General features: G+C 54.4%; 99 protein-coding genes, 1 tRNA gene, 3 pseudogenes and 1 riboswitch (2 of these 104 cut by a window edge). Of the genes and pseudogenes, 57 read left to right on the top strand and 46 right to left on the bottom strand.

Going from position 1 to position 115343, the window contains the following annotated elements; genetic code table 11:
• The 4 genes from ada to mgtE form a co-directional block, all read left to right on the top strand.
• Nucleotides 1–212 carry the final stretch of a bifunctional DNA-binding transcriptional regulator/O6-methylguanine-DNA methyltransferase Ada gene (ada, locus tag NUX24_RS07780; protein WP_126329764.1) on the top strand. It extends 847 nt beyond the left edge of the window, so the window shows 212 of its 1059 coding nt (coding positions 848–1059); its start codon lies off the left edge, out of view; its stop codon occupies nt 210–212.
• Nucleotides 212–868, top strand: a complete 657-nt coding sequence (alkB, locus tag NUX24_RS07785) for a DNA oxidative demethylase AlkB (RefSeq protein ID WP_257830708.1) — start codon at nt 212–214, stop codon at nt 866–868. The genes ada and alkB overlap by 1 nt, the downstream gene beginning before the upstream one ends.
• A 69-nt stretch (nt 869–937) precedes the next feature.
• Nucleotides 938–2581, top strand: a complete 1644-nt coding sequence (locus NUX24_RS07790) for a multidrug ABC transporter permease/ATP-binding protein (RefSeq protein ID WP_047652739.1) — start codon at nt 938–940, stop codon at nt 2579–2581.
• Between the two features lie 148 nt (nt 2582–2729).
• Nucleotides 2730–4166, top strand: a complete 1437-nt coding sequence (gene mgtE, locus NUX24_RS07795) for a magnesium transporter (RefSeq protein WP_257830711.1) — start codon at nt 2730–2732, stop codon at nt 4164–4166.
• Here the strand turns inward: mgtE and NUX24_RS07800 are convergent.
• Nucleotides 4129–5418, bottom strand: a complete 1290-nt coding sequence (locus NUX24_RS07800; protein ID WP_257830713.1) for a SulP family inorganic anion transporter — start codon at nt 5416–5418, stop codon at nt 4129–4131. The two genes, mgtE and NUX24_RS07800, sit on opposite strands and share 38 nt — an antisense overlap.
• Nucleotides 5419–5605: 187 nt before the next feature.
• On the opposite strand from NUX24_RS07800, the gene mqo reads away from it, so the two are divergent.
• Nucleotides 5606–7255, top strand: a complete 1650-nt coding sequence (gene mqo, locus NUX24_RS07805; RefSeq protein ID WP_023344564.1) for a malate dehydrogenase (quinone) — start codon at nt 5606–5608, stop codon at nt 7253–7255.
• Nucleotides 7256–7358: 103 nt separating this feature from the next.
• Here the strand turns inward: mqo and eco are convergent, their stop codons facing one another.
• On the bottom strand, nt 7359–7862 hold the full coding sequence (gene eco, locus NUX24_RS07810) for a serine protease inhibitor ecotin (protein WP_047652539.1): 504 nt from the start codon (nt 7860–7862) through the stop codon (nt 7359–7361).
• A 209-nt stretch (nt 7863–8071) separates the two neighbouring features.
• Here eco and NUX24_RS07815 point away from each other — a divergent pair, with 209 nt between their 5' ends.
• Complete coding sequence (locus tag NUX24_RS07815; RefSeq protein ID WP_008500962.1) at nt 8072–8332, top strand: DUF2534 family protein; 261 nt, start codon at nt 8072–8074, stop codon at nt 8330–8332.
• Between the two features lie 319 nt (nt 8333–8651).
• Here the strand turns inward: NUX24_RS07815 and NUX24_RS07820 are convergent.
• From NUX24_RS07820 to NUX24_RS07830, 3 genes are all read right to left on the bottom strand, one after another.
• A tRNA-Pro gene (locus NUX24_RS07820) sits at nt 8652–8728 on the bottom strand.
• Between the two features lie 72 nt (nt 8729–8800).
• Nucleotides 8801–10561, bottom strand: a complete 1761-nt coding sequence (gene yejM / locus NUX24_RS07825) for an LPS biosynthesis-modulating metalloenzyme YejM (protein ID WP_257830717.1) — start codon at nt 10559–10561, stop codon at nt 8801–8803.
• Between the two features lie 19 nt (nt 10562–10580).
• Nucleotides 10581–10808: a YejL family protein gene (locus NUX24_RS07830; protein WP_008500958.1), complete on the bottom strand. Its 228-nt coding sequence runs from the start codon at nt 10806–10808 to the stop codon at nt 10581–10583.
• Nucleotides 10809–10942: 134 nt separating this feature from the next.
• On the opposite strand from NUX24_RS07830, the gene yejK reads away from it, so the two are divergent.
• Entirely contained in the window at nt 10943–11950 is a 1008-nt protein-coding gene (yejK, locus tag NUX24_RS07835; protein WP_008500957.1) for a nucleoid-associated protein YejK, read from the top strand.
• Nucleotides 11951–12000: 50 nt separating this feature from the next.
• Here yejK and rplY read toward each other — a convergent pair whose 3' ends face one another.
• Nucleotides 12001–12285: a 50S ribosomal protein L25 gene (gene rplY / locus NUX24_RS07840; protein WP_023312497.1), complete on the bottom strand. Its 285-nt coding sequence runs from the start codon at nt 12283–12285 to the stop codon at nt 12001–12003.
• 125 nt (nt 12286–12410) lie between these two features.
• Nucleotides 12411–14171 (bottom strand): DEAD/DEAH box helicase, encoded by a 1761-nt coding sequence (locus NUX24_RS07845; protein WP_257830722.1) that lies wholly within the window; start codon nt 14169–14171, stop codon nt 12411–12413.
• Nucleotides 14172–14323: 152 nt separating this feature from the next.
• Between NUX24_RS07845 and rsuA the strand changes: the two genes are divergently transcribed.
• The 3 genes from rsuA (at nt 14324) to NUX24_RS07860 (ending at nt 16867) form a co-directional block, all read left to right on the top strand.
• The gene (rsuA, locus tag NUX24_RS07850) at nt 14324–15031 is read left to right on the top strand and encodes a 16S rRNA pseudouridine(516) synthase RsuA (RefSeq protein WP_023312495.1); all 708 of its coding nucleotides are present in this window, start codon (nt 14324–14326) and stop codon (nt 15029–15031) included.
• Nucleotides 15032–15046: 15 nt separating this feature from the next.
• Entirely contained in the window at nt 15047–16243 is a 1197-nt protein-coding gene (locus NUX24_RS07855) for a Bcr/CflA family multidrug efflux MFS transporter (RefSeq protein WP_257830724.1), read from the top strand.
• Between the two features lie 279 nt (nt 16244–16522).
• Entirely contained in the window at nt 16523–16867 is a 345-nt protein-coding gene (locus NUX24_RS07860; protein ID WP_257830725.1) for a YejG family protein, read from the top strand.
• Between the two features lie 3 nt (nt 16868–16870).
• Here NUX24_RS07860 and yejF read toward each other — a convergent pair whose 3' ends face one another.
• From yejF to NUX24_RS07905, 9 genes are all read right to left on the bottom strand, one after another.
• Nucleotides 16871–18460 carry a microcin C ABC transporter ATP-binding protein YejF gene (yejF, locus tag NUX24_RS07865; RefSeq protein ID WP_257830727.1) on the bottom strand — a complete coding sequence of 530 codons (1590 nt, stop codon included), beginning with the start codon at nt 18458–18460 and terminating at the stop codon, nt 16871–16873.
• Nucleotide 18461: 1 nt separating this feature from the next.
• The gene (locus tag NUX24_RS07870; protein WP_023312492.1) at nt 18462–19487 is read right to left on the bottom strand and encodes an ABC transporter permease; all 1026 of its coding nucleotides are present in this window, start codon (nt 19485–19487) and stop codon (nt 18462–18464) included.
• Nucleotides 19487–20581 (bottom strand): microcin C ABC transporter permease YejB, encoded by a 1095-nt coding sequence (locus NUX24_RS07875; protein ID WP_045402802.1) that lies wholly within the window; start codon nt 20579–20581, stop codon nt 19487–19489. The genes NUX24_RS07870 and NUX24_RS07875 overlap by 1 nt, the downstream gene beginning before the upstream one ends.
• 9 nt (nt 20582–20590) lie before the next feature.
• A complete protein-coding gene (locus tag NUX24_RS07880) occupies nt 20591–22408 on the bottom strand; it encodes an extracellular solute-binding protein (protein WP_257830731.1) in 1818 nt (605 codons plus the stop codon).
• A 74-nt stretch (nt 22409–22482) separates the two neighbouring features.
• The gene (locus tag NUX24_RS07885) at nt 22483–24039 is read right to left on the bottom strand and encodes a cyclic di-GMP phosphodiesterase (protein WP_257830733.1); all 1557 of its coding nucleotides are present in this window, start codon (nt 24037–24039) and stop codon (nt 22483–22485) included.
• A gap of 127 nt (nt 24040–24166) precedes the next feature.
• Entirely contained in the window at nt 24167–24736 is a 570-nt protein-coding gene (mepS, locus tag NUX24_RS07890) for a bifunctional murein DD-endopeptidase/murein LD-carboxypeptidase (protein ID WP_008500946.1), read from the bottom strand.
• 415 nt (nt 24737–25151) lie between these two features.
• A complete protein-coding gene (locus NUX24_RS07895; RefSeq protein WP_029740964.1) occupies nt 25152–25865 on the bottom strand; it encodes a phosphatase PAP2 family protein in 714 nt (237 codons plus the stop codon).
• A gap of 33 nt (nt 25866–25898) precedes the next feature.
• The gene (locus NUX24_RS07900) at nt 25899–26885 is read right to left on the bottom strand and encodes a GTP-binding protein (protein WP_257830737.1); all 987 of its coding nucleotides are present in this window, start codon (nt 26883–26885) and stop codon (nt 25899–25901) included.
• 124 nt (nt 26886–27009) lie between these two features.
• The gene (locus NUX24_RS07905; protein WP_257830739.1) at nt 27010–28476 is read right to left on the bottom strand and encodes a mannitol dehydrogenase family protein; all 1467 of its coding nucleotides are present in this window, start codon (nt 28474–28476) and stop codon (nt 27010–27012) included.
• Nucleotides 28477–28681: 205 nt separating this feature from the next.
• Between NUX24_RS07905 and uxuA the strand changes: the two genes are divergently transcribed.
• A complete protein-coding gene (gene uxuA, locus NUX24_RS07910) occupies nt 28682–29872 on the top strand; it encodes a mannonate dehydratase (RefSeq protein WP_257830741.1) in 1191 nt (396 codons plus the stop codon).
• 34 nt (nt 29873–29906) lie between these two features.
• On the opposite strand, the gene yeiP is transcribed toward uxuA, so the two are convergent.
• Nucleotides 29907–30479 carry an elongation factor P-like protein YeiP gene (gene yeiP / locus NUX24_RS07915; RefSeq protein WP_008500940.1) on the bottom strand — a complete coding sequence of 191 codons (573 nt, stop codon included), beginning with the start codon at nt 30477–30479 and terminating at the stop codon, nt 29907–29909.
• Nucleotides 30480–30643: 164 nt separating this feature from the next.
• Between yeiP and NUX24_RS07920 the strand changes: the two are divergent.
• The 3 genes and pseudogenes from NUX24_RS07920 to NUX24_RS07930 all read left to right on the top strand — a co-directional run.
• Nucleotides 30644–30727, top strand: a pseudogene (locus NUX24_RS07920) (YkgJ family cysteine cluster protein); the annotation flags it as partial.
• A gap of 112 nt (nt 30728–30839) precedes the next feature.
• The gene (locus NUX24_RS07925) at nt 30840–31094 is read left to right on the top strand and encodes a YkgJ family cysteine cluster protein (protein WP_257830743.1); all 255 of its coding nucleotides are present in this window, start codon (nt 30840–30842) and stop codon (nt 31092–31094) included.
• A gap of 179 nt (nt 31095–31273) precedes the next feature.
• Entirely contained in the window at nt 31274–31963 is a 690-nt protein-coding gene (locus tag NUX24_RS07930; protein WP_257830745.1) for an inovirus Gp2 family protein, read from the top strand.
• 241 nt (nt 31964–32204) lie between these two features.
• Here NUX24_RS07930 and NUX24_RS07935 read toward each other — a convergent pair whose 3' ends face one another.
• From NUX24_RS07935 to NUX24_RS07945, 4 genes are read right to left on the bottom strand one after another with little or no spacing between them, the layout of a single operon-like run.
• Nucleotides 32205–34097 (bottom strand): hypothetical protein, encoded by a 1893-nt coding sequence (locus tag NUX24_RS07935; protein WP_257830747.1) that lies wholly within the window; start codon nt 34095–34097, stop codon nt 32205–32207.
• Nucleotides 34090–34611 carry an ABC-three component system middle component 5 gene (locus NUX24_RS21830; RefSeq protein ID WP_048224162.1) on the bottom strand — a complete coding sequence of 174 codons (522 nt, stop codon included), beginning with the start codon at nt 34609–34611 and terminating at the stop codon, nt 34090–34092. Before NUX24_RS21830 ends, NUX24_RS07935 begins: the two co-directional genes overlap by 8 nt.
• The gene (locus NUX24_RS07940) at nt 34605–35147 is read right to left on the bottom strand and encodes an ABC-three component system protein (protein ID WP_072061320.1); all 543 of its coding nucleotides are present in this window, start codon (nt 35145–35147) and stop codon (nt 34605–34607) included. The genes NUX24_RS21830 and NUX24_RS07940 overlap by 7 nt, the downstream gene beginning before the upstream one ends.
• Nucleotides 35144–35503, bottom strand: a complete 360-nt coding sequence (locus tag NUX24_RS07945) for a hypothetical protein (protein WP_090419463.1) — start codon at nt 35501–35503, stop codon at nt 35144–35146. Before NUX24_RS07945 ends, NUX24_RS07940 begins: the two co-directional genes overlap by 4 nt.
• 1114 nt (nt 35504–36617) lie before the next feature.
• Between NUX24_RS07945 and NUX24_RS07950 the strand changes: the two genes are divergently transcribed.
• Nucleotides 36618–37787 (top strand): hypothetical protein, encoded by a 1170-nt coding sequence (locus tag NUX24_RS07950; protein WP_257830752.1) that lies wholly within the window; start codon nt 36618–36620, stop codon nt 37785–37787.
• Nucleotides 37788–38085: 298 nt separating this feature from the next.
• Complete coding sequence (locus tag NUX24_RS07955; protein ID WP_257830754.1) at nt 38086–39615, top strand: HNH endonuclease; 1530 nt, start codon at nt 38086–38088, stop codon at nt 39613–39615.
• 362 nt (nt 39616–39977) lie between these two features.
• Here NUX24_RS07955 and NUX24_RS21835 read toward each other — a convergent pair.
• Both NUX24_RS21835 and NUX24_RS07960 read right to left on the bottom strand, forming a co-directional pair.
• Nucleotides 39978–40094, bottom strand: a pseudogene (locus NUX24_RS21835) (transposase); the annotation flags it as partial.
• A 56-nt stretch (nt 40095–40150) separates the two neighbouring features.
• The gene (locus NUX24_RS07960; protein ID WP_257830757.1) at nt 40151–40906 is read right to left on the bottom strand and encodes a recombinase family protein; all 756 of its coding nucleotides are present in this window, start codon (nt 40904–40906) and stop codon (nt 40151–40153) included.
• Between the two features lie 89 nt (nt 40907–40995).
• Between NUX24_RS07960 and NUX24_RS07965 the strand changes: the two genes are divergently transcribed.
• Nucleotides 40996–41181: a Fe-S-cluster oxidoreductase gene (locus NUX24_RS07965; protein WP_073001508.1), complete on the top strand. Its 186-nt coding sequence runs from the start codon at nt 40996–40998 to the stop codon at nt 41179–41181.
• On the opposite strand, the gene setB is transcribed toward NUX24_RS07965, so the two are convergent.
• The gene (setB, locus tag NUX24_RS07970) at nt 41178–42359 is read right to left on the bottom strand and encodes a sugar efflux transporter SetB (protein WP_257830762.1); all 1182 of its coding nucleotides are present in this window, start codon (nt 42357–42359) and stop codon (nt 41178–41180) included. The genes NUX24_RS07965 and setB overlap by 4 nt on opposite strands.
• 360 nt (nt 42360–42719) lie before the next feature.
• On the opposite strand from setB, the gene fruB reads away from it, so the two are divergent.
• The 3 genes from fruB to fruA are packed head-to-tail and all read left to right on the top strand — an operon-like array spanning nt 42720 to nt 46490.
• Nucleotides 42720–43850, top strand: coding sequence for a fused PTS fructose transporter subunit IIA/HPr protein (gene fruB, locus NUX24_RS07975; protein ID WP_257830764.1), 1131 nt, complete (start codon nt 42720–42722; stop codon nt 43848–43850).
• A complete protein-coding gene (gene fruK / locus NUX24_RS07980) occupies nt 43850–44788 on the top strand; it encodes a 1-phosphofructokinase (RefSeq protein ID WP_008500936.1) in 939 nt (312 codons plus the stop codon). The genes fruB and fruK overlap by 1 nt, the downstream gene beginning before the upstream one ends.
• A 16-nt stretch (nt 44789–44804) precedes the next feature.
• Nucleotides 44805–46490: a PTS fructose transporter subunit IIBC gene (gene fruA, locus NUX24_RS07985; RefSeq protein WP_257830766.1), complete on the top strand. Its 1686-nt coding sequence runs from the start codon at nt 44805–44807 to the stop codon at nt 46488–46490.
• A gap of 47 nt (nt 46491–46537) precedes the next feature.
• Here fruA and nfo read toward each other — a convergent pair whose 3' ends face one another.
• Both nfo and NUX24_RS07995 read right to left on the bottom strand, forming a co-directional pair.
• A complete protein-coding gene (nfo, locus tag NUX24_RS07990; protein ID WP_047652524.1) occupies nt 46538–47395 on the bottom strand; it encodes a deoxyribonuclease IV in 858 nt (285 codons plus the stop codon).
• 64 nt (nt 47396–47459) lie between these two features.
• Nucleotides 47460–48506 (bottom strand): YeiH family protein, encoded by a 1047-nt coding sequence (locus NUX24_RS07995; RefSeq protein ID WP_047652523.1) that lies wholly within the window; start codon nt 48504–48506, stop codon nt 47460–47462.
• A 97-nt stretch (nt 48507–48603) separates the two neighbouring features.
• Here NUX24_RS07995 and yieE point away from each other — a divergent pair, with 97 nt between their 5' ends.
• The 3 genes from yieE (at nt 48604) to cirA (ending at nt 53304) form a co-directional block, all read left to right on the top strand.
• Nucleotides 48604–49470, top strand: a complete 867-nt coding sequence (gene yieE / locus NUX24_RS08000; RefSeq protein ID WP_024908171.1) for a DNA-binding transcriptional regulator YeiE — start codon at nt 48604–48606, stop codon at nt 49468–49470.
• A gap of 169 nt (nt 49471–49639) precedes the next feature.
• Complete coding sequence (locus NUX24_RS08005; protein ID WP_047652522.1) at nt 49640–51109, top strand: amino acid permease; 1470 nt, start codon at nt 49640–49642, stop codon at nt 51107–51109.
• Nucleotides 51110–51333: 224 nt separating this feature from the next.
• Nucleotides 51334–53304: a catecholate siderophore receptor CirA gene (gene cirA, locus NUX24_RS08010; protein WP_257830775.1), complete on the top strand. Its 1971-nt coding sequence runs from the start codon at nt 51334–51336 to the stop codon at nt 53302–53304.
• 110 nt (nt 53305–53414) lie between these two features.
• Here the strand turns inward: cirA and fghA are convergent, their stop codons facing one another.
• Complete coding sequence (gene fghA, locus NUX24_RS08015) at nt 53415–54242, bottom strand: S-formylglutathione hydrolase (protein ID WP_257830776.1); 828 nt, start codon at nt 54240–54242, stop codon at nt 53415–53417.
• Nucleotides 54243–54380: 138 nt separating this feature from the next.
• Between fghA and NUX24_RS08020 the strand changes: the two genes are divergently transcribed.
• The 7 genes from NUX24_RS08020 to mglC all read left to right on the top strand — a co-directional run bounded on the left by NUX24_RS08020 (nt 54381) and on the right by mglC (nt 62575).
• The gene (locus NUX24_RS08020) at nt 54381–55529 is read left to right on the top strand and encodes an MFS transporter (protein WP_257830778.1); all 1149 of its coding nucleotides are present in this window, start codon (nt 54381–54383) and stop codon (nt 55527–55529) included.
• A 102-nt stretch (nt 55530–55631) separates the two neighbouring features.
• Nucleotides 55632–56300 (top strand): GTP cyclohydrolase I FolE, encoded by a 669-nt coding sequence (folE, locus tag NUX24_RS08025; RefSeq protein WP_047652518.1) that lies wholly within the window; start codon nt 55632–55634, stop codon nt 56298–56300.
• Nucleotides 56301–56319: 19 nt separating this feature from the next.
• Nucleotides 56320–57477, top strand: coding sequence for a DUF418 domain-containing protein YeiB (yeiB, locus tag NUX24_RS08030; protein ID WP_257830780.1), 1158 nt, complete (start codon nt 56320–56322; stop codon nt 57475–57477).
• A 155-nt stretch (nt 57478–57632) separates the two neighbouring features.
• Complete coding sequence (galS, locus tag NUX24_RS08035) at nt 57633–58655, top strand: HTH-type transcriptional regulator GalS (RefSeq protein WP_193806165.1); 1023 nt, start codon at nt 57633–57635, stop codon at nt 58653–58655.
• 295 nt (nt 58656–58950) lie between these two features.
• Nucleotides 58951–59949, top strand: coding sequence for a galactose/glucose ABC transporter substrate-binding protein MglB (mglB, locus tag NUX24_RS08040; protein WP_024908164.1), 999 nt, complete (start codon nt 58951–58953; stop codon nt 59947–59949).
• 79 nt (nt 59950–60028) lie between these two features.
• Nucleotides 60029–61549, top strand: coding sequence for a galactose/methyl galactoside ABC transporter ATP-binding protein MglA (gene mglA / locus NUX24_RS08045; protein ID WP_023312467.1), 1521 nt, complete (start codon nt 60029–60031; stop codon nt 61547–61549).
• 15 nt (nt 61550–61564) lie between these two features.
• Nucleotides 61565–62575, top strand: a complete 1011-nt coding sequence (gene mglC / locus NUX24_RS08050; protein ID WP_013097952.1) for a galactose/methyl galactoside ABC transporter permease MglC — start codon at nt 61565–61567, stop codon at nt 62573–62575.
• 50 nt (nt 62576–62625) lie between these two features.
• On the opposite strand, the gene NUX24_RS08055 is transcribed toward mglC, so the two are convergent.
• From NUX24_RS08055 to NUX24_RS08075, 5 genes are all read right to left on the bottom strand, one after another.
• The gene (locus NUX24_RS08055; RefSeq protein WP_257830870.1) at nt 62626–64014 is read right to left on the bottom strand and encodes a glutamine synthetase family protein; all 1389 of its coding nucleotides are present in this window, start codon (nt 64012–64014) and stop codon (nt 62626–62628) included.
• Nucleotides 64015–64138: 124 nt separating this feature from the next.
• Nucleotides 64139–64855 carry an outer membrane permeability protein SanA gene (sanA, locus tag NUX24_RS08060; protein ID WP_008500918.1) on the bottom strand — a complete coding sequence of 239 codons (717 nt, stop codon included), beginning with the start codon at nt 64853–64855 and terminating at the stop codon, nt 64139–64141.
• A gap of 126 nt (nt 64856–64981) precedes the next feature.
• Nucleotides 64982–65866 carry a cytidine deaminase gene (cdd, locus tag NUX24_RS08065; RefSeq protein ID WP_214576683.1) on the bottom strand — a complete coding sequence of 295 codons (885 nt, stop codon included), beginning with the start codon at nt 65864–65866 and terminating at the stop codon, nt 64982–64984.
• 129 nt (nt 65867–65995) lie between these two features.
• Nucleotides 65996–66691, bottom strand: a complete 696-nt coding sequence (locus tag NUX24_RS08070) for a CidB/LrgB family autolysis modulator (protein WP_126330786.1) — start codon at nt 66689–66691, stop codon at nt 65996–65998.
• Nucleotides 66688–67083: a CidA/LrgA family protein gene (locus NUX24_RS08075; RefSeq protein ID WP_023312463.1), complete on the bottom strand. Its 396-nt coding sequence runs from the start codon at nt 67081–67083 to the stop codon at nt 66688–66690. The genes NUX24_RS08070 and NUX24_RS08075 overlap by 4 nt, the downstream gene beginning before the upstream one ends.
• A 167-nt stretch (nt 67084–67250) precedes the next feature.
• Here NUX24_RS08075 and dusC point away from each other — a divergent pair, with 167 nt between their 5' ends.
• The 7 genes and pseudogenes from dusC (at nt 67251) to NUX24_RS08110 (ending at nt 76789) form a co-directional block, all read left to right on the top strand.
• Complete coding sequence (gene dusC / locus NUX24_RS08080) at nt 67251–68183, top strand: tRNA dihydrouridine(16) synthase DusC (RefSeq protein WP_063143788.1); 933 nt, start codon at nt 67251–67253, stop codon at nt 68181–68183.
• 358 nt (nt 68184–68541) lie between these two features.
• On the top strand, nt 68542–69831 hold the full coding sequence (locus tag NUX24_RS08085) for a carbohydrate porin (protein ID WP_374693102.1): 1290 nt from the start codon (nt 68542–68544) through the stop codon (nt 69829–69831).
• A 166-nt stretch (nt 69832–69997) separates the two neighbouring features.
• The gene (gene licT, locus NUX24_RS08090) at nt 69998–70831 is read left to right on the top strand and encodes a BglG family transcription antiterminator LicT (RefSeq protein WP_032658940.1); all 834 of its coding nucleotides are present in this window, start codon (nt 69998–70000) and stop codon (nt 70829–70831) included.
• Between the two features lie 23 nt (nt 70832–70854).
• Nucleotides 70855–72821, top strand: a pseudogene (gene bglF / locus NUX24_RS08095) (PTS beta-glucoside transporter subunit IIABC).
• A 12-nt stretch (nt 72822–72833) separates the two neighbouring features.
• Nucleotides 72834–74228, top strand: a complete 1395-nt coding sequence (locus NUX24_RS08100) for a glycoside hydrolase family 1 protein (RefSeq protein WP_257830796.1) — start codon at nt 72834–72836, stop codon at nt 74226–74228.
• 327 nt (nt 74229–74555) lie between these two features.
• On the top strand, nt 74556–75974 hold the full coding sequence (gene mdtQ / locus NUX24_RS08105; RefSeq protein ID WP_257830798.1) for a multidrug resistance outer membrane protein MdtQ: 1419 nt from the start codon (nt 74556–74558) through the stop codon (nt 75972–75974).
• 50 nt (nt 75975–76024) lie between these two features.
• Nucleotides 76025–76789 carry an SDR family oxidoreductase gene (locus NUX24_RS08110; protein WP_257830801.1) on the top strand — a complete coding sequence of 255 codons (765 nt, stop codon included), beginning with the start codon at nt 76025–76027 and terminating at the stop codon, nt 76787–76789.
• A gap of 60 nt (nt 76790–76849) precedes the next feature.
• Here NUX24_RS08110 and NUX24_RS08115 read toward each other — a convergent pair whose 3' ends face one another.
• The gene (locus NUX24_RS08115) at nt 76850–77422 is read right to left on the bottom strand and encodes a DedA family protein (RefSeq protein WP_032658928.1); all 573 of its coding nucleotides are present in this window, start codon (nt 77420–77422) and stop codon (nt 76850–76852) included.
• 157 nt (nt 77423–77579) lie between these two features.
• On the opposite strand from NUX24_RS08115, the gene NUX24_RS08120 reads away from it, so the two are divergent.
• Complete coding sequence (locus NUX24_RS08120; protein WP_033146018.1) at nt 77580–78167, top strand: Yip1 family protein; 588 nt, start codon at nt 77580–77582, stop codon at nt 78165–78167.
• 167 nt (nt 78168–78334) lie between these two features.
• Nucleotides 78335–79258 carry a D-alanyl-D-alanine endopeptidase gene (pbpG, locus tag NUX24_RS08125; protein ID WP_257830805.1) on the top strand — a complete coding sequence of 308 codons (924 nt, stop codon included), beginning with the start codon at nt 78335–78337 and terminating at the stop codon, nt 79256–79258.
• Between the two features lie 93 nt (nt 79259–79351).
• On the opposite strand, the gene NUX24_RS08130 is transcribed toward pbpG, so the two are convergent.
• Together NUX24_RS08130 and dld are read right to left on the bottom strand one after the other, a co-directional pair.
• Nucleotides 79352–79906, bottom strand: a complete 555-nt coding sequence (locus NUX24_RS08130) for a GNAT family N-acetyltransferase (protein WP_126330768.1) — start codon at nt 79904–79906, stop codon at nt 79352–79354.
• 112 nt (nt 79907–80018) lie between these two features.
• Entirely contained in the window at nt 80019–81767 is a 1749-nt protein-coding gene (gene dld, locus NUX24_RS08135) for a D-lactate dehydrogenase (RefSeq protein ID WP_047652505.1), read from the bottom strand.
• 189 nt (nt 81768–81956) lie between these two features.
• Between dld and bglX the strand changes: the two genes are divergently transcribed.
• From bglX to NUX24_RS08160, 5 genes are all read left to right on the top strand, one after another.
• Nucleotides 81957–84254, top strand: coding sequence for a beta-glucosidase BglX (bglX, locus tag NUX24_RS08140; protein ID WP_257830808.1), 2298 nt, complete (start codon nt 81957–81959; stop codon nt 84252–84254).
• A gap of 145 nt (nt 84255–84399) precedes the next feature.
• The gene (locus NUX24_RS08145; protein WP_257830810.1) at nt 84400–85317 is read left to right on the top strand and encodes an ABC transporter substrate-binding protein; all 918 of its coding nucleotides are present in this window, start codon (nt 84400–84402) and stop codon (nt 85315–85317) included.
• Between the two features lie 12 nt (nt 85318–85329).
• Nucleotides 85330–86487 (top strand): ABC transporter permease, encoded by a 1158-nt coding sequence (locus tag NUX24_RS08150; RefSeq protein ID WP_257830813.1) that lies wholly within the window; start codon nt 85330–85332, stop codon nt 86485–86487.
• Nucleotides 86480–87430 (top strand): ABC transporter ATP-binding protein, encoded by a 951-nt coding sequence (locus tag NUX24_RS08155; protein ID WP_257830815.1) that lies wholly within the window; start codon nt 86480–86482, stop codon nt 87428–87430. The genes NUX24_RS08150 and NUX24_RS08155 overlap by 8 nt, the downstream gene beginning before the upstream one ends.
• The gene (locus NUX24_RS08160) at nt 87414–88151 is read left to right on the top strand and encodes an ABC transporter permease (RefSeq protein ID WP_047652500.1); all 738 of its coding nucleotides are present in this window, start codon (nt 87414–87416) and stop codon (nt 88149–88151) included. The genes NUX24_RS08155 and NUX24_RS08160 overlap by 17 nt, the downstream gene beginning before the upstream one ends.
• Here the strand turns inward: NUX24_RS08160 and NUX24_RS08165 are convergent.
• On the bottom strand, nt 88126–88239 hold the full coding sequence (locus NUX24_RS08165) for a protein YohO (protein ID WP_008500895.1): 114 nt from the start codon (nt 88237–88239) through the stop codon (nt 88126–88128). The two genes, NUX24_RS08160 and NUX24_RS08165, sit on opposite strands and share 26 nt — an antisense overlap.
• Before the next feature lie 69 nt (nt 88240–88308).
• Nucleotides 88309–89049, bottom strand: a complete 741-nt coding sequence (gene mlrA, locus NUX24_RS08170) for an HTH-type transcriptional regulator MlrA (RefSeq protein ID WP_257830873.1) — start codon at nt 89047–89049, stop codon at nt 88309–88311.
• A gap of 217 nt (nt 89050–89266) precedes the next feature.
• Between mlrA and NUX24_RS08175 the strand changes: the two genes are divergently transcribed.
• Genes NUX24_RS08175 through NUX24_RS08185 form a run of 3 tightly spaced genes read left to right on the top strand, consistent with a single transcriptional unit; the run spans nt 89267 to nt 92182 of the window.
• Nucleotides 89267–90952 (top strand): sensor histidine kinase, encoded by a 1686-nt coding sequence (locus tag NUX24_RS08175; protein ID WP_257830818.1) that lies wholly within the window; start codon nt 89267–89269, stop codon nt 90950–90952.
• Nucleotides 90946–91665, top strand: coding sequence for a two-component system response regulator BtsR (gene btsR / locus NUX24_RS08180; RefSeq protein ID WP_047652497.1), 720 nt, complete (start codon nt 90946–90948; stop codon nt 91663–91665). The genes NUX24_RS08175 and btsR overlap by 7 nt, the downstream gene beginning before the upstream one ends.
• Before the next feature lie 46 nt (nt 91666–91711).
• Entirely contained in the window at nt 91712–92182 is a 471-nt protein-coding gene (locus NUX24_RS08185; protein WP_257830821.1) for a DUF1456 family protein, read from the top strand.
• 31 nt (nt 92183–92213) lie between these two features.
• Here the strand turns inward: NUX24_RS08185 and metG are convergent, their stop codons facing one another.
• Nucleotides 92214–94247, bottom strand: coding sequence for a methionine--tRNA ligase (gene metG / locus NUX24_RS08190; protein ID WP_032658904.1), 2034 nt, complete (start codon nt 94245–94247; stop codon nt 92214–92216).
• A 137-nt stretch (nt 94248–94384) separates the two neighbouring features.
• On the opposite strand from metG, the gene apbC reads away from it, so the two are divergent.
• Nucleotides 94385–95494, top strand: coding sequence for an iron-sulfur cluster carrier protein ApbC (gene apbC, locus NUX24_RS08195; RefSeq protein WP_029740176.1), 1110 nt, complete (start codon nt 94385–94387; stop codon nt 95492–95494).
• A gap of 93 nt (nt 95495–95587) precedes the next feature.
• Here apbC and NUX24_RS08200 read toward each other — a convergent pair whose 3' ends face one another.
• On the bottom strand, nt 95588–96043 hold the full coding sequence (locus NUX24_RS08200) for a GNAT family N-acetyltransferase (protein WP_235211345.1): 456 nt from the start codon (nt 96041–96043) through the stop codon (nt 95588–95590).
• Nucleotides 96018–96350 carry an RcnB family protein gene (locus tag NUX24_RS08205; RefSeq protein WP_023336316.1) on the bottom strand — a complete coding sequence of 111 codons (333 nt, stop codon included), beginning with the start codon at nt 96348–96350 and terminating at the stop codon, nt 96018–96020. The genes NUX24_RS08200 and NUX24_RS08205 overlap by 26 nt, the downstream gene beginning before the upstream one ends.
• Before the next feature lie 492 nt (nt 96351–96842).
• Between NUX24_RS08205 and NUX24_RS08210 the strand changes: the two genes are divergently transcribed.
• From NUX24_RS08210 to NUX24_RS08225, 4 genes are all read left to right on the top strand, one after another.
• Nucleotides 96843–97982, top strand: a complete 1140-nt coding sequence (locus tag NUX24_RS08210; RefSeq protein WP_257830826.1) for a polysaccharide export protein — start codon at nt 96843–96845, stop codon at nt 97980–97982.
• On the top strand, nt 97982–98431 hold the full coding sequence (locus tag NUX24_RS08215; RefSeq protein ID WP_308280936.1) for a protein tyrosine phosphatase: 450 nt from the start codon (nt 97982–97984) through the stop codon (nt 98429–98431). Before NUX24_RS08210 ends, NUX24_RS08215 begins: the two co-directional genes overlap by 1 nt.
• A complete protein-coding gene (locus tag NUX24_RS08220) occupies nt 98431–100611 on the top strand; it encodes a polysaccharide biosynthesis tyrosine autokinase (RefSeq protein WP_257830830.1) in 2181 nt (726 codons plus the stop codon). Before NUX24_RS08215 ends, NUX24_RS08220 begins: the two co-directional genes overlap by 1 nt.
• A 76-nt stretch (nt 100612–100687) precedes the next feature.
• Nucleotides 100688–101203: a protein disulfide oxidoreductase gene (locus tag NUX24_RS08225; RefSeq protein ID WP_257830832.1), complete on the top strand. Its 516-nt coding sequence runs from the start codon at nt 100688–100690 to the stop codon at nt 101201–101203.
• Nucleotides 101204–101239: 36 nt separating this feature from the next.
• Here the strand turns inward: NUX24_RS08225 and NUX24_RS08230 are convergent, their stop codons facing one another.
• The 3 genes from NUX24_RS08230 to NUX24_RS08240 form a co-directional block, all read right to left on the bottom strand.
• On the bottom strand, nt 101240–102706 hold the full coding sequence (locus tag NUX24_RS08230; protein WP_126330746.1) for an aspartate aminotransferase family protein: 1467 nt from the start codon (nt 102704–102706) through the stop codon (nt 101240–101242).
• An 18-nt stretch (nt 102707–102724) separates the two neighbouring features.
• Entirely contained in the window at nt 102725–104101 is a 1377-nt protein-coding gene (locus NUX24_RS08235; protein ID WP_014884533.1) for a diaminobutyrate--2-oxoglutarate transaminase, read from the bottom strand.
• Nucleotides 104102–104433: 332 nt separating this feature from the next.
• Entirely contained in the window at nt 104434–105441 is a 1008-nt protein-coding gene (locus NUX24_RS08240; RefSeq protein ID WP_257830836.1) for a LacI family DNA-binding transcriptional regulator, read from the bottom strand.
• 238 nt (nt 105442–105679) lie between these two features.
• Between NUX24_RS08240 and NUX24_RS08245 the strand changes: the two genes are divergently transcribed.
• Both NUX24_RS08245 and NUX24_RS08250 read left to right on the top strand, forming a co-directional pair.
• Complete coding sequence (locus NUX24_RS08245) at nt 105680–106921, top strand: MFS transporter (protein ID WP_047652490.1); 1242 nt, start codon at nt 105680–105682, stop codon at nt 106919–106921.
• A gap of 16 nt (nt 106922–106937) precedes the next feature.
• The gene (locus tag NUX24_RS08250) at nt 106938–108371 is read left to right on the top strand and encodes a glycoside hydrolase family 32 protein (RefSeq protein WP_257830839.1); all 1434 of its coding nucleotides are present in this window, start codon (nt 106938–106940) and stop codon (nt 108369–108371) included.
• Nucleotides 108372–108715: 344 nt separating this feature from the next.
• Here NUX24_RS08250 and NUX24_RS08255 read toward each other — a convergent pair whose 3' ends face one another.
• Nucleotides 108716–109177, bottom strand: a complete 462-nt coding sequence (locus tag NUX24_RS08255) for a hypothetical protein (RefSeq protein WP_257830841.1) — start codon at nt 109175–109177, stop codon at nt 108716–108718.
• Nucleotides 109178–109813: 636 nt separating this feature from the next.
• Nucleotides 109814–110977, bottom strand: coding sequence for a YadA C-terminal domain-containing protein (locus tag NUX24_RS08260; protein ID WP_257830842.1), 1164 nt, complete (start codon nt 110975–110977; stop codon nt 109814–109816).
• Nucleotides 110978–111934: 957 nt separating this feature from the next.
• Nucleotides 111935–112031, top strand: a riboswitch (TPP riboswitch).
• A 35-nt stretch (nt 112032–112066) separates the two neighbouring features.
• Here NUX24_RS08260 and thiM point away from each other — a divergent pair.
• Genes thiM through NUX24_RS08275 form a run of 3 tightly spaced genes read left to right on the top strand, consistent with a single transcriptional unit; the run spans nt 112067 to nt 114423 of the window.
• The gene (gene thiM, locus NUX24_RS08265) at nt 112067–112837 is read left to right on the top strand and encodes a hydroxyethylthiazole kinase (protein ID WP_257830844.1); all 771 of its coding nucleotides are present in this window, start codon (nt 112067–112069) and stop codon (nt 112835–112837) included.
• Nucleotides 112834–113634, top strand: coding sequence for a bifunctional hydroxymethylpyrimidine kinase/phosphomethylpyrimidine kinase (gene thiD, locus NUX24_RS08270; protein WP_257830846.1), 801 nt, complete (start codon nt 112834–112836; stop codon nt 113632–113634). Before thiM ends, thiD begins: the two co-directional genes overlap by 4 nt.
• Nucleotides 113635–113676: 42 nt before the next feature.
• Nucleotides 113677–114423, top strand: coding sequence for a GntR family transcriptional regulator (locus NUX24_RS08275; RefSeq protein WP_257830848.1), 747 nt, complete (start codon nt 113677–113679; stop codon nt 114421–114423).
• On the opposite strand, the gene NUX24_RS08280 is transcribed toward NUX24_RS08275, so the two are convergent.
• On the bottom strand, nt 114397–115343 hold the 3' portion of the coding sequence (locus NUX24_RS08280) for a PfkB family carbohydrate kinase (protein WP_257830850.1). 7 nt of this gene lie beyond the right edge of the window; only the last 947 of its 954 coding nucleotides appear in the window; the start codon falls outside the window, past its right edge; it ends in the stop codon at nt 114397–114399. The two genes, NUX24_RS08275 and NUX24_RS08280, sit on opposite strands and share 27 nt — an antisense overlap.

A 115343-nucleotide genomic window follows, 5' to 3' on the forward strand; every position in this document is an offset into this window, starting at 1 on the left:
GCGAAACGGCAAGTTACCGGCAGGTGGCGCAGGCGATTGGCCAGCCCAGTGCGGTACGCGCCGTTGCCGGAGCCTGTGCGGCAAACACGCTGGCGATTGTGATCCCCTGTCATCGCGTGGTTCGTAACGACGGCGCGCTGTCGGGTTACCGTTGGGGGACGGCGCGAAAAGCGCTATTACTGAAACGTGAGGCGAAACGCCAGGAGGGATAATGCTCGATCTTTTTGCGGATGCTGAACCCTGGCAGGAGCCGCTTGCGCCGGGGGCGGTGATCCTGCGCCGCTTTGCGCTCTCCCGTGCGGCGGCGCTGCTGGCCGGTATTGACGAGGTGACGGCGGTTTCGCCGTTTCGCCATATGGTGACGCCGGGCGGCTACACCATGTCGGTGGCCATGGCCAACTGCGGGGAGCTGGGCTGGGCGACGAACGAGCGGGGCTATCTGTATGCCCCGAACGATCCCGCGACCGGCAAGCCGTGGCCACCGATGCCCGCGGTCTTTCAGGCTCTATGTCACGAGGCCGCCGTGGCAGCGAAGTATCCTGATTTCCGGCCGGATGCCTGCCTGATCAACCGCTACGCCGTCGGTGCGAAGCTCTCGCTGCATCAGGACAAGGATGAACCCGATCTGCGCGCGCCTATCGTCTCGGTATCGTTAGGTCTGCCCGCCGTCTTCCAGTTTGGGGGATTACGTCGCAACGACCCGCTCAAGCGCATCATGCTGGAACATGGCGATGTGGTGGTGTGGGGCAGGGAGTCGCGGCTTTACTATCACGGCATTCAGCCGCTGAAGCCCGGGGTTCACCCGCTCACGGGCGAGTACCGTTTCAACCTGACCTTCCGTCAGGCGGGGCACAGTAAACTAAAATAAGAATTATTCTTGATGTACACGCAGGGCAGTTTACACTGCTGGCTGATTTTTATTGTCCGGATTGCCTGCATGCAACTACTTCTCCTCGTCTGGCGTCAGTATCGCTGGCCCTTCATCGCAGTAATGGCGTTAAGCCTTGCCAGCGCCGCGCTGGGTATTGGCCTGATCGCGTTTATTAACGTGCGGTTGATTGAAATGACCGACACTTCGCTCTCCGTTCTGCCGGAGTTTCTCGGCCTGCTGCTCCTTTTGATGGCGGTGACGCTCGGTTCCCAGCTTGCGCTGACCGCGCTCGGACACCATTTCGTTTTCCGTTTGCGCAGTGAGTTTATCAAGCGGATCCTCGATACCCAGGTTGAGCGCGTTGAGCAGCTCGGCAGTGCATCCCTGCTGGCGGGGCTGACCAGCGACGTGCGCGCCATTACCATCGCTTTCGTGCGTCTGCCGGAACTTGTGCAGGGGATCATTCTGACCTTTGGCTCGGCGGCCTATCTCGCCTGGCTCTCCAGCAAAATGCTGGCGGTGACCGCCCTGTGGATTGCGATCACCATCTGGGGCGGCTTTATGCTGGTGTCGCGCGTCTATAAACACATGGCGGTGCTGCGCGAGACCGAAGATAAGCTTTATAACGATTACCAGACGGTGCTGGAAGGGCGCAAAGAGCTCACCCTGAATCGCGAGCGCGCCGAGCATATCTTTAATCATCTCTATATCCCGGACGCGCGCGAATACCGTCATCACATCATTCGCGCCGATACCTTCCACCTGAGCGCGGTTAACTGGTCAAACATTATGATGCTGGGGGCGATTGGCCTGGTATTCTGGATGGCGAACAGCCTGGGCTGGGCGGACACCAACGTAGCGGCAACCTACTCGCTGACGCTGCTGTTTTTGCGTACGCCGCTGCTCTCGGCGGTCGGTGCGCTGCCCACCCTGCTGAGTGCGCAGGTGGCATTTAATAAGCTCAAAAAATTCGATCTCGCGCCGTTTAAAGCTGAATTCCCGCGCCCGCAGGCCTTCCCGAACTGGCAGACGCTGGAGCTGCGTAACGTCACGTTCCGCTATCAGGACAGCGCCTTCTCCGTGGGGCCGGTCAACCTGACGATCCGCCGCGGTGAACTGCTGTTCCTCATCGGCGGCAACGGCAGCGGTAAATCTACGCTGGCGATGTTGTTGACCGGGCTCTATCAGCCGCAGTCGGGCGAGATTTTGCTGGATGGTACGGCGCTGAGCGCGGAGAAACCCGAGGATTACCGCAAGCTTTTCTCGGCGGTGTTCACCGACGTCTGGCTGTTCGATCGGCTGCTGGGGCCGGAAGGGCAACAGGCCAATCCTGCGCTGGTGGAAAAATGGTTGGCGCAGCTGCAGATGTCGCACAAGCTGGAGTTACAGGACGGGAAGATCCTCAATCTGAAGCTTTCCAAAGGGCAGAAAAAGCGCGTGGCGCTGCTGCTGGCGCTCGCGGAAGAGCGTGACATCATCCTGCTGGACGAGTGGGCTGCGGATCAGGATCCGCATTTCCGCCGCGAGTTTTATCAGGTGCTGCTGCCGCTGATGCAGGAGATGGGCAAAACCATTTTCGCCATCAGCCACGACGATCACTACTTCATTCATGCTGACCGCCTGCTGGAGATGCGCGACGGCAAGCTGAGTGAGCTGACCGGTGAAGAGCGCGATGCGGCCTCGCGTGACGCGGTGGCGCGCACGGCCTGATGCCCTCACCCTGACCCTCTCCCACAGGGAGAGGGGATAGATCGTGGCCGTAATGCCGTTTTTTTCTCCATCCCGCCCCGTTGTTTATTCTTATTTACATATCCCCGCGCTATGCTTAACCCCAACTCATTTAATGGATTTATGATTGATGTCGGTATTAAAGAAAAACAGCGCCAGGCAGCGTGACCAGGAGCGCGCGCGACTCATCTGGCTTCTCACGACCGATAAAGCGGTCACTTCTACGCTATTAGGCAAACTCACCCTGGCTGAGCAATATGATGTCGGCACTCTGGCCGACGATATTGCTGAGGTAGGTGCGCTGGTTGCTCATTTACCCCCGCCGGATCTGGCGGATACCCTTGAAGCGCTTCCCTCTGAAGAACGTCACGCCCTGTGGCGTCTGGTGCAGGATCATGAGCGCGGGCAGGTGCTGCTTGAGGCCTCTGAGAACGTCTGGGACGACCTGATCGACGAGATGAGCGACCGGGATATTCTCGACGCTCTGCAAACCCTGGATATCGACGAGCAGATTTACCTCGTTCAGCACCTGCCGCGAAACCTGACCGGTCGCCTGCTGGCTTCCTTGCCTGCCGATGAACGCGCGCGTGTGCGTCAGGTGATGCACTACGAAAAGAACAGCGTCGGCGCGATCATGGAGTTCGGCGTTATCACGGTGCGACCGGACGTGACGCTTGGCACCGTGCAGCGCTACCTGCGTCGCCTGGGCAAGATGCCGGACAACACCGATAAACTGTTTGTCACCTCCCGGGATAAAACCCTGCTTGGCGAACTGGAGCTGAAAACTATCCTGCTCAACAGCACCCAGCGGAAGGTGAGCGAGGTGATGGAAAACGAGCCGATGGTCTTCTCCCCTGAAGACGACGCGGAGAAAGCGGCGCGTACCTTCGAGCGTGACGACCTGGTGAGTGCCGCCGTCGTGGACTCCGTCGGCAAACTGATGGGGCGTCTGACCATCGATGAGATCGTTGACGTCGTTTATGAAGAGACCGATAACGACCTGCGTGCGCTCGGGGGGATCAGCGCGGAAGATGACGTCCATGCCTCCGTGGGCAAGGCGGTGAAAACGCGCTGGGCGTGGCTGGCCATTAACCTCTGTACCGCGTTTATCGCCTCCCGGGTGATTGACGGTTTTGAACACACCATTTCACAGCTGGTGGCGCTGGCCTCGCTGATGCCGATTGTCGCAGGGATTGGCGGCAACACCGGAAACCAGACTATAACCATGATCGTTCGCGCCCTTGCGCTGGAAAATATTCAGCCCGGTAACTTTACGTGGCTGATTTTCAGAGAGATGGGCGTCGCGCTCATCAACGGCCTGGTGTGGGGCGGGATTATGGGCGGCATCACCTGGTGGCTGTACGACGATATGGCCCTGGGCGGCGTGATGATGCTGGCGATGGTGCTGAACCTGCTGGTAGCGTCGATAATGGGCGTCATTATCCCTCTGACGATGACCAAACTGGGGCGCGACCCCGCGGTGGGGTCGAGCGTGATGATCACCGCCATCACCGATACCGGCGGTTTCTTTATTTTTCTTGGGCTGGCGACGGTTTTTCTGCTTTAAGCCGACGCTTAATGCGGGCGGGGAGGAGTGCCATGACGATAATCCCGCCCAGCACGCCAATCGCCAGATTGCCGGTGGATACCGTGGCGGCAACCGTGACCAGCATCACGACCGTTTCTGCTATCGGGGCCGTTTTCACCGTGTCTGGCTGAAGGCTGTGCCAGCTGAAGGTTTTGACGGCGACAATCGCCATAATACCCGCCAGCACCGCCATCGGGATTTTGGCCATCACGTCGCTGAGCGCCGTCACCAGAATCAGTAGCACAATGCCCGCCGCAAAGGTTGAAATGCGGCTTCGACCTTTCCCCATCTCCACGTTGACGATGGTTTGTCCGATCATCGCGCAGCCTGCAATCCCGCCATAAAATCCGGCCAGAATATTGCCGACGCCTAATCCAATGCTTTCGCGGCGTTTACCTGACGGTGTCGAGGTCAGCTCATCCACCAGCTTTGCCGTCAGCAGGGATTCCAGCAGGCCGACAAACGCGATGCTCAGCGCGCACGGCCAGATAATGCTCAGCGTCTGCACATTGAGCGGAACCAACAGCTCGGTAAGACCCGGCAAACCGCCGCTCATGGAGCCTTCATCGCCCACGGTCGGCAGGATTTGGCCGGTTGAAACGGTGAACAAGGTTAACAGCACAATCGCAATCAGCGGGGAAGGGATGCTTTTGATATAGCGCGGCACCCACAGCACGATCAGCAGCGTCAGCACGAACAGGCCCACAATCAGCGGGCTTCGGCTCCAGAAATGCGGCACCTGAGCGAAGAAGATCAAAATGCCCAGGGCGTTAACAAACCCGGTCATGACCGACTGGGGAATAAAGCGCATCAGCCTTGCCATGCCCAGTACGCCAAACAGAATCTGAATTACGCCCGCCATCAGCACGGCGGGAAGAATGTACTGTACGCCGTGCTGATGCACCATCGGGCCAATGACCAGCGCCACGGAGCCGGCCGCTGCCGTGACCATCGCCGGGCGACCACCGAGTACAGAAAGGGCAAGACACAGCACCACGGAGGCGATCAGGCTGACCTTCGGGTCAACGCCCGCCACCACCGAAAATGAGATGACCTCGGGGATCAGCGCCAGGGCGGTGATCACCCCTGCCAGCGTTTCACGCGTCAGCTGTTTTGGGGAACGCAGCACGTTGGCTACGCGGTCTTCGGGGGATACAGCAGAATGGGGTAGGGACATAACAGTTCGCTGGTTAGGGCAGGCTTCCGTGCGCGCGGTCACAAAACGCCACATACTAGCCAGTAAAACCGCGCTTTACCAGACGCATCGCTAATTCCTCACAAACAATCCATCATTAAATTTCACAATTACAATAATTTCGTAACCTTTAAACAATATTTAAAAGTTGTTACCGTGCCCCCGCAGCTTTTTTCACCTGCAATTTCCACGCATCAAGCACTTTTACACTAAGGCATAAATTATGAAAAAAATGACTGCCATGCTCTTTTCTCTGGCCGTGGGGCTTAACACCGTCTCCATGGCGGCGAAAGCTGACGCACCAAAAGAGCAGGAAACGGACGTCCTTTTAATTGGTGGCGGTATCATGAGCGCCACGCTGGGAACCTATCTGCAAGAACTGCAGCCGGACTGGTCTATGACCATGGTCGAGCGCCTTGATGGCGTCGCGCAGGAGAGTTCGAACGGCTGGAATAACGCCGGTACCGGCCATTCGGCACTCATGGAACTGAACTATACGCCGCAGAAAAAGGACGGTTCCATTAGTATCGAGAAGGCGGTCGAGATCAACGAAGCATTCCAGGTTTCTCGCCAGTTCTGGTCTCACCAGGTCAACAGCGGCGTGCTGCACGATCCGCACTCGTTTATCAACACCGTGCCGCACATGAGCTTTGTGTGGGGTGAGCAGAACGTTAACTTCCTGCGCGCGCGCTACGCCGCTCTGCAGCAGAGCACGCTGTTCCGCGGGATGAAATACTCTGAAGACCACGCGCAGATTAAAGAGTGGGCTCCGCTGGTCATGGAAGGTCGTGACCCGAACCAGAAAGTGGCGGCGACCCGTACCGAAATTGGTACCGACGTTAACTACGGTGAAATTACCCGTCAGCTGGTGACGTCTCTGAAGAAAAAAGAGAACTTCAACCTGCAGCTCAGCACCGAAGTGCGCGGTTTCAAGCGCAACGCGGATAATAGCTGGAGCGTGACCGTTGCCGATCTGAAAAACAACGAAGCCGAGCACGTCATCAAGGCGAAGTTTGTCTTTATCGGTGCCGGCGGCGCGGCGCTTAAGCTGCTGCAGGAGTCCGGTATTCCGGAAGCTGATGACTACGCGGGCTTCCCGGTGGGCGGCCAGTTCCTGGTGTCCGATAACCCGGAAGTGGTGAATCGTCATCTGGCAAAAGTGTACGGTCAGGCTTCCGTTGGCGCACCGCCGATGTCTGTTCCACACATCGACACCCGTATGCTTGACGGCAAACGCGTGGTGCTGTTTGGACCGTTCGCAACCTTCTCCACCAAGTTCCTGAAAAATGGCTCCCTGTGGGATCTGCTCAGCGCCACGACCACCTCTAACGTCAAGCCGATGATGGACGTGGGTCTGGATAACTTCGACCTGGTGAAATACCTGATTAGCCAGGTGATGCTCTCTGACGACGACCGTTTCGAGGCGCTGAAAGAGTACTATCCGCAGGCGAAGAAAGAAGACTGGCGTCTGTGGCAGGCGGGTCAGCGCGTTCAGATCATCAAGCGCGATCCGAAAGAGGGTGGCGTGCTGCGTCTGGGTACTGAAGTGGTAAGCGATAAGGATGGCACCATCGCCGCGCTGCTGGGTGCGTCACCGGGTGCGTCGACCGCTGCGCCAATCATGCTGCACCTGATGGAAAAAGTGTTTAAAGATAAAGTCGCCAGCCCGGAATGGCAGGCGAAGCTGAAAACCATTATTCCATCCTACGGCACGAAGCTAAACGGCAACGTGAGCGCGACGGAGCAGGAGCTGGAATACACCAGCCGCGTACTGCAGCTGCAATATATCAAGCCACAGGCTGCGGACGCTGCGCCAAAAGCGGAGCTGAAGCCTCAGCCGGAAAACAAACCGGTTGCGGATATCGCGCTGTAAGGTAAAAGCAAAACGGCAACATACGTTGCCGTTTTTGGTATTTTCCCCCTCTCCCGGTGGGAGAGGGTTGGGGTGATGGCACCAGAGCGCACCCGACCTGGTTTTAACGTGCTACAGCTTGTCCGACAGTCTCATCAGCCTTCCAGATGCGATACTTCACTTCCACGTTTTCAGGCGTATACACCACGATCGGCAGCTTGCTGTTGTAGCGCAGCAGACTGTTGTCGCCCAGATACGCCGTCACAAATTTCTTCTCTTTTTTGCCGTCCGGGCAGGCCATCATGGTGGAAACCGGAGAGGTCACTTTGTCAAAGACGTAATAGTCGTAACCCCAGCCTTCCAGGGTTTTACTTTCCAGCTGACCGCCCAGACGGTGCTGGTTGCAGTCCACTTCCAGCGTCTTGCCAATTAACAGTTCCACTTTGAAGTTCGCTTCATCCTGCTGAACCGGCAGCTGAATCACCTGACGCTTCATCCCTTTGTCCGCTTTCGGATACGGGGCAACTTTTTCCAGCGGCTGCTCTTTAGGTGTTTCGCTGGCGAAAGCGCTGCTGCTGACGCACGCGGCGGCGATGAGGGCGATGGCAAATTTAGGTGCGTTTTTCATTGTCATTCCTTTATGTCAAAACGATCCTGCGCAGGTTAACATAACAACGATGAATGACCGGTGTTATTTACTTACTTTTTCACTATTGATAGCGTTATGCGCTTTTTATTTTCCTGTTTAGTGGTTTTTTATGCTGATGTGGAGTCGGGTGCCAGTTCGTGTTATTTTAGACCCTATATATTGTTATGCATCTGTGAAAGGAAAGAGAGATGGTTCGTGCAAAACTGAAAACGCCTGAAGGCCGCAAATTCCTCCTGGCGCTGCTGGTTGTGTTTATGATTGCCGCCGCGTGCGTGGGGCGGGCCACCATTGTTGGCGTCATCGAACAGTACAACATTCCTCTCTCTGCCTGGACAACCAGCATGTATGTCCTGCAGTCGGCAATGATCTTCGTTTACAGCCTGGTGTTCACCGTTCTGCTGGCAATCCCGCTGGGCATTTTCTTCCTGGGTGGACGTGAGAAGCACTAAGCCTTCACCTCAGATAATGAAGCCAGCCTGCGGGTTGGCTTTTTTTATGTCAGATGATTTTCTTCGGCCTTCATGAGCCGAAAACGCCCGTCGAACATAAACGCACGAACCCTATCAAAAAAGAGAACCTAAAGCGTCTCGGGAAAGGCTGCTGGTGGGTCATTGGCCTGGGGGCAGGGGCAATATGGGATACGTGTGGCGCGGAATATACGTTTTATGCCGGAGCGGTGATTTGTCTGGCTACGCTTGTGTATCTGCGCAAAACGCTGGACGAAGCGAAATAAAAAACCAGCCATCAGGCTGGTTTTCAATGTATTTTTGGTCGGCACGAGAGGATTTGAACCTCCGACCCCCGACACCCCATGACGGTGCGCTACCAGGCTGCGCTACGTGCCGACGCATAAAAAGAATACTACTCGATTCCGTTTTGAATGCAAGGGAATCCGTCGCTAACTGGTTTATTATTAATCAGTTAGCGATGAAGCGCTTCTCATCCGTCAGTACCTGCAGCAGCAGGCTCAGCTGCGGTTTCTGATCTTTCAACCGTTCGCCCTGCAGATTATACGTCTGATAATTCCCGCTGCTGTTCAGCACCAGCGTCAGCTTCGGCGTGGTCACCACCAGCGTATTATTCCCCGCCGCCGTCACCCAGCTATGGCGGCGCGCGGCGCTGAAGAGATCTTGCCCCTGCGAATACTCGTTTGCTGGCGTGCTGACGTGCAGCAGGCGTTGCATCAGGGTGGTCATCACATCTTTATGCTCGGTGAGCATATTGATGCGCTGCGCCGGGGTGCCTGGCCAGTGGATCACCAGCGGAACCTGCAGATTCGGGCGAGACCAGCTCATACTCTTCGTCTCGTCACCTAGCGGGATGCCATGGCCCGCGGTCACGATCACCACGGTATTGTCCAGCTTGCCCGACTCGCGAAGCGCGTCAAGCACGCGGCCTATCTGCGCATCAACATCGCCAGCCGCACGGCCGTAGCGGCGCGCAAAGTCACTTTTATTGCTGTTGGCAAGCGTTGTGCCGTTAAAGGCAACCCATGAGAACCAGCGGTTATCTTCCTGGGCGTAGCGCTGCAGCCAGTTAATCCACTGGCTGGCGGTCTGCGCGTCGGACTGATTTTGCGCCGTCGGTAGTGAGAAATCGGACAGCAGCGCCTGACGGTAGAGCGGGCTGTTAAAGCCATCGGAGGAGAACAACCCTAGCTGATAGCCTTGCTGATTCAGCCCGGTGATCAGCGCCGCAGGCGTGCGGGTAGAAAGTACGCCGTCCATATAGCCGGCTGAAATGCCATAGAACAGGCCAAAGATACCCGCGTCGGTTGTGTTACCGGAGCTCATATGCTGAGTGAACGAGACGTTCTGACTCGCGAAAGCGGCCAGCGCAGGCATCTGCTTCTCGAAGCGGGAATAGTTCAGGCCATCGACGGTGATCAGCAGGACGTTTTGCCCGCGTCCCATATCGCGGTAGTTCAGGTCGCTCAGAGGATACTGAACGCTGACGGCTTCCGGGTTACCCTGCTCGATAAGACGGCGCTGGTACTCCTGCGCATCAAGCAGGCCGTGTTTTTCGAGGAAGCGACGGGCCGTCATCGGGTATGAGAGCGGCAGGTTAGCGCGCTGCATGGTAATCGGGCGATAGAAGTTCGCATCCGCCCAGATATACATGATGTGCGAACTGATAAAGGAAACGAAGAAGAGCGCGGCGACGGGCTTCGCATAATGGCGTCGCCGGGTCAGGCTGCGGAGCTTTTGCCAGCTCCAGGTGGCGAACAGCATCTCAATCAACAGGATCACCGGGACGCTGATAAACATCAGCTGCCAGTCGCGGGCCGTTTCGTTCTGGTCGGGGTTAATCACCAGTTCCCAGACGATGGGGTTGAGATGCAGGTGGAAGCGGGTGAACACTTCACTGTCGATAAGCAGCAGCGTCATCCCCACCGTCGCAAGGATGGCGGACAAGAACCGCATCAGACGCTGCGACATGACGATAAACGTCAGGGGGAACAGGATCAGCAGATAGGTGGCGAAAACCAAAAAACTAAAGTGACCGACAACGCTTATCCAGGAGTAAATACGCCCGGTTAGCGTTGTTGGCCAGTCTGCGACAAACAGATAACGACAGCCAATGACCGTCGCCAGCAGAATGTTGAACAGGGCAAACCAGTGCCCCCAGCTGACCATCTGGGAGACTTTTTCACGGTAGCGCTGACGATTCGTCACCATAAACTGTTGTTCGTATCCCTTAATGGGCCGGGTCGTTGCTGACGGACGACTGTAAAGCCTGGGCGAACGATTTTGCGATCGCCTGACGCTGAGCCGGAGCAACGCTGGTGTTAATCAGGTTGGTGACCATATTTCCCAAAACCATCAGGGAGAGATCGGTCGGCGTTTTATGTTTTTCCAGTACGTTGACCAGCTCACTGAGCAGTTGTTCAACGTGTTCATCACTGTAGCGGGAATGTTGTGGCATAAATCAAAATCAGTTTGTTGATGAAAGGGCAACATATTACCGTAGCAACAGCTTTTTTTCCCCTTTTTTATCTGTTGTTGCACACATGTCCTGGTGGTGGTTGAATACCGCCCGGTCTAAAAGGAGAGTTTATCATGAGTCTGGAAATCAACCAGATTGCCTTGCACCAGCTTATCAAGCGTGATGAGCAAACCCTTGAAGTGGTGCTGCGCGATTCGTTACTGGAACCCACGGCGACCGTGGTGGAGATGATGGCAGAGCTGCATCGCGTCTACAGCGCCAAAAATAAAGCCTATGGTCTGTTCAGCGAAGAGAGTGAACTGGCCGATAGCCTGCGCCTGCAGCGTCAGGGCGAAGAGGATTTCCTCGCGTTTAGCCGCGCCGCAACCGGGCGTCTGCGCGACGAGCTGGCGAAATATCCGTTCGCCGACGGTGGGATCGTGCTGTTCTGCCACTATCGCTACCTGGCGGTAGAGTATCTGCTGGTTACCGTGCTGAATAACTTAAGCAGCATGCGCGTGAACGAGCAGCTGGATATCAGCTCAACGCATTATCTGGATATCAACCATGCGGATATTGTGGCGCGTATTGATTTGACCGAATGGGAAACCAACCCGGAGTCAACCCGCTACCTGACTTTCCTGAAGGGACGCGTGGGCCGCAAAGTGGCGGATTTCTTTATGGATTTCCTCGGTGCCAGCGAAGGGCTCAACGCTAAAGCGCAGAATAAAGGGCTGCTCCAGGCGGTTGACGACTTTACGGCTGAAGCGCAGCTCGATAAATCTGAGCGCCAGACCGTGCGTCAGCAGGTATACAGCTACTGCAACGAACAGCTGCAGGCGGGGGAGGAGATTGAGCTGGAGTCCCTGTCAAAAGAGCTGGCGGGCGTCAGCGAAGTCAGCTTCCAGGAATTCACCGCGGAGAAAGGCTATGAGCTTGAAGAGAGCTTCCCGGCCGATCGCAGCACGCTGCGTCAGTTGACCAAGTTTGCCGGCAGCGGCGGTGGGTTAACCATCAACTTTGACGCGATGTTGCTGGGTGAACGCATCTTCTGGGATCCGGCCACCGATACGCTGACCATTAAAGGTACGCCGCCGAACCTGCGCGATCAGCTTCAGCGCCGCACCTCGGGTGGGAAATAACAGCCATAAAAAACCCCGCAGAAGCGGGGTTTTTTTCGACGAGTTTGCGATTACGCGCGAACGAAGTCGATGTGAGTCAGTTTTGGCTTGAACGCGTGACGCTGAACAGCCTGAACTTTCACTTTTTCTTCTTTACCGCCAACAACGATGGTCAGAACTTCGCTGTAGAATTCAGCTTTGGTCTGCAGGTTCCACAGTTTGTCGTGATCCAGTTCGATTGCAACTGGAGCAGCTTCGCCACCGTAAACGATAGCCGGGAACTTGTTAGCGTTACGCAGGCGGCGGCTCGCACCCTTACCCTGCACGTTACGTACTTCTGCTTCGATAGTGAACATTGATTTCTCTCTGTATTTAAAACCCTACTACAGGCGACCCAGCAGCAGGTGAGTGTTCTGCCTCACGGATGTGAAGCGGGCGGCATTTTATACTCAAATGCCCCTCACATCAATGAAAAGTCCCGCTAACCGCGCAATTCGTTGGCGCGACGGAAGCGACCTTCATAGTCGAAGAGTTTCTCGCGCACCTGCCAGAACTGGCCTTTCTTACGGGCGACGACAAAATCCGGATGGCGCAATAACACCTGCTGACGCACGATATCGGCTACGGTTATCCAGCGCAGGGGAACGCCCGGCGTTCGGGTATGCGGGCGGATAAACAGCTGTTCGAAGGCCATTCGCTGAGCAGGCGTCTGGACCCGGAAGCGCTCGCTGACGTCCGCCCCGTCCTCATCGTAATAGGTGATTTTCAGCCACTCACCTTTTTCATCGGCGCCGGGATGCAGCGCCATGCCGGAACAGCGCAGCACCAGGGCATCTTTCAGCTTTAGCGCCGCTTTCAGCATGTCGTCCGGGTCAACCAGCACCGTGTCGCATTCCCGGCAGCGGCGAGCGGCAATGTCGTTTTCGGCATTGCACTGTGGGCAGTTTTTAAAGCGGAAGCGAAAATCGCACTGCTCGCGATGCCCGTCATCATCTTCAAACCAGCCCTGACAGCGGCGGCCAAAGTGTTCGATCAGCGTACCGTCGGCGGTGGTTTTGCCCCAGAAGGTGTTGGCAAACCCGCAGGCAGGGCAAAAGACCTGTACGGGCACGTTGTCGCTTTTTCCTTTTGGCGCGCCGACCTCAGGCGTATAGAGATCGTGCGGGTTACCGGCATAATCCAGAATCAGGCAGTCGGTTTTCCCCGGGGCCAGACGCAGGCCGCGGCCAACAATTTGCTGATACAGACTGACCGATTCGGTCGGGCGCAAAATGGCGATCAGGTCGACGTGCGGGGCGTCAAAGCCGGTAGTCAACACCGACACGTTAACCAGATAGCGGAACTGCTGGGCTTTAAAGGCCTCAATCAGGCGGTCGCGCTCCGGGCCGGGCGTCTCGCCGGTGATTAACGCCGCGTCGCCAGCGGGCAGTAATCCAGTGATTTCACGCGCGTGCTCAACGGTGGCGGCAAAGATCATTACCCCCTTGCGCGTCGCGGCGAACTCCTCAATCTGGCTGATAATATGCGGCGTAATGCGCTTCTGCTTTTTCAGCTCCTGGTTGAGATCCGCTTCGCTGAATAAGCCGTTGCTCTGGGCCTGCAGGCGGCTGAAATCGTACTGTACCACCGGCATATCCAGCCGTTCAGGCGGCGTCAGGTAGCCATGTTTAATCATGTAGCGCAGCGGAAGTTCGTAGATGCAGTCGCTGAACAGGGCTTTGTCATCGCCGCGCACCATGCCGTGATAATGGTAGCGATAGATCCAGCCTTTCCCCAGGCGAAACGGGGTCGCCGTCAGGCCCAGCAGGCGCAGATGAGGGTTCACCTCTTTCAGGTGGGACAGGATTTGCTGATATTGGCTGTCGTCGTCATCGCTGATGCGGTGACATTCGTCGACAATCAGCAGCGAAAATTCGCTGCGAAACAGGTCCAGATTGCGCGCCACCGACTGCACGCTGCCAAAGACCACTTTGCCGTGGCTCTCTTTACGCTTTAACCCGGCGGCGAAAATATCGGCCTCCAGCCCAAGCGCACAATACTTGGCATGGTTTTGCGCGACGAGCTCTTTGACGTGCGCCAGCACAAGCACGCGACCGCGGGCCAGACGCGCCAGTTCGGCGATGACCAGGCTTTTGCCTGCGCCGGTCGGGAGCACAATCGCCGCCGGCTCGCGATGTTTACGGAACCAGGCGAGGGTGGCGTCAACGGCTTCCTGCTGATAGGGACGAAGTGTAAAAGTCATGGGGTCTCGGTTTCGTTATTCCGCACATAGTATGCCACGAAACTTTTTCCCTTGAGTGGCGCAACCAGACCATTATACTGAACCGTTCCAGACTGCTTCTTTTTTCGGACCTGTTGTCCGACTTCCAGCACCATTAAGGCTAAAAAGATTTCATGCGACTTGATAAGTTTATCGCTCAGCAACTCGGCGTAAGCCGCGCTATTGCCGGGCGCGAAATTCGCGCCAGCCGCGTTACCGTGGATGGCGACATTGTGAGAGACAGCGCGTTCAAACTGCAACCTGACCATCAGGTGGAGTATGACGGCAATCCGCTGACCCAGCAGCACGGTCCGCGCTACTTCATGCTCAACAAGCCGGAAGGCTACGTCTGCTCAACGGACGATCCCGATCACCCGACGGTGCTCTATTTCCTCGACGAACCGGTGGCGCACAAGCTGCACGCCGCAGGCCGCCTCGACATCGACACCACGGGTCTGGTGCTGATGACCGACGACGGGCAGTGGTCGCATCGCATTACTTCCCCGCGTCACCACTGCGAGAAAACCTATCTGGTCACGCTGGAGTCGCCGGTGTCGGATGACACGGCAGAGCAATTCACGAAAGGCGTTCAGCTGCATAATGAAAAAGATCTGACCAAACCCGCCGTGCTTGAGGTGATCACGCCGACGGAGGTCCGTCTGACCATCAGCGAGGGGCGTTACCATCAGGTGAAACGTATGTTTGCCGCGGTGGGGAACCACGTTGTTGGCCTGCATCGCGAACGGATTGGTGCGATTGAGCTCGATCCCGACCTGGCGCCTGGCGAATATCGCCCGTTAACGGAAGAAGAGATCGCCAGCGTCGGTCTTCCTTCGCACTAATTTCAGGAGAGCTCTGTGACCACCAGGCCACACTCGTCGTTCAAAATCGTCTTCATTCTTGGCCTGCTGGCCATGCTGATGCCGCTGTCTATTGATATGTACCTGCCCGCACTGCCGGTCATTTCCGCGCAGTTTGGCGTTCCGGCGGGCAGTGCGCAGATGACGCTCAGCACCTATATTCTCGGCTTTGCCCTCGGCCAGCTGTTTTATGGCCCGATGGCGGACAGTCTTGGACGCAAGCCCGTCATTCTGGGCGGGACGCTGGTCTTTGCGGCCGCAGCGGTTGCCTGTGCGCTGGCGCAGACCATCGATCATCTGATTATCATGCGCTTCTTCCACGGTCTGGCGGCGGCTGCGGCAAGCGTGGTGATTAACGCCCTGATGCGTGATATCTACCCGAAAGAAGAGTTCTCCCGCATGATGTCGTTCGTGATGCTGGTGACGACGATTGCGCCGCTGGTGGCCCCGATGGCCGGTGGTGCGGTGCTGGTATGGTTTAGCTGGCATGTGATTTTCTGGATCCTGGCCCTGGCCGCGCTGCTGGCCTCGGCGATGGTCTTCTTCTTTATTGATGAAACGCTTCCCGTCGAGCGCCGTCAGAAATTCCACATCCGAACCACCATCGGCAACTTTGCCTCGCTGTTTCGCCACAAGCGCGTGCTCAGCTATATGCTGGCAAGCGGGTTCAGCTTCGCCGGGATGTTCTCCTTCCTGAGCGCCGGGCCGTTTGTCTACATCGAGCTGAACCACGTTTCGCCGCAGCACTTCGGCTACTATTTCGCGCTTAACATCGTCTTCCTGTTCATCATGACCATCATCAACAGCCGTTTTGTCCGGCGGGTGGGGGCGCTGAACATGTTCCGCGCCGGGCTGTGGATCCAGTTTGTGATGGCGATCTGGCTGGTGGCGAGCGCGTTTCTGGGCGTGGGCTTCTGGGCGCTGGTGGTCGGCGTGGCGGCCTTTGTCGGCTGCGTGTCGATGGTGTCATCTAATGCGATGGCGGTGATCCTGGATGAGTTTCCGCATATGGCGGGCACCGCCTCTTCCCTGGCGGGGACGTTCCGCTTCGGCATCGGCGCTATCGTCGGGGCGTTGCTTTCGATGGCCACCTTTACAACGGCATGGCCCATGCTGTGGGCGATGGCTTTTTGCGCAACCAGCTCGATACTCTTCTATCTTTACGCCAGTCGACCGCGAAAAGTGGCCCACTAGAATACAGAGAAGGCCCGGCAGGGCCTTTTTTGTTGATGCATATCAACCAAACCCCCGTTCGTTTATTCCGTGTTTGTTTATTTTATGTAAAATCTATTTGTGTAAAAAGTCACATCATTGTATTCAAAAAGGTTGAGTTAGATCGCAGAAACGGGTACATATAGCGCCGACGCGAGCCTGAATACCGATAAAAAAGCGCTGAAGAGTGCAGGCTGGCGATGATGTGTTACTATAAATGTAAATAAATTGTGAAGTAAATTTTGCTTCCGGGGAACGAACGTGAATACATTACAACTTTCTATTGTCCATCGCTTGCCCCAGAGCTATCGCTGGTCGACGGGTTTTGCAGGTTCGAAAGTTGAACCGATTCCGCAAAACGTCGCGGGCTTTGAAAACTGCCTGGTGGCGCTCAAGCTGCTGAGCCCGAGCGACGAAAATGCATGGCGGGTAATGGAGCGTCTCAGCCAGGCCCTGACGGATATCGAAGTGGACAGCTCCGTGCTGGAGTGCGAAGGTGAGCCGTGCCTGTTTGTGAAAAGCCAGGACGAGTTTGCCGCCACCTGCCGTCTGAAAAATTTTGGCGTTGCCATCGCGGAGCCTTTCTCCGGCCAGTACCCGTTCTGACCGCTAGTCTGCCGACAACAGCTGGCGCGTGTAGCGCTGCGTTGGCGCGCTAAATACGCGCTGGCACTCTCCCTGCTCGACCACTTCTCCCTGACGCAACACAATCACCTGATGGCATAGCGCCCGCACCACCTGTAAATCATGGCTGATAAAGATATAGGCCAGGCGGTGCTTTTCCTGTAGCCCTTTCAGCAGCGCCAGGATCTGCGCCTGAACGGTTCTGTCCAGCGACGACGTCGGTTCATCCAGAATAATCAGCTCCGGCTTCAGGATCAGCGCGCGGGCAATGGCGATACGCTGGCGCTGCCCGCCGGAGAATTCAGCCGGATAGCGGTGGCGGGTCCCGGCATCTAAGCCCACTTCGGCCATCACCCGAATAACCTCCTGTTCCCGTTGCTGAGCGCTCAGGCCGGGCTGATGCACGCGCAGCCCCTCCTCGATAATCTGTAACACGCTGAGCCGGGGGTTAAGCGAGGAGTTGGGATCCTGAAACACCACCTGCATGCGGGGCCGCACGGGCAGCATCTGACGGCGGTTCCAGCGGTGCAGAGGCATACCGTCAAAGAGGATCTCGCCCTGGGAGGCAATTAAGCGCAGCAGCGCCAGGCCGGTGGTGCTTTTGCCCGAACCGGATTCGCCCACCAGCCCCAGGGATTCTCCCGGGCGCAGCGAGAAGCGGATGTTTTTCAGCACCGGATTCTGGTCGACGATGCGCCGCAGAATACCTTTGCGGATCGGGAACGAGACGGACAGATCCTCAACGCGCAGCAGCGGCGTGCTGTCAGCCGCGAGGGGAACCGGGGCGCCGGAGGGTTCGCTGTCGAGCAAACGCTGCGTATAGGGGTGCTGCGGCGCGCTCAGCAGCGTGGACGCGCTATTCTGTTCAACGCATCGTCCGTTTTGCATCACCGCGACGCTGTCGGCCAGCTTTCTCACAATGCTCAGGTTGTGCGTGATAAACAGCAGGCTCATGTTCAGCTCGTCACGCAGTTCCCGCAGCAGCGTCAGTATTTGCGCCTGTACCGTTACGTCCAGCGCCGTCGTCGGCTCGTCGGCTATCAGCAGTTCTGGGCGCGTGAGCAGGGCCATGGCAATCATCACGCGCTGGCGTTCGCCGCCGGAGAGCTGGTGCGGAAAATCATTCAGCCGTTTGGCCGCATTGCGTATGCCGGTTCGTTCCAGACAATCCAGAATTTCTCCCCGCGCGGCCTCTTTGCGCATCCCCCGGTGCAGGGAGAGCACTTCATAGAGCTGTTTCTCCAGGCTGTGCAGCGGGTTGAGGGAAACCATCGGCTCCTGGAAGATCATCGCGATTTTGTTGCCGCGAATGCCGCGCAGGGTATGTTCGTCGGCATGCAGCAGCGAGTTGCCGTGAAACAGAATATCCCCTTGCGGGTAGCTTACCGGCGGAGAGGGCAACAGGCGCAGGATAGAGAGCGCCGAAACGCTCTTGCCTGAACCCGACTCGCCCACCAGGGCCAGCGTTTCCCCGGTCTGGATCTGCAGCGACAGGTCGGTGACCACGGTGCGCGTCTCGTCCTGCTTAGAAAAAGCAATCGACAGGTTATCAATACTGAGAAGAGGCTGGCTCATTTTATACCGCCTTGTTCGGATCGAAGGCATCGCGCACGGCTTCGCCAATAAAAATTAGCAGCGACAGCAGCACGGCCACGGAAAGAAAGGCGGCGATGCCTAACCACGGCGCCTGCAGGTTGTTTTTGCCCTGCAGCAGCAGTTCGCCGAGCGACGGGGAACCCAGCGGTAGCCCGAAACCAAGAAAATCAAGCGAGGTGAGGGTGGTGATGGAGCTGCACAGAATAAACGGCAGGAAGGTGAGCGTTGCCACGACCGCGTTGGGCAGCATGTGGCGGAAGATGATCCCCCGGTCGCTCACGCCAAGCGCCTGCGCGGCGCGAATGTAGTCGAAATTGCGGGTGCGCAGGAACTCCGCGCGCACCACGCCCACCAGCGCCATCCAGCCGAACAGGACGGTGATGCCTAACAGCCACCAGAAGCCGGGCTGCACCACGCTGGAAAGCAGGATGATCAGAAACAGCGTTGGCATGCCTGACCAGACTTCAATAACCCGCTGGCCCCACAGGTCAATTTTCCCGCCGTAGTAGCCCTGAACGGCACCCGCCACAACGCCCATTACGCTTGAGAAGATCGTCAGCATCAGCCCAAAGAGAAGAGAAATTCGCGTGCCATACAGGATGCGCGCCAGCACGTCGCCGCCGTTAGCATCCGTTCCCAGCCAGTTTTGCGCGGAGGGCGGGGAAGGGAACGGAGTCGTGGTGGCGAAGTTAATGCTGTTTGCCCCAAAGCGCACCGGCGCCCAGAGCGCCCAGCCGTGCTGCTCAATCTGCTGGCGAAGCCACGGATCCTGATACTCCGCCGGTGTCGCAAACGGGCCGCCAAAGTCGCTTTCGCTGTAGTTGGCGATAACCGGCACGTACCAGCGGTCGTTAAAATGCACCAGCAACGGCTTGTCGTTGGCGATCAGCTCCGAACACATGCTTAAGGCAAACAGCACGGCAAAAATCCACAGCGACCAGTAGCCGCGGCGGTTGTGGCGAAAACGGGCCCAGCGGGCCTGGTTGACGGGGCTTAAACGCGGCATCAGCGGCCCTCAAAATCGATTCGGGGATCGACCAGCGTATAGCTGATATCACTGATGATATTCAGCAGCAGGCCAATCAGGGTGAAAATATAAAGTGTGCCGAACATCACCGGATAGTCGCGCGACACGGTAGCCTCATAGCCCAGCAGCCCCAGGCCGTTGAGCGAGAACATCACCTCTATCAGCAGCGAGCCGGTAAAAAACATGCCGATGAACGTGGCCGGAAACCCGGCGATCACCAGCAGCATGGCGTTACGGAACACGTGTTTCCACATGATCTGCTTCTCGCTCACGCCCTTAGCGCGGGCCGTGACAACGTACTGCTTACGAATTTCATCGAGAAAGGCGTTTTTGGTCAACATGGTCAGGGCCGCGAACCCGCCAATGACCGTGGCCAGCACCGGCAGCGTGATATGCCAGAGATAGTCGGTGATTTTCTGATACCACGGCAGGGAGCTGAAATCGGCGGAGACCAGCCCCCGCAGCGGGAAGAGGTCGAAATAGCTTCCCCCGGCAAAAAAGACGATCAGCAGGACGGCAAACAGAAACGCCGGGATGGCGTAGCCGATGATGATGAACGTGCTGCTCCAGATATCAAACCGGCTGCCGTTATACACCGCTTTGCGGATCCCGAGCGGTATAGAGACCAGGTAGATAATCAGCGTTCCCCACAGCCCCAGCGTTATCGAAACCGGCAGGCTTTGCTTGATCAACGTTAACACTGACGCACTGCGAAACAGGCTATCGCCAAAATCAAAGCGGATGTAATCCCAGAGCATCTTGAAATAGCGCTCGTGAATCGGTTTGTCAAAGCCGTAGCGGTGGGTGATCTCGGCGATCACTTCCGGATCCAGCCCGCGTCCGCCGCGATAATGGCTTTCGCTGATATTCCCTACGCCGGTTCGCGCATGGCTCGCGCCCATCCCTTCACCGCCGCCGCCGGGCATGCCGCCGCTGTTGCCAAATTCAATGGCGGCAATCGCCTGATCGACCGGGCCGCCGGGGGCGATTTGCACGATAAAAAAGTTAATCGTGATGATGGCCCACAGGGTGGGGATAATCAGCAGGAGACGACGGAGAAGATAGGCACCCATGATGATTCCTTATCGCCGCTCAGCGGGAAGTCTGGCGGCTTTGTTAACGTCATACCACCAGGTATCAAAGCCCAGGGAGTAGACAGGGCGCACGGCAGGCACGGAGAACTTGTCCCAGCGCGCAAGGCGATCTTCGCCCATATACCACATCGGCAGCATGTAGTAGTTCCAGGTCAGGACCCTGTCGAGGGCGCGCCCGAGCGGCAGGAGTTTTTCTTTATCCCCCTGCGCCGCCACTATTTTCGCAATCAGCGCGTCAATCGCCGGGCTTTTTACCCCGGGCGCATTGTATGAAGAGTCGATGTAGCTGGAGGCCCAGGAGATTTGCAGGTCGGAGCTGGGCCACGGCTGCGCGGGCCACAGGCGCTGCATCATGTCGTAATCACGGCTGCGCATGCGGCTGGTGATCTGCGCGTTATCGACCTGGCGAATGTTCATGGTCACGCCCAGCCGCGCAAGGTTGTGCTTAAACGGCAGTACCCACTGATCGTTGCCCCCGGAGGAGAGCAGCAGTTCAAAGCTGAGAGGCTTACCCGTTCTGGCATCCACACGCTTTTGATTTTTCAGGTGCCAGCCCGCGTCATCCAGCAGCTTGCTGGCTTTCAGCAGGTTGTCGCGGTCGTAACCGTCACCGTTCGACGCGGGTGGCTGAAACACGGTGGTGAACACCTGTGGCGGCAGCTCCGCTTTCAGCTCCGCTTTCAGCGGTGCCAGCAGAGCCAGCTCATCGGCTTTCGGGTAATCGCGCGCGGCATATTCGGTGTTCTGGAAATAGCTATTCGCACGGCTGTAAGCCCCGTAAAACAGCGCCTTGTTCATCCACTCAAAATCAAAGGCCAGAGATATCGCTTCGCGCACCCGGCGGTCATTAAATACCGGACGCTGAATATTAAACGCCAGCCAGCGTGTGTCCTGGGCAGACTCATTTTTGTGCTCGTCTTTGACGATATAGCCTTTGGCGAAATTTTTGCCGATATAGCGGGTCGCCCAGTTTTTGGCGCTGCTCTCGACGCGTAAATCAAAAGCGCCGGCTTTAAATGCTTCAAACGCCACGTTATCGTCGAGGTAGTAATCATAGCGGAGGGTGTCGAAATTCCAGCGCCCGCGGTTTACCGGCAGGTTGGCCGCCCAGTAGTCTTTCACGCGAGAGTAAACAACATATTGCCCCATGCGCCAGTCGGTGATGCGGTATGGGCCGCCTGCCAGCGGCGGCGTGGAAAGCGGGTCGCTTAGCTTATGATTTTTCCAGAACGATTCAGGCATTACCGGCAGCGAGAAAAGGCTGAGCATATTCTCTTTGTTCGGTTCGCTCAGCTCGATGCGCACGGTGAGCGGCGCGATGGCTCTGACGGAAGCCCCTTTATACACGATGCGGAACTGGGGGACGCCTTCGGTCATGAATTTATGGAAGGTGAACGCGACGTCGCTCGCCTTTACCGGCGTACCGTCGTGAAAACGCGCTCGCGGATTCAGCGAGATTTCCGCCCAGGCGAAGTTATCGGCATAACGGACGTTCTCGGCAATCAGCGGATAGTAGCTGCCGGGTTCATCATCCGACGTGACGAAGAGCGTATCGTAAAGCGATTCCGTTCGCGCGGCCGCCACGCCGCGCAGGGCGAAGCGGTTGAAGTTGTCGAATGTTCCCGTGGCGGAAAGCGTGACCTTTCCGCCCTTCGGCGCGGCAGGGTTAACGTAATCGAAGTGTGTAAAATTGACCGCATATTTCGGCTCGCCAATCACCGCGAAGGCGGTATTTTCTTTGATGGCTTGCGCCTGGCTGGACAGGCTCGTTAGTGCCAACATCAGCAACATAAAGCGCATAAGCATCTCGCGGCGGCTCCCTCTTTTACAGACCGGCTCGGTTAAGCTGAATAATAAGTGACGTCGCGGGCAATGTGAAATTAATCACCCTCGGGCGAAATATCAGGCCGCCATTCGCGGAATTGCGCCAGCGGCATCGGGCGGCTAATCCAGTATCCCTGCAGGAAATTAACGCCGTGCTCGCGCAGCCAGGCGGCCTGTTCCGGCGTTTCCACCCCTTCGGCGACGGTCGACATATTCAACCGTCTTGCCAGCGTCAGGACGGCATCCAGCACCGGTGACGTCACCGTCTCAGTCCCTATCGCATTAACAAATCCACGGTCTATCTTGAGGTAGTCCATGGTGAAATGCTCAAGGTAAATCAGCGCGCTGTGGCCGGTGCCAAAATCATCAATGGCTATCTCAAACCCTTCATTATGCAGCCATTCGAAAAGGCTGTTGGCTTCCCGGTGATTGAGCATATCGCGCTCGGTAATTTCCAGCACGATCTGGAAGTAATCCTGCGGCAGTAGCGCTTTGAAGGTGCGCATATCGTCTTTGAAGCTTTCTGCATGCAGATGCCCCGGCGCAATGTTGATACCCACCTTTGCTCCCGGAGGTAACAGGGTTTGTAACACGGGCGCATCGTGAATGATAAGGTCAAAGAGATGCAGCGTCAGCGGGACAATCAGCCTCTGCGCTTCGGCAAAGTTGATAAACGCGTCCGGCGGAATTTCCCCCATTGTCGGGTGTTTCCAGCGCATCAGCACTTCAAGCCCGGTCATCTGGAGCGATTTAGCATCGACGACAGGCTGATAAACCACGTAAAACTGACCGCGCTTAATCGCGCTTAAAATCTCTTTACCCGGGCTGAGGCGAATGCTGAGGATATAGTAGTTGAGCGATCCGGCACAAATACCGCATACCAGCCCGAAGAACAGGGCGTAGAGAATTTCATCGCTGGTCCAGGCGTCCGCATACAGGTTTATGGTCAGGGGGACGTCTTTCAGCGTCGCGGTACGGGCCGGAGTTTCATGCAGGTCATGCGCAAGGACCAGTGTGCTGGAGCGCGTTGACAGCGCATGATCGCCAATAATGATGGCAATGCCGGCAAATTCGTCCTGGCGCGCGGTGTAGAGCAGATAAGGCGTCAGATTAAGATTCACCGAGGTGAACACGCCGCCGTCCTTCACTAGCGGGTTACGGTACCAGATGGCAACCGCGGGCTTGTTGGGCAGCATCGGGGTGCCTGGAAGCAATGCCATATCAATTTGTTTATCGATGTGCAGCTCAGGTATCAGCTCCTCCATCGGGGAATTCATCGGCCCCGTGGCAGAAGAGCAGAACGCCATTTTGTCTCTGACCAGCAGAAATGCGCGAACGTTAAGGCTAAAGGCAGCGCGCGAGGTGAGTTCCTGATTGACATCGTGGCAATTGCTTAACGTGAGCGGCTGGAGCACATCGATAGAATTTTTTAACTCATCGAAATAGCTCTCCATATAGATGCTCACATCGTGGATCAGGGTGTCGAATTTGACTTCCCGCTTGTGGTAGCTCCAGAAAAATTGCAACGAACCCAGGAGCAGGGCGGCGATCAGGCCTGTGATGATGCTAAGGATCAGTATTTTGCGATTGCTGGAGAAATAGCGGGTGAGCATAGGCGTCGTGATTCCTGAAATGCCGCTGGATGTATTCAGTGTAACGGGCAAAAAAAAACACTGCCGAAGCAGTGCTTTTTTTCATCATATCGTCAGCCAAGGGATAACCAACGATACGATAGTCATATTAACTGCGGGTCAGTACGCGGCGTGCTTCGTTGTAGCGCTTCTTCCAGTACGGTTCGTTCATGCTGGAAATGGTCACACCGCTGCTGGTGGAGGCATGTACAAACTGGTCATTACCAATATAGATGCCAACATGTCGACCTGTAGAACCGGCACGGAACAGGACTAAATCACCGGTGCGCAGTTTGGTACGTGAAATCGACTTGCCCATCTCCTGCTGTTCATAGGTTGAACGCGGAAGATCTAACCCAAATTGCTCGCGGAACGTACGCTGTACAAACCCGGAACAATCAATACCTGTTTTTGTGCTGCCGCCAAGACGATAGCGCACGCCTTTCCAGTCAGCATACTGGTCCATAATGCGGGACTTCACGTCCAGATTACGAACCATATTTTCAAATTCATCCTGAGAGGCTTGCAGTGACGAGGAATCTTCCATTCCCACAACACGCGTCTCAGGATGCATATTCTTTGCGGTGTTCGATGTACTACATGCAGACAACAGTACCGCGACTGCTATCGCCGGGATCCCCCGTAAGATATATCTCAGAAACGGTTGAGATTTGACCATTTTGTTTATTTTCCCTTGAAGTCCTTAACGACAAATATCGTTATAAAAATGCCAAACGTGACGAGACTAATTATCTGTTCACATTGAGACAATTCTTTCTGGTCACATTTGTGGCTCAGCGCACAAAATTATTTGCCATTGAAATAATTATCTCTATGGGGCAAAACGAGTTCGAGATTAACCGATTGCCTGGGGTAATGCGAGTAAAAAAAGCCTTTTTTTTATAAGAAAATGTGATACAGAAAGTAAAAACATGGAAATGCTCAAAATACCGGCAGATCCGCCGCGTAATCGCGTAATTGATTCATTTTTATCATGAATGTGATGACAGGAATATGACAGTGAGAAACGATCTTGGCGGGAGAGCTATCAGGGATCATGTCGATCCCTGATAGCTCACGTTAATTTAGGTTAGTTATTTGTTTAATTGTTGTTGTGCTCTGCCGGGAAGATAGCGATCGAACAGCGCTATTATCCTGTCGCTCAGTGGGGTCATCAAACACCACGGCAGCGCAATCAGCGCCACGGAGAGCGAACCGACGGCAATATCGGTGAACCAGTGAGCGCCAATCATTACGCGCGGGAAGGCAAAAACCACAAAAATAATCAGGGCTATGGCAAAGGCTTTTCTGCCGAAATAGCGAAGCATAATTGCGGAAAAAATAAGCAGCATCATACCGTGATCGCCGGGGAAACTGTCCTTCGACGCATCTTTTGTTGGAATATGCAGCAGTTCGCTGACGCGATAAATATCGGTGAAGAATAGCGTTGGGCTTGAGCGCTTAACCGGAATAATCGCGGTTGCCAGTTGGTTAATGACGACAGCAAACAGCAGCATTACCAGACCGATAATGAGAATACGCCGACGCCCGGCTTTATCCTCTTTCAGCCAGAAAGAGAGCATCAGGCAACCCATGGCCAGCAGCGAGAAGCCGTCGAAGGCACGGTTGTTGGTAATTGCCACCAGCCAAAGAAACGCGTTGCTCTTCACCAGCTCCTGGTTGAAGAAGTGAAAAATGGCAGAATCCAGCGGGAACCAGAAACCATGATCCGCCGGGATATACCAGGAGAAGAAAAGCGCCAGACCGGCGACATTAAGCAGTAATATCAGGGGAAATCGAGTTGTCATAACGTTCTGCATAGAGTGAAAACTGGGGCAACGTTAGCCCCCCGAACTTAAACGAATCCTCAACAGGCTGGACTGGAGGGCATTCCAGTCGGCGTTAACCGCACTAATTAACTCTATTCGGCTGTCAGGCGGCGCCACATTCTGCGTTTCAATAAAGAAATCGTCACCCTGACGGTTGATCCTCACCAGCCCGTCTGGGGTGCGCATGATCCCTTTCACACGATCGACGGGAGCAAGTCGGGCCCACTCCAGGATCCCAATAGTGTCGAAAACGGTTTCAGCATCAAAAATCCATCCGCAGGCCTGATATCCCTGGCCGCTGTTCAGGTTACGACGCCAGCGCTGATGTTCCGGCAGGCTGAGAGCGGCTAAACCCTGTTTCACCGAATGACGATGTTGATGTTCCGCACTGGCCGGAAGTTCAGCCATGTTCACACGAGGAAGGTCAAGCAGGGCGCTATCAATATTCCCCTGGGTGGCCTGTACCCGCGTGCGGTTGCCGCCGAAATGTTGCCACCACGCGTCCAGTGCGGCCTGGCTTTCAGCCGTGGCGCGATCTGCTTTATTCGCGACAATAACGTCAGCCGAGGCGAGCTGATCGCGGAAGTTCTCATTGGCCACCGCTTTGTCATCCAGAAGCTGACGCGGATCGAGCAGGCACAGGGTGGCGCGCAGATCGATCCAAGGCTCGTAAACCGGGGCGGTCAGTAAATCGAGGATCTGCTTAGGGTGACCCAGCCCGGTGGGTTCAATCAGCAGGCGGTCAGGTTTGCCCTGACGCAGCAGGGTATTAAGCCCGACCTGCATCGGCAGGCCATTGACGCAGCACATGCATCCGCCGGGGATCTCTTTAATCATCGCGCCGCTGGATGACAGCAACGCGCCGTCAATGCCCACCTCGCCAAATTCATTGACCAGCACCGCCCATTTCTCGGCAGGATCTTTGTTCGCCAGCAGGTGGAGAATTGAGGTGGTTTTACCGCTGCCGAGAAAACCGGTGATGAGGTTGGTTTTGGTCACGTGCGCTCCAGATGAGAATTGTGATGCTATAACACTATTCTCTTTATCCTGGCGAAAAACGTGACCTGTGAGAAGAGGGAGGGCGAACGGAGGCTTCATCCGTTCGCGTTAAGCGCAATAATCGTTAAATATTTAACGTTTCGATAACAGCCTGACGTGCGCCGTGGCGGGTGATGCGCTGGTATGCCTGGCTGACAGCCTCCACAAAGACGCTGTTTTGTGCGAGATCGTGACCAAAGACCTCGCTGAGCCCCAGCAGCGCGTTAACGCGGTCGGCATCGCTGCTGGCGTCGACGATGGCGCGGATTTTATCGCTGAGGGGATCGCGAACATCAATCGCGTTGCCACGGTCGTCGGTACCGCTGACGTAGCGTATCCAGCCGGCCACGCCCAGAGCCAGCAGCGACCACGGTGTTTTTCGCTCGAGATGAACGCGGATCCCGTCCAGCATTCTTTGCGGAAGCTTCTGGCTACCGTCCATCGCGATTTGCCAGGTTCGATGCTGGAGCGCCGGGTTGGCAAAGCGCTTGAGCAGGCTATCGGCGTAGGCGGTGAGGTCGACATCCTTAATGCGTAATGTGGGGGCCTGCTCGTTCAGCATCAGCCGACGGGCGGCTTCACGAAACGCGGCGTCCTCCATGCATTCATTAATATGGGCGTAGCCCGCGAGATACCCCAGATACGCCAGGAAAGAGTGGCTGCCGTTGAGCATGCGCAATTTCATCTGCTCCCACGGCAGAACATCCTGCACCATCTGAACGCCCGCCACTTCCCATTCCGGACGGCCAGCGACAAAATTATCTTCTACCACCCACTGAATAAACGGTTCACAGCTGATGGCGCACGGATCTTCCACGCCGAGCGCGTCGGTGATTTCCGCCAGCGAGGCTTCCGTCGCGGCGGGAACAATTCTGTCGACCATCGTTCCCGGGAAGCTCACGTGGCTGTCAATCCATTCAGACAGCGCTGCAGAACGCTTTTGCGCCATGCCCAGCACTGCGTTTTTCACCACGTGCCCATTATCGGGGATATTGTCGCAGGAGAGCACGGTAAACGCAGGCAAACCGCGCTCGCGGCGGCGGTGAAGCGCTTCGACAAGGATCCCGGGTGCGGAATGTGGCTCTGATGGATTTTCAAGGTCATGGATTACCCGGGCGTTGTGCAGATCGAGTTTCCCGGTCGCGGGATCGATGCAATAGCCTTTCTCCGTGATGGTGAGCGACACGATCGCGACCTGAGGCTCGCAAAATTTCTCAATAATGGCGGGCAGAGAGTCCAGTTTTGCGTTCAGGCATTCATGGACGGCACCGACGATAATCGCCTCATTTCCTTCTGCCCCTTTCTCCAGGACGGTGAACAGGTGATCCTGCGCGCGCAGCTGGCTCATCAGCATATCGCCGCTGAAAAGGCTAATCTCACAAATACCCCAGTCGCCGCCTTTTTCATTCAGCACCCGATTTGTTAACAATGCCTGGTGCGCACGGTGAAACGCGCCAAAGCCAAAATGGACGATGCGGGAGCGCAGTTGCTGACGATCGTAGCGCGGCTGCTGAACCTGGGCAGGAAGGGCTGTGGAGGCAATTGTCTTCATGTGATATACACCTGATTAACCATTAATTAACAATGCCAGTGTAAAGTTATATGACAGCAAATAAAATTGGTGAGCCGTAAATATCCGCGTTATGTGAGTTTGATCAATCAATGTGTGGCGGTATGTTGACCCTTAGCGGCAAACATGTATGGTAGTCGTCATTGCAGTAACACATATTGGTATAACAACTTAAGAGGGTGAGGCAATGGAACAAACCTGGCGTTGGTACGGGCCGAACGATCCGGTTTCTCTTGATGATGTGCGCCAGGCTGGCGCAACGGGTGTCGTCACGGCGCTGCATCATATTCCTAACGGTCAGGTATGGCCGGTTGAAGAAATTCAACAGCGTCAGGCGCTGCTGGCGGAGAAGGGGTTAACCTGGTCTGTGGTGGAGAGCATCCCGGTTCACGAAGACATCAAAACTCATTCCGGGGAGTACCAGACCTGGATTGCTAACTATCAGCAGAGCATTCGTAACCTGGCAGCCTGCGGCATTGATACGGTTTGCTATAACTTCATGCCTATTCTGGACTGGACGCGTACCGACCTTGAATACCAAATGCCGGACGGCTCGAAAGCGCTGCGCTTCGACCAGATCGCCTTCGCGGCGTTTGAGCTGCACATTCTGAAACGTCCTGGCGCCGACGCGGATTACACCGCGGAAGAGCAGCAGCAGGCGCACGCGTGGTTTAACGCCGCCAGTGACGCAGACATCGAAAAGCTGACCCGTAATATTATTGCGGGCCTGCCGGGGGCTGAAGAGGGTTATACGCTGGATCAGTTCCGCGCGCGCCTGGCGGAATACGGCGATATTGATAAGCAGCAGCTGCGTGAAAACATGGCGTACTTCCTGCGCGCTATCGTGCCGGTTGCTGAAGAGGCAGGTGTACGCCTCGCTGTACACCCGGACGATCCACCGCGTCCTATCCTCGGCCTGCCGCGCATCGTTTCCACTATTGAAGATATGCAGTGGCTGAAAGAGACGGTAAACAGCATCTATAACGGCTTCACCATGTGTACCGGCTCCTACGGCGTGCGTGCGGATAACGACCTGGTGCGGATGATTGAAACCTTTGGCGATCGCATTCACTTTACGCACCTGCGTGCGACCTGCCGTGAGGATAATCCAAAAACCTTCCACGAGGCGGCGCACCTGGGCGGCGATGTGAATATGGTAGCGGTGGTAGATGCCATTCTGGCGGAAGAGGCGCGTCGCAAGCAGGCGGGCGACGTGCGTCCTATTCCGTTCCGTCCGGATCACGGCCACCAGATGCTGGACGATCTGCGTAAGAAAACCAACCCGGGCTATTCGGCGATTGGCCGTCTTAAAGGGATGGCGGAAGTGCGCGGCGTTGAGCTGGCGCTGAAGATGACGAAGTATCCTGAATTGCTGTAAAAGAAAAACCCGGCGCAAAGCCGGGTTTTTTGTGTTAGTCAGCGCGACCCATATAGCGTTTTTCTTCGATATGGATGCGGATCTTCTCGCCAGCGGAGAGGTATTCAGGCACCTGCACAACCAGGCCGGTGGTTAGGGTTGCCGGTTTGTTGCGCGCACTTGCGGATGCGCCTTTGATGCCGGGTGCGGTTTCCACGATTTCCAGATCGACGGTCTGCGGCAGCTCCAGCGCCAGCAGCACGCCGTCCCAGGTGAGGACCTGCATGTCAGGCATGCCGCCTTCAGGGATGAACAGCAGCTCTTCTTCAATCTGGTCTTTGGTGAAGATATACGGGGTGTAATCTTCTTTGTCCATGAACACGTATTCGTTGCCGTCGATGTAGGAGAAATCAACGTAGCGACGGGTCAGGGTCACGGTATCGACGATGTCGTCACCTTTAAAGCGCTCTTCCACCTTCAGGCCAGTACGCACATCGGCGAAACGCATTTTGTACAGCGTTGCTGCACCACGGGCGCTGGGTGCCTGAATGTCGATATCTTTCACAATCAGCAGTTTGCCGTTGTAATTCAGCACCATACCTTTCTTAATTTCGTTCGCTCTTGGCATTGCAGTAATCCTGTTTACGGGAGGTAAAAAATATCGCGCCAAATTACTCGCGCGCGGCCTTTCAGGCAAGAGGAATTCGTGGCTTTTGCTATCAATACGCAAAAGGTGTTACTGTGCGCGCGATGCCCGACTGCGCGGGCCATCGTCAGCTAAAGAGAGCATTTATGGATTGTCGTCCCGATTGTGGCGCGTGCTGTACTGCACCGTCCATTTCAAGCCCCATTCCAGGAATGCCGGGGGGCAAGCCTGATAGTCAATTGTACATAGTATGAGTTTTAGGGATATGATTCAGCCTATCGATTCGAGTGACCTGCGGTTAAAGTCGAGTGAAGTTCATCGGCTATATCAGGGGCAATTCTAATGCAGTGTCGTAGTGATTGCGGTGCATGTTGCATCGCGCCTTCTATATCCAGCCCAATTCCCGGGATGCCACAAGGCAAGCCAGCAAATGTTAGATGTGTACAGTTATCGGAAGATAATCTATGCAACATCTTTGGGTCAATCCACCGCCCCACGGTGTGTAGCAGTCTGCGCCCTTCACTCGATATGTGCCATAAAAATCGCGAAGAGGCTATGGCTTACTTGATCCATCTTGAAAAACTAACCTCACCATAAATTGTTGCCATAAATAATTTTGTGGTGTATAGTGAAAGAAAATCTCTGTGTAAACTTTTCGGAGTTTCTATTTATCTACTAACACCGCATTTATGCCAGTAGCTGTTGGGCTTGGTCCTCCCCAGGAGTCTCTCCCTCATACTGGTTATTATTAATATCTGTTATGTGGTGTTAGTTGTATGTCCATAGATCTGCCTTTCCCTGATGTTCAAAAAATAACCAATCATCGTGATGATGGTCGTTACTCACTTATCCATAGCTCTGAATATGTACTTGATGGGCTTGTATACCGGTTGAACTATGATTCGATGAAGAAGGGTTATCATCCGATCAGAAAAGAAATCATTGATGCGTTCATTAAGCAGATCCATGCAATGCAATCGCAATACAGCAAGGTTTTTGCTTTCCGGTTCGATTTGTCAGTACCGGAGGGAATGCCTGTTTCGGAAAGTAATGGATTAGTGAGTGATCTTTTTGAACGATTGAGAGGGCGCTTTAAAAAGAAGGCGTGGAATGGACAACCAATAAAAAAATTTGCTTACGGTTGGGTTCGAGAAAAGGAAAGGGCTATGCAGGTTCATTACCACTGCTGGATAGCATTACCTCATTTCCAAGTTCAAACCGCTGGCTTTGGTAACACAGGCATGATTGGGTTGATAAGTGAGCTTTGGAATGAATTGACAGACGATACCAGCCGTGTGCATTTAGCTGAGAATGGCCGATACTCTATCGTAAGGGGTCATCATGATTCCCTTGCTGATTTTGTTGAGCGTATTTCGTACCTTGCGAAAAACAGCGGTAAATTTTCATCTGGAGAAGGGCACAGGATCTTTTCAACATCCAAGCTCAGAATGAAAGCGGGAAATTAACAAAGACAGTCAAATCTTTCCTGTATCGCTTTAAGAGCCGTTTTTATGGGATGTGAATACATTTATTGGTTTTCACCTAAAAGTTCTCCGGAGTGGTATACAAGGCTTTTTTGAAGGGGTATGGAGCACTCTTGGTATAGATTCGGTAACAAACTAATTACGCGCTCTAGAATCTGCTACAAAGATAGATGAAACCCGGAAAATTGCTTTATGAGAGAAATATTTCCGGGTTTACATGTACTTATAGATTAAGTGTGTGAGTGCCTTTAGGATAATAAGGGCCAACACAATATGAAGTGTCGTTTAACTCTGGAGATATCATGGATGTTGTAAATATTAACTGATACTCATCATGTAAATTTTGGCATTCATTAATTATAACGTGTTGGAAATTATGGCTTCGTGCATCAACCATTCCTTTATCTTCAATATTATCCATAATAATGAAATTAGGTAGGCGTGACTCTGGATCGTCAACGCAGTGGAGGAAGATAGCAAGCCGAATACTGTTTTTGAAAATAACCATTGAACTAGCGGAAAATTTACTCATGCCGTCCAAATACATTCTGTCGCGAGCAAAGTCAATAATAACATCGCCAGGGTTATCGAATGCAGGCTCGTTGCCACCATCTGATATTAACAGTCTTTTGGTTATTTGCTCTATATCAGAGTATACAGCCACTTGTCTTTCTGCTTGAAGTTTGTCTAATGAAGCGAGTTTATCTTTAATTTCCAAAATTCTTTTTTGGGCTTGTTGCTTCTCCAGTAAGAGAGCATTTATTTTAGAAATGCCACCTCTGTTTTCTTCAAGAGAAAGAATGGCTCCCTCAATAAATCCGATGCTTTTTCCAATTTCAATTATCAAGCTTTCTTTTTCGGATGGAATCAATGAGAAAGTCTTAAGGCTACGAGATAGCTCATTTATTTTTAAGCTTGTCTTTTCTAGATTAACATTAAGGTTTCTGATCTCACTTTCAAGACTTGCAATAACTTGACTGCTTTCTTTTATTTGAAAGTTCAGGTTGTTGAGTTGTTTGACATAAGCATCATCAGACGAGTTTTTGCTATTTTTACTTTTGCATAATCCACAGCTTTCTAAATCGGTGCTTATCTCAATATGATTTAAACATGAGGGGCAATATTTGAATTCAATACTACCAAGTGAATTATTAACGGATTTAGAATGTAATAGTGCATCTTTCCTTGATTCTAGTGAAATTAAGAAAAGTTTCGTGTCGCTCATTTCTTTTGATAAAGAAATAATTTCTTCCTGTATTTTGAATCGGAAAGATATCAACTCAAGATTTTCATTTTGTAATTTTGCTAAAACGGATTTGTCTTCGCTGCTATCATCCGTGTTTCCACCAGAAAGCAACGTTTGCATCTCTTCATTAAGTTTATCAAGTTCAAGTGAGTATTTTTCAATGCGCTGATTTAATGAATGTTCACTTACTTTTACATCATCTCCGCCAATTATCTTAAATATTGAATTCGCTTCTGAATTGAATTTTTCGAAACGTTTTGTTTCTGATAACAGTTCTTGTCTTAAGTTGTGAGCTTCTAAGTCATCAATGCCAAGAAGGTATTCACCAATAGCTCTTCTTAAGTTAGGATTATCAAAGTTCTTCTCTTCTTTTAAAAGCTTAGTTGTTGCTGATAATTGGTCAACGTACATCAATCGCATTATCTGATGGAGAGTTAAATTTCGGTCATCATCAGTTTTATGTCTTGGAAGACTCAAAAGCTCAAAAAGCTGCTGAGAAAAGCTATGTAATGTATCACTTCTGCGATAAGGGTAACCTGTCCAGTGAGCATTGAGTTTGATGGATGAGTCAATAGTACCTTCATGCAAGTACATCTTTGACAGTCCGTTTTCAACAATATCTCTTTTTAATGTGACCCTAATTCCGTTGAGTGAAACTTGAGCAAACACTTTATCACAATATGACTGATGTTGAGTCCAGTCAGTTATAACTGAACCTAAAGCATAAGACAATAAATCTACAATCGTTGATTTGCCCGTCCCATTCCAACCTCTTATTATATTAACGCCTTTGTGGAATTCTTGGTCATACACAAAAATGCCGTTCCTGGATACAGCGAATCTTTCAACAATCAAATGAGGCTTAATCATTTGTATCTACCTCGTCATATCTATATTCCATAAGACCTGTTCTTTTTTTTAGTCCGTTGGAGCCGTAAAATTCAATTTGCTGGAACCCTTTGGATATTAGGGCAAACCATTCACTCTTCCTGTAGGAAACTTCGCTCAAAGAATGTTTTAAATCTTCAGGTAAAACAGTTTTAGTCCTTTTTATCTTTCCATTTGTATAACTTTCCATATCAATTAAATTCTTGGACAAAAGATGATGGAACGCGATAGATTGAATTCGTCTTAGTTCAATGAAAATTCGATTAGGATTCTGAATGTTCTCGTAAGGTTCACTTATCTTTTGTATTGCTTTTTTATAACGTCTTAATTCATTCGGAAATGGTTTTATGAGTTTTAAAAGACTAGGGAAAAGTACATAAAAGTCCATTAGCCTGAATAGTTCAATATCAATTTCACAGTCATTTTGCTCTTCTAATAAAAGCAACGATCTATAGACGCAATGGCTCGTATCGAATATTGGGTGATATATTAACATTTAATCCCCCACGATACATGACATAAGCCAGTCAAAAAATAAAGCATTCCTGATACCAACTCAGTAGTAATCAAGCTATCGTAACGAACAATAGCTTTATGCACTGGTTGAATTATTTCAATATTAACTAGTCTATCGATTTCTACTTTACTTTGACCACTCATTATTGCTGGATAAATACACTGATGCCAGCTCGAACAAATGGCGGAAAGAATTTGAATGTATACTGTTTGTTCAACCAGAGACATTTGATCTTTAGCAACTCTCCGAGCAAATTTATTTTTTAGCCTAGTTGCTCTTTCCACTAAGTCAGATCTGTCACCGCGTAAAAGTTTACCTTCCAGTCCAATGATCTCTCTTCCTGGATAATCATCTAGATACTCAGCTAAATCTTCCATTATGGATATTAATTCGTCATGACCTAAACAAGACTTTTTAACCTGATCAATGGTCGATTCTAAACTCGACAGTGTATAAAAATTGTTGTCGCCGTCATGCGATGCGCCATCTTGATATTTAACTTGAGATATAGTCATGAGAAATTGTTATCTCCCTCATGTCTTGCATTATCTTTATATTCAACGGTCTGGATTTTTACATGGGGAGGTGTTGATGACGGCAGCTCTGCCTTGGTCTCATTATTAGTAGCATCTAGAGGACGGGTGTCATCATTTTCAACTGTAGGATAGGTTTTTGCTGTTTTTAATGTAGAATAAATGAAGAATATAGCCAAGAGAACAAGAATGATTAGGATTAAAATGAAGAACCTATTAATTCCTAAAAAATCTGTTATTTTTTCGTCGAAGATTTTATCAATAACAAAATAAAAAACGTAAAGTACGAGCCCGGGAAGACCAACTTTTTTTATTGATTTACTCCAAAAATCGCTCATAAATTTCCCTATACTATAATTAGCACATTGAAAGCATTGACAATTTACCATTAACTAAGTCTAAAATCCATAAAAAATCAATCAAGATATGCTATAGGTTATTTTATGTTTTTCAATGGGTTATCGAATGAAAGATAGATAGAATACTAAATAGGAATCGATCTGATAGTCTTAGACTTTGCTCATCGCCCAAGCAGCATTGTCAAGGCTTACTATAGTAATGGACAGACAGAGCAATGATGGTAAACGTGCCCAAAGCTACGAAGTACTATCCCGATCATTACGTCGTACATCGTGCTAATCCTACAACACTCGCAGGTCCGATATTCTGGCTTTCTTACCTAGCAAAAGAACGCAGGAAGTTGCAAACAGGGAAGGGAACGCGCTTATACTCAACATCAAAGTTGAATCGTAAAGCACTGGATTCGTAAATATCGCACAGGAAGCCCGTAGAGCGTTTTTCTTTGCAAGGTATCAAATCGTATTAGCCATATCATAAAAATCGCTTACAGGCGCTCTCAGGGCGTTTTAAGTCATGAATAATACCAGTTAACTCTGAGCTTCGGTCAGTTGCATGATAGTCCAACGATAATTGCTTTGTTTATATAATCATAGATTACTTCAAAATTCCGAGCGTAGCGAGGGACACGAACGAAGTGAGTGTCTGTGTACGATGTACTGTTTATAATATTTATATTTTATATATAGAGAAAACAGTACATTTCCGTATGTTTTTTAACCAGTGTTAACTATCCGTCTTCGCTTCGCTTGACGGAACTCGCTCCTCTCGTGATTCAGTACATCATTTCAGCATTTGAAACGATTTTCGCAACCCTTAGAACATTTTGTTCAATGTTCCTTGTCCGGTCAGAATCGAAGATAAAGTATTAGATTTGGCCTGAAGCAGCTTTGGCACAGATCCTCTCCCAATTTGACACTTCCGCCCCGTGACAAAAGCGGAAGTTGAACAATCATCTGAGCGATCAAAATATAACAATACTTTGATGGTGCAGCGGGTATCACTACCTTAAATCATGATATGTAAGAGGGATTGATTGCTGCCTGGAACCCAGACGGGATTTATCGTTGATGGAGCCAACTTGAGATATCCATTATGAAGAGACCAATAGCGCACAAAAATGACCGCCTGCCAGCGCCGAGAACAAATCACTTTACCCCTGAAGTGAGGCAGCGAGTTATCAATGGACTTGTTGCGACAGCTAAAGTTGACTTCGTATCCTTAGTTCACTGGCTGAAAACAGGTAAACAGAATGGTGAACCTATTCCTTTAGATAAATGCGAAAGTCTTCGAACCACTATTCTTAATCTTGGAACCCTTAAAGCTGGTGTACAAACCGACTGGAAGCATGCGATCCAGTTGATGGAAAAAGAAATCAAAAAAAGCCACCAACTGAATGCCTCGGTTCCTGCTCCCTCGCAGCTTGTTACTGGTGTTTTAAGAAATCTTAATGATATCAGTGAGAAGATCGCTGCGGGTAAAGCTGTTCCCGAGATGCTTGGCAGGCTCGAAAATATGCAACAAATGATTGCCAACCTCAAGGGTAATGAGGGTCTGATTAAAAGTATCAGCATTCTAACCCGAAGCGCACAGGATGCCTTGCGTGGCTATAGCAAGAAGCAGCCAAAATCAAAAGTTAGGAAGCCTGAAAAAGCAAATCCTCTCCTTCGTGACGAGCAATCCTTTCGTGCCGAGTGTGCCCCTCTAGTCGGGGAAAACGATATTTTCATAATCGCTAGTTGCCTTATTTCAATGTCGGCTCGGTTGGGGCAGTCACCTATTAGCTTGGCTAAAAGAGCAGCCGCTTTAAAAGGTGTCATCAAAACTGAGCTTTTGACCGAACTGCTGGAGTTACTTCAACAGGATGTAGAGTTGAATGCCTTAGTACCGCTCCACAGAGACAAAGATGACAATACTCGTAGTGATGGTGGTAAGCTTGTTGGATTGACAGGGGTCGTTGAGGGGGGCTCCTCTATCGGTGTGGAAGCGCAGCGCATTATTACCGCAGAACTTAAAAAGCTCGCGTATATCTCCGCAGTTCAGCGCGTTTATCTGGATACAGCTCGTTTAGGACTGGCTTTGGAAAACGATACGTTTAAGGTTATCGATGAGGTAAAACGTATTGCTGAGAAGCACAATTGGAGTCCATTATCGGTTGCGGTGTATGCGACTTACAAAACGCCTGGCATAAGACCGGATATCGCCGGAGATGTGATTACTTTACTGGCACAGGATGAGGTTCTTTCAGCGACCGTCAAACGATAACTTTATTTGTATTAGCTCAGATTTGGCCTGACTAAGGTGTGGCGCAGGGCCGGACTTAATCTGACAGTCCGCTCCGTGCCAGGAGCGGAAGTTGGAGTGTCAGAGGCCCTCTAAAATGATGGTTTGTTTTGCAGGGATACTTACACAACGTCTACGCCGTTTCTATGTGGATTAATGTATGACGGTAATGCCTGCCTTCATTCCGTCAGTTCTTGCAGTGCTTGCTTTCGCATGGATAGACGAATGAAAAGAATGGTTTATATACTTGCCCATATCTACAGATTTTTCAGGTACTCGCATGAAAATGACACGCTTAGAAGCTATTAAAGCATGGGGAAGAGCAAGCCGTGAAGGTAAGCCTATTCCCGATGATGTTAGAAAGGTTCTGATCAGCACTCAAAATGATAGCTATCACGATTTCGGTATAGAAGCTCCTACAGCTAAAGTTAGAGTTAGCAAAGAGCAAGTAAAAAGGAATATGAACGGTAAGAAGCCGTTAGCTACATCTGGTACTATGCGTAGTACGGGAGGTGCTTTAACTCCTGAACAAATGGAAATATACAACCAAAAACGTAAGTTAGATAATCAAAAGCGTAAAAATAACCCTCAACTTTATTCAAAGCTAATGCAAGATTTTATTGCATCTGGTTTATCTAAAAAACAAGCCGCTAAGAAAGCTAGAGCAATTATTTTAAGTGCAAATCTAGATAAACTAAATAACGATAAAAAACCTTCTGCTGTCAGAACAAACCGAATTATTAAATCCAATGCTTTACTTAATGAGGAGACGATTAAATCTGATCCCTGGCACATAGCAAAAGTTAAGCAAGATGCGATCAATTTATCTAATGTCGAACAAAGACGGTTCGACACAGCACTTTTAAGACGTCCTATTTCATGTATTGAATGTAAAATTGACTTTAAATCATTTGGTGCATTTGTAGATCATACTAAAGATGTTCATCATACTAGCGTAAGTACACCTAAGTTAATTGTAGAAAATGAAGCGCCTATTAATATTGTGGATATTGTCATTGAGTCGCCTGTATTGTTATCTACTGAGCCAGTAGAGCCAGTAGAGCCAGTAGAGCCAGTAGAGCCAGTAGAGCCAGTTGTTTCTATTCCTATTGCCAAAACGCCAGAATCATTTAGTGACAAGTGGATCAGGTTGTTTGCAGAGAAAGGTTACAGTGCTGCTATGGTTGAAGCGTTTAAACGGGATGCAATTAAAGAGAATATGACGGCATTACAGATACATGATTTTCTTAGTGTCTGTAAGCCCTATAAAGCCCCTGTAGAAAAACCTGTACTTCCTTTAGAAGCGATTATTGTCCCTGACTCTGAACAAGCAAACACCATTACAGAGGCCATAGAAACGCTTGTAGAAGCACATGTAGCTTCTGTTGCTAATGATTCCTCCTACGCTGTTACCCTCGCTGATTCTATTGAGCAAGCTTTGTTTGCTGATCGCATTGTTCGTAGCCGTACCAATCAGAACGATTTTAAAGAACGTGTAGCCGCTAACTTTGATTATCGTTGCGCTATTACGAATAGCGGAGAAGCGTTAGAAGCAGCTCACATTGAGCCAGTAGGAACGGGGAACAATAACACTTCTAATGGGGTGCTTATGCTTGCTTGTTTGCATCGTCTTTTTGACGCTGGAATGATGGCTATCGAGCCTGATTCTCTTACAGTGCATTTCAAGGCTGATTGTACATACTTTGCTAAAAGTACGTTGGAAGGTAAAAAACTAAATGATCACTCAGTACCTCTGAACAAATCAGGATTGTTAGAACGCTGGCTTAGCTTTAATATTGATAGAATTTAGAGCAATTAAAACATTATGTTATCTAATGGAGATAATTATCCCTAACATGCAATGAATATTCATAAGCAAACCTTTCTTTTTCGCCTAAAATGCTAATTATAAATAAAAACATTTCAATTCAGCATAAAGGTTGACATTTACTAATCCTTATCGCCCCTCGTGGTTACTTAATGCAAATACCGCCCCTTGAATTGCGGCTGTTTCTGTAATCACTTTTGTGGGAACTGGACTGACCCCACAAAAGTGCCAACTTCCACTCCTCGCTCGTACCGACTTCTTGCCCCGAACCTGTCTGCTAAGTGCCAAAAGCGGACGATTCAGAAGCCAGCTCTTAATAAAAGCTGACGCATTATCGAACCGGATAACCATGCGTAAAGGCTGTGGATGGCCATATCGAGATGTGTTTCAGCGCTGGAAACAGAATGACAGCAATCAACAACCTGTTTGACTGCTGCGATTTTAAACTCTTCGGTATAACGCTAACCACTCATGGTAACCTCTCTTTAAGTCATCTTAATTGACTCTGAGGTATCTGTTAAACCCGTGGCGATTCAGTTTTGGGTGTCAGCGCTTGACCTGTCTGGTCTTTATAAACCCTCTTTTTAGGGGCAGGGTAATGTTCGTTAAGATATCGTTGGATTCCAAGAAGAGTTTCACCGTTTTGTTTAAGTTCGATAATCTTCTGAGCTGCGGTAAAATATAGAGGATGTGGAGTAACGTATCCTGATTTTGTATCTACCCACCAAACATTCTGACCGACGGATTCTATTGCTTTTGCTGGTGTTCCCGATTCTCTTGTCAGGTTGTGTCGTATCAACGAACGGGCTTGGGCTTCAACTCGATTCTTTTTTGTCAACGACTCGTCGTGGGCGCGTGTGAACATCAACAATGAAATGATTAAATCGGTTGGATTATTCTTTACGTCCGCGTACTTATAGACCTTTTCATCCATGCCAGTAACAACGACTATCCCCCTGCTAAGTATGTTCTTGAATATATCCAAAGCGCTCCAGGCATCATCACGACTAATGCGGTCAAGATTTTCGACGACTAACCACGAGCCAACGGGAACCTTAGCCCCAATCTGCTTGATGAACTCCGATAACTTCCCTTCATGAGCATTTTTTCCTTTGAACGCAGACATGCCGAGATCGTGGAAAGCCGTTGTATCAAGTTCGAGATTATAACGGGCCGCAATTTTTAGAGCGGTATCTTGCTGACGCTCCAGGGAGTTACCTTCCCGTTGTTTCATAGATGAAAAACGCACGTACGAATACAGCTTGGGTTTCATTGAGTGTGATTCCCTTCGGATGGTATTGATTGATCAGATAGACCTGATGCTAACAGCAGGAATGTGAATTTTAAACAGTGAATAATTATATGTTAGGCAAGCCTGCCAATACCCGCTGCGTTCAGCTCTCGGAAACGAATCTGTGCATGATCTTTGGATCGCCGCTGCGCCCGAAGGTCTGCTCCGGGCTTCAGCCCACTGCCGAAATGTGCGGCAGCACGCGAGGGCAGGCGATGACGTACCTTCTTGAGCTGGAAGCACTCACCGCACCCTAAACGTCTTTAATCCTCGCCAGACAGCCGATCGTCAGCGTACACATCACCAGTGCAATCCAGAAAACCGTGTGATAGTTCCAGATTTCGGCAACGACACCGGCCATTGAGCCCGCGATAATCCAGCCCACGCGGGTGGTATTAGTATAAAGGGTGGTGGCTGAGCCTGCCTGGCCCGGCATCAAATCCTGGAAATAGAGCATGCCTATCCCGGCGAGAATGCCAATGTAGATGGCGTTCAGCAGCTGTAAAGCCAGCAGCAGCGCTGGCGTATGTACCGTCAGCATACCGATATAGAACAGCAGACCGGCGACAGCGGCGATGCGCATTAAAAAACGCTTTCCGAAGCGCTTTGCGTAATAGCCCGCAATGAGCATCGTCGGGATCTCAAGCCCGGCCGCGGTGCCCATCATGATGCCCGCCAGCTTCTCCGACAGGTGGAGTTCATCAATAATAAACAGCGGCATATTGATGATATACAGGCTGTTGGTGCCCCACATCAGCGTGCAGATCGCGAACAGGAGCAGGGCATCGCGGCGATTACGGCGCGGCGCTTCCAGCACGCCCGTTGCCACTTTCGCCTCTTTGCGCATGGACGGCAGGAAGAACCACACCAGCGCGCCGCACACCACAAACGCGACGGCCGCGCTCAGGTACATCACCGTAAAACCAAAACCCATCGCCAGCGCGTAAGCCAGCGGCGGGCCAATCACCCATGCCAGAGACACCTGAGCACGCAGGACAGAGCTGAACATCACCGCTTCACGTCCGGTATGGTCGGCGTGTTCGCGGGCAAGGGCGAACAGCTGTGGGTTCGCCGTCGAGCCAAAGCTGCTCAGGAAAACCCCGACGAAGAGCAGAATGAAATAGTTGCGGTTCCAGGCAAATAAAACGCAGGCCATGACCCCGAGCAGACAGCAGAAAACGATCAGGCTTTTACGATCGCCTTTTCTGTCGGATCGCCCCGCCAGAAACTGGCTGACCAGGATGCCGATGATAGCGCTTCCGGTAAAGAAGAAGCCCACCATCGCTGGACGGACGTGAACCTCGTTGGTCAGAAACAGGCTCAATGTCGGCGTCTGTAACGCACCGGCAATGCCCGTGAAGAAGGCAACAATCAGGAATGCCGCTGAGGTCAAATCATAGGGCTTCGGCGAGACGGCCGCAGGGGTGTTATGCATGTTTTATAATTAGCGAGTAGCAGAGAGGGGCGGAGTTTACGCCGTCAGCTAAAAAATAAACAGTGGGTACGGTCAATGATGCCACGAAAAATCAAAATGGCATTTCAACTACGTCCCACCCGGCTGAACTTAGCTGAAACTGTCTTGCTGAACTTCAGCAAAATTCAGCTGAACGAAGAAGAAATGTGCTGTATCTCTAAATTCTGATATCGGAAATACGAGTTTACTTGCAAGACATTGCAGAAAGCGCAAGACTTTTTGAAACGTTTCAGCGCTATCTTGTTTTAACAAACGGAGCAGGCTAGCGCATTTTTTCTCATTAAAGCTGAAACGATTCAAGTTCAGCAGGAGTGGAAAACCATGTTCCAGTTATCTGTTCAGGATATCCATCCGGGCGCTCAGGCCGGGGATAAAGAAGAGGCTATTCGCCAGGTTGCCGCTGCGCTTGTGCAGGCGGGTAACGTCGCGGACGGCTATGTAAACGGCATGCTGGCCCGCGAGCAGCAGACCTCAACCTTCCTCGGTAATGGCATTGCCATTCCGCACGGCACCACCGACACCCGCGATCAGGTGCTGAAAACCGGCGTTCAGGTTTATCAGTTCCCGCAGGGCGTGCTCTGGGGCGACGGTCAGGTGGCGTATGTGGCTATCGGTATCGCGGCCAGCAGCGATGAACACTTAGGCCTGCTGCGTCAGCTGACGCATGTCCTGAGCGATGACGATGTGGCTGAACAGCTTAAGTCCGCGACCACAGCTGAAGAGCTGCGCGCCCTGCTGATGGGCGAAAAACAGAGCGAAGCGCTGAAGCTGGACAATGAAACGCTGACGCTGGACGTGGCTGCCTCCGATCTGGTGACGCTGCAGGCGCTGAACGCGGGTCGTCTGAAAGAAGCCGGCGCGGCGGATGCCACCTTTGTGACGCGCGTGATTAACGATAAGCCATTGAATCTGGGTCAGGGTATCTGGCTGAACGACAGTGCTGAAGGCAACCTGCGCAGCGCTATCGCCGTGAGCCGCGCGGCCAATGCGTTTGACGTGGAAGGCGAGCGTGCGGCCATGCTGGTGACCGTGGCAATGAACGATGAGCAGCCGGTTTCCGTGCTGAAGCGTCTGGGCGATCTACTGCTGAACAACAAAGCTGAAAAACTGCTGAACGCTGATGCCTCCACCGTGCTGGCACTGCTGACCAGTGATGATGCGCCGACTGATGACTTGCAGACCGCGGAGTTCGTGGTACGCAACGAGCACGGCCTGCACGCTCGTCCGGGCACCATGCTGGTGAATACCATTAAACAATTCGAAAGTGAGATCACCGTGGCGAATCTTGACGGCACGGGCAAACCGGCCAACGGCCGTAGTCTGATGAAAGTTGTCGCGCTGGGCGTGAAGAAAGGCCACCGTCTGCGCTTCACCGCGCAGGGTGCCGATGCTGAACAGGCGCTGAAAGCGATTGGCGATGCCATCGCGGCGGGTCTGGGGGAGGGCGCATAATGAGCAGACGTGTTGCGACTATTACGCTGAACCCGGCTTATGACCTGGTAGGATTTTGCCCGGAAATTGAGCGCGGCGAAGTCAACCTCGTGCGTACCACTGGCCTGCATGCTGCGGGCAAAGGGATTAACGTCGCGAAAGTGCTCAAGGATCTCGGTATCGATGTCACCGTGGGTGGATTCCTCGGGAAAGATAACCAGGATGGTTTCCAGCAGCTGTTCAGCGAGCTGGGCATTGCCAACCGTTTTCAGGTTGTTCAGGGCCGCACCCGCATCAACGTTAAGCTGACGGAGAAAGACGGTGAAGTGACCGATCTGAACTTCTCTGGCTTCGAAGTAACGCCGTCAGACTGGGAGCGTTTTGTTAACGATTCTCTGACTTGGCTTGGTCAGTTTGATATGGTCTGCGTCAGCGGTAGCCTGCCGTCCGGCGTCAGCCCGGAAGCGTTTACCGACTGGATGACGCGCCTGCGCAGCCAGTGCCCGTGCATTATTTTTGACAGCAGTCGCGACGCGCTGGTTGCGGGTCTGAAAGCCTCGCCGTGGCTGGTTAAGCCGAATCGCCGCGAGCTGGAGATCTGGGCGGGTCGTAAGCTGCCGGAATTAAAAGATGTGATTGACGCTGCCCATGCGCTGCGCGAGCAGGGTATCGCTCACGTGGTGATCTCGCTTGGTGCAGAAGGCGCGCTGTGGGTTAACGCGTCTGGCGAATGGATCGCCAAACCGCCGTCAATGGAAGTTGTGAGCACCGTTGGCGCAGGGGATTCCATGGTTGGCGGCCTGATTTATGGTCTGCTGATGCGGGAATCCAGTGAACATACGTTACGTCTTGCCACTGCCGTTGCTGCCCTGGCCGTCAGCCAGAGCAATGTCGGTATTACCGATCGTACCCAGTTAGCCGCGATGATGGCGCGCGTTGACTTAAAACCTTTTAACTAACAGCAGGAGAGGAATAATGAAAACGCTGCTGATCATTGACTCCGGTCTCGGACAGGCTCGCGCCTATATGGCGAAGACCTTGCTGGGCGCGGCGGCACAAAAAGCACATCTGGAGATTATCGATAATCCAGGCGATGCAGAACTGGCCATTGTCCTGGGCGATAAGATCCCGGCTGACAGTGCGCTGAACGGCAAAAAAGTGTGGCTGGGCGATATTAATCGCGCGGTGGCACATCCGGAACTGTTCCTGAGCGAAGCGAAAGGGCACGCGTCTGTCTACAGCGCGCCTGTCGCGACGGCACCGGCTGCGACCACCGGTCCGAAACGCGTTGTCGCGGTGACGGCCTGCCCGACGGGCGTGGCTCACACCTTTATGGCAGCTGAAGCCATCGAAACCGAAGCGAAAAAACGCGGCTGGTGGGTTAAAGTTGAAACGCGCGGCTCCGTCGGTGCCGGCAACGCTATCACCCCTGAAGAAGTGGCTGAGGCCGATCTGGTGATCGTGGCGGCGGATATCGAAGTGGACCTGGCGAAATTTGCAGGTAAGCCAATGTACCGCACGTCTACCGGCCTGGCGCTGAAAAAGACCGCGCAGGAGTTTGATAAAGCGCTAGTGGAAGCGAAGCCGTATCAGGCAACCGGCGCGCGTCAAACCGCGACGGAAGGTAAGAAAGAGTCTGCAGGCGCATATCGCCATCTGTTGACCGGCGTGTCTTACATGCTGCCGATGGTGGTTGCGGGCGGTCTGTGTATTGCCCTCTCGTTCGCATTTGGTATCACCGCATTTAAAGAACAAGGCACGCTGGCGGCTGCGCTGATGCAGATCGGCGGCGGCTCAGCCTTCGCCCTGATGGTGCCGGTACTGGCGGGCTTTATTGCCTTCTCCATTGCTGACCGTCCTGGCCTGACGCCGGGTCTTATCGGCGGTATGCTTGCCGTGAGCACCGGTTCTGGCTTTATCGGCGGTATCATTGCGGGCTTCCTGGCCGGTTACGTCGCGAAGCTCATCAGCTCGAAGCTCAAGCTGCCGCAGAGTATGGAAGCGCTGAAGCCGATTCTGATCATCCCGCTGATTTCCAGCCTGGTGGTCGGTCTGGCGATGATTTACCTGATTGGTAAGCCGGTTGCGGGCATCCTGGCGGGTCTGACCCACTGGCTGCAAACCATGGGTACCGCGAACGCGGTTCTGCTGGGCGCAATCCTAGGCGGCATGATGTGTACCGACATGGGTGGTCCGGTGAACAAAGCGGCGTACGCCTTTGGTGTTGGCCTGCTGAGTACCCAGACCTACGCGCCAATGGCAGCCATCATGGCGGCAGGTATGGTGCCTCCTCTGGCGCTCGGTCTGGCGACGATTATTGCCCGTCGTAAGTTCGATAAAGCGCAGCAGGAAGGCGGTAAAGCGGCGCTGGTGCTGGGTCTGTGCTTCATCACCGAAGGGGCGATTCCGTTCGCGGCGCGTGACCCAATGCGTGTGCTGCCATGCTGTATCGCGGGTGGTGCAGTGACCGGGGCGATCTCCATGGCGATTGGCGCAAAACTGATGGCACCACACGGCGGTCTGTTCGTGCTGCTGATCCCTGGCGCTATCACGCCGGTACTGGGCTACCTGCTGGCGATTATCGCGGGTACGCTGGTGGCTGGTCTGTCTTATGCGGTGTTGAAGCGCCCTGAAGCAGAAGCGGTTGCGAAAGTAGCCTAAGGGTTAACGTGACAAAAAAGCCGGGTGCATTATGCACCCGGCTTTTTTTATGCCGCCTGTTCAGCGGTTTGCTGTGCCTTCAGCCAGGCAATCTCTTCTGCCCAGATGTCCGGATTAATGGTTTCCAGCACCATCGGAATACCGTCGAAGCGGGCGTCCTGCATAATGAAGCGGAACGCATCGTGGCCAATATTGCCTTCGCCCAGGCTGTGGTGGCGGTCAACGCGGCTGCCAAAGGCGCTTTTCGCATCGTTTAAGTGCATGCCGCGCAGGTACTGAAAGCCCACGATGCGCTCGAACTCATCAAACGTGTTTTTCGTTGCCTCGGTGGTACGCAGGTCATAGCCAGCGGCAAACGCGTGGCAGGTATCAATGCACACGCCCACGCGGGATTTGTCTTCCACGCCGTCGATAATCGCCGCCAGATGTTCAAACTTAAAGCCGAGGTTACTGCCCTGACCGGCGGTATTCTCTATTACCGCGGTGACGCCTTTGGTTTTGTCCAGCGTGATGTTGATGGACTCGGCAATGCGCGCCAGGCAGGCATCTTCATCGATTTGCATCAGATGACTGCCCGGATGGAAGTTCAGCAGCGTCAGCCCAAGCTGTTCGCAGCGCTGTACTTCATCAAGAAACGCCTCGCGGGATTTTTCCAGCGCCTCTTCAACCGGATGCCCGAGGTTGATGAGGTAGCTGTCGTGGGGAAGGATCTGGCCTGGCCCGTAGTGGTACTTCTCACAGGCGGCTTTGAAATCGTCAATCACGTCAGCGGTGAGCGGTGCGGCGCGCCACTGGCGCTGGTTTTTGGTGAACAGGGCGAAAGCGGTCGCCTCGATTTCGGCGGCGCGAATGGCGGCATTCGCAAGGCCACCTGCAGCGCTGACGTGCGCTCCAACATATTTCATAAAAAAACTCCTGCTAACCCGAAACGCTTATGATAGCGGGTTAGCAGGAGAAGGACGAGATGGTTTATGCCATCAGGCTGTGCACCGCGAGGTTAATGGTACCGCCGCCGACAATCAGCCAGATAAAGAGCACCAGCGCCATCAGCAGCGGTTTCGCCCCGGCTTTTTTCAGCGCGCTGACGTGTGTGGTCACCCCCAGCGCCGCCATGGCCATCGCCAGCAGCACGGTATCCAGCGTCACCAGCATATCCACCACCGCTTTCGGCAGCAGATGGAATGAGTTGAAAATCGCCACCACGATAAACAGGATCGCAAACCACGGAATGGTGATTTTGCTTTTCTCGCCGCCGCCTGCCGGTGCCAGCTGCTTAACCCGCGCGGCGAGGAAAATCAGGAACGGCGCCAGCATCATCACGCGCAGCATTTTGGCAATCACCGCCGCGTTTTCAGCTTCCGGGTTAATGGCATGTCCTGCCGCCACCACCTGGGCCACTTCGTGCATGGTCGAACCGATATAGATGCCGTAGGTTTCCGGGCTGAACCAGTGGGCAACCAGCGGATACATCGCCGGGTAGAGGAAGATTGCCAGCGTACCGAAGATCACCACCGTCGCCACTGCCACGGTTACCTTGCTGGCTTCGGCTTTAACAACGGGTTCTGTTGCCAGTACCGCCGCGGCCCCACAGATACTGCTCCCGGCACCGATCAGCCAGCTGGTTTGCTTATCCAGGCCAAAGACTTTCTGGCCGATAAAGCAGGCCAGCAAAAAGGTGCTGGTCAGGGTCAGGACGTCGATAGCGATTCCGCTGACACCCACATCCGCAATCTGCGAAAAGGTGAGACGGAAGCCGTAAAGGATAATGCCGAGACGCAATAAATGTTGTTTGGCGAAAATGACGCCCCCGTCGCAGGATTTCCAGATATGCGGGTAAACGGTATTCCCCACGACCATGCCCAGCAAAATGGCCAGCGTCAACGCGCTAAAACCGGCGCCCGCGATAGCCGGGATGCTGCCGCCCCATAATGCTACGGCGGTCACTGCTGCGCTAAGCGCGAGGCCCGGCACGAAGTGCCACACTGTACGATGATGTTGTAAGGTGATTTCTGACATAACCTTCTCCTTTGTCTGGCTAAAGGTTAAGGCGCTCTGGCTTAAAAATAAAATTGATTATATACTTATAATTAATCTATATAAGTGGTAAGAAACCATGCACATTACATTGCGTCAGCTGGAAGTGTTTGCCGAGGTGCTGAAAAGTGGCTCGACGACCCAGGCGTCACAAATGCTGGCGCTCTCACAGTCTGCGGTCAGCGCGGCGTTGACCGATCTTGAAGGACAGCTGGGCGTTCAGCTTTTTGACAGGGTAGGGAAGCGTCTGGTGGTCAACGAGCACGGTCGTCTTCTTTATCCACGCGCGCTGGCGCTGCTGGAGCAGGCTATCGAAATCGAACAGCTGTTCCGCGAAGACAACGGCGCAATCCGCGTCTACGCCAGCAGCACCATTGGGAACTACATCCTGCCGGAAGTGATTGCCCGCTACCGCCGTGATTTCCCGACCCTGCCGCTGGAGATGAGCGTGGGTAACAGTCAGGACGTTATCAACGCGGTGATCGATTTCCGCGTGGATATCGGCCTCATCGAAGGGCCCTGTCATAACGTCGATATCATTGCCGAGCCCTGGTTGGAAGATGAGCTGGTAGTGTTTGCGTCCCCGGCCTCGTCGTTATTGCAGGGCGAAGTGACGCTGGAGCGGCTGGCGCAGGCGCAGTGGATCCTGCGCGAGCAGGGCTCCGGCACGCGTGAAATTGTCGATTATCTGCTGCTTTCCCATCTGCCGCATTTCCAGTTAGGGATGGAGCTTGGGAACTCTGAGGCTATCAAGCACGCGGTGCGTCATGGCCTGGGGATCAGCTGTCTTTCCCGGCGCGTTATTGCCGAACAGCTTGAGACGGGGTCGCTGGTGGAAATTCCCGTTCCGCTCCCGAAACTGGTGCGCACGCTGTGGTGTATCCATCATCGTCAGAAACACCTTTCCAGCTCGCTGCAGCGTTTTCTGCGCTATTGCGAGATGTAATCTTCCCCTCATGCTGGCTCTCTCCCCACAGGGGAGAGGGAAAAATTATGCTTTACTTATAATCCTGGCCCAGTCATGAAGCTCTCTTATAACTGAGTATTTCTGCCGGAAGGAACGCGGATCGTCTGCTACAATCGCGCCTCATTTATTAAATGGACAGCATTTTCACATGGTTTCAGAAATTAAAACCACAGAAGCGCCCACGCTACGTCGTGAACTCAAGGCGCGTCACCTGACGATGATCGCCATTGGCGGCTCAATCGGTACAGGTCTTTTCGTTGCCTCTGGCGCAACGATTTCGGCAGCAGGCCCGGGTGGGGCACTTTTCTCTTATATCCTGATTGGCCTGATGGTGTACTTCCTGATGACCAGTCTCGGCGAACTGGCCGCGTACATGCCGGTATCCGGTTCGTTCTCGACCTACGGTCAAAAATACGTTGAAGAAGGCTTTGGCTTCGCGCTGGGCTGGAACTACTGGTACAACTGGGCGGTCACTATCGCCGTTGACCTTGTCGCCGCACAGCTGGTGATGAACTGGTGGTTCCCGGATACGCCGGGCTGGATCTGGAGCGCCCTGTTCCTCGCCGTCATCTTCCTGCTGAACTACATCTCCGTGCGCGGTTTCGGCGAAGCGGAATACTGGTTCTCTTTGATCAAAGTGGCAACCGTCATCATCTTTATCGTCGTCGGTGTGGCGATGATCGTTGGTATTTTCAAAGGCGCAGAACCTGCGGGCTGGAGTAACTGGGCGATAGGCGATGCGCCGTTTGCCGGTGGCCTTTCGGCGATGATTGGCGTGGCGATGATTGTCGGTTTCTCCTTCCAGGGGACCGAGCTGATTGGTATCGCCGCCGGTGAGTCAGAAAACCCGGAGAAAAATATTCCGCGTGCGGTCCGTCAGGTCTTCTGGCGTATCCTGCTGTTCTATGTGTTCGCGATCCTGATTATCAGTCTGATCATCCCGTACACCGATCCAAGCCTGCTGCGTAATGACGTAAAAGACATTAGCGTCAGCCCGTTCACGCTGGTCTTCCAGCACGCTGGTCTGCTTTCAGCTGCGGCAGTGATGAACGCCGTTATCCTGACCGCAGTGCTTTCAGCCGGTAACTCCGGGATGTACGCGTCCACCCGCATGCTCTACACGCTGGCATGCGACGGTAAAGCTCCGCGTATCTTTGCGAAGCTGTCCCGTGGCGGAGTACCGCGTAACGCGCTGTACGCCACAACGGTCATTGCCGGTCTGTGCTTCCTGACCTCCATGTTTGGCAACCAGACGGTGTACCTGTGGCTGCTTAACACCTCCGGGATGACGGGCTTTATTGCCTGGCTGGGTATTGCCATTAGCCACTACCGTTTCCGCCGCGGTTTCGTCAAACAGGGACACGATATTAACTCGCTGCCGTATCGCTCCGGCTTCTTCCCACTGGGTCCTATTTTCGCCTTCATTCTGTGCCTGATCATTACGCTGGGACAGAACTATGAAGCGTTCCTGGCGGACACCATTGACTGGGGCGCCGTGACGGCGACCTACATTGGTATTCCGCTGTTCCTCGTCATCTGGTTTGGTTACAAACTGACGAAAGGAACACACTTCGTTCGCTACAGTGAAATGGAATTCCCGGAACGATTTAAACAATAACCGCACTTCCTCTCTTTTAACCCGCTCATTCGAGCGGGTTTTTTTATTCCCGCCTCCTGAAACAAAGATATATTTTTTAACAATTTAATTGATAATAATTATCGTTTGCTTTATCGTTATCAAAAATAAGCGTGTCACCGACCCACCGCAGACGTGGGCGGCATGGAAGACGCTGTGAGCAATGATGATTTGATTTAGTTGTATTTACCTCATGGAGATATGGAATGTTTAGGTTGAATCCCTTCGTCAGGGGAGGACTTTGTGCGTCCGCAATGTCCCTGGCCATGCCTGTTATCGCAGCGGAAACCGGCGACACAATGGTCGTCACGGCCTCCGCGACCGAGCAAAACCTGAAAGACGCGCCGGCAAGCATCAGCGTGATTACCCAGGAAGATTTGCAGCGCAAACCCGTTCAGAATCTGAAAGATGTGTTACGGGAGGTGCCGGGCGTTCAGCTCACGAGCGAAGGGGACAACCGTAAAGGGGTAAGTATTCGTGGACTGGACAGCAGCTATACGCTGATCCTGATCGACGGCAAGCGCGTTAACTCGCGTAACGCGGTATTCCGCCATAATGATTTCGACCTCAACTGGGTGCCGGTTGACGCCATCGAACGCATCGAAGTGGTGCGCGGGCCGATGTCTTCTCTTTACGGATCCGATGCGCTGGGCGGCGTGGTGAACATTATCACCAAAAAAATCGGCCAGAAATGGACGGGCACCCTGAGCGCCGATTCCACGATTCAGGAGCACCGCGATCGTGGAGACACGTACAATGGTCAGTTCTATACCAGCGGCCCGCTGGTGGACGGCCTGCTGGGGCTGAAAGCCTACGGTAGCCTGGCGAAGCGTGAGAAAGACGGTCAGCAGAAATCCTCCACCACGGCGAGCGGTGAAACGCCGCGCATTGAGGGCTTCACCAGCCGCGATGCGAATGTAGAATTCGCCTGGACTCCGTCTGAAAATCACGACTTTACTGCGGGCTACGGTTTCGACCGTCAGGATCGCGACTCGGATTCTCTCGACAAAAACCGCCTTGAACGCCAGAACTACTCTCTCAGCCACAACGGGCGCTGGGGCGTCGGCAACAGCGAGCTGAAGGTTTACGGCGAAAAGGTGGACAACAAAAACCCCGGCAACAGCAATCCGATCACCTCCGAGAGCAACGCGGTGGACGGAAAATACGTGCTGCCGCTGGGTGAAATCAACCAGCTGCTAACCTTCGGCGGGGAATGGCGTCACGATAAGCTGAAAGATCCGGTCAACCTGACGGGCGGTTCCAGCAGCAGTACGTCGACAAGCCAGTATGCGCTGTTCCTTGAAGATGAATGGCGTCTCTTTGAACCTCTGGCGCTGACCACCGGCATCCGTATGGACGACCATGATACCTACGGCGATCACTGGAGTCCGCGAGCCTATCTGGTCTACAACGCGACCGATACCGTAACGGTGAAAGGGGGCTGGGCTACCGCGTTTAAAGCGCCGTCGCTGCTCCAGCTGAGCCCGGACTGGGTCACCGGCTCGTGCCGCGGTGCCTGTGAGATTGTCGGTAACCCGGATCTGAAACCGGAAACCAGCGAGAGCTTCGAATTCGGTCTGTACTACAGCGGGGAAGAGGGCTGGTTAGAGGGCGTGCAGGCCAGCGTTACCACCTTCCAGAATAACGTGGATGACCGCATCAGCATCAGCCGTACGGCCAATGCGAAACAGGCCCAGGGTTACCCTAACTACGTTGGCCTGAATGCGGACGGTGAACCGATTTTCCGCTACTACAACGTTAACAAGGCGCGTATCCGCGGTGTGGAGACCGAGCTGAAGCTCCCGCTGGCGGACGACTGGAAGCTGACCCTGAACTACACCTACAACGACGGTCGCGATATCAGCAACGGCGGCAACAAGCCGTTGTCCGATCTGCCGTTCCACACCGCCAACGGAACCGTTGACTGGAAGGCGACGCAGGACTGGTCGTTCTACGTTCAGGGCAACTACACCGGCGAGAAACGCGCGCTGACCAGCAGTGCAGCAACGCCGGGTGGTTATGTCATCTGGAATACCGGCGCCGCGTGGCAGGCGACGAAAAGCGTGAAGCTGCGCGCGGGCGTGCAGAACTTGCTGGATAAAGATCTGAGCCGCGACGATTACAGCTATACGGAAGATGGCCGTCGCTACTTTGTTGGCGTGGATTACAAGTTCTGATGCGGACAGGGTAAAAGCAAAACGGCAACGTAAGTTGCCGTTTTTAGTGTTTTTCCCTCTCCCAGTGGGAGAGGGCCAGGGTGAGGGCATCAGAGCGCACGCCCCCGCACTTACCCAAACAAATGCTCCGCATGGAAGCGGAGATGATCCTCAATAAAGGACGCGATGAAGTAATAGCTGTGGTCATACCCCGGCTGGATGCGCAGCGTCAGCGGCCAGTCCTTCTGGCGTGCCGCTTCGGCCAGCACCGCAGGCTGTAGCTGCCCGGCGAGGAACTGATCCGCATCGCCCTGATCGACAAGCATCGGGATCGCATTTGCTGAGCTGCTGGTCAGCATCAGCGCACAGCTGTCCCATTCCTGCCATTTCGCTTCATCTTCACCCAGATAGTTCGTGAAGGCTTTCTGTCCCCACGGCACCTGCGTTGGGTTCACAATTGGCGAAAATGCCGACACGCTGACGTATTTTCCTGGATTTTTTAGCGCCATGATCAGCGCCCCGTGTCCGCCCATGGAGTGTCCGCTGATGGCGCAGCGGTCGCTTACCGCAAACCCGGACTGAATCAGCGCTGGCAGCTCGTCGCGAATGTAGTCATACATGCGGTAGTGGCGCGCCCAGGGCTGTTCGGTCGCATTGAGATAAAACCCGGCGCCTTTGCCCAGGTCGTATCCTGCATCGTCGGCCACATCATCGCCACGCGGGCTGGTATCAGGCATCACCAGCGCAATGCCCAGCTCAGCGGCAATACGCTGCGCGCCCGCTTTGGTGGTGAAGTTTTCGTCGTTGCAGGTCAGGCCTGAAAGCCAGAACAGAACCGGCGGATTTTCCGTCGGCGGCAGGAAAATGCTGAACGTCATCGCACAGTTCAGAACGGTGGAGTCATGCCGCCAGCGCTGCTGTCGACCTTCAAAACAACGGTGCTCTTCGAGCAGTTCCATGCAGGGCTCCTTAATGAGAATGCGTATTCATAAAAACCATAATACAGCCTTTTCATTGACCTGTGAGTAACTTTCACTTTCGCCAGACGGCGAGATGCTGCATCATAAATTTACTTTTCTTTAACAATTGGAGCGGTCATGGCGCTGCGTATTGCGCTCAGTGGGTTTGTCGTTCTGGTGGTGGCGATGGGGATAGGGCGCTTTGCCTTTACGCCCCAGGTGCCGCTGATGATTGCTGCCGGACAGCTTACGCTGACCAGCGCGGGTCTGGTGGCGGCGATGAATTATCTGGGCTATCTGGTGGGCGCATGGGATGCGATGCGCGCGCACCGATTTGTGGAAACGCGCCTCTGGCTTGGCATCACCGGCGCGGTTGCGCTGACGCTGCTCTCCGCGGCGGCGGATAACGCCGTTGCGCACGGCCTGCTGCGCTTCGTGATTGGCTGCATGAGCGGCTGGTCGATGGTACTCATTGCCGCCTGGACCAACGAACGGCTGGGGCAGCTCGGTAAACCGGGCCTGAGCGCCGCCGTGTTTGCCGGACCGGGGGCGGGCATTGCCCTGAGCGGGCTTCTCGCCGTCTATATCCATGCGAAATCCCTTTCGGCCGGTGCGGCATGGCAAATCTACGGCGTGCTGGCGCTGGTGCTGATTGCGCTGGTGGCGCGCTACCTGCCGCGATCCGGGCAGCTCCATCGCCCCGGCACCGCGCCGGAGCCGCTGGTGCTGACGGCGGATTTAAAGCGCCTGGTCTGGAGCTACAGCCTGGCCGGGTTTGGCTATATCCTCCCGGCGACATTCCTGTCGCAAATGGCGGCGGTGCGTTTTCCCGGCAGCCTGTTTGCCCAGTTTGTCTGGCCGATTTTTGGTCTCGCCGCCGTGGTGGGGATTGCGCTCAGTATTCTTTTACGCCACACCTCAACGGCTAACCGCAGGCTGGCTATAGTCCTGTGGTTACAGGGGGCTGGCGTGCTAGCGGCCTGGCTGCTGCCGGGGATTGGCGGTTTGCTGACGGGCGGGCTGCTGGTGGGCGGCGGTTTTTTGTGTGCCGTCCAGCTCTCTCTTTTATACGGCCGCGAGCTGGCGCCAAACCACACGCGCTATATGGCAGGCCTGCTCACCACGGGGTATGCAATTGGTCAATTGATTGGCCCGGTCACCTCGGCGTTATCAACCTGGCTTACCCACCGGCTGGAGCCCGCGCTGGGGCTGGCGGGCGTTGCGCTGTTCGTCGGCGGAGCGCTGGTCTGGAATCGTCACGCTGAAAGGCAACAGCAATTGCAATAATTATCGTCGTGAATACTGGATTATGTGCGCCGCCTCACGCACAATGAGCGCATACTTTTGCCACAACGAGGGCAAAAGACGCCACACCTGCAGGAGAACAAAATGTCATCACTCAGTAAAGAAGCTGCCCTGGTCCACGAAGCCCTGGTTGCGCGCGGTCTTGAAACGCCACTGCGTCCGCCCGTACAGGATTTGGACAATGAAACCCGCAAGCGTCTGATTGCCGGTCATATGACCGAGATCATGGAGCTGCTGAATCTCGATCTGAGTGACGACAGTCTGATGGAGACGCCGCACCGCATCGCGAAAATGTACGTCGACGAAATTTTCTCCGGGCTGGATTACGCCAACTTCCCGAAAATTACCGTCATTGAAAACAAGATGAAAGTGGACGAGATGGTGACGGTACGCGATATCACGCTGACCAGCACCTGCGAACACCACTTCGTGACCATCGACGGTAAAGCGACCGTGGCGTATATTCCAAAAGATACGGTGATTGGCCTGTCGAAGATCAACCGCATCGTGCAGTTCTTTGCTCAGCGTCCGCAGGTGCAGGAGCGTCTGACGCAGCAGATCCTGACCGCGCTGCAAACGCTGCTGGGTACCAGTAACGTGGCCGTCTCTATCGACGCGGTTCACTACTGCGTGAAGGCGCGCGGCGTGCGTGATGCAACCAGTGCAACGACCACCACGTCGCTGGGCGGCCTGTTTAAATCGAGCCAGAATACCCGCCAGGAGTTCCTGCGCGCCGTACGTCACCACAACTAAGTCTTACAGGGCAGGAACCATGGAGCGAAACGTCACGCTCGATTTTGTTCGCGGCGTCGCCATACTCGGTATCCTGCTGCTTAATATCAGCGCCTTCGGCCTGCCGAAGGCGGCTTATCTCAATCCTGCCTGGTATGGCGACATCACCCTCAGCGATGCCTGGACCTGGGCTGTCCTCGATCTCTTCGCGCAGGTTAAATTCCTCACGCTCTTTGCCCTGCTGTTTGGCGCAGGTCTGCAACTCCTTCTCAAACGCGGTACGCGCTGGATCCAGTCGCGCCTGACGCTGCTGGTTCTCCTCGGCTTTATCCACGGCCTGTTCTTCTGGGACGGCGATATTCTTCTCGCGTATGGGTTAGTCGGGCTCATCTGCTGGCGCCTGATTCGCGATGCGCACAGCGTAAAAAGCCTGTTTAACACCGGCGTGATGCTCTATGTCATGGGGCTTGCTGTATTGCTGCTGCTGGGGATGATCTCCGGCGAGACGACGAACCGTTCCTGGATCCCGGATGCCGCTAACCTGCAGTACGAACAGTACTGGAAGCTGAAGGGCGGTACGGAAGCGATAAGCAACCGCGCGGATATGCTGGGGGATAACCTCCTTGCGCTGGGGGCGCAATACGGCTGGCAGCTTGCGGGCATGATGCTGATGGGCGCGTCACTGATGCGCACCGGCTGGCTGAAAGGGGAGTTCAGCCTGCGTCACTATCGGCGAACGGGTGCCGGGCTGGTGCTGATCGGCGTGCTGATTAACCTCCCGGCGATAATCACGCAGTGGCACATTCACTGGGATTACCGCTGGTGCGCGTTCCTGCTCCAGGTGCCGCGCGAACTGAGCGCGCCGTTCCAGACCATCGGCTACGCGGCGCTGATCTATGGCTTCTGGCCAACGCTTTCCCGCCTCTGGATCGTCAGCGCTATCGCCTGCGTGGGCCGCATGGCGTTGAGCAATTACCTCCTGCAAACGCTTCTCTGCACCACGCTGTTCTACCGTTTTGGCCTGTTTATGAAATTCGACCGCCTCACGCTGCTGGCGTTTGTTATTCCGGTCTGGCTAGTAAACCTGGCGTTTTCTGTGCTCTGGCTACGCTATTTCCGCCAAGGACCGCTGGAGTGGGTGTGGCGTCAGTTAACCGCACGTGCTTCAGGGGTATCATTGAAAAACACATCCAGATAACGATCTGGATCACAATCATTAACAAAACGGATGTAAGCGTTTTCATGAGTGTGAGCTTCTTCACGTAGTCCCCTTTCTCTCGCTGCCAAAATAGCCACCTTGCTAAACACAGGGGGTGTCTGTGAGTTGCTGCAATCCTTTGAAGGATGGTGAATATGATCACCATTCGTGACGTCGCCCGTCAGGCGGGCGTTTCTGTGGCTACCGTCTCACGCGTGCTGAACAATAGCGCGCTGGTCAGCCCTGAAACCCGTGAAACCGTAATGAAAGCCGTGACCCAACTGGGGTACCGGCCAAATGCCAATGCCCAGGCGCTTGCGACGCAGGTCAGCGACACCATCGGCGTGGTGGTAATGGATGTATCGGATGCCTTTTTCGGCGCGCTGGTGAAAGCGGTCGACGTGGTCGCCCAGCAGCATCAGAAATATGTCCTGATCGGCAACAGCTATCATGAGGCGGAAAAGGAGCGCCATGCCATTGAAGTGCTGATCCGCCAGCGCTGTAACGCCCTGATTGTCCACTCAAAAGCCTTGAGCGATGAAGAGTTAACCGGCTTTATGGATCAGATCCCGGGCATGGTGCTGATCAACCGTATTGTCCCCGGCTATGCCCATCGCTGCGTCGGGCTGGATAACGTCAGCGGCGCCATGATGGCGACGAAAATGCTCATCAACAACGGGCATCAGCGGATCGGTTATCTGGCCTCCAGCCATCATATTGAAGATGATGACCTGCGGCGCGAGGGATGGCAAAACGCCCTGAAAGATCACAGCATTACGCCGTCAGAAAGCTGGACAGGCACCGGCACGCCGGACATGCAGGGCGGCGAGGCGGCAATGGTGGAGCTGCTGGGGCGCAACCTGCAGCTTACTGCGGTGTTTGCCTATAACGACAGCATGGCGGCAGGGGCCCTGACGGCGCTGAAAGATAACGGCATTGCGGTGCCACAGCATTTATCACTCATTGGTTTTGATGATATCCCGATTGCCCGTTACACCGACCCGCAGCTGACAACGGTGCGCTACCCCATTGCCTCTATGGCAAAACTGGCGACTGAGCTGGCGTTACAGGGGGCGGCAGGGCTACTGGATCCGGGCGCAACGCACTGTTTCATGCCGACTTTAGTGCGTCGGCACTCCGTAGCGGCCCGGCAAATTGTGGTTCCGATCACTAACTGATTACATGAGCTGATGTAACCGTTTTCAATCTGTGAGTAAATTCACAGTATCTTAACAAGGCGCTGACTATGATGTCAGCGTTTTAGGAGCTGAAACGCTATGTAACGGTGATTATTCACTTTCACTATAGCCAACGTGCTGCAAACAACGAATAAAACGCATTTCTGGAGCGTTACCGAACACGGAAGATAGAAATTTTATAAGTGAACTTCGGCTGTCAGTAACGTTTTATTAACACCTGCCCGCCGATCGTTATTCACAAGAACTACCCTGCATAAAAAAAACCGGAGATACCATGAATAAGAAGGTGTTGACCCTGTCTGCCGTAATGGCAAGCATGCTTTTTGGTGCAGCAGCGCACGCTGCGGATACCCGTATTGGTGTGACCATCTATAAATACGACGACAACTTCATGTCTGTTGTACGTAAAGCGATTGAGAAAGATGCGAAAGCAGCGCCAGACGTTCAGCTGCTGATGAACGACTCCCAGAACGACCAGTCCAAACAGAACGACCAGATCGACGTTCTGCTGGCGAAAGGCGTGAAAGCCCTGGCCATCAACCTGGTTGACCCGGCTGCAGCAGGCACGGTTATTGAAAAAGCGCGCGGCCAGAACGTGCCAATCGTCTTCTTCAACAAAGAACCTTCCCGTAAGGCGCTGGATAGCTACGACAAAGCGTATTACGTCGGTACCGACTCCAAAGAGTCCGGTATTATTCAGGGCGATCTGATCGCCAAACACTGGGCGGCGAACCCGAACTGGGATCTGAACAAAGACGGTCAGATTCAGTTCGTGCTGCTGAAAGGCGAACCAGGCCATCCGGATGCTGAAGCCCGTACCACCTACGTTATCAAAGAGCTGAACGATAAGGGTCTGAAAACCCAACAGCTGGCGTTAGATACCGCGATGTGGGATACCGCTCAGGCGAAAGATAAGATGGACGCGTGGCTGTCCGGCCCTAACGCGAACAAAATCGAAGTGGTTATCGCGAACAACGATGCGATGGCAATGGGTGCGGTAGAAGCGCTGAAAGCACACAACAAATCCTCCATTCCTGTGTTCGGCGTAGATGCACTGCCAGAAGCGCTGGCGCTGGTTAAATCCGGTGCGATGGCCGGTACCGTTCTGAACGATGCCAACAACCAGGCGAAAGCGACCTTCGATCTGGCGAAAAACCTGGCCGATGGCAAAGGCGCGGCTGATGGCACCAACTGGAAAATTGAAAACAAAATCGTTCGCGTACCTTACGTGGGCGTAGACCAGTCCAACCTGGCTGAGTTTATCGGCAAATAAGTTAGCGGTACTGTCTCCACTGGGCGCAATTCGTTGCGCCCTTTTATAACGCGATATGCGAGGCCAACAAGGTATAATTATGGTCAGCACAAATACTCAGTCATCCGGTGAATACCTGTTGGAAATGAGCGGTATCAACAAGTCATTTCCCGGCGTTAAGGCACTCGATAATGTTAATTTAAAAGTTCGTCCTCACTCTATTCATGCCCTGATGGGGGAGAACGGTGCGGGTAAATCAACATTATTAAAATGTCTTTTTGGGATCTATCAAAAAGATTCTGGCAGCATTCTTTTTCAGGGGAAAGAGATCGATTTCCATTCAGCGAAAGAAGCACTGGAAAACGGTATCTCGATGGTTCACCAGGAATTAAACCTGGTGCTGCAGCGTTCAGTCATGGATAACATGTGGTTGGGGCGTTATCCAACCAAGGGTGTCTTTGTCGATCAGGACAAAATGTATCGCGACACCAAAGCGATTTTTGACGAGCTGGATATTGATATCGATCCGCGCGCCCGCGTGGGAACATTATCCGTCTCCCAGATGCAGATGATCGAAATCGCCAAAGCGTTCTCTTATGATGCGAAAATCGTCATCATGGACGAACCGACATCGTCATTAACGGAAAAAGAGGTTAATCACCTTTTTACCATTATTCGTAAGCTCAAAGATCGCGGCTGCGGCATTGTGTATATCTCGCATAAAATGGAAGAGATCTTCCAGCTGTGCGATGAGATTACCATTCTGCGCGACGGCCAGTGGATTGCCACGCAGCCGCTGGAAGGGCTGGACATGGACAAGATCATCGCCATGATGGTGGGTCGTTCCCTGAACCAGCGCTTCCCGGACAAAGAAAACAAGCCGGGCGAAGTGATCCTGGAAGTGCGCAATCTGACCTCGTTACGTCAGCCGTCTATTCGCGATGTCTCCTTCGACCTGCATAAGGGCGAAATCCTGGGGATTGCCGGTCTGGTCGGCGCAAAACGTACCGATATCGTGGAAACCCTGTTCGGTATCCGTGAGAAAGCCGAAGGCACTATTACGCTGCACGGTAAGAAAATTAACAACCACAACGCCAACGAAGCCATTAATAATGGTTTTGCGCTGGTGACGGAAGAGCGTCGTTCGACCGGTATTTATGCCTATCTGGATATTAACTTTAACTCGTTAATTTCTAACATTCGCAATTACAAAAACAAAGTCGGACTGCTGGATAACTCCCGCATGAAGAGCGATACCCAATGGGTTATTGACTCCATGCGCGTGAAAACGCCAGGACACCGCACCCAAATTGGTTCGCTGTCAGGCGGTAACCAGCAGAAAGTCATTATCGGACGCTGGTTATTAACCCAGCCAGAAATTCTGATGCTGGATGAACCGACCCGCGGTATTGACGTCGGCGCGAAGTTTGAAATTTATCAGCTGATTGCCGAGCTGGCGAAAAAGAATAAAGGGATCATTATTATTTCTTCCGAAATGCCGGAATTGTTAGGGATCACGGATCGTATTCTGGTTATGAGCAATGGTCTCGTTGCCGGTATTGTTGACACCAAAACGACAACGCAAAACGAAATTTTGCGTCTTGCGTCTTTGCACCTTTAAGATCAGGGGCTCCTCATGAGTGCGTTAAATAAAAAAAGTTTTCTCACTTACCTGAAAGAAGGCGGTATTTACGTTGTTCTTTTAGTACTGCTGGCTATCATCATTTTCCAGGACCCTACGTTCTTAAGCCTGCTGAACCTGAGTAACATTCTGACCCAGTCCTCCGTGCGTATTATCATTGCGCTGGGCGTGGCGGGCCTGATCGTGACCCAGGGGACGGACCTTTCTGCCGGTCGTCAGGTGGGTCTGGCGGCGGTCATCGCGGCAACCCTGCTGCAGTCGATGGAAAACGCCAACAAGGTGTTCCCTGAAATGGCCACCATGCCGATTTTCGTGGTGATCCTGATTGTCTGCGCCATCGGTGCGGTGATTGGTCTGATCAACGGTATCATTATCGCCTACCTGAACGTGACGCCATTTATAACCACCTTGGGTACGATGATCATCGTTTACGGTATCAACTCCCTGTACTACGACTTCGTGGGCGCTTCGCCAATCTCGGGCTTTGACAGCGGCTTCTCGACCTTTACGCAAGGGTTCATCGCGCTGGGCAGCTTCCGCCTGTCGTATATCACCTTCTATGCGCTGATTGCGGTGGCCTTCGTCTGGATCCTGTGGAACAAAACGCGCTTTGGTAAAAACATCTTCGCCATCGGCGGTAACCCGGAAGCGGCGAAAGTCTCCGGCGTAAACGTTGCTCTGAACCTGCTGATGATTTATGCGCTGTCCGGTGTGTTCTACGCCTTCGGCGGGATGCTGGAAGCGGGCCGTATCGGCTCTGCCACCAACAACCTTGGCTTCATGTACGAGCTGGATGCGATCGCAGCCTGCGTGGTGGGCGGCGTCTCCTTCAGCGGCGGCGTGGGTACGGTACTGGGTGTGGTGACCGGTGTGATCATCTTCACCGTCATCAACTACGGCTTGACCTATATCGGCGTGAACCCTTACTGGCAGTACATCATCAAAGGCGCCATCATCATCTTTGCGGTCGCGCTGGATTCACTGAAGTACGCGCGTAAGAAATAATCGTCTCTCGCTATACCCAGCCCGCTCATCGAGCGGGCTTTTTTTATGCCCTACGCCAGATGCGACTCCTCTCGGGTCACAATGCGCTCAAACCAGTCGAGTTCAGAGAGCTTGCAGGCGACCCACTGTTCGGAAAAGGCGTCGCCCAGGCTGTCGGTGAGATACTGACAGCGGGCAAAGGTCTCAATCGCCTCCTGCTGAAACAGCGGCAGCTCGGGTTGATCGTGCTGCGGTTCGGGTAAATCCTGCTCGTCGGTGTTTTCCAGCCCGTACAGCATGCCGGTCAGGATCGTGGCTGCCACCAGATACGGATTGGCGTCCGCCCCGGCCAGCCGGTACTCGATACGACGGTTGTGATCATCCGAGCAGGGAATACGCAGGGCGGCGGAGCGGGTGTTATAGCCCCAGGAGTTAAAGACGGGCTCCGTCAGGTTTTTACGCAGGCGACGAAACGCGTTGACGCCCGGCGCAAGAATGGCGACTGAGGCGGGCATCAGCGCCAGCTGCCCCGCAATGCACAAACGCATCATGCTGTTAAGCGCATTCACCGGGGAAGCAAAGACGTTTTCGCCGTGACGATTGTTCAGGCTGAAATGGAAGTGCAGGCCGCTGCCGGACAGCTGGCTGAAAGGCTTAGCCATAAAGTTGGCCTGCAGGCCGTGCTTTTCGGCGACGTAACGGGTCAGGCGACGAAGCGCCAGCACGTTATCGCAGACTTCAACGACGCGATGGCTGTGCTTCAGGTTTAATTCGTACTGACCGGACTCGGCTTCCGCCACGATCCCGCACAGCGGGATGCGCTGAAGGTGCGCCAGCTTTTCCAGCTCGTCAAACAGGGCCGCATGGGCAGTTGAGGTATCCATGTGAAAACAGCCCTGATTTTGCGGATCCCGATCGTCATGCCCCGTCAGATAGAACTCGATTTCCGGGGCAATCACCGGGAAGAGGCCGTGCTGGTGGAAGCGGGCCAGCACGCTCTGCAGTATCACGCGCGGCTCAAGCGGGCAGGGGGTGTCGTCGCTGTCTTTCATCGTCAGCAGGATCTGCGCGTTATGCTGCGGATCTTGCGGGCAGGGGCGCAGGGAGCCGGCGACAGGAACGCAGAGTCGGTCCGGTTCATCGTGAAGCGGGGCGGCGATTTTTCCTTTCTGATCCATCGAGTAGACCGAAAGGGGAAAATAACAGCCTTTTTCCAGGCTCAGCATGCTCTCCACCGACAGACGCTTGCCGCGCATCGTGCCGTTGATATCGTTCAGGTAAACGTCTACATGTTTCGTCTGCGGGTAACGTTCCAGATAATCTGCCACTTCCACTGCAATGTTGTGCTGCAGGGCGTCAATTTTTTCATCAAGCCAGAGACCGGAATTGAGTGCGCCAGGAAGTGATAAACCGGGAAAGTTAAAATACGGACGGAGACTTTTGAGGAAAAACGCATTCATTATTGAGTTCATAGTCATTCTTCAATGAAGCCGTAGCGGCAGTGAACTCAGCTTAAAAGAGCCGACGTAAAGGGGAGGTAAAAAGCGTCAGGCCCGGCGTAAAGAAAGTATAAAGGCGGCCCTGTTATTTCTCTTTTTTCTGCATATCCAGCAGCTGCTCGGGCGTGACGGCCGGGTAACCCTGCGCGTCTTCCGGCACTTCGTGCATCGCCGGGATCGGCACCAGCGGGCCTAAAAAGCGCGGTTCGCGTTTGAAGATATACAGATCGGCCAGGGCACCAAAGCGGGCGCCGAACTCGCGGACGCGCACGCTCAGCATATCTTTCGGCGACGGCACCGCGTAGCACTGCGCCTGGATGCCCATATGCAGGGCGATAAACAGCGCGCGCTCGCAGTGGAAGCGCTGGGTGATGATGATGAAGTCGTTGGTGTCGAAGACTTTGCGCGTGCGCACGATCGAGTCCAGGGTGCGGAACCCGGCGTAATCGAGCACGATATCGGCAGGATCCACGCCCGCAGCAATCAGGTCCTTCCGCATCGTCACCGGTTCATTGTAGCTTTGCAGCGCGTTATCGCCGCTCAGCAGCAGGTAGTTCACCTTGCCGCTGTTGTAGGCGTTCAGCGCGCCCTGAATGCGGTAACGGTAATATTGGTTGATCACCCCGGTGCGGTAATACTTGGCGGTGCCGAGCACCACGCCAACCTGACGATAGGGCAGGTCCTGCAGGTCATCAAAGATGTAGGGGGCGGTTTTCCAGCTCATCCAGCGGTCGAGACCGAGCACGATCAACAGCAGTATGCCGACCAGGACAGACAGGCTGTAAAAAACGCGCTTTAACATGGAGATGGCTCGTTCGTGGATGAAATTTAACTCAGGCTACTTTACCCGCCTGGTTAGCGCAAGAAACAGCAGCTCAACTGAGGGGTTTTTCAGCAAACGGGCGGGCATTTCTGCCCGCCGGAAGGATTACGCCAGCAGTACGCGGTCAATCGTCGTGCAGCCTAACGCTTTGAGCGTCGCGGCGGTGGCATCCCACTGGATCAGCGGCGCATCGGCTTTTTCTGCCAGAATGGCGCGCTGAATGTCCGGATAGTCATAGCCGTTCAGGCTCAGCAGGTTAAGCGCGCCCTGCAGCGGCGGCAGCGTTGGGTTAAACGCGGCGTTTTCCGCATAGCTACCGGTGAAGATTCGGCCATCACGGCACTGCAGCGCCACGCCGCTCGGCGACTTGCTGTATGGCGTGTGGCTTTTATTCGCCGCCCGAATGGCCGCCTGGCTCAGGTCATCGCCGGACAGGGCGTAACCGTGGTCCTGATCGTCCATCAGCAGCGTTTTGATCTCCAGATCTTTCGGGCCAAACGCGTCGGGCAGATAATCGCCCAGCGTGTGCGGCGCGCGGCCTGGCAGGTTGATGCGCAGCTGCAGCCCGCTGTTCAGCTCGTTCATAAACTGGCGGCAGTGCCCGCAGGGGGTGTAGTTCACGGTAATCGCGCTCAGGGCTTTTTCACCGCGCAGCCAGGCGTGGCTGATGGCGCTCTGCTCGGCGTGCACGGTTTGCTGCATGGTTGCGCCCAGGAACTCCATATTGCCGCCGAAGTACCAGGTGCCGCTGACGCCGCGCGCAATGGCCCCGACGTTAAAGTGGGAGAGATCGGCCCGCGCGCAGGCGGCAGCCAGAGGAAGCAGTGCGAAAGCCAGCGCGTCTTCGTCCAGTCCCGTTGCCTGTTTCAGCATCGTGACCTGCTCCGCGGTCAGCAGGGCGGGGAAGTGTGCATCTGCCAGAACGGGAGCAAGGGCTGACTGCAAATTCTCTGCAAGCTGGGCGAAAGCAGCTTGAAAACGTGGGTGCATGGCGTTTGCCTCATAAAGGTTAATGGATCGGTAGTTTACGGAGCCGTCAGGGCTTTATATGTGATCCACTTCTCATTATGTATGCAACTTATGAAATCAAAATGAAATTTGCGCGACGCATCGCAAATTTTAGCCCATCACCGCCAGAATCAGCGGGAAAATGAACGGGGCCAGCAGGGAGGTGATAATCCCGCAGATCACTAGCGCCAGCGAGCTAAACGCCCCTTCCTGATAATCCAGCTCCGCGCAGCGGGCGGTGCCCAGGGCATGGGAAGCTGTCCCCATCGACAGTCCCCGGGCAGCTTTAGTATGAATACGCATCCCGTTTAGCAGGGTGTGGCCAAACACCGCACCGAGAATACCGACGAAAATGACGCACATCGCGCTGATGGCCGGAATACCGCCGAGGCTGCCGCCAACCGCCATCGCGATAGGCGTGGTCACCGATTTAGGCAGGATAGAGGCGGCAATCTGCGGCGAGGCCCCCATCAACAGCGCCACCGACGTTCCGGTGATCATCGCCACGAGGCTGCCCACAAAACAGATGGTAATGATGGATTTCCAGCGGGCGCGGATCTGGTGCAGCTGTTCATATAAAGGAAAGGCGAGCGCCACAACGGCAGGCTGCAGCAGGTCGTTTAAGATTTTGCTGCCGGCAAAGTAGCGATCGTAGGGAATGCCGGTGAGCAGAAGGAACGGAATAATCACCACCATTGCCACCAGCAGCGGGTTCAGCAACGGCATTTTGAAACGTGCGGCAAGTTTGCGCGCGGCGAAGAATACCACCAGGGTTAACGGCAGCGACCACCAGATATTGGCCATCATTTTTTTGTTTTCTCCCCGACCACGTTACGTTCGCCATGCACCAGATGCGAACTCCAGCTCACCACCAGGAAAACCACCAGCGTACTGACCGCGCAGGAGACCACAATCGGGCCGAACTGGGCCTTGAGCAAATCAAAATACTGCATGACCCCGACGCCGATAGGCACGAAAAGCAGCGCCATATAGCGAATAAGGACGAAGCAGCCGGGATTGACCCATTTTGCGGGCAGGATTTGCAGCGCCAGCAAAACGAAGAGGATCAGCATGCCGATAATGCTGCCGGGAATGACGATGGGCAGCAGCGACGCGATGAAAATCCCGGCATACAGGCAGGCGTAAATCAGGACGAATGCGCGCAGATATTGCCAGATAATGTTCAATGATTTGCTCATGGTGATAGTCCTTGCTGAAACGCATTCATCATACAATTAAACTCAAAAATGTGCCACGGATCACATCATGAAATTTGAGCATACCAGACATTCCAGAATGGAAAGTCGCGCTTTCCACATACATACAGAGCAGATACTATAGCGCGTCTTTTTTCACAGGTACTGCTATGCGTGTTTTACTGGCCCCAATGGAAGGCGTGCTCGACTCCCTCGTGCGCGAGCTTCTGACCGAGGTGAACGATTACGATCTCTGCGTGACGGAGTTTCTGCGCGTGGTCGATATGCTGTTGCCGGTAAAATCCTTCTTCCGCCTGTGCCCCGAGCTGCACAACCAGAGCCGGACCTCTTCCGGCACGCTGGTGCGTATTCAGCTGCTCGGCCAGTATCCCGAATGGCTGGCGGAAAACGCCGCCCGCGCGGTTGAGCTGGGCTCTTACGGGGTGGATCTCAACTGCGGTTGTCCGTCGAAGCTGGTTAACGGCAGCGGCGGCGGGGCGACCTTGCTGAAAGATCCTGAGCTGATTTACCGCGGCGCGAAGGCCATGCGTGAGGCCGTGCCTTCGCATTTGCCGGTGACGGTGAAGGTGCGCCTGGGCTGGGACAGCGACGCGCGGCAGTTTGAAATCGCCGATGCGGTGCAGCAGGCCGGGGCCACCGAGCTGGTGGTGCATGGCCGCACCAAAGAGGATGGCTATAAGGCCGAGCGCATTAACTGGCAGGCGATCGGCGAGATCCGCAAGCGCCTCACCATTCCGGTCATCGCCAACGGCGAAATCTGGGATTACGAGAGCGCGCAGGCCTGTCTGAACGCCACCGGCTGCGATGCGGTAATGATCGGTCGCGGCGCGCTGAATGTGCCCAACCTCAGCCGGGTGGTGAAATATAACGAGCCGCGAATGCCGTGGGCAGACGTCGTCACGCTGCTGCAAAAATACAGCCGACTGGAAAAGCAGGGCGATACCGGTTTGTATCACGTCGCGCGAATTAAGCAGTGGCTGAGTTATTTACGTAAAGAGTACGATGAAGCGCTGGGATTATTTCAGGAAATTCGTACATTGCAGACTTCGTCTGATATTGCCCGGGTGATTCAGTCCAAATAATAAGCGTTAAATTGCTCACACTTTTTTAAATCAGAAAACCGTTCTGGTTTTCAACGTGGCGCGACGGTGTTAAGGTGCCACTGTTTTCAACGCAGGATTGTTACTGGTTAACAGGCAAAACCTAAGCGTTTCACAGCATTTTCGCTGTGGAGCGCTTAGGTTTTTTTTTGCCTCTCGTTTATGCAGGAGAGAAATTTGGCTTAGCGCTTTTTACTGATTTTAAAAAAATGAAATATCGACAGGAAATAGAAAATTTCCTGCGGCCGGTTACGCACAAAATACTCAAGCACAGGTTGTTATCATGGCATATAAAAATAAACTCTTTGCGTTCGCCATATTGGCGATATCCCCGCTGTCGATGGCGCAAGACTGGAACGGAACGGTATTAGGGTTTGAAGCTCCCCCGGACCCGGTTTTGGGCGAGATGCTCGGTATTCGTAAAATCCTCAACGATAACGGTTTTACGTACAATCTCGGCTATTTGAATGAGATCGGCTGGAACGGCGGTGGCGGATATAACCACGACTCCCACGTGGCCTATATTGACCAGTTTGCGCTGACCTTCAACCAGGACCTGGAGCGCTGGACCGGTATCCCGGATGCGCGTATCGAGGGGAACATCGTCAACCGCAACCACAATGACGACCTCACCACCAAGCGCGTGCAGGACCCTCGCGTTAACTTTAACGACCTGACCCAGGAGAGCTGGGGAGGGCAGTCGATTACCCGTCTGGGCTGGCTGACCTTTGCCCGCAGCTTTGACGACCGGCGTCTGACCTGGCGCATCGGGATGATGAACAAGGTGCAGACCTTCGATCAAATCATCCCCTGTGATTTCCAGCTGCTGTCGCAGTGCGGCGGGAAGTCAGCCAACTCGCTGACGTGGAACAACTGGAACGTTCACACCTGGGGCACCACGCTTGCGTATAAATTAACGCCGACGCTAACCTTAAAAGGTGGCGTGATGGAGCAAAATCCGGAGGCCTCCAGCCGCAGCCACGCGTGGAGCTGGTCGACGAAGGGCAGCAAAGGGGTCTTACTGCCGGTTGAAATCGAAGCGCGTCCGCTGATTAACGGCCTGCCGGGGGCGTACAACCTGGGCGTGGTGTTTACCAACGCGCCGCAAACCGATCTCTATCGCGGCAAATCCGGCGGTGCGGGCGCGACGGACCCGAACGGCTTTGATACCCACAGCCGGACCTGGTTCATGTACGCCGGGCTGAACCAGCAGCTTACGCAGCATCAGGACGATCCGAATCGCGGGTTGAGCACCTCTTTCAGCATGAGCCTTGCGGATCAGCGCACCAACTACATGCACCAGGTTTACGCCGCCTCGCTGCGCTACCGCGGGCTGTTTGACGCGCGACCGGAGGACTGGATTGGCTTTGGCTTAACCTGGATTGATATGAGCAGCCAGTACGCCCGCAACCAACGTTACCTGAACAGCGTGAGCGGCGTTAGCGATTACTACAATCCGGCATATCACCCGGTGCCGGGCCATTCCCTTAACGGTGAGTTTTACTACCGTTTTCGTCCCGTGCCGTGGCTTGAGCTGCAGCCGGGCATTCAGTACTGGCACCATCCTGGCGGCGTCAGTCGCACCCAGGATGCCTGGGTTACCGAGCTGAAAACGGTGGTGAGCTTCTAATATCACCGTAGCAAGTTCGATCCGCGTCACGTTTCTGACGCGTGATGCATTGAGGCTATGAATGAAACTGATAGAGTGCCAGAACTGGATTGTTACTGCTTAGGCAGGCAAAACCTGATTTTCTGGCATCTGCCGGAAGTCAGGTTTTTTTGTTTCTGGGGTTCAGATGAAAATCGCCAAGATACTCAATAATAACGTGGTGGTTGTTCAGGATGAGCGCGGGCGCGAACAGGTGGTGATGGGCCGTGGGCTGGCCTTTCAGAAGCGCGTCGGTGAAGCGCTGGATACCGCGTTGGTTGAAAAGGTGTTTGCGCTGCAAAGCGATGAGCTGGTGCGTCGCCTCGGGGAGTTGCTGAGTCAAATTCCGCTGGAGGTGATGACCACCTGCGACCGCATCATCGGGCTGGCGGCGCAGCGGCTGGGCAAGCTGCAGGAGAGTTTGTATATCACCCTCACCGACCACTGCTACTTTGCGATTGAGCGGCAGAAGAACGGGCTGGCCATCAAAAACGTGCTGCTGTGGGATATTAAACGGCTGTATCCGAAGGAGTTCGAACTAGGGCAGGAGGCGAGGGCCATTATCGCCAGACGACTTAACGTCGAACTGGAGGAGGATGAGGCCGGGTTTATCGCGCTGCATCTGGTCACTGCGCAGCTGAACAGCGAAATGCCGGAAGTGATGCACGTGACGAGGGTGATGCAGGAGATCCTGCAGCTGGTGAAGTATCAGCTACAGCTTGAGTACGATGAAGACTCGCTCAGCTATCAGCGTTTTGTCACCCACCTGAAGTTTTTTGCCCAGCGGATGCTCACCCGCACCGTGGTGGAAGATGACGATGTCTCGCTGCATACGGCAGTAAAAGACAACTATGCGAAAGCGTGGAAATGCGCCGAGAAAATCGCCCAGCACCTGAACAAAAGCTATCAGCGTGAGCTGACAACCGAAGAAATTATGTTCCTCGCCATTCATATCGAGCGGGTGAGAAAAGAGGGGCGTTAAGCCTCAAACAGGATTGTTACTGCATCACGCAGGCAAAACCTGAGCGCGGCCTTCGTCAGAAGGTCGTTCTCGGGTTTTTTTATTTTTTGTGCTCAGTCAACAGGTGCCTGCGGGCATCGGATGTAAGGAAATCGAGATGGAATACCAGGCTTTAGCGAAGGATATTCTCGGCCACGTTGGCGGAAAAGAGAACATCGTCAGTCTTGTACACTGCGCGACCCGGCTTCGCTTCAAACTGAAAGAGAATCAACGGGCGGATGCGGAAGGGCTGAAGAAAAACCCGGGCGTCATCATGGTGGTCGAAAGCGGCGGCCAGTTTCAGGTAGTGATTGGCAACCACGTCCACGACGTCTGGCAGGCGGTGCGCAATGAGGCAGGCCTAACCGATGACGCCCCTGCCGTGGAAGAGAAGGGCGAAAAAGGGAATCTGCTGGGCCGCCTGATTGACATCGTTTCCGGGATCTTCACCCCGTTTATCGGCATTCTGGCCGCGTCCGGTATTCTGAAAGGGCTGCTGGCGCTGGCGGTGGTGTGCGGCTGGCTCACCACCGAAAGCGGCACCTATAAAATCTGGTTCGCCGCCAGCGACGCGCTGTTCTTCTTCTTCCCGCTGGTGCTGGGCTATACCGCCGGGAAAAAATTCGGCGGCAACCCGTTTATTACCATGGTGATCGGCGGGGCGCTCACCCATCCGATGATGATTGCGGCGTTTAACGCCAGCCAGCAGCCGGGCGCGGTATCGGACGCCTTTTTGGGCATTCCCGTCACCTGGTTTAACTACAGCTCGTCGGTGATCCCGATTATTCTCGCCGCGTGGGTGAGCTGCTGGCTGGAAAAACAGAGCACCAGGCTGCTGCCGTCCTCGATGAAAAACTTCTTCGCGCCGCTGATCTGTCTGGGCGTGACCGTGCCGCTTACTTTCCTCGTTATCGGGCCGCTGGCGACCTGGCTGAGCCAGATGCTGGCGAACGGCTATCAGAGCATCTACGTTCTGGCACCGTGGCTGGCGGGCGCGGCGATGGGTGCGCTGTGGCAGGTCTGCGTTATTTTTGGCCTGCACTGGGGGCTGGTGCCGCTGATGATTAACAACCTGGCGGTGCTGGGGCATGACTCCATGCTGCCGATGCTGTTGCCTGCGGTGTTTGGTCAGGTAGGGGCGGCGCTGGGGATCTTCCTGCGCACCCGCGATGCCCGTCAGAAGATGCTGGCGGGGTCATCGGGGACGGGCGGGGTATTTTGTATTACCGAACCGGCCGTTTATGGGGTAAACCTGCCGCTGCGCCGCCCGTTTATTTTTGGCTGCGTGGCGGGGGCAATCGGCGGGGCGATTGTCGGCTTCAGCGACACCCACGTTTACTCCTTCGGCTTCGCCAATATCTTTACCATCGCCCAGATGATTCCGCCGGGTGGGGTAAACGCCACGCTGTGGGGCGGCGTGATCGGCACCGGGGTAGCGCTGGTGCTGAGCTGCAGCCTGACGCTGGTGGCGGGCATGCCGGGACGCTCAGCGCCCGAGACGGTTGCGCCAGCGGGTGAAAACGATGTGCTGGCACCGATGACCGGCACCGTTCTGGCGCTCGACCAGGTGTCGGATACCACGTTTGCCAGCGGCCTGCTGGGCAGCGGTGCCGCGATTATTCCCTCGGATAACAAAGTGGTGGCCCCGTTTGCCGGCGTGGTGGCCTCGCTGTTTCAGACCAAACACGCCATCGGCCTGCTCAGCAACGGCGGGATTGAAGTGTTGATTCACGTGGGGATCGACACCGTGAAGCTCGACGGCAAGCCGTTTACCGCCCACGTGAAGGTGGGCGACAGGGTGCAGTCGGGCGACCTGCTGCTGGAGTTTGATCGTCAGGCGATTATCGATGCCGGATATGACCTGGCGACACCGATCATTATCAGTAACAGCGATGAGTATCGTGACGTGGTGACCGTGGCGGCAACGTCCGTCAATGCCGGTGCGCCGTTACTCAGCGTAAGCCATCAATAACAGGAGAACGTGATGAAAACTTTCCCGGACGATTTTTTATGGGGCGGCGCGGTTGCCGCGAATCAGGTAGAAGGCGCGTATCTGGAGGAGGGGAAAGGGCTATCCACCTCAGACGTTCAGCCGCAGGGCGTCTTCGGCCCGGTGGTTGAACGCGTGGCGGGCGACAGCGGCATCAAGGATGTCGCCATCGACTTCTATCATCGCTACCCGGAAGACATCAAACTGTTCGCTGAGATGGGCTTTAGCTGCCTGCGCGTCTCCATTGCCTGGACCCGCATTTTTCCGAAAGGCGACGAGCAGCAGCCTAACGAAGCGGGGCTGGCATTTTACGACCGGCTGTTTGACGAGCTGGCCGCGCACAATATCACCCCGCTGGTGACGCTGTCGCATTACGAAATGCCGTGGGGGCTGGTGAAGCAGTACGGCGGGTGGGGCAGCCGCCAGACCATTGGGTTCTTCGAGCGCTACGCCTGTACCGTGTTTGCGCGCTACAAGGAGAAGGTGAAGCTCTGGCTGACCTTCAACGAGATCAACATGTCCCTGCACGCGCCGATGACCGGCGTGGGCCTGCCGGAAACCAGCAGCAAAGGGGAGGTGTACCAGGCGATCCATCATCAGCTGGTGGCCAGCGCGCTGGCGGTGAAGGCCTGCCACGAGATTATCCCGGATGCCAGAATCGGCAACATGCTGCTGGGCGGCCTGATGTACCCGCTGACCTGCAAGCCGGAAGATGTTCTGGAGACGCTGCAGGAAAACCGCGCGTGGCAATTCTTTGGCGACGTGCAGTGCCGTGGCGCCTATCCGGGCTATATGCAGCGCTTCTTCCGCGACAGCGGGATTCAGCTTGAGGTAATGGATGCCGACCGCGAGGCGCTGAAATCGACCGTTGATTTTATCTCCTTCAGCTACTACATGACGGGCTGCGTCACCGCGGATGAGGCCCTCAACCAGCAGGCGCGCGGCAATATCCTGAGCATGGTGCCAAACCCGCATCTGGCCAGTTCTGAATGGGGCTGGCAGATTGACCCCATCGGCCTGCGTACCCTGTTAAACGTGCTCTGGGATCGCTATCAGAAGCCCTTGTTTATTGTGGAAAACGGCCTTGGCGCGAAGGACAAACCGGACGCCGACGGCGTGGTGCAGGACGACTATCGCATCAGCTACCTCAACGACCACCTGGTGCAGGTGCGTGAGGCCATTGACGACGGCGTCGAGGTGATGGGTTACACCAGCTGGGGGCCGATCGATCTGGTGAGCGCGTCCAAAGCGGAACTGTCCAAGCGCTACGGCTTTATTTACGTAGACCGCGACGACAGCGGTAAAGGCACCCTGGCCCGCAGCCGCAAAAAGAGTTTTTACTGGTATAAAGAGGTGATTGCCACGAAGGGGGCATCGCTAAAAGCCTGAGATGAATAACATCGCCCGGCGCAGTGCCGGGCAAATAGGTCAGAAAATCATTTTGAATACGCCGGTAACCACTAACAGCCCTATCAAAAATATAATTAAAATAACCCACAGTAATATTTTCATTCCCTTCTCCTGCCCGTGTATGACACTGAATAAGTGTAGCAGCCAATTCATAATTGGTATGAATATGTTGAATTTATTCATTGTGATTGAGAATAAATTGCCGAATATGAAAATGTATGACAATTTGCGGATTGCCACGCGTTACTAAAAAACAGAATGGCATCAAGCGTAATTTGCGCCTTTAATTTTTTGAGTTATGGCGTAATGAAACGTTCTCTTATTTTATCTCTGAGTGCCCCTCTTGTCTTAATGCTGGCTGCCTGCGCGCCGGAACATGCCAGCGTATCGCCAATTAAAGCGCAAGCCACTGCGGCGTCGGTGAATACACGGCTAAGCCGAACCAGCTGGCCGAAAAACGAATGGTGGAAAGACTATAACGATCCACAGCTTAATTCGCTGATCGCGAAGGCGCTAAATGATGCGCCGGATATGCAAATCGCCCGACAGCGTATTACGCTCGCGGAAGCGCAGGCGAAAGCCACCATGGCGGCAGATGGCCCACAGATTGATTTTTCAGCCGATGCGGAACGGCAAAAAATGTCTGCGGAAGGGTTGATGGGACCTTTCGCCATTACCGATCCGGCTGCGGGTACGACCGGGCCGTGGTACACCAACGGAACATTTGGCCTGACAGCGGGCTGGGATCTCGATTTGTGGGGCAAAAACCGCGCGCAGGTTGAAGCCCGCATCGGCAAGGTCAACGCCCAGAAAGCCGAGATGGAGCAGACGCGTCAGCTGTTGGCCAGCAGCGTCGCGCGGCTTTACTGGGAGTGGCAGACCCAGGCCGCGGTGGGGGAGGTTCTCGCAGAAATTAAACACGAGCAGGAAAATATCATTAGTGCCGACCGCGAGCTTTATCAGCACGGGATCACCTCCTCCGTAGAAGGTGTTGAAACCGATATCAATGCCAGCAAAACCGAAGAGCAGCTTGCCGGGGTAAAAGGCAAAATGAAAGCCGTTGAGGCACGTCTGCAGGCCCTGACCAATACCTCCTCGATGAAGCTGACTCGCCATGCTTTACCGACAGCGGAAGCGGCGTTGCCCGCCACGCTGGGATACGAACTGCTGGCTCGCCGCCCTGATCTGCAGGAGGCGCACTGGTACATTGAAGCTTCCCTGAGCGAAGTGGATGCCGCCAAAGCCGCCTTCTATCCCGACGTGAACCTGATGGCATTCCTGCAGCAGGATGCTCTGCATCTGAGCGATCTGTTCCGTTCCTCCGCCCAGCAAATGGGCGTCACCGCGGGGCTGACGCTGCCGATCTTCGACAGCGGCAGGCTGAATGCGAATCTGGATATCGCCCAGGCGCAGAACAACCTCTCGGTGGCGAACTACAACAAAGCGGTGGTCGATGCCGTTAACCAGGTGGCGCGCACGGTCAGTGAAGTTGAAACCCTGACCGCCAAAAACCAACAGCAGCAGCAGGTTGAGAAAGATGCTGCGCGCGTGGTGGCACTGGCACAGGCGCGCTTTAGCGCCGGGATTATTGCCGGTTCCCGCGTCAGCGAGGCCAAAATTCCGGCACTCAAGGAACATATCGCTGCACTAACCCTGAAAGGGCAGTACGTGGATGCCACGCTACAGCTGACGTCCGCGCTGGGTGGTGGCTATCATCACGGCTAAAAAGGGTGATTATCTATACTTACCTCTTTGCACATTTTCAGGAGGTGAGTATGACCCGAGTAGCAATTGTGACGGCATCGGATTCCGGTATCGGTAAAACCACCGCGCTGATGCTGGCAGAGCGTGGGTTTGATATCGGTGTCACATGGCATTCCGATGAAAACGGCGCGCGGGAAACCTGTCGCGAGATTGAGGCGAGGGGGCGACGTGCGGAGGCTATCCAGCTTGATCTGAGCACGCTGCCGGAAGGCGCAAAGGCTATTGAAACGCTGATTGCGCGTTTTGGTCGGCTGGACGTGCTGGTTAACAATGCCGGAGCGATGACCAAAGCGCCGTTCCTTGAGATGCCGTTTGACGACTGGCGGAACATTTTCACCGTCGACGTGGACGGCGCGTTTCTCTGCTCACAAATTGCCGCCCGGCAGATGGTGAAGCAGGGGAAAGGTGGGCGGATTGTGAACATTACCTCGGTGCATGAGCACACGCCGCTGCCGGAGGCCAGCGCCTACACGGCGGCAAAACACGCGCTCGGCGGGTTAACCAAATCCATGGCGATGGAACTGGTTAAGCACAACATTCTGGTGAACGCCGTTGCGCCGGGCGCCATTGCCACACCGATGAACGACATGGACGACAGCGAAGTGAAGGAAGGCTCAATGCCTGAAATCCCGCTGGCGCGGCCGGGCCACACCAAAGAGATTGCCAGCCTGGTGGCGTGGCTGTGCGACAGCGACGCCAGCTACACGACGGGGCAATCGTTTATTGTCGACGGGGGTTTTATGCTGGCGAACCCGCAGTTTAAGCCGGAGGGGTAGGTTACTTTCTCCCTCTCCCTGTGGGAGAGGGTTAGGGTGCGGGCATCAGGCCGCGCCCGGCTACTCCTCATCCCTCGTCTTTTCCCGATGCTTCAGCCACAGCCTGACCCCAATCACCGCCACCACCACCAGAATCAACCACGCCCAGTGCTTCAGGTGCTGGTCGAGATTATGCAGCCACGGGCCAATCACTTCGCCCCCGACGTAGCCGAGCGTCGTAAAGATCAGCGCCCAGGCTATCGCACCAAGAACATTGAGCGGCAGGAAAATTTTTGGCGGCAGATGGCTGGCGCCAATCAGTATCGGCCCGATAATGCGAAAGCCATACATAAAGCGCGTGCCGATGACGAACAGATAGGGATGACGTTGAATGAGCCGTTGAGCGCGGCGGATTTTCTTCTGATGCTTTGCGAAACGCTTAAGCAGCGTTGGCCCGAAGCGCAGCCCGAGAAAGTAGAGCAGCTGATCGCCAATCATTCCGCCGAGCGCGACTGCGGCGACGACCAGCGGGAATTTCAGTAAGCCCTGATGCGCGGCGACGCCGCCTAACAGCGTGATGGTTTCACCTTCCGCCACGCTACCGACGACCAGCGCGGCATATCCATATTGTTCAATGAGTGCGTTAATATCCATTACGTAAATGTTATCTCCCTCAGCATACCTCGTTTAATCATATACCCCATGAATCAACAGCGGGGAAATCAACGGAAATTTCCCACTGTACATAAAATAATCTAAAGCCTGCATTATACTTAAGGTATCGCTGACGGGCCGACAACAAGGGGGCGCTATGAACCATGTCTGGGGACTTTTCTCCCATCCCGATCGTGAAATGCATGTCATTAAAAGTGAGAACGAAACGGTCTCGCATCATTACACGCACCACGTGCTGCTGATGGCGGCGGTGCCGGTAATATGCGCTTTTATCGGAACAACACAAATCGGCTGGAACTTCGGTGACGGCACCGTGGTTCAGCTTTCCTGGTTTACCGGACTCTATCTGGCCATCGTTTTTTATGGCCTGATGCTGGCGGGTGTGGCGATAATGGGGCGCGTCATTCACTGGATGGCGCGTAACTACCCGCAACGTCCATCGCTGGCGCACTGTATGGTCTTTGCCGGATATGTCGCGACCCCGCTGTTCTTAAGCGGTATTGTTGCGCTCTATCCACTGGTCTGGCTCTGCGCGCTGATCGGTACTATTGCCCTCTTTTACACCGGGTATCTGCTGTATCTGGGGGTTCCAACCTTCCTGAATATCAATAAAGAAGAAGGCCTGAGTTTTTCCAGTTCAACGCTCGCCATCGGGGTGCTGGTGCTGGAGGCGCTACTGGCGCTGACGGTGATTCTTTGGGGTTACGGATACCGTCTCTTCTGAGTTCACTGCATTGCTGGCGTAAATGCCAGCAATGCAGCATCTGTTCACGATTATCCGCTGGCGACAACGCCCGGTGACCGCTATGATGCCGAAGCCAGCCTGTGTTTATCCGTTGATACAGGCGGTGTACGTCATGACGTGCGTGAATAATTATCAGAAGTCTCACCATGCTGAAATTCCGAGTCTCTTTACTTAGCCTGGCGCTATTGCTGGGCGCGTCCGCTGCCGTGCCGGCCGTCGCTAAAACGCCCGCGGTGACCGCCGCCGCTGCTCAGCCGCAAATTGCGTCCGGCAGCGCGATGATTGTCGATCTCAACACCAATAAGGTGATCTACGCCAGCCATCCGGACCTGGTGCGCCCGATCGCCTCAATTACCAAATTAATGACCGCGATGGTGGTGCTTGATGCCCATCTGCCGCTGGACGAAAAATTGAAAGTGGATATCAGCCACACGCCGGAGATGAAGGGGATCTACTCCCGCGTGCGCCTGAACAGTGAGATCAGCCGTAAGAATATGCTGCTGCTGGCGCTGATGTCGTCTGAAAACCGCGCGGCGGCGAGCCTGGCGCACCACTATCCGGGCGGCTATGACGCCTTTATCCGCGCGATGAACGCGAAAGCCAAAGCGCTGGGGATGACCAATACGCACTACGTTGAACCGACGGGTCTGTCGATCAACAACGTCTCCACGGCCCGCGATCTGACGAAACTGCTGATTGCCAGCAAACAGTATCCGCTGATTGGTCAGCTCAGCACCACGCGTGAGGACATGGCGACGTTCTCTAACCCGTCCTACACGCTGCCGTTCCGCAACACTAACCATCTGGTGTATCGCGAGAACTGGAACATTCAGCTAACGAAAACCGGCTTTACCAACGCGGCAGGACACTGTCTGGTGATGCGCACCGTGTTTAACGGTAAGCCGGTGGCGCTGGTGGTGATGGATGCCTTCGGCAAATATACCCACTTCGCGGACGCGAGCCGCCTGCGTACCTGGATTGAAACCGGGAAAGTCCAGCCCGTTCCGGCCGCAGCATTGACGTATAAAAAGCAGAAAGCGGAACAGATGGCGACGGCGCAGAACGATTGAGTCGTTTGTGCGCGCTGATGCCCTCACCCCGACCCTCTCCCACAGGGAGAGGGAGAAAACACAAAAAACGGTAACCCAGTTACCGTTTTGCGTTTATTCCGGCAGCGTCCAGTCCCCGTCGTTGAGCGAGCGCTGCATAATCACCGTATCCCGCCAGTCGCCTTTCTTATATCCCACGCTGCGCAGCTGACCGACAATCACGAAGCCGTGCTTTTTATGCAGCCGCAATGAGCCTGCATTATTGTTGCCATCTCCCACCACGGCAATCATCTGCCGCCACGGCCCTTGCTCGCATCGTTCAATTAGCGCATCCATCAGTGCCGAGCCAAAACCGCGCCCGGTGATGCTGGCATCCACGTAAATCGACTCTTCCAGGGTATAGCGGTAGGCGTGTCGCGGGCGGTAAGGCGTGGCGTAGCAGTAGCCCACCACGATGCCGCGATAGAGCGCGATAAGCCACGGTAAACCGCTCTCAGCCACGCTTTTCATACGCTGACGCATTTCGTCGATGGTGGGGGGGACTTCTTCAAATGACGCGCGCCCGTGCAGCACATGCCAGGCATAGATCGCGGCGATGGCATGCACATCATCGGGAAGGGCATCGCGCACTTCCAGTTCGGTCTCGGATAAAACATCAATAGCCGACATGATGTGCCCGCTCCTCGTTATAGAAAGCCGGAGAAACGTTTCTCCGGCATCAGAAAGATACTCTATTACGATTAAGGCGCGCTAAACAATCTCTCAAATTTGGCTGTAGGAATTAATCAGACGCTTGCGTTATGCGCTGCTCCGCGTCTGCCTCTTCTTTCCAGTATTTCTTCCGCGTTGTTTTACCAATGCCGGGATTCATGCTGTTTGTAGGGTCATTCTCGCGATAAAACTGCTTAAGTGCGTCAGGGGCTTTATAAAGATGTCCAACGTTATGTTCCGCAGGATATTGTGCGCCGCGTTCACGCAGAAGGGCGAGCATCTGCTCCTTCAGTTCGTGTGCATCGACCCCTTTTTTGACGATGTAATCCTGATGGAAGACATAACACATAAAGTGGCCGTAATAGAGCTTATGCACCAGCTTGCCGTCGATTTCCGGCGGGAGGTGCTCAAACCACTCGGTGTCGTTACGGCGCAGGGCGATATCCAGCGCCAGAATATCTTCCACCTCTTCCGAATGCACCGCCTGATAACGGATGGCGGCGCCTGCGGCGGCAAAACGGTGCAGGAACGCTTTGCTGCCCTCTTCAGGCGTACAGGCAAAGAAATCCCCTTCGGCGGTTTTGAAGAACTCGGTCAGCCAGCTCTGCGCTTCGGCAATTCCGTCCCCGGCCATTTTCAGAAGCAGGTGATGCTCGTACTTATCGCGCCAGGTTTTCATCCGCTCCGGCAGATGCGCCGGGAAAACGTTGCCCAGCTTCTGCATAAAGCGGTCGGTGAAGTGCGGTTTGAACAGCGACACTTTCTCCAGCATCGCGTCGGTGCGTCCCTTCATGGTGAAGAAGAACGGCATTTTGTCGGTGCCGAGCTTGTCGATCATCAGGAACGTATCTTTGCCGTAGCGCTCGGCGATGTCGTAAATGTCCCGGTGCATGTACTCGCCCGCCACCGGCAGATGGGTAAATTCGCCCAGAATATGACGACGAATTTCGGTCAGAACGTCAGGCTGATTGGTACCGATGTAAAACACCTGCTGCTTTTTCTCCGCCGGGAAGGTATCGAGGCGCACGGCAAAAACGGCAAGCTTCCCGGCGCAGCCGGAGGATTCAAACAGGCGGTCCGGGTCGGCGTTGTAGCGCGCCGGCGTATCGGCGTCGATATCCCGCACGCGGGTCACGTAGTCGTGATCGTGCGCGTGGCGGCCGTCGTGCTGCACGTCTTCGTCCTTCACGCGATCGTCGTCAAGCTTGCTGAGGATCTGTTCCGGCGTCGCGCCGAGATCGATTCCCAGGTGGTTCACCAGCGTCAGCTTGCCGTTTTCGTCAATACGGGCAAACAGCGACATCTCGGTATAGGCCGGGCCGCGCTGCACCAGCGAGCCGCCGGAGTTGTTGCAAATTCCGCCAACCACCGAGGCGCCAATGCAGGAGGAGCCAATCACCGAGTGCGGCTCACGGCCCAGCGGCTTAAGCGCTTTTTCGAGGGAATAGAGCGTCGTGCCGGGGAACGCGAGCACCTGCTCGCCTTTGTCCAGCAGGTGCAGCTTGTCGAGGCGCAGGGTGCTGATAATCACGATGTCGCGATCGTAATCGTTGCCGTTCGGCGTGGAGCCTTCGGTCAGGCCGGTGTTGGCCGCCTGCATTAAAATAATCTTGTCGGCGGCGACGCAGGCGCTCAGCACGCGCCACAGCTCCAGAAGCGTGCCGGGGAAGACCACCGCCAGCGCCTCGCCCTGACCGGAGCGGAAGCCCTTGCGGTAGCGGGCGGTTTTGGCCGGGTCGGTAAGCAGGTGAGAGGAGCCAACCAGGCGCGACAGTTCGTTAATAAAAGCCGTGTTATCGTTTGTTCGAACAGAAGACATCTTCCACTCCTTGTGGTGGGGCAAATTTCTCGCTGTAAAGCATAGCGCGATTAACTGTTAAGCGGTCGAGTATTCACGAGAAAAATCAGAGAATAACCCTGCAACGTTTCGAGGGTTTGTGGCACACTGCGCTTTTCGCACGGTATGGCCGAGATCGTCCGGCGGTTATTGATGAGAGAGTAAAACGACATGAAATGGTTATGTTCTGTAGGTGTCGCCGTCAGCCTGGCGCTGCAACCTGCGCTGGCAGAGGATTTGTTTGGTAATCACTCGCTCACGCCTGAAGCACGGGACGCGTTTGTCACTGAATTGCTCAAGAAAATGACGGTCGATGAGAAAATCGGCCAGCTGCGTCTGATCAGCGTCGGCCCGGATAACCCGAAAGAGGCCATCCGCGAGATGATCAAAGACGGGCAGGTAGGGGCCATCTTTAATACCGTCACCCGCCAGGATATCCGCAAGATGCAGGATCAGGTGATGGATCTCAGCCGCCTGAAAATTCCTCTGTTCTTTGCCTATGACGTGGTGCACGGCCAGCGTACCGTTTTCCCGATTAGCCTCGGTTTAGCCTCTTCCTTTAACCTCGACGCGGTGAAAACCGTCGGGCGCGTGTCGGCTTATGAAGCGGCGGACGACGGCCTGAACATGACCTGGGCGCCAATGGTGGACGTCTCGCGCGATCCGCGCTGGGGGCGCGGCTCGGAAGGCTTTGGTGAAGATACGTATTTAACCTCCACGATGGGGAAAACCATGGTGGAAGCGATGCAGGGCAAAAGCCCGGCGGACCGCTACTCGGTGATGACCAGCGTCAAACACTTCGCGGCCTATGGCGCGGTTGAAGGCGGGAAAGAGTACAACACCGTGGACATGAGCCCGCAGCGCCTGTTCAACGACTACATGCCGCCGTACAAGGCTGGTCTGGACGCGGGCAGCGGCGCGGTGATGGTGGCGCTGAACTCGCTGAACGGCACGCCTGCGACGTCCGATTCCTGGCTGCTGAAAGACGTCCTGCGCGACCAGTGGGGCTTTAAGGGCATCACCGTTTCTGACCACGGCGCGATTAAAGAGCTGATCAAACACGGCACGGCGTCCGATCCGGAAGACGCGGTGCGCGTGGCGCTCAAGTCCGGCATCAACATGAGCATGAGCGACGAGTACTACAGCAAATACCTGCCGGGCCTGGTGAAGAGCGGCAAGGTCACGATGGCGGAGTTGGACGATGCCGCGCGCCACGTGCTGAACGTGAAATATGACATGGGTCTGTTTAACGATCCGTACAGCCACCTGGGTCCGAAAGACTCTGACCCGGCAGATACCAACGCCGAAAGCCGCCTGCACCGCAAAGAAGCGCGTGACGTGGCGCGCGAGAGCCTGGTGCTGCTGAAAAACCGCCTCGATACGCTGCCGCTGAAAAAATCCGGCACCATTGCCGTAGTGGGCCCGCTGGCCGACAGCAAGCGCGACGTGATGGGCAGCTGGTCTGCCGCAGGCGTAGCAGACCAGTCCGTGACCGTGCTGACCGGGATTAAGAGTGCCGTGGGTGATCACGCGAAAGTGGTCTACGCCAAAGGGGCGAACGTCACCAACGATAAAGACATTGTCACCTTCCTCAATCAGTACGAGGAGGCGGTGAAGGTCGATCCGCGCACGCCGAAGGAGATGATCGACGAGGCGGTGAATACCGCGAAACAGTCTGATGTGGTTGTCGCGGTCGTGGGCGAAGCGCAGGGTATGGCGCACGAGGCCTCCAGCCGCACCGACATCACCATCCCGCAGAGCCAGCGCGATCTGATCGCTGCCCTGAAAGCCACCGGCAAGCCGCTGGTGCTGGTGCTGATGAACGGGCGTCCGCTGGCGCTGGTGAAAGAGGACCAGCAGGCTGACGCCATTCTGGAAACCTGGTTCGCCGGTACCGAAGGCGGTAACGCCATCGCCGACGTGCTGTTTGGTGATTACAACCCGTCGGGCAAGCTGCCGATGTCCTTCCCGCGCTCCGTCGGGCAGATCCCGGTGTACTACAGCCACCTGAACACCGGTCGCCCGTACAACGCCGACAAGCCGAACAAGTACACGTCCCGTTACTTCGACGAAGCTAACGGCCCGCTGTATCCGTTTGGTTACGGCCTGAGCTACACCACCTTCAAGGTTTCTGACGTGAAAATGTCGGCGCCGACCCTGAAGCGTGACGGCAAAGTTACCGCCAGCGTTGAGGTGACCAACACCGGCAAGCGCGAAGGGGCAACGGTGATTCAGATGTACGTGCAGGATGTCACCGCCTCGATGAGCCGTCCTGTTAAGCAGCTGCGCGGCTTCGAGAAGGTCAATCTGAAGCCTGGCGAAACCCAAACCATCAGCTTCCCGATTGACGTGGAGGCGCTGAAGTTCTGGAACCAGCAGATGAAATACGATGCGGAACCGGGCAAGTTTAACGTCTTTATCGGGGTGGACTCCGCCCGCGTGAATAAAGGCGAGTTCGAGCTGCTGTAACCTTCCTTCCTTTGCATCCCCCGGTTTCCGGGGGATGCGTCTTACCTTATGCTAAAAAGGCATTTTGCCGGGTAAATCCGCCGTTTTAAGCTACGCTTTTCTCTCAAGCCTCTGAAAAAGGCGATAAAAAAATGAGGACAGCGGAATGACGATTAAAACGGGGATGGTAGCTTCTGCGGCGCTACTCGCAGCGCTAAGCCTGCCGCTACAGGCGGCGGAGCCGGTAAAAGTGGGCTCAAAGATCGATACCGAAGGCGCGCTGCTCGGCAATATTATTTTGCAGGTGCTTGAAAGCCACGGCGTGAAAACCGTCAATAAAGTTCAGCTGGGCACCACGCCCGTCGTGCGCGGAGCGATCACCTCCGGCGAGCTGGATATCTATCCGGAATACACCGGCAACGGCGCGTTCTTTTTCAAAGATGAAAACGATCCGGCATGGAAAAATGCCAAAGCCGGGTATGAGAAAGTCAAAAAACTCGACGCGGAACAGAACAAGCTGGTCTGGCTGACGCCGGCCCCGGCCAACAACACCTGGACTATCGCCGTGCGCAAGGACGTGGCGGAGAAAGGTAAGCTGACTACGCTTGCGGATCTCAGCCGCTATCTGAAAGAGAAGGGCGACTTTAAGCTTGCTGCATCCGCGGAGTTTATCGAGCGTCCTGACGCGCTCCCGGCGTTCGAAAAAGCCTACGACTTCAAGCTCGACCAGGCTCAGTTGCTCTCGCTGGCGGGAGGGGATACCGCGGTAACCATCAAAGCGGCGGCGCAGCAAACTTCCGGCGTTAACGCGGCAATGGCCTACGGCACCGACGGTCCGGTGGCGGCGCTCGGCCTGCAAACCCTGACCGATCCTAAAGGCGTACAGCCGATTTACGCCCCGACCCCGGTCGTGCGTGAGGCGGTGCTGAAAGCCTATCCGGAGATTGCCGACTGGCTCAAACCGGTCTTCGAAAAACTGGATGAAAAAACGCTGCAACAGCTGAATGCCAGCATTGCCGTCGAGGGGCTGGATGCCAAAAAAGTGGCCGCCGACTTCCTGAAACAACAAGGGCTTGTGAAGTAACGGGAAAGGGCTGTGCCAATAAAATGTCATAACCGCGTCCTGCTGCTGCTGGCCTGCGTGGCCATCGCGGCAGCCGCGCTGCCGTTTGTGAATGTCGCACCTAACCGCCTGATGTCAGGGGAAGGGCGCTATCTCTGGGAAGTGTGGGCATTCACGCCGTGGTTGCTGGCGGCGTCGCTGGGCGCGTGGGTTGCGCTATCGCTCTGGCAAGGGCGCACGGCGCAGTGGCTGACGCTGCTCATCTCTGAAGGGCTCTTCATCGTGCTGTTCTGGAGCGCCGGGCTGGCGGCGACGCATATGGCGTCGGCGGAAAGTCCGCTGGCGAGAACCACAATAGGCAGCGGCCTCTGGCTGTGGCTGGCGCTCTGTCTGCTGGCCAGCAGCGACGCTATTCGTCGACTTATCTCCAGCGCCGTCTGGCGCTGGGTGCTCAACGCGCAGATATGGTGTATTCCCTTGTTCCTGCTGTTCAGCGGTGAGCTGAACAATCTCTCGCTGCTGAAAGAGTACGCCAACCGTCAGGAGGTGTTTGATGATGCCCTCGCGCAGCACCTGACGATCCTTTTTGGCACGCTGATCCCGGCTCTGCTGGTCGGGATACCGCTCGGCATGTGGTGCTATCGCCATCCTTCACGCCAGGGTGGGGTTTTTACCGTCCTCAACATTATCCAGACCATTCCCTCCGTCGCGCTGTTTGGCCTGCTGATTGCGCCGCTGGCCGGGCTGGTGAAGTCGTTTCCGGTGCTGGGAACGCTCGGCATAGCCGGAACGGGGTTAACGCCCGCGCTTATCGCGCTGGTGCTGTACGCGCTGCTGCCGCTGGTGCGCGGCGTGGTCGCGGGGCTGAGTCAGGTCGCGCCGGATGTGCTTGAAAGCGCCCATGCGATGGGGATGAGCGCACGGCAGTGTTTCTGGAAAATTCAGCTGCCGCTGGCGCTGCCCCTGTTGCTGCGCAGCCTGCGGGTGGTGGCGGTCCAAACCGTCGGCATGGCGGTGATTGCGGCGCTGATTGGCGCGGGCGGCTTTGGCGCGCTGGTGTTCCAGGGGCTGCTGAGCAGTGCTCTCGATCTGGTGTTACTGGGCGTGGTGCCCACGATTGCGCTGGCGGTTGTCGTCGACGCGCTGTTTGCCTTATGGCTCGCGCTGCTCAGGAGAAGAGCCAATGATTGAATTTCACGATGTCAGTAAAACCTTCGCCGGTCGACCGGCGGCGAGCCACCTGAACCTGAACTTTGCCGAGGGCGCGTTTTCCGTGCTGATTGGCACCTCTGGGTCGGGCAAGTCCACCACGCTGAAGATGATCAACCGTCTGGTTGAGCATGACAGCGGGCTGATTCGCTTTGCCGGGGAAGAGATCCGCAGCCTGCCGGTGCTGGAGCTGCGTCGGCGGATGGGCTATGCCATTCAGTCTATCGGCCTGTTTCCGCACTGGACGGTGGCGCAGAACATCGCCACCGTGCTGCAGCTGGAGAAATGGTCGCGAGCAAAAATCGCCGATCGTGTTGATGAGCTGATGTCTCTGCTGGGGCTGGAGCCATCGTTGCGCGACCGCTATCCGCACCAGCTCTCCGGAGGCCAGCAGCAGCGCGTGGGCGTGGCGCGCGCGCTGGCGGCCAACCCGCAGGTGCTGCTGATGGATGAACCCTTCGGTGCGCTGGATCCGGTCACTCGCGGGGCGCTGCAGGCGGAGATGACCCGCATTCACCGCATTCTCGGGCGCACGATCGTTCTCGTGACGCACGATATTGATGAAGCTCTGCGTCTGGCCGACCATCTGGTGCTGATGGATCATGGCGAAGTGGTACAGCAGGGCTCGCCGCTTGAGCTATTAACATGGCCGAAGAACGACTTTGTGCGCGAGTTTTTTGGCCGCAGCGAGCTGGGCGTGAGGCTGCTCTCCCTGCGGACGGTCAGCGACTATATGCGTCGGGAGGAGGTACCGGTGAGCGGCGAACCGCTGCAGGCGCAGATGAGCCTGCGGGATGCCCTCTCGGCGTTCGTCGCGCGCCAGTGCGAGGTATTGCCCGTCTCGGACTCGCGCGGGATGCCGTGCGGAACCTTACATTTTCGCGATCTGCTGGCCGGGGAGGTGACGCGTGAAGGCACTGCGTGATCCGCTCCTCTGGCTGGTAGCGCTCTTTGTCGCCTTACTGTTTCTGATGCCCCACAGCGCGGTGCTGTTTAACAGCCTCTTTCCAGGGCTGCCGCGGCCGGTGTATCAGCAGGAGAGCTTTATTAATCTCGCCCTGGCGCATCTCTGGCTGGTGGCGCTCTCAAGCGCCATCGCGGTTGTGCTGGGCGTGGGGGCGGGCATCGCGGTCACGCGGCCTGCGGGCAAGGAGTTTCGTCCGCTGGTGGAGACGATAGCGGCGATTGGCCAGACGTTTCCCCCGGTGGCTGTGCTGGCGATAGCGGTTCCAGTGATGGGCTTTGGTCAGCAGCCCGCAATTATTGCGCTGATTTTATACGGCGTATTGCCGGTACTGCAGGGCACGCTGGCGGGCCTCGCGGCGGTACCGGCGTCAGTGCTGAGTGTGGCAGAAGGGATGGGGATGAGTCGCGGCCAGCGGCTGCGCAAGGTTGAACTCCCGCTTGCGGCGCCGGTTATCATTGCCGGGATCCGCACATCGGTGATTATCAACATCGGGACGGCGACCATTGCGTCTACGGTCGGTGCCAATACGCTGGGAACGCCGATTATTATCGGCCTGAGCGGGTTTAATACGGCTTATATCGTGCAGGGGGCGGTGCTGGTCGCGCTGGCGGCAATCGTCGTCGATCGCCTTTTTGAGCGGCTGGCGCTGTACCTCAGCCGACACCGCCGCGAACAATAAACGAGTATCCTGCCAGCATCACGCCGCCGATACCGCTCACGGCCATCAGGACAAAAAGGGTAATAATGGCCAGTTTGGTTGCCTTCATCATGTGCTCCTGTTGTTAACGGAACAATTATACGGTGAAGCGCAGCTGTTAATGAACCATTAAATGCCGTTATGGCTCATCCGGGCCAAGGGAATATACCGGGTAACCATTCTCTCGCCATTGTGTCAGCAGCTGCTGCTGCGTGGCGGAGGGCACTTCCCCACACCAGACCAGCAGGGTCTGACCGTCGAAAAACTCAGGTCTGAGCTGCGCCAGCGAGTGCGCCAGGACATCCACGCGCCAGCCCTTCTGGGTCGCAATCCACGCTTCTAGCCACAGGCGGGTGGTATCGTGCACGTTCCAGCCGACCACCAGCGCATCTTTTCCGGCTTTGTTCTTCGCCGAGGCAAGGCAGACGGCAATGTAGTTGATCAGCACCCCGTCGAGCAGGCTGAGCAGCGCCTGCAGGGTGGACTGCTGGCACTGCAGGCGTCGACGGAGCGGAATGAAAAGATGGGAGATCAGCGTCTGTGCCGGATAGTCGCGGCCCTGCTCTTTTATCCATCCGCGCAGGCGCTGAAGATTGCCCGCCTGCAGAAGCCGAAGCAGGGTTTCCTGCTGTTCTCGCCAGAGGTGCTGCGTGTCAGGATCGTCGTGGCTCAACAGGGATTTCACTTTCCCGACCTGCACTCCGTTGTCGATCCAGCTTTTTATTTCGCGGATACGGTCGATATCGGCCTCATTAAAGAGGCGATGCCCACCGTCGGTCCTTTGCGGTTTAAGCAATCCATACCGTCGCTGCCAAGCCCGTAGGGTAACGGGATTGATATCACAAAGGAGTGCCACTTCACCTATCGTGTAAAGCGCCATATTCGCCCCCTGGCTTACGCGTTCCCAGCTTAACTGTAGACCCACTTTGGCGAACCAGGAAGAATTGATTGATTTTTGAACAAACAATGCGAAGCATGCGCGATATTTAGAAAAATGTGTGATAACGGACACGATTTTGCGCTTTTTTGGGATGCTTCAAAGAAAGTAAACCCACATCCGTGTATGTTACGCGTTTTTAGCGTGTGCGGTTTTGAGTATGTACGAGTTTAATCTGGTGCTGCTGTTGCTTCAGCAGATGTGCGTGTTTCTGGTCATTGCCTGGCTGATGAGCAAAACTCGCCTGTTTATCCCGCTGATGCAGGTCACCGTACGTCTGCCGCATAAGCTGCTCTGCTACGTCACCTTCTCTATTTTCTGCATCATGGGGACTTATTTTGGTCTCCATATCGAAGACTCTATTGCCAATACGCGCGCGATTGGCGCGGTGATGGGCGGGCTGCTGGGTGGTCCCGTCGTCGGCGGCCTTGTCGGTTTAACCGGGGGGCTGCATCGCTATTCCATGGGCGGGATGACGGCGCTCAGCTGCATGATCTCGACGATCGTGGAAGGGCTGCTCGGCGGGCTGGTGCACAGCTATATGATCAAACGCGGCCGCCCTGATAAAGTCTTTAGCCCGCTTACCGCCGGTGCCATTACCTTTGTGGCCGAAATGGCGCAGATGGCGATCATACTGCTGATTGCCCGTCCGTTTGAGGATGCGCTGCACCTGGTCAGCAGTATTGCCGCTCCGATGATGGTGACCAACACCGTGGGGGCAGCGCTGTTTATGCGCATTCTGCTCGACAAGCGCGCCATGTTCGAAAAGTACACCTCGGCTTTTTCCGCCACGGCGCTGAAGGTCGCCGCCTCGACCGAAGGGATCCTGCGCCAGGGCTTTAACGAAGAGAACAGCATGAAGGTCGCGCAGGTGCTCTACAAGGAGCTGGATATCGGCGCGGTGGCCATCACCGATCGCGAGCGGCTGCTGGCCTTTACCGGCACCGGGGACGATCACCATCTGCCGGGTAAACCCATCTCCTCAGCCTATACGTTGCGCGCCATTGAAACCGGCGAGGTGGTGTATGCCGACGGAAACGAAGTGCCTTACCGCTGCTCGCTGCATCCGCAGTGCAAGCTGGGCTCCACGCTGGTGATTCCGCTGCGCGGGGAAAATCAGCGGGTGATGGGAACCATCAAGCTGTATGAGGCAAAAAACCGTCTGTTCAGCTCCATCAACCGCACGCTGGGAGAGGGGATAGCCCAGCTGCTGTCCGCGCAAATCCTTGCCGGGCAGTATGAGCGGCAGAAAGCCCTGTTGACGCAGTCCGAAATTAAGCTTCTGCATGCCCAGGTCAATCCGCATTTCCTGTTTAATGCCCTCAACACGCTCAAAGCGGTGATCCGCCGCGACAGCGATCAGGCCGCGCAGCTGGTGCAATTTCTGTCGACCTTTTTCCGCAAGAACCTGAAACGGCCTTCTGAGATCGTGACCCTCGCCGATGAGATTGAGCACGTGAATGCCTATCTGCAGATTGAGCAGGCGCGTTTCCAGTCGCGCCTGCAGGTGTCGCTCTCCGTTCCGGACGAGCTGGCGTATCAGCATCTCCCGGCCTTTACCCTGCAGCCTATTGTGGAAAACGCCATCAAGCACGGTACATCACAGCTGCTGGGAACGGGGGAGATAACCATTGCCGCCAGCCGTTTCAACAACCATCTGGTATTGGATATTGAAGATAATGCCGGGCTTTACCAGCCTTCCGCCTCCGGCGGTTTAGGGATGAGCCTGGTGGATAAACGCCTGCACGCCCATTTTGGCGACGATTGCGGCATTACCGTCGCCTGCGAGCCCGACCAATTTACCCGTATTACCGTACGACTGCCGCTGGAGGAAAACGCATGTTAAGAGTGCTGATTGTGGATGACGAGCCGCTGGCACGGGAAAACCTGCGCGTTCTGCTGCAGGAGCAGCCGGATATTGAGATTGTGGGAGAGTGTGCGAACGCGATTGAGGCCATCGGCGCGGTGCACAAGCTGCGCCCGGACGTGCTGTTTCTCGATATTCAGATGCCCCGCATCAGCGGGCTGGAGATGGTCGGTATGCTTGACCCGGAGCATCGCCCGTACATCGTGTTTCTGACGGCGTTTGATGAATACGCCGTTAAGGCCTTTGAGGAGCACGCGTTTGACTATTTACTCAAGCCGATTGAAGAGAAGCGTCTGGAAAAAACGCTCACTCGTTTACGCCAGGAGCGCACCGTGCAGGACGTCACGCTGCTGCCGGAGAACCAGCAGCCGCTGAAGTTTATCCCCTGTACCGGACACAGCCGGATCTATCTGCTGCAGATGGATGATGTGGCGTTCGTCAGCAGCCGACTGAGCGGGGTGTTTGTTACCAGCGCGGAAGGGAACGAAGGGTTTACCGAGCTGACCCTGCGCACGCTGGAGAGTCGCACGCCTCTGCTCCGCTGCCACCGCCAGTATCTTGTAAATATGGCGCACCTGAAGGAGATCCGCCTGGAAGATAACGGCCAGGCCGAGCTGGTGCTGCGTGCCGGGCAAACGGTACCCGTCAGCCGTCGCTATCTCAAGAGTTTGAAAGAGGCGATTGGCCTGTAAAGCTGGTACACTGCGCGCCATTGCATCATCGACATTCGAAGGCTCTATGCTAAGTAACGATATTCTTCGTAGCCTGCGCTACACCCTGAAAGCGAACAATAACGACATGGTGCGCATTCTTGCGCTGTCCGACATGGAATCCACGTCTGCGAGTTTTGACACGTGGATGACCAAAGAAGACGAAGAGGGCTTTGTCCGCTGCCCTGACATCATTCTGTCGGGTTTCCTTAATGGCCTGATTTACGATAAGCGTGGCAAGGATCCTGCCGCGCCTGAGCTGGCGCTGGAGCGTCGGGTGAACAACAACACGGTGCTGAAAAAGCTGCGTATCGCGTTTTCGCTGAAAACGGACGATATTGTGGCGATCATGACGGAGCAAAAATACCGCGTATCCGTGCCGGAAGTGACCGCCATGATGCGCTCGCCGGATCATAAAAACTACCGCGAGTGCGGCGACCAGTTCCTGCGTAATTTCCTGCGCGGGCTGACCCACCGGGTGCATCACCCGAAACCATAAAAAAAGCCGGAGATTATCTCCGGCTTTTTTGTTATTTCACCTGCTGGCCAGGCTTCGCGCCTTCATCAGGGCTTAACAGGAAGATATCTTTCCCGCCAGGGCCTGCAGCCATCACCATCCCCTCAGAGATGCCGAAGCGCATTTTGCGCGGTGCCAGGTTCGCCACCATCACGGTCTGACGACCGATCAGCACCTGCGGGTCAGGATACGCAGAACGGATGCCGGAGAAGACGTTACGCTTCTCGCCGCCCAGATCCAGCGTCAGGCGCAGCAGCTTGTCAGAACCTTCCACGAATTCCGCGTTTTCGATCAGCGCCACGCGCAGGTCGACTTTGGCGAAATCGTCAAAGGTAATGGTTTCCTGAATCGGATCGTCTGCCAGCGGGCCGGTCACCGGTGCCGCAGCCGCTTTAACCTCTTCTTTAGATGCTTCCACCAGGGCTTCAACCTGCTTCATCTCGATGCGGTTGTACAGCGCTTTAAAGGTGTTCACCTTGTGGCCGAGCAGCGGCTGCGCCATGGCATCCCAGGTCAGTTCGGTGTTCAGGAACGCTTCAGCGCGGGCTGCCAGCTGCGGCAGAACCGGCTTCAGGTACGTCATCAGCACGCGGAACAGGTTGATGCCCATGGAGCAGATGGCCTGCAGATCGGCATCGCGACCTTCCTGTTTCGCGACAACCCACGGTGCCTGTTCGTCCACATAGCGGTTCGCCAGGTCGGCCAGGGCCATGATTTCGCGCACGGCTTTGCCGAACTCACGGGTTTCCCACGCGTCGCCAATGGTGGCTGCCGCGTCGGTAAAGGTTTTGTACAGGGCTGGGTCAGCCAGTTCAGCCGCCATCACGCCGTCAAAACGCTTGGCGATAAAGCCCGCGTTACGGGAGGCGAGGTTCACCACCTTGTTGACGATGTCCGCGTTCACGCGCTGCACGAAATCTTCCAGGTTCAGGTCGATATCGTCGATGCGGGAAGAAAGCTTCGCGGTGTAGTAGTAGCGCAGGCTGTCCGCGTCGAAGTGGTTCAGCCAAGTGCTGGCCTTAATGAACGTCCCGCGGGACTTGGACATCTTCGCGCCGTTCACCGTCACGTAGCCGTGAACAAACAGGTTGGTTGGCTTGCGGAAGTTGCTGCCTTCCAGCATTGCCGGCCAGAACAGGCTGTGGAAGTAAACGATGTCTTTACCGATGAAGTGGTACAGCTCGGCAGTGGAATCTTTCTTCCAGTATTCGTCGAAGCTGACGGTGTCGCCACGCTTGTCGCACAGGTTCTTGAAAGAGCCCATGTAGCCGATTGGCGCGTCCAGCCAGACGTAGAAGTATTTGCCCGGCGCGTTAGGGATTTCAAAGCCGAAGTACGGCGCATCGCGGGAGATATCCCACTGCTGCAGGCCGGATTCGAACCACTCCTGCATTTTGTTCGCCACCTGTTCCTGCAGCGCGCCGCTGCGGGTCCACGCCTGCAGCATTTCGCTGAAGGACGGCAGGTCGAAGAAGAAGTGCTCGGAGTCACGCATCACAGGCGTGGCGCCGGAAACCACGGATTTCGGCTCGATAAGCTCGGTCGGGCTGTAGGTTGCGCCGCACACTTCGCAGTTATCGCCGTACTGGTCCGGGGATTTACATTTCGGGCAGGTGCCTTTGACGAAACGGTCCGGCAGGAACATGCCTTTTTCCGGATCGTAGAGCTGAGAGATGGTGCGGTTTTTGATAAAACCGTTCTCTTTCAGACGGGTGTAGATCAGCTCAGACAGCTCGCGGTTTTCGTCGCTGTGCGTGGAGTGATAGTTGTCGTAGCTAATGTCAAAGCCAGCAAAATCGGTCTGATGCTCCTGACTCATTTCGGCAATCATCTGCTCCGGGGAGATCCCCAGCTGCTGCGCTTTCAGCATGATCGGCGTGCCGTGAGCATCGTCCGCACAGATGAAGTTAACCTCGTGGCCGCGCATTCGCTGGTAACGGACCCAGACATCAGCCTGGATATGCTCCAGCATGTGGCCGAGGTGGATTGAGCCGTTGGCGTACGGCAGTGCGCACGTTACCAGAATTTTCTTCGCGACTTGAGTCATAGTAGGCATTACTTCTTTTAACTGTGAAAAGGGTTTTTGATATTACCAAAAGGGGCATTATTAAGTAAGCACAAACCATGGCCTTTCAGGTAAACTTGTTCATCTAAGGTCTTATTCACAAGAACAAAGGAGTCGGGATGAGTTCTCAATCCCAGGCCAAATCACCGGAAGCCTTACGAGCAATGGTCGCCGGGACGCTGGCTAACTTTCAGCATCCAACCCTGAAGCACAATCTCACTACGCTGAAAGCGTTACACCACGTTGCCTGGCTGGACGATACCCTGCACATTGAGCTGCAGATGCCGTTCGTCTGGACCAGCGCCTTTGACGCGCTGAAAGAGCAGACCAGCTCTGAGCTGCTGCGCATTACCGGCGCGAAGGCGATCGACTGGAAGCTGAGTCACAGCATCGCCACGCTGAAGCGCGTGAAAAACCAGCCTGGCGTGAATGGCGTGAAAAATATCATTGCCGTCAGCTCGGGCAAGGGCGGGGTAGGGAAATCTTCTACCGCCGTTAACCTGGCGCTCGCGCTGGCTGCGGAAGGGGCAAAGGTCGGCATTCTGGATGCGGATATCTACGGTCCGTCTATTCCGAACATGCTGGGCGCGGAAAACCAGCGCCCAACCTCGCCGGACGGCACCCACATGGCGCCAATTATGGCGCACGGTCTGGCGACCAACTCCATCGGTTACCTGGTGACTGACGATAACGCCATGGTCTGGCGCGGCCCGATGGCCAGCAAAGCGCTGCTGCAGATGCTGCAGGAGACGATGTGGCCTGATCTGGATTATCTGGTGCTGGACATGCCGCCGGGCACCGGTGACATTCAGCTGACGCTGGCGCAGAACATTCCGGTCACGGGTGCAGTCGTCGTGACTACGCCGCAGGATATCGCGCTGATTGACGCCAAAAAAGGCATCGTGATGTTCGAGAAGGTAGAAGTGCCGGTGCTCGGTATCGTTGAGAACATGAGCATGCACATCTGCAGCAACTGCGGTCACCACGAACCTATCTTCGGTACGGGTGGTGCAGAAAAACTGGCCGCGAAGTACCACACTCAGCTGCTGGGGCAGATGCCGTTGCACATTACCCTGCGTGAAGATCTGGACAGCGGAAAGCCGACGGTGGTCAGCCGTCCGGACAGCGAGTTCGCGGAAATGTATCGCCAGCTGGCAGGACGCGTTGCGGCGCAGCTCTACTGGCAGGGCGAAATCATCCCGGGGGAAATCGCGTTCCGCGCGGTGTAATTCCTCTGTGCTTCAGTGCCGGGTGGCGGCTTCGCCTTACCCGGCCTACGAAGTTTGGGTTTCCAGGTCAGGTAAGCGAAGCGCCACCTGATTTTACCCAAGCCGATAATGCATCAGATAATACTCTCCGTCCGGAGAATCACCCGTTGCCTCGATGTGCCAGCCGTGTCGCTGGTAAAACGCAATAGCCCGCGCATTCTTCACCAGACACTTAAGCGAACCCGTACTGGTAAACGTCTTCTGTACGTGCTCAAGCAACTCATGCCCGACGCCCAGGCTCTGATACTGCGGATCGACAAACAGGTTGTGCAGGAAATTATCGTTCGTCCAGACGGAGGCAAAACCCAGGCGATGACCGTTCTGAACAGCAACCCAAATCACTTCGTCACGGGTTGCCGCGTCAAAATCTTCAAGCTGCCAGTCTGCGCCGTCCAGCCATGGCCAGGCTTCACGCCGGGCGTGGAGGTAGAGCGTGCGCAGGAAAGGGCGATCGCTTTCCTGCCAGGGGCGAATCAGAATTGCGTTAGCGGTGATAGAAAATATCTCCATTGTAGGCTTTGTAGATCTTGCCATCAGCATCGCCAATCAGCACGTAGTTCTCACCCATGTAGGTCCAGTGGGTTCCGGCATCCGGAGCCGGCAGGTTACGCAGCTGGTACTGTTTGATGGTGTACTCCGGCGTTTGATACTGCGCCGGCGCCGTGTCGCCAATCTTGAATTTTGTGAAGTCCGCGATGAACTCTTGTTCTTCATAGGCCTTGATGCCGGATGGCGCAGCGGCCGTTTGCGGGGCTGCGAAAGCGGATCCCGCCAGAGACAGTAATACACCCAGAAGCAGCAATTTACGCTTAGCCATTTTTTCTCCAGTGATATCGTTACAGATACTTTTCGCCTGCGGGCCGTGCAAAGCGGAGCAGACAGTCCATTTTAAGTATCAATGCAGGGGATGTTTGAAAAAAAATGTAACAAAAGTGGACGGTTTTGTGTAGTCGAATGGGATGGTGTTTATCATTTCAGTGAATATTATCTGCGCTTTATATTTTTAATATTTATTATTTCAACAATCAATTCTGAAAATGGTTTTTAACGTCAAAATTGGACTGTTGTATGAATGCTTTCCTGCTGAAGAGGATTTAATATTGCCTTCGGGCGAAACAATCTTACTTCTCTTTTTTTACAGGGATGAGTATCAATTTTGTTTTTTAGTTTTAGAGAGCAGTTTTGCCACGTTTGATAATGTCAGGATTTCATGTTTTATGAAAATAATCAATTAAATTTCATGATGTTAGATTTGATCTTTTTGCAAGATTGACGATAAACGCAACGTTAAAAAGAAATATTTATACAAATGAAAAGTACAACTGCATTTTCGCTGTTATTTCTCACTGTTAGTCAGTTAACGGGGTGTGTATTTTCCCCCGGCCAGAACTTAAGTGTGTCCGGAAAAAAAGTCATTGCGGCGGAAAAAGTTAATTATCAGCTTGATAAGCGCGTGGAAATTTTTCCACTAACGCCGGGGTTGATTGAAAAGCTGCGTCCGACCGTATCGAAATCTCAGGCAAATCCTAATCTGGATGAGCAGATCAAAAACTGGGAATACCGTATTGGCACAGGCGACATACTGACGGTTACCGTCTGGGATCACCCTGAATTAACGACGCCCGCGGGACAATATCGTAGCGCAAGCGATGCAGGCAACTGGGTCAACGCCGATGGTACGCTCTTTTATCCCTACGTCGGTAAGCTGCGAGTGGCGGGAAAAACGGTTTCACAGGTACGTGAAGAGATTACAGAGCGACTGGATAAAGTCATTGAGAGCCCGCAGGTGGACGTCAGCATTGCCGCCTTCCGTTCCCAAAAAGCCTATGTCACCGGAGAGGTCGAAAAATCGGGCCAACAGCCCATAACCAATATTCCACTGACGGTGATGGATGCGGTTAACGCCGCCGGGGGGCTTTCTGCGGATGCCGACTGGCGTAACGTCGTGCTCACGCATGATGGCAAGGACTCCCGCCTTTCGCTCTATGCGCTGATGCAGCATGGCGATTTGACTCAAAATAAGCTGCTTTATCCGGGCGATATCCTGTTTATTCCCCGGAACGACGCGCTGAAAGTGTTCGTGATGGGCGAGGTGGTTAAGCAGAGCACGCTTAAGATGGATCGTAGCGGCATGACGCTGGCCGAAGCCCTGGGAAATGCCGGTGGACTTAACCAAAATATGGCCGATGCAACCGGCATTTTTGTTATTCGGCAGGTATCTAAAAAAGGCGACACGGACAAAATTGCCAATATCTATCAACTGAATGCGGAAGATGCGTCAGCCATGGTGCTGGGTACGGAATTCCAGCTGGAGCCGTATGACATCGTTTACGTCACTACGGCACCGTTATCACGCTGGAATCGCGTGATCACCCAACTGGTGCCTACCATTAGCGGCGTCCATGACCTGACCGAAACCGTTCGTTACATCAGATCGTGGCCGCAGTAATGTTTCAGTCAATCTTAGTGATCTGCACCGCCAATATTTGCCGTTCACCGATGGGTGAGCGGCTGTTGCGCCAGCAATTACCCGGCAAGCAGGTGACATCGGCAGGTATTTTGGGGCTTGAAGGGCAACCGGCGGATGCGGCTGCGCAGGTTGTCGCCCGGCGTCATGGCGTTTCGCTGGAAGGACATGTTGCCCGAAAGGTGACGCGCAGCCTGCTGCAACAATCCGATTTGATTCTGGTAATGGAGCCGGAACATCTCCGTTTCATTGCCACAATGGCCCCGGAGAACCGGGGAAAATCGCTGCTCTTTGGACAATGGCTGGAAAGCAGGGACATTCCTGACCCGTATCGCAAAAGTCGCGAAGTCTATGAATATGTTTTCAAGCAATTGGGGAAAGCCAGTCAGGAATGGGCTCGTCGTTTGAGTCAACAAGGAATGAAGCCGTAATGTCGTCTTCTAAATCAGACAAATATAGTGCTGCGACACCGCAGAATAATGAAATCGATCTTCTTCAGTTGCTTGCTGAGATGTTTGATAACCGGCTGACGATCGCGTGCGTCACGCTCCTGTTCACGGTATGCGCGGGTATCTATGCGTTCAGCGCCAAGCCAGTTTATCAGGCTGATGCCCTGGTACAGGTAGAGGCGAAGCAGAATAACTCGCTGCTCAAGAACCTGACCCCGTTCGGGTCTGAACTCTCGCCAGAGGTCGCGCCGGAACTTTTACTCCTTAAATCACGGATGATTCTGGGAGAGACCGTTGATCAATTAGGGTTGACGTATAACGCCAGGCGACGCGTGTTTCCTGTCATCGGGCCGTTGTGGGAACACGTGCGGGGATGTAAATCCGATGAAATAACGATTGGCGCGCTGACTATTCCCCTTCTGGAAGGTAAGCCACAAAAGCTTTTACTCACCGTAGAGGAAAAAGGGCGGTATCGTCTTGAGGGAAAAACGTTTGAGGCAAACGGCATCGTGGGGAAAACGCTGGTTAAAGACGGAATATCGCTTCTGGTGACATCCCTCAGCGCGGAACCAGGCACCCGTTTTAACCTCGAAACCGTCACAAGGCTTGACGCGATCAACGCCATTCAGAACAGGCTTACGGTTGTTGAGTCGGCGAAACAGAGCGGTATGATCGCATTAACGTTAATGGGTGAAGACCCCGACAGAATCGCTACGGTACTAAATACCATTGCCGAAAATTTTCTCAGCCAGAATATTGCGCGCCAGGAAGCGAAAGATTCCCGCAGCCTAACGTTCTTACAGGATCAATTACCTAAGATCAGCCGGGAGCTGGATGAAGCTGAAGCGCGTCTGAATGCCTACAGAGAGCAACGCGATTCTGTCGATTTATCTCTGGAAGCAAAGTCAGTCCTTGATCAGGTTGTTAACGTGGAAAACCAGCTTAACGAGCTGACGTTCCGCGAAGCAGAGGTTTCACAACTTTTCAAAAAGGACCATCCCACCTACCGTGCCTTGCGGGAGAAAAAGCAAACGCTTGAACGCGAGCGTGCGCGCCTGAATAATCGCGTCTCAACCATGCCTTCCACGCAGCAGGAAATCTTACGGCTGAGTCGTGACGTTGAATCCGGGCGTACCATATACCTGCAGCTGCTGACGCGTCAGCAAGAGCTGAGTATTTCGCGTTTCAGCGCTATCGGGAACGTGCGGATTATTGACACGGCCGTAGCGCAGCCAGATCCGATTAAACCGCACAAAGCGCTCATAATCGTACTGGGCATGCTGATGGGGTTGATGCTCTCTGTCGGCATGGTTTTAGTGCGCTCAGCCTTTAATCGGGGCATTACCTCGTCTGAACAACTGGAAGTGCAGGGGATACCGCTTCTGGCGACGCTCCCTCGCTCGGTGTGGCTCTGGAAAAAAACGCACCTGCGCAGGAGAACCCTGTGTGCTTCCCACTGGAAGCACAGGACGTCGAACGTTCCATTTCTGCCCGTTGACCGTCCGGCAGATATGTTTGTCGAGGCAGTGCGCGGGCTGCGCACCAGTCTGCATTTTACCATGATGGATGCCGCAAACCGGGTCGTCGTGGTGTCTGGCCCCACGCAGGACTGCGGAAAGACGCTGGTCAGCACTTCACTGGCATCGATTGCCGCTCAGGCCGGACAGCGAGTGCTGTTTATTGATGCGGATATGCGTAAGGGGTATGTCCACAATGTTTTCAAACTGAGCAATCATCGGGGATTATCCTGCGTGCTCGCAGGAGCTGTCGAATGGCAGGAGGCGGTTCAGCGCGTTGAGAAAGGCGGTTTTGATGTATTGACATGCGGACCCCAACCTTCGCATCCCGTTGAGCTGCTCATGAGCGAACGCTTCCAGGCCGTGATGTCGCAGATAGACAAAGTGTATGACATCGTGATTGTCGACACTCCGCCAGTGCTTGCCGTAACGGATGCCTTGCTGATAGCCAGAGCGGCGGCGACCACGCTGCTGGTCGCCCGCTTTGGTAAAACCAGCGTCAAGGAGATCGAGAACTGCCTGAAGCGTCTGCAGCAAATGGGCGTGCAGGTGAATGGCGCGATCCTCAATGATATCGTGAAATCTGCCGTGCTCTACTACAACTCGGAATATAGCCATTACGACTACGGCTATACCCAGGAGTAAACCTGGCGCGACACTTCTTTACAGCGTGATGGCGTATTGCCCGTTAAGATGACCTTCGTTAAAACATGAGGTCACAATGGATAACCGCAAAATAAGTCGACTGCGCCGCTGGACGCGGGAAGGGATCATACTCGTTCTGCTGACGCTGGCCGTAGTGTGGGGTGTTGATCGGTATCGAAAACCAACACTCCCCGCCAGTTTTAGTGCAACACCGATGCAGAGCATCGACGGCAACGTTCACGATATCTCGGCGCTAAGCCAGGAACGCCCGCTGCTGATTTACGTCTGGGCCACCTGGTGCAGCATATGCCGCTACACGACGCCTTCTGTTAATCAGCTGGCAGAAGAGGGCGGGAACGTTGTGAGTATTGCCATGCGTTCCGGTGATAACGCAAAGCTTGAGCGCTGGGTTGAAAAGAAACAGCTGAAAATGCCGGTGATTAACGATGAAAACGGTGCGTTGTTGCAGCAGTGGCAGGTGAGCGTAACGCCGACGCTGGTCATTGTGTCGAAGGGTAATGTGGTCAGCACCACGACGGGCTGGACGAGTTACTGGGGTTTAAAATTAAGGATGTGGTGGGCAGGCGTATAAAGATAACCCCCTCTCCCTGCGGAAGAGGGGGTTGTATTACTTAGCCAGAACTTCCTGCGCGGTGCGCTCAACCAGAGAGAGCAGGATTTTAATATCTTCCAGCGTCACGGTTGGGTTCAGCAGCGTCAGCTTCAGGCAGGTGACGCCGTTATGCTCGGTCACACCGACGTTCGCACGGCCGGATTCCAGCAGCGCATCACCAATTTTCTGGTTCAGCAGGGCGATACCTGCGTCATCCATCTGCACCTGTCCGCGGAAGCGGAACAGAACGCTTGCCAGCTGTGGCTGCATAACCAGTTCCAGCGCAGGCTGCGCTTTCACGTAGGCCGCAACCTGTTGTGCCAGGGTCACGCCGTGATCGATGATCGCCGCGTATTGCTCCTGACCCAGCGCTTCCAGGCTCATCCACAGCTTCAGCGCGTCAAAACGACGGGTGGTCTGCAGAGATTTGGACACCAGGTTAGGCACGCCGGCTTCTTCGTCGAACTCAGAGTTCAGGTAGGCCGCCTGATAGCGCATCAGCTCATAGTGACGCGCTTCTTTCAGCAGGAACGCGCCGCAGCTGATGGTCTGGAAGAACTGCTTGTGGAAGTCCAGGGTAACGGAATCCACCAGCTCGATGCCGTCCAGGTAGTGACGATACTGCTCAGACATCAGCAGCGCGCCGCCCCAGGCAGCATCAACGTGTACCCAGATGTTCTGTTTCGCCGCCAGCTCTGCAATCGCACGCAGCGGGTCGATGGCACCGGCATCGGTGGTACCTGCCGTCGCGACGATCGCCAGAATCTGCTCACCGTTTGCATTGCACTGCTCAATTTTCGCCGCCAGATCGGTCAGATCCATGCGGGAGAATTCGTCCGTTTTCACCTGCACCACGGACTGGTAGCCCAGACCCATCAGCGCCATGTTTTTCTGCACGGAGAAGTGTGCGTTTTCGGAGCACAGCACGCGAATTTTGCGCAGATCGCCCACCAGACCGTCCTGCTGAACGGAGTGACCCTGACGCGCAAAGAACGCATCGCGCGCCAGCATCAGGCCCATCAGGTTGCTCTGGGTGCCGCCGCTGGTGAAGACACCCGCGTCGCCAGCCTGATAACCCACGCGGGTACGCAGCCACTCGATCAGTTTGATCTCAATGATGGTTGCGGACGGGCTTTGATCCCAGGAGTCCATACTCTGGTTAGTGGCGTTGATCAGCACTTCCGCCGCCTGGCTTACCACCAGGCTTGGGCAGTGCAGGTGCGCCACACACTGCGGGTGATGAACGGACAAGCTGTCTTTCAGGAAGAACTCCACGGCGCGTTCAATCGCCGCTTCGTTGCCCAGCCCTTTCGGGTTGAAATCCAGCTTAATACGGTCGCGCAGTTCTGCGACCGTTTTGCCCTGGTACATCTCAGGCTGTTTCAGCCACTGCATCACAGCCTGAGTGCTTTGTTCGATCGCCTGCTGATAAGCTTCAATGCTCTGCGCAGAGGAGAACAAAATTGGGTTTGAATCAGACATCGTAATCAATAACTCCGGTTACGCCGGGCGAACGCCCGCAGCAAGCAGTGCCTGCTCAAATTTATCCAGGAAGATTTTCAGCTCTTCGTCGCTGATCAGCAGAGACGGCAGCAGACGCAGAACGATACCGTTACGGCCACCGCGCTCCAGAATCAGACCGGCTTCGAAGCACTTCTTCTGAATCAGTGCAGACAGTTCGCCGTCGCCCGGGAAGCAGCCCATGTGGTCAGCGGCTTCGTGTGGTTTAACGATCTCAATACCGATCATCATGCCCAGACCGCGCACGTGGCCGATCACCGGATAGCGTTTCGCCATCTCTTTCAGCTGGCCTTTCAGCCATTCGCCCTGAGCGGCAACTTTGCCCGCGATATTCTGGTCTTTCAGGATTTTCAGCGTGGTCAGACCGGTTGCCATCGCCAGCTGGTTGCCGCGGAAGGTACCGGTGTGGTGGCCTGGTGCCCATGCGTCGAACTGCTTCTTGATACCGAGCACGGCCAGCGGCAGACCGCCACCTACGGCTTTAGACATCACGATGATGTCTGGCTCAATGCCCGCGTGTTCGAAGGCGAAGAATTTACCGGTACGGGCAAAGCCAGCCTGAACTTCGTCGAGGATCAGCAGAATGCCGTGTTCCTGAGTCACTTTACGGATGCGCTGCAGCCACTCAGCCGGAGCCGGGTTCACGCCGCCTTCACCCTGAACAGCTTCCAGAATCACCGCAGCAGGTTTACGCACGCCGCTTTCAACGTCGTTGATCAGGTTATCGAAGTAGTAAGTCAGTGCTTTCACGCCCGCTTCACCACCGATACCCAGCGGGCAACGGTACTCGTGCGGGTAAGGCATGAACTGTACTTCTGGCATCATACCGTCAACCGCTTCTTTCGGAGACAGGTTGCCGGTCACGGACAGTGCGCCGTGGGTCATACCGTGGTAACCACCAGAGAAGCTGATGATACCGCTACGACCGGTCACTTTTTTCGCCAGCTTCAGCGCCGCTTCAACGGCGTCAGCACCGGATGGACCGGTGAACTGCAGGCAGTACTCTTTGCCCTGACCAGGCAGCAGAGAGAGCAGGTATTCAGAAAACGCGTCTTTCAGAGGCGTAGTCAGATCCAGTGTATGTAACGGCAAGCCGCTGGTAATGACATTTTGGATGCTTTTCAGCACATCAGGATGGTTATGGCCAAGCGCAAGGGTCCCCGCGCCTGCTAAACAGTCAAGGTATTCTTTATTATCTGCATCGGTGATCCACACGCCTTCTGCTTTAGTGATGGCTAAAGGCAGTTTGCGCGGATAACTCCTGACGTTAGATTCAAACTCGGCCTGACGGGCCAGATAGGTTTCGTTGCTTTTGTGGGCATCTACGGTGTCAATACGGACTTTATCCGTCATCATATCACTCCTACAACCGCCGCTTCGTTATGAGCCACGATTGAATAAAAAGTTAAAAAACAGATGGGGGCCTGAAAAAAACGCCGCCAATATAGAGCCTTTTGCCACGGGGCTCAATGGTTAATTTGTTTACTGTTTTGTGACACGGGGCTGTAACGAGGAAATATCCCCATTTTTAAAATGAAAATTGCATTTTATGTCAAATAAAATCAGCGCGTTACATGCCCTTTGCCCGGTGTGTAAAGTCACAGAAAAGAGTGTGACAAATCGTGCCATCGAACGGCATAAAAGGGGGGAGTTCTGCCTGTTTCTGCGTCATGGACAAAAAGCGGTGCTCATGATGCATGCACAATGGAATTACGCAGTAAAAAAGGACTTTCTACACACGTGGTGTTCTGATGCTCTTTACCGTTAATAATATGCAAGGCGCTCAGACGACCAATTTCATAGTGTGGCAGTTGAACCGTAGTGAGAGGAGGAAGGAACAACTCACCAATACCCACCATATTGTCATAGCCGATAACGGCGACATCTTCTGGTATGCGAAGCCCTTGCGCCAGCAGCGTCTGGTAGACCATAAACGCGATACGGTCGTTGCCGCAGATAACGGAGTCGAACCCGGGAATGCCATTCTGCACGTGCGCCAGCAGCACTGACGGGATATCACGATAGTGCTCGTCCCCTAACGTCATATAGCTGTGCGCCAGGCTGTCCGGATCGAGCCCCGCTTCTCGGCATGCACGTTCCAGCCCCTGTCGGCGCCGGGTTGTGGCTAGATGTCCCTCAGGCAAATGCAGGCAGAGAGGGCGTCGATAACCCTCCGTGAGTAACGCCCGCACGGCGGTATATTGGCCCTGTTCATCATCGGGAATATAGCTGGCGACCTTTTCGCCGTCACTTTCGCAGTTGGCCAGCACGCAGGGGAGGGTGAGTAATTTAGCCGGGAGAGGGACACGACGTAACCCCATGGTGGTGTAGATAATCCCGTCAGGCCGATGAGAGAGGAGAAGGTCGACGATGGCGTCCGGGTTGTCATCGGTAAACATATTCATCACGAAGCTATTCCAGCCGTGCATTCTGGCCGTCTCTTCAATAGACAGCGCGATCTCCACCGAGAAAGGTGTCGTCACCGTATCGAGCGCCAGTACGCCTATGGTTTTCGGCGAGGCATGCGCGCCGCGGATTTTCTTGGCGGACAGATCCGGCACATAGCTGGTCTGCTCGATAGCCAGCTGAACGCGTGCCAGCGTTTCCGGTTTAAGGCGCTCCGGGCTGTTCAGTGCGCGGGAGACCGTCATCAGCGATACGTTTGCCAGCTTTGCGACGTCCTTCAGGGAAGCCATCTTGTTACTCCGTTAGTGCTCTGTGTGAGAGGGTATACAACTAAGTCGCTGATGTAAAAGGAAGGCTGCTGCACAGGCCAGGCCATTCTTACCTGAGTGATGAAAATTTGATCGCGATCTCACTCTCTTAATGTTAACGTTAACTTTCGTGATTAACATCTTAATTTTTTACCAAATAGCATGAGAGAACTTAAGTGTTAACGTTACCATCCTGTCATTACTCCAACATGAGAATGTCATGATGAAAACGCATCACTCTCACAGCTACCCTTTATTAAGCGCATTACTGTTTTTCTTTTTTGTCACGTGGTCCTCTTCCGGCTCGCTGCTTTCTATCTGGCTCCACCAGGAGGTGGGGTTAAAGGCAGGGGATACGGGAGTCATCTATGCCGTACTGTCTGTCTCCGCGCTGTGCGCGCAAATCTGCTACGGCTTCATTCAGGATAAACTCGGCCTGCGAAAAAACCTGCTCTGGTTTCTGACCAGCCTGCTCATTCTTTCCGGTCCGGCCTTCCTGCTTTTTGGCTATCTGCTGCACATTAACGTGTTACTCGGCAGTATTTTCGGCGGGATTTATATCGGATTAACGTTTAACGGCGGGATTGGAGTACTGGAATCCTATACCGAGCGCGTGGCCCGCCAGAGTCAGTTTGAGTTTGGTAAGGCAAGGATGTGGGGATCGCTTGGCTGGGCGGTGGCAACCTTTTTTGCGGGGCTCCTGTTTAACATTAATCCAAAGCTGAACTTCGCGGTGGCGAGCTGCGCCGGGCTGGTGTTTTTTGTGTTGCTGGCGCGTCTCCGGGTCTCTTCCGCCCCGCACGCCATGCAGGAGGCGGTATCCGGCGGTAAGGTCACGCTGGAGGATGCATTGCGCCTGCTGACGCTGCCGCGCTTCTGGGCGCTGGTGTTTTTCGTTATCGGCACCTGTATTTATGGCGTTTATGACCAGCAGTTCCCGGTCTATTTCTCCTCCCAGTTCCCGACGTTACAGGAAGGGAACGCCATGTACGGCTATCTCAACTCATTCCAGGTTTTCCTGGAGGCGGCGGGTATGTTTTGCGCCCCGTGGCTGGTGAATCGTCTCGGTGCGAAAAACGGCCTGATTTTCGCCGGAATGGTGATGGCGATGCGTATGGTGGCATCGGGTCTGGTTGAGGGACCGGTACTGATCTCCATTACCAAGCTATTGCACGCGGTTGAGCTGCCCGTTTTGCTGGTCTCCATCTTTAAATACAACAGCCTGCATTTTGATAAGCGGCTCTCTTCCACCCTCTATCTGGTGGGCTTTGCCTGTACAAGCTCGGTGATTGCCTCTGTGCTGTCCCCGCTGGCAGGTTACAGCTATGAGAAATACGGCTTTGCTCAGTCCTATCTCATCATGGGGTTACTGGTATTCAGCACCACGTTTATCTCCATCTTCCTGTTGCGCTCGGGTAAGTCCTCATCTGACCCGCTCATGCCGCAACCTTCCACCATCTGATCGAAAGAGTAGAGAAATGACGTATTCAATTACGAAAGCAGAACAGGAACTGCAGGCCAGACGCGAAGGGCTTAACCTGCGCTGGTATCCCCGTTACCACCTCGCTGCGCGTGCTGGCTGGATGAACGACCCGAATGGCCTGGTCTGGTTTGACGGCTGGTATCACGCCTTTTATCAGCATCATCCATATTCGACCCAGTGGGGGCCGATGCACTGGGGTCATGCGCGAAGCAAAGATTTAGTTAACTGGGAGCACCTCCCGGTTGCGCTGGCACCGGAAGGACCAGACGACAAGGACGGCTGTTTTTCTGGCTCAGCGGTGGTCGATGGCGACACGCTGGCGCTGCTCTACACCGGCCACAAATTCCACGGCGATCCCGGAGATGAGGACAATCTGTATCAGGTTCAGTGCCTGGCAACCAGCCGTGACGGCATCCACTTTGTGCGGCACGGGACCGTCATTGACACACCGCCCGGACTGCATCACTTTCGCGATCCGAAAGTATGGCGTGAAGGGGAGTTGTGGTACATGGTCGTTGGTGCGCGGGAGGGTGATACGGGCCAGGTGCGTGCGTACCGGTCTGCCGATCTCCGCGAATGGCAGGACATGGGCGTGCTCGCAGTGGCTGAAAAAGAGATGGGCTATATGTGGGAATGTCCGGACTTTTTCACCCTCAACGGTAAACGCGTGCTGATGTTTTCGCCTCAGGGGCTAGCGGCAGAGGGATTCAAAAATCGTAATCTTTTCCAGAGTGGCTACCTGCTGGGCGAGTGGCAGCCCGGCAAACCTTTCGCGCGTGAAGGAGAATTTGTGGAGATGGATCGCGGACATGATTTCTATGCGCCACAAAGCTTCCTGACTCCTGACGGCCGCCGCATCGTTATCGGCTGGCTGGACATGTGGGAATCGCCCCTGCCGGAACAGCAGGATGGCTGGGCAGGCATGCTCTCCTTACCGCGCGAGCTGACGCTGAGTGTGGATAACCGCCTGCAAATGCGGCCGGCCAGAGAAGTTGAAACCCTGCGCGGAGCATGGTTCCCCTGGCCGGTAAGTACGCTTAATAACCAGCAGATGACTCTGGTTGAACACTGCGATGCGATGGAGGTCATTCTGCAATGGGATTGCGCGAATAGCAGCGCGGAGCAATACGGCATTCGTCTTGGCGACGGGTTACGCGTCTATGTTGATGCACAGATGCAGCGCCTGGTGCTGGAGCGTCACTATCCACAGTATGGCCTGTGCGGCACCAGAAGCGTCGCGCTTAACCTGAACGACGCGCTCAGCCTGCGCCTGTTCTTTGATAGCTCGTCTGTGGAAGTGTTTGTTAACGAGGGTGAGGCGTGCCTCAGCAGCCGTATCTATCCTGATGCAGGCTGCCGCGAGCTGGCGTTGTTTGCCTGGACGGGGGGAGCGTCGCTTATTCATGGTGGGGCCTGGCAGTTAGAATAAAAGGCTTATGTCATTTCTGACTTGTGTATCGGGTAAGACTGGCAAATGAATCAGGCGAGGGCAGTCGCCTGATTCATTTGATCAAGTGTTCAATCCGATACGCGGCCCACTTTGCCCTATAATATGCGCCATAGCCGATTACACCCGCGGCCACAACACCGCCTACCACCCAAAGCCCGACCTTAATATATCAACCATCATATAATCTTTCAGAAAAATTGAAAAAAATGCCCATCTGTTAAGGGCGGCTTTAGCAACACACTAAAGACTGACAATCACGAATCTTACTTACTGCTGCCTTATCTATTAGACTTCGCTTTAAAGTCTTTTAAGAAAGAGGGACGTCATTTTTTGAGTTGTGAGTTGACTACTATTTCATTTTCAACAGTCAGCGAAAGCGTATAGCCTTGTTTCTTCCATACCCCATTATTAGGTTTCCAGCCTTTAGCAAGCAGATATTCCGCACTATCAGAGATAGGTTTATTCATGACATGATCGGCTTCCTGAGGGATGTTATTCACTTTTGGTGTTTTGGTATTGCATTGCCCCGCTGCATCCATCACTTGTGTACAGCCTTTAGGTAAACCATGCGCTGATTGTGCTTTCTGTATTGGATAGAGCGCTTGCGCGTTTTCCATTGCTTGTTTTTCAGCTGAAGCGTTTATAGTCGCTTGCCTGTTTTGTTGAGCAATGTAGCAAGCATCACGGCTAATACCTTGAGCTTTACAATCTGCCATACGTTGAGCCTGTGAAGTACAACCCGCTAATGCGGAAACAGCTAAAACTACTGTCATCAATTTGTTCATATGTTCTACACCGTTATTTAAATTTTGGAGCTTTACTCGCCTCTACTTGTTCTTCTGTTGTATCTCTCCAAATTGTTGAAGAGAAGAAGCTATAAGCTAATTTGCCACTTTCAATATTACGGTCTACAATCATCACCATTTTTCATTTGATAATGCCCTTAATCTTAGCAATTTTCACTGCAGAGATTATATAAACTATCCAAACCCTTATATCTGAACTTTTAAAGTAAGTCATATCAATACCGTATCAGCACAGATGAGTTTATATGCTCCTGTAGAGTTAAGGGCAATCTCTTCACACTCGCTAGCCTTAATATTAAAACTTCCTTCTTTGATACGCTGTTTAATCGTCAGGCGTAGAAGTTGTATAACTAGCCTGTTGCGATCTTACAATCTAACCCATTGAGCATACATTAGACCTATAAAGATCCCCGTAGCCACTAAGGCTAATGCCACTATAGCGGAGAATAAAATATATTTTGTCATGTTCAATATCATCAGAATAATTAAATTAAGTCAGCCAGCCAAGCAGAAACCACAGGGTTAGTTTGTAGTGTGATCGGTGCTTTACTGTTTTTTTATTTTAAAAAGCGTAATGAAACCCTCTAATGAAGAGGCCAGAATGAAAAGCTTTACTTAGTAACCGAAAGACACGCCAGCCCCGTAAGTAGCTCCTCCGAAGGAACCTGCACCAACAGAAGCTTTAGTGACGATATGATCGGTAATACGAGCTGAGATCCCGATAGCAACAGCACCTTGAGAGTCATAACCGCCAACGCCAGCACCGATAGCAAAAGCCTGAGAATCTGTTACTTGTGGGATGTTGCTCATCGCAGCAACAGAAGCAACACCAAAAGCAGCACGTTTACGGTTGTTATCTACATCATCCTTAAGATTCCGGAAGTTGTTATTACTTTCATTTTCCAATGCTGTAATACGTTCTTCATGATTATTCAGTTGTGCGCTGTGATTCTGAATAGTGGTTTCTTGTGCTTGTTGACGCGACTGAACGTTAGCTACAGCAGCTTTGTTAACAGCAGCCACGGTAGCGGCATCTGCGGCTTGTTGTTGAGCATATACGCCTGTAGAGTAGGCTACATCAGCCTTATTTTGTGCAGCCTTAGCAGACGTTGTAGCAGAGTTAGCTACGATTGTTGCATTGTTTGCAACGGTGGTAGCGCTATTAGCTGTGGTGGTAGCAATAGCTGCTTCGTTAGCAGTGTCAGAGATCAGAGCGTTTTGGCTAGCGTCAGTGGTAGCTTGTGCGGCTACATCGGCTTGACGTTGCGTGACCTCGTTATTCAATGATGCAAGATCAGCTTTATCGGTTTTCAGGTTGTCGATTTCAGCAACGTTAGCTTTAACACCATCAATAGCCGCTTGTGCTTTATCGTCTGCTGCGCTAGCAGCGGCTTTAACCTGGTTAGCTGTAGTTGTGATGTCAGTAACGCCTTGAGCTAAATCAGCGTTTACTTGTGCTTGATTTGCACGATCAGTATTGATTTGCTGGCGATTAAGATCGATTTGATCTTGTTGATTAATTGCGTTTTGAACTAGTCCATCAATACGCAATTCATGATCGCGGGTAGTGTTTTGCAATCCATTAATGCCAGATTGCGTAGCATCCAGATCATAAAGCTGGTTTTCTTGAGCCTCTACCAGAAAGCCGTTAGTTTGATTGGTAACATCAGCTACATGCATTGTAGCAGCATGAGCATTACCCATTACAGCACCGAATATAGAACCAAACACGATAACAGCCAAAGTCGTTTTATCACCAGCATTAACGGTAGTTTTCATTTAAAAGCTCTCATCACATAAATAAATTAGGTTATTTCGCTTTCCTGGCGGGAGAATATGTCACCCTGACATATCCGGGTAATTCCATGTGAGTTACAGTGATTTATGTTTAAACACTTATTTCGTAACGTGTAGTAACTATCTTGTAATACATAAATTTAAATATTGACCTGGATCACTAAAAGAACGGAAAGCTAAAATGCCCTTATGTGAAACATATTAAATAAACCTAATAAATACATATAGATATGAAATGACGCATTAAATACAACTCACACCAGTCCATCGAAAATACATTAATTATATTTATGTGTTTTGTCCGTAAAACGTTCAAATAAAGCCCATTCAGTAAAGTTAATTAATGTATTTATGAAAGTATATTCTTTCCGAAATATTTATTGGTTTTGAATGAAAGTATGTTTTCATGTGGGGAAAAATATTTTTAATCGACAATAAAACAGTGTTTTGATTGCTATAAATCAGTGATTAAAATGTTGAAAAAGATGATGTTTTTATTTTTCTTGATTAGAAAATTAGATTGATAAGATTACAAAAAAGATTGTTAGCAGCAGGTGCATCACCTGGTGGTGGAGTATTATCGCGAGAGTGGCGACAGGTAATGTATTGCTGTAATCCGCCAGCTCAGAAGAAGTGTTGTCAGACGCAGGAAGCCACGATAGAGGGAAGGGCGTAAGGAACGATAAAGAATCCAGATAAATAGGTTTGTGAAGCCGCCTTCAATGGTGCTGTTGAGGCGGGGGAAATCCGGCATTTTTAGTGTTTGGTGTTTGGTGTTTGGTGTTTGGTGTTTGGTGTTTGGTGTGTGGTGCTGTGAGCCACAACGTGGGACACAGGCTGGCACACAGAGCATTTTTTAAGGTTGAGTCTTTGGCTTCCCGCTGGCATGATCCAGAACAGGGATTAACGGGACGTTAATCGCAAACTTATGATTTTGTTTTATTTGACTCGGGGTGCCCTTCTTTGTGAAGGCTGAGAAATACCCGTATTACCTGATCTGGATAATGCCAGCGTAGGGAAGTCAGATGCCTTCCCGGTCATCGCTTCTTCACGCAAGGCAGGAGCGAACCCATGCAGCCTGACCTGCTCGATTTACACGTTTTACACCACTTCCGAACCCGTTCTCCGCTGACCCACTGTATGACCAACGATGTCGTACAGACCTTCACGGCCAACGTTTTGCTGGCGCTTGGCGCATCACCCGCGATGGTGATTGAGGCCGAAGAGGCTGAACAGTTTGCCGGGATCGCCGATGCGCTGCTGATTAACGTTGGTACGCTGACCTCGCCTCGCGCCCAGGCGATGCGTCGGGCAATCGAAAGCGCGGTGGCGGCAGGCAAGCCCTGGACGCTGGACCCGGTTGCCGCGGGCGCCCTGACGTTCCGCACCCGTTTTTGCCATCAAATCCTTGCCCTGAAACCTGCCGCCATTCGCGGCAATGCCTCCGAGATTCTGGCCCTCGCCGGAATGAGCGCGGGCGGGCGCGGTGTCGATACAACCGATACCGCAGCCAGCGCGGTGCCCGCTGCACAGGCTCTGGCGCGCCAGACCAATGCCGTTGTGGTCGTCACCGGTGAGGTGGATTACATCACTGACGGGCAACGCACCCGCACGGTAACGGGCGGCGATCCGTTGATGACGCGCGTAGTGGGAACCGGATGCGCGCTTTCTGCCGTTGTGGCGGCGAGCTGCTCGCTGCCGGGCGACCGGATGGATAACGTCACTGCCGCCTGCGGATGGATGAAGCGAGCCGGAACGGTGGCCGTTGCGCAGTCACGCGGGCCAGGCAGTTTTGCCAGCGCGTTCCTGGATGCGCTCTATACGCTGGAGGAGCAGCCATGAAACGGATTAACGCCCTGACCATTGCCGGCACCGATCCCAGCGGCGGCGCGGGTATCCAGGCCGATCTCAAAACCTTCTCGGCCCTTGGCGCGTACGGCTGCTCGGTCATTACCGCGCTGGTGGCGCAAAACACGCGCGGCGTGCAGTCGGTCTACCGTATCGAGCCGGATTTTGTTGCCGCGCAGCTGGATTCAGTGTTCAGCGACGTGCGCATCGACACCACCAAGATCGGCATGCTGGCCGAGACGGACATTGTGGAAGCGGTGGCGGAGCGGCTTAAGCGCTATCAGGTGCAAAACGTGGTGCTGGATACCGTCATGCTGGCAAAAAGCGGCGATCCGCTGCTCTCCGCCTCCGCCGTCGAGACGCTGCGCAATAAGCTGTTGCCGCAGGTGGCGCTTATCACGCCCAATCTGCCGGAGGCCGCCGCGCTGTTGGGCACATCGCATGCGCAAACTGAACGCGAGATGAAGGAGCAGGGATACGCGCTGCTGGCGATGGGCTGCGGGGCGGTGCTGATGAAAGGGGGGCATCTTGACGACGCTGAAAGCCCGGACTGGCTGTTTACCCGCGACGGCGAAGTACGCTTTACCGCGCCGCGCGTGCAGACCAAAAACACCCACGGCACGGGCTGCACGCTCTCCGCCGCGCTGGCGGCGCTGCGCCCGCGGCATGACGGCTGGGCCGATACGGTGCGCGAAGCGAAAACCTGGCTCTCGGCGGCGCTGGCAAAAGCCGATACTCTGGAAGTGGGTCACGGTATTGGGCCGGTTCATCATTTTCATGCATGGTGGTAACCCAGTATACTGGCAGGAAACACCACGCCTGAGAAAACAGAGATGGAACAAGCGCATACCCGGTTAATCGCTCAACTGAATGAACGGATCGCCGCGCCTGACAACACGCCGCTGTACCTGAAATTTGCCGAAACGGTAAAAAACGCGGTGCGCAGCGGGGTGCTGGAGCACGGGAATATTTTGCCCGGCGAGCGCGATCTGAGCCAGTTAACCGGGGTGTCGCGCATCACCGTGCGAAAGGCGATGCAGGCGCTGGAGGAAGAGGGCGTGGTGACGCGTTCCCGTGGCTATGGCACGCAAATCAACAACATCTTTGAATATTCGCTGAAAGAGGCGCGCGGCTTTTCCCAGCAGGTGGTGCTGCGCGGCCAAAAACCTAATACGCTGTGGGTCAACAAGCGGGTAGTAAAGTGCCCGGAAGAGGTCGCAAACCATCTGTCGATCCCTCCGGAAAGTGAGGTCTTTTTGCTCAAGCGCATTCGCTATGTGGATGACGATGCGGTGTCGATTGAAGAGTCCTGGGTGCCGGTTGGGCTCATTCCCGATCCGGATGCGATTGGCATTTCTCTGTACGACTACTTCCGCAGTCAGAATATTTTCCCGCAGCGCACCCGTTCACGGGTTAGCGCCCGCATGCCGGACAGCGAGTTTCAGGCGCACACTAAGATGGACGAAAAAATACCGGTGCTGGTGATCAAGCAGGTCGCGCTTGACCAACAGCACCGGCCGATTGAGTACAGCATCAGCTACTGTCGTAGCGATCTATACGTCTTTGTGTGCGAGGAGTAGCGCCTCGCGAGTCGGGGCGCAGTCCCCGCCGCGGTGGCTGACTACCCAGGACGCCACGGCATTCCCCAGCAGAACGGCATCTGCCAGTGACCATCCCGCCGCCAGCCCGGCAAGCGTGCCGCCCGCGTGGCTGTCGCCAGCGCCAATGGTGTCCACAACCGTGGCTGGAAACGCCGGAACAACGCCCGAGGCGTCACCGTCATACCACGCGGCACCGTCTTTATCATGCCGCACAATCAGCGCGGCGCCGAAGCGATGCTGCCACTCTACACCCAGGTTTTCAGTCGCGACATCCAGTCTTTCAGCTGCGATCTCCGCTTCCTGACGATTAAGCGAGACGATCGGCCTGCAGGCCATAATCCGCGCCATCAGCGCGTCGGGAATATCCGCGATGCGTGGGCCGAAATCGATAAAGGCCGTCACGTCCTGCAACCCCTCCAGCCAGCGCGTCAGCAGCTCGCCGCACGACGAGGCGAGCTGATAGCCGGATAAATAGACCAGGCTGTTCGACGGGACGTTGAGCACATCAAGCCAGCGCTGCTGCCACTGGTTCTCCACGCCGCTAAAGGACATAAAGGTGCGCTCGCCGTCTGGCTCCACCAGCGCCAGGCACCAGCCGTTATCGCCGGTTTCGGCCTCGATGGCGCTGTGCAGATCCTGCTTCGCCATGGCGTTGCGGATAATATCCGCCCAGACGCCGTGACCGACGGGCAGGGCGTTTTGCGACGCAATGCCGAGCCGTTTCAGGGCGATGGCAATGTTCAGCGCGCAGCCGCCAATATTCACGCCCTGCTGTTTGAGCTCGATATCGCACCCGCGCCAGGGCAGGGCGTAGGCGTCGGCGATGACGTCAATCACCGCCGCGCCCAGCACCGTCACCGGGCGCGTGGCGTGCAGATTTTCGAGACGTTGGGCAAATG

This window comes from Enterobacter sp. HG048 (assembly GCF_024702055.1).
Lineage (GTDB): Bacteria > Pseudomonadota > Gammaproteobacteria > Enterobacterales > Enterobacteriaceae > Enterobacter > Enterobacter dykesii.

What these genes read in the sequence shown, in the direction of transcription:
- alkB (WP_257830708.1), top strand. Translation starts at nt 212, where the DNA reads ATGCTCGATCTTTTTGCGGATGCTGAACCCTGGCAGGAGCCGCTTGCG.
- NUX24_RS07790 (WP_047652739.1), top strand. Translation starts at nt 938, where the DNA reads ATGCAACTACTTCTCCTCGTCTGGCGTCAGTATCGCTGGCCCTTCATC.
- mgtE (WP_257830711.1), top strand. Translation starts at nt 2,730, where the DNA reads ATGTCGGTATTAAAGAAAAACAGCGCCAGGCAGCGTGACCAGGAGCGC.
- NUX24_RS07800 (WP_257830713.1), bottom strand. Translation starts at nt 5,418, where the DNA reads ATGTGGCGTTTTGTGACCGCGCGCACGGAAGCCTGCCCTAACCAGCGA.
- mqo (WP_023344564.1), top strand. Translation starts at nt 5,606, where the DNA reads ATGAAAAAAATGACTGCCATGCTCTTTTCTCTGGCCGTGGGGCTTAAC.
- eco (WP_047652539.1), bottom strand. Translation starts at nt 7,862, where the DNA reads ATGAAAAACGCACCTAAATTTGCCATCGCCCTCATCGCCGCCGCGTGC.
- NUX24_RS07815 (WP_008500962.1), top strand. Translation starts at nt 8,072, where the DNA reads ATGGTTCGTGCAAAACTGAAAACGCCTGAAGGCCGCAAATTCCTCCTG.
- yejM (WP_257830717.1), bottom strand. Translation starts at nt 10,561, where the DNA reads ATGGTGACGAATCGTCAGCGCTACCGTGAAAAAGTCTCCCAGATGGTC.
- NUX24_RS07830 (WP_008500958.1), bottom strand. Translation starts at nt 10,808, where the DNA reads ATGCCACAACATTCCCGCTACAGTGATGAACACGTTGAACAACTGCTC.
- yejK (WP_008500957.1), top strand. Translation starts at nt 10,943, where the DNA reads ATGAGTCTGGAAATCAACCAGATTGCCTTGCACCAGCTTATCAAGCGT.
- rplY (WP_023312497.1), bottom strand. Translation starts at nt 12,285, where the DNA reads ATGTTCACTATCGAAGCAGAAGTACGTAACGTGCAGGGTAAGGGTGCG.
- NUX24_RS07845 (WP_257830722.1), bottom strand. Translation starts at nt 14,171, where the DNA reads ATGACTTTTACACTTCGTCCCTATCAGCAGGAAGCCGTTGACGCCACC.
- rsuA (WP_023312495.1), top strand. Translation starts at nt 14,324, where the DNA reads ATGCGACTTGATAAGTTTATCGCTCAGCAACTCGGCGTAAGCCGCGCT.
- yejF (WP_257830727.1), bottom strand. Translation starts at nt 18,460, where the DNA reads ATGAGCCAGCCTCTTCTCAGTATTGATAACCTGTCGATTGCTTTTTCT.
- NUX24_RS07870 (WP_023312492.1), bottom strand. Translation starts at nt 19,487, where the DNA reads ATGCCGCGTTTAAGCCCCGTCAACCAGGCCCGCTGGGCCCGTTTTCGC.
- NUX24_RS07875 (WP_045402802.1), bottom strand. Translation starts at nt 20,581, where the DNA reads ATGGGTGCCTATCTTCTCCGTCGTCTCCTGCTGATTATCCCCACCCTG.
- NUX24_RS07880 (WP_257830731.1), bottom strand. Translation starts at nt 22,408, where the DNA reads ATGCTTATGCGCTTTATGTTGCTGATGTTGGCACTAACGAGCCTGTCC.
- NUX24_RS07885 (WP_257830733.1), bottom strand. Translation starts at nt 24,039, where the DNA reads ATGCTCACCCGCTATTTCTCCAGCAATCGCAAAATACTGATCCTTAGC.
- mepS (WP_008500946.1), bottom strand. Translation starts at nt 24,736, where the DNA reads ATGGTCAAATCTCAACCGTTTCTGAGATATATCTTACGGGGGATCCCG.
- NUX24_RS07895 (WP_029740964.1), bottom strand. Translation starts at nt 25,865, where the DNA reads ATGACAACTCGATTTCCCCTGATATTACTGCTTAATGTCGCCGGTCTG.
- NUX24_RS07905 (WP_257830739.1), bottom strand. Translation starts at nt 28,476, where the DNA reads ATGAAGACAATTGCCTCCACAGCCCTTCCTGCCCAGGTTCAGCAGCCG.
- uxuA (WP_257830741.1), top strand. Translation starts at nt 28,682, where the DNA reads ATGGAACAAACCTGGCGTTGGTACGGGCCGAACGATCCGGTTTCTCTT.
- yeiP (WP_008500940.1), bottom strand. Translation starts at nt 30,479, where the DNA reads ATGCCAAGAGCGAACGAAATTAAGAAAGGTATGGTGCTGAATTACAAC.
- NUX24_RS07925 (WP_257830743.1), top strand. Translation starts at nt 30,840, where the DNA reads ATGCAGTGTCGTAGTGATTGCGGTGCATGTTGCATCGCGCCTTCTATA.
- NUX24_RS07930 (WP_257830745.1), top strand. Translation starts at nt 31,274, where the DNA reads ATGTCCATAGATCTGCCTTTCCCTGATGTTCAAAAAATAACCAATCAT.
- NUX24_RS07935 (WP_257830747.1), bottom strand. Translation starts at nt 34,097, where the DNA reads ATGATTAAGCCTCATTTGATTGTTGAAAGATTCGCTGTATCCAGGAAC.
- NUX24_RS21830 (WP_048224162.1), bottom strand. Translation starts at nt 34,611, where the DNA reads ATGTTAATATATCACCCAATATTCGATACGAGCCATTGCGTCTATAGA.
- NUX24_RS07940 (WP_072061320.1), bottom strand. Translation starts at nt 35,147, where the DNA reads ATGACTATATCTCAAGTTAAATATCAAGATGGCGCATCGCATGACGGC.
- NUX24_RS07945 (WP_090419463.1), bottom strand. Translation starts at nt 35,503, where the DNA reads ATGAGCGATTTTTGGAGTAAATCAATAAAAAAAGTTGGTCTTCCCGGG.
- NUX24_RS07950 (WP_257830752.1), top strand. Translation starts at nt 36,618, where the DNA reads ATGAAGAGACCAATAGCGCACAAAAATGACCGCCTGCCAGCGCCGAGA.
- NUX24_RS07955 (WP_257830754.1), top strand. Translation starts at nt 38,086, where the DNA reads ATGAAAATGACACGCTTAGAAGCTATTAAAGCATGGGGAAGAGCAAGC.
- NUX24_RS07960 (WP_257830757.1), bottom strand. Translation starts at nt 40,906, where the DNA reads ATGAAACCCAAGCTGTATTCGTACGTGCGTTTTTCATCTATGAAACAA.
- NUX24_RS07965 (WP_073001508.1), top strand. Translation starts at nt 40,996, where the DNA reads ATGTTAGGCAAGCCTGCCAATACCCGCTGCGTTCAGCTCTCGGAAACG.
- setB (WP_257830762.1), bottom strand. Translation starts at nt 42,359, where the DNA reads ATGCATAACACCCCTGCGGCCGTCTCGCCGAAGCCCTATGATTTGACC.
- fruB (WP_257830764.1), top strand. Translation starts at nt 42,720, where the DNA reads ATGTTCCAGTTATCTGTTCAGGATATCCATCCGGGCGCTCAGGCCGGG.
- fruK (WP_008500936.1), top strand. Translation starts at nt 43,850, where the DNA reads ATGAGCAGACGTGTTGCGACTATTACGCTGAACCCGGCTTATGACCTG.
- fruA (WP_257830766.1), top strand. Translation starts at nt 44,805, where the DNA reads ATGAAAACGCTGCTGATCATTGACTCCGGTCTCGGACAGGCTCGCGCC.
- nfo (WP_047652524.1), bottom strand. Translation starts at nt 47,395, where the DNA reads ATGAAATATGTTGGAGCGCACGTCAGCGCTGCAGGTGGCCTTGCGAAT.
- NUX24_RS07995 (WP_047652523.1), bottom strand. Translation starts at nt 48,506, where the DNA reads ATGTCAGAAATCACCTTACAACATCATCGTACAGTGTGGCACTTCGTG.
- yieE (WP_024908171.1), top strand. Translation starts at nt 48,604, where the DNA reads ATGCACATTACATTGCGTCAGCTGGAAGTGTTTGCCGAGGTGCTGAAA.
- NUX24_RS08005 (WP_047652522.1), top strand. Translation starts at nt 49,640, where the DNA reads ATGGTTTCAGAAATTAAAACCACAGAAGCGCCCACGCTACGTCGTGAA.
- cirA (WP_257830775.1), top strand. Translation starts at nt 51,334, where the DNA reads ATGTTTAGGTTGAATCCCTTCGTCAGGGGAGGACTTTGTGCGTCCGCA.
- fghA (WP_257830776.1), bottom strand. Translation starts at nt 54,242, where the DNA reads ATGGAACTGCTCGAAGAGCACCGTTGTTTTGAAGGTCGACAGCAGCGC.
- NUX24_RS08020 (WP_257830778.1), top strand. Translation starts at nt 54,381, where the DNA reads ATGGCGCTGCGTATTGCGCTCAGTGGGTTTGTCGTTCTGGTGGTGGCG.
- folE (WP_047652518.1), top strand. Translation starts at nt 55,632, where the DNA reads ATGTCATCACTCAGTAAAGAAGCTGCCCTGGTCCACGAAGCCCTGGTT.
- yeiB (WP_257830780.1), top strand. Translation starts at nt 56,320, where the DNA reads ATGGAGCGAAACGTCACGCTCGATTTTGTTCGCGGCGTCGCCATACTC.
- galS (WP_193806165.1), top strand. Translation starts at nt 57,633, where the DNA reads ATGATCACCATTCGTGACGTCGCCCGTCAGGCGGGCGTTTCTGTGGCT.
- mglB (WP_024908164.1), top strand. Translation starts at nt 58,951, where the DNA reads ATGAATAAGAAGGTGTTGACCCTGTCTGCCGTAATGGCAAGCATGCTT.
- mglA (WP_023312467.1), top strand. Translation starts at nt 60,029, where the DNA reads ATGGTCAGCACAAATACTCAGTCATCCGGTGAATACCTGTTGGAAATG.
- mglC (WP_013097952.1), top strand. Translation starts at nt 61,565, where the DNA reads ATGAGTGCGTTAAATAAAAAAAGTTTTCTCACTTACCTGAAAGAAGGC.
- NUX24_RS08055 (WP_257830870.1), bottom strand. Translation starts at nt 64,014, where the DNA reads ATGAATGCGTTTTTCCTCAAAAGTCTCCGTCCGTATTTTAACTTTCCC.
- sanA (WP_008500918.1), bottom strand. Translation starts at nt 64,855, where the DNA reads ATGTTAAAGCGCGTTTTTTACAGCCTGTCTGTCCTGGTCGGCATACTG.
- cdd (WP_214576683.1), bottom strand. Translation starts at nt 65,866, where the DNA reads ATGCACCCACGTTTTCAAGCTGCTTTCGCCCAGCTTGCAGAGAATTTG.
- NUX24_RS08070 (WP_126330786.1), bottom strand. Translation starts at nt 66,691, where the DNA reads ATGATGGCCAATATCTGGTGGTCGCTGCCGTTAACCCTGGTGGTATTC.
- NUX24_RS08075 (WP_023312463.1), bottom strand. Translation starts at nt 67,083, where the DNA reads ATGAGCAAATCATTGAACATTATCTGGCAATATCTGCGCGCATTCGTC.
- dusC (WP_063143788.1), top strand. Translation starts at nt 67,251, where the DNA reads ATGCGTGTTTTACTGGCCCCAATGGAAGGCGTGCTCGACTCCCTCGTG.
- NUX24_RS08085 (WP_374693102.1), top strand. Translation starts at nt 68,542, where the DNA reads ATGGCGCAAGACTGGAACGGAACGGTATTAGGGTTTGAAGCTCCCCCG.
- licT (WP_032658940.1), top strand. Translation starts at nt 69,998, where the DNA reads ATGAAAATCGCCAAGATACTCAATAATAACGTGGTGGTTGTTCAGGAT.
- NUX24_RS08100 (WP_257830796.1), top strand. Translation starts at nt 72,834, where the DNA reads ATGAAAACTTTCCCGGACGATTTTTTATGGGGCGGCGCGGTTGCCGCG.
- mdtQ (WP_257830798.1), top strand. Translation starts at nt 74,556, where the DNA reads ATGAAACGTTCTCTTATTTTATCTCTGAGTGCCCCTCTTGTCTTAATG.
- NUX24_RS08110 (WP_257830801.1), top strand. Translation starts at nt 76,025, where the DNA reads ATGACCCGAGTAGCAATTGTGACGGCATCGGATTCCGGTATCGGTAAA.
- NUX24_RS08115 (WP_032658928.1), bottom strand. Translation starts at nt 77,422, where the DNA reads ATGGATATTAACGCACTCATTGAACAATATGGATATGCCGCGCTGGTC.
- NUX24_RS08120 (WP_033146018.1), top strand. Translation starts at nt 77,580, where the DNA reads ATGAACCATGTCTGGGGACTTTTCTCCCATCCCGATCGTGAAATGCAT.
- pbpG (WP_257830805.1), top strand. Translation starts at nt 78,335, where the DNA reads ATGCTGAAATTCCGAGTCTCTTTACTTAGCCTGGCGCTATTGCTGGGC.
- NUX24_RS08130 (WP_126330768.1), bottom strand. Translation starts at nt 79,906, where the DNA reads ATGTCGGCTATTGATGTTTTATCCGAGACCGAACTGGAAGTGCGCGAT.
- dld (WP_047652505.1), bottom strand. Translation starts at nt 81,767, where the DNA reads ATGTCTTCTGTTCGAACAAACGATAACACGGCTTTTATTAACGAACTG.
- bglX (WP_257830808.1), top strand. Translation starts at nt 81,957, where the DNA reads ATGAAATGGTTATGTTCTGTAGGTGTCGCCGTCAGCCTGGCGCTGCAA.
- NUX24_RS08145 (WP_257830810.1), top strand. Translation starts at nt 84,400, where the DNA reads ATGACGATTAAAACGGGGATGGTAGCTTCTGCGGCGCTACTCGCAGCG.
- NUX24_RS08155 (WP_257830815.1), top strand. Translation starts at nt 86,480, where the DNA reads ATGATTGAATTTCACGATGTCAGTAAAACCTTCGCCGGTCGACCGGCG.
- NUX24_RS08165 (WP_008500895.1), bottom strand. Translation starts at nt 88,239, where the DNA reads ATGAAGGCAACCAAACTGGCCATTATTACCCTTTTTGTCCTGATGGCC.
- mlrA (WP_257830873.1), bottom strand. Translation starts at nt 89,049, where the DNA reads ATGGCGCTTTACACGATAGGTGAAGTGGCACTCCTTTGTGATATCAAT.
- NUX24_RS08175 (WP_257830818.1), top strand. Translation starts at nt 89,267, where the DNA reads ATGTACGAGTTTAATCTGGTGCTGCTGTTGCTTCAGCAGATGTGCGTG.
- btsR (WP_047652497.1), top strand. Translation starts at nt 90,946, where the DNA reads ATGTTAAGAGTGCTGATTGTGGATGACGAGCCGCTGGCACGGGAAAAC.
- NUX24_RS08185 (WP_257830821.1), top strand. Translation starts at nt 91,712, where the DNA reads ATGCTAAGTAACGATATTCTTCGTAGCCTGCGCTACACCCTGAAAGCG.
- metG (WP_032658904.1), bottom strand. Translation starts at nt 94,247, where the DNA reads ATGACTCAAGTCGCGAAGAAAATTCTGGTAACGTGCGCACTGCCGTAC.
- apbC (WP_029740176.1), top strand. Translation starts at nt 94,385, where the DNA reads ATGAGTTCTCAATCCCAGGCCAAATCACCGGAAGCCTTACGAGCAATG.
- NUX24_RS08200 (WP_235211345.1), bottom strand. Translation starts at nt 96,043, where the DNA reads ATGGAGATATTTTCTATCACCGCTAACGCAATTCTGATTCGCCCCTGG.
- NUX24_RS08205 (WP_023336316.1), bottom strand. Translation starts at nt 96,350, where the DNA reads ATGGCTAAGCGTAAATTGCTGCTTCTGGGTGTATTACTGTCTCTGGCG.
- NUX24_RS08210 (WP_257830826.1), top strand. Translation starts at nt 96,843, where the DNA reads ATGAAAAGTACAACTGCATTTTCGCTGTTATTTCTCACTGTTAGTCAG.
- NUX24_RS08215 (WP_308280936.1), top strand. Translation starts at nt 97,982, where the DNA reads ATGTTTCAGTCAATCTTAGTGATCTGCACCGCCAATATTTGCCGTTCA.
- NUX24_RS08220 (WP_257830830.1), top strand. Translation starts at nt 98,431, where the DNA reads ATGTCGTCTTCTAAATCAGACAAATATAGTGCTGCGACACCGCAGAAT.
- NUX24_RS08225 (WP_257830832.1), top strand. Translation starts at nt 100,688, where the DNA reads ATGGATAACCGCAAAATAAGTCGACTGCGCCGCTGGACGCGGGAAGGG.
- NUX24_RS08230 (WP_126330746.1), bottom strand. Translation starts at nt 102,706, where the DNA reads ATGTCTGATTCAAACCCAATTTTGTTCTCCTCTGCGCAGAGCATTGAA.
- NUX24_RS08235 (WP_014884533.1), bottom strand. Translation starts at nt 104,101, where the DNA reads ATGATGACGGATAAAGTCCGTATTGACACCGTAGATGCCCACAAAAGC.
- NUX24_RS08240 (WP_257830836.1), bottom strand. Translation starts at nt 105,441, where the DNA reads ATGGCTTCCCTGAAGGACGTCGCAAAGCTGGCAAACGTATCGCTGATG.
- NUX24_RS08245 (WP_047652490.1), top strand. Translation starts at nt 105,680, where the DNA reads ATGATGAAAACGCATCACTCTCACAGCTACCCTTTATTAAGCGCATTA.
- NUX24_RS08250 (WP_257830839.1), top strand. Translation starts at nt 106,938, where the DNA reads ATGACGTATTCAATTACGAAAGCAGAACAGGAACTGCAGGCCAGACGC.
- NUX24_RS08255 (WP_257830841.1), bottom strand. Translation starts at nt 109,177, where the DNA reads ATGAACAAATTGATGACAGTAGTTTTAGCTGTTTCCGCATTAGCGGGT.
- NUX24_RS08260 (WP_257830842.1), bottom strand. Translation starts at nt 110,977, where the DNA reads ATGAAAACTACCGTTAATGCTGGTGATAAAACGACTTTGGCTGTTATC.
- thiM (WP_257830844.1), top strand. Translation starts at nt 112,067, where the DNA reads ATGCAGCCTGACCTGCTCGATTTACACGTTTTACACCACTTCCGAACC.
- thiD (WP_257830846.1), top strand. Translation starts at nt 112,834, where the DNA reads ATGAAACGGATTAACGCCCTGACCATTGCCGGCACCGATCCCAGCGGC.
- NUX24_RS08275 (WP_257830848.1), top strand. Translation starts at nt 113,677, where the DNA reads ATGGAACAAGCGCATACCCGGTTAATCGCTCAACTGAATGAACGGATC.